The following is a 113266-nucleotide window of genomic DNA, read 5'->3' as shown; positions in this document are numbered from 1 at the left end:
AGCACACCGTCCACGGGGTGGAGGTGAGCCGGCCCGGGTCGGGCAGCGAGTCCGGGGCGTCCGCGATACCGAGCGGGGCACCCCGGGGTACGCCGTCGATCGACCGGCGGGACACCAGCACCGTCTTCGGATCCGGCGTACCGATGATCAGCCGGGCCGAGGCGTAGTTCAGGACCAGGTGCAACGTGTCGTCCCGGTAGACGTACCGGGCGCCGGACTCCTTTTCGACGATCACCGATCGGGGGTCGCGCCAGTCGGTCCCGCCGGTGCCGGTCAGCACCCCGTAGACGGCGGCGGCGCCGATCCCGATCGCCGCGATCAGCACCCCGGCCAGCGCGGTGCCGGCGGCCCGGCGCAACGGCGAGTGCGGCGGATCGGTCTCCCGCAGCACCAGGGCGGCCACCACCCGCTGGACCGTGAACTGGTACGAGTGCAGTTGGTCCTGCCGCGACGGCATGCGGGCCCCCTCCGAATGACTCCGGCCAATACGATAGGCCCTCACCGGCTCACGCGGGGTGACCGTCCCCCCACCGGTCGAGTTCGAGGAGGCACGGTGACTGCGCGCCTGGCGGACGGTTCGCCCGGATCCGTCCCGTCCGGTCCCGTCGACGTGCGGCCGGTCGTCCGACCGGCGCTGTCCGTACCGGTCGCCCGGCCGGTGCTCGGCATCCGTGCCGGGCAGGTGGTGGTCACCCAGGTCGCGGCGGCGCTGCTGGTCGCCGCCCTGGGGCGGGGCCTGGTGGCGTTGGCCGCCGCGGCGATGGTGTCGACCGCGGCGCTGACCGTCGCCTGGGGACGGATCCGGCACCGGTGGCTCTTCGAATGGCTGGTCATCGGCGCCCGGTACGCCACCCGCCGACACGCCCTGAGCCCGCCGGCCGGGGCCGACGCCCTGCTCGGACTGGTCGCGCCGGGCGCCGAGGTGGTCGGGCACGAGGTAGCCGGCGAGGCGGCGGCGCTGCTGCGCGACCGGTGCGGCCTCACGGTGGTGCTGGAGATCGGCGACCCGGCCGCGCTGCTCGCCGACGCCGCCCAACCGCTGCCGGCACCGGCCGGGTTGCTGCCCGCGCCGGGTCCGGACAGCCCGCCGACCCGGGTCCGGCTGCTGTTGCACGGCGCCCCGGCACCCGCGTTGAGCACCGGCGGCGGACCGGCGGCCACCTCCTACCGGCAGCTCACCGACGGCCGGCTGCTCGGCCGGCAACGGACCCTGCTCGCGGTGACGGTGCTGCGCGCCGAGGGTTGGGCCGAGGCCGACCTGCGCCGGGCGCTGGCCGGCACCGTACGGAAGGTGTGCCGGCGGCTCGGGCCGGTCCCGGCCCGGCCACTCGGCGACCGTGCCGTGCTCGACGTCCTCGCCGAACTGGCGCACCACGACGCCGCCCGGCCGGCGGTCGAGTCGTGGCAGCAGGTCACCCTCGGCGGCCTGGCGCAGGCCACGTTCCGGCTGGGCCGCTGGCCCGACCTGGGCACCGAGAACGGTCGGCGGCTGGTCACCCGGCTGCTGTCCCTGCCGGCCAGCGGCATCACCGTGTCGCTGGGTGCCGGGCCGTGGCCCGCCGCCGGCACCACGCTGGTGCCGGCCGAACTGACCGTACGACTCGCCGCGCCCACCCCGACGCTGCTCGGCGCGGCGGTGCAGGCGATGCGCCGGACGCTCGCCGCCGACGGCGCCCGGGTCCGGCGGTTGGACGGTGAGCACCTCGCCGGGCTGGCCGGCACGCTGCCGCTCGGCACGCCGGTGTCCGGTCCGGGATGGTCGGCCGCGCCGGCCCTGCTGCCGACCGACGCCCTGGCCACCCTGGAACTCCCGTCCGGTGCCGCGGGTCTGATGCTCGGCGCCAACCGGCACGGCGCGGCCGTGCTGGCCCGGCTGTTCCGGCCCGAGGCGACCCGGGTGATGCTGATCGGCGGGATGCGACCGGCGCAGGTGCTCGCGCTGCGGGCGATGGCGCTGGGCGCCCAGGTCGTCGTGCAGACGGCCCGGCCGCAGCACTGGGAACCGTTCGTCCGGGCGGTGAGCCTGCCCGGCCAGACCGTTCCCGTCGTCCCGCCCGGTCGACCGCTGGGTGGGACGGGCAGCCCGCTGCGTCCGCTGCTGCTGGTGCTGGACGTCGGACCGGTGGCCGCGGCCGACCAGCGGGCCGGCTCCGGCTGGTGCGCCACGCTGGTGGTCCGGGACGAGCTGACCGAACTGGACACCGACGCGCTGTCCCGGGCCGACCTGGTGATCCTGCAACCGCTGCGCCCCGACGAGGCGACCCTGGCCGGTACGGCCCTCGGGCTCGGCGACTCGGCCGACTGGTTGACCCGGATCCGCAGCGGCATGGTCGGCCTGGTCAACCGGCGGGTGCTGCGCTGGGCCCTGCTGTCGGCGACGCCGATCGAGTCGCAGCTGGTCGGCTCGCCGAACCGCGGCTGACGCGTACCACCTCGGCGACGCACCGGCGAGGGGCCCGGCGCCCGCGGACGGTCACCGGACCGGCACCCCGGGTGGCGAACGCGGACCGGGCGGGACGCGGGTGGACCGACCGTGGCACCATCCCGGGCATGGGTTTTCTGAAGGGCCTTCTGATCCGGCTCGCCACCACCGCCCTGGCGTTCTGGTTCGCGACGCTGCTCATCCCCGGCATCAGCCTGAACACCGACTCGGTCGGCGAGAAGGTGCTCACGCTGATCCTGGTGGCGGTGATCTTCGGTGTGGTGAACGCGGTGCTGCACCCGATCATCAAGACCGTCGGGTGTGGTCTCTACCTGCTCACCTTGGGACTCATCGCGCTGGTGGTCAACGGGCTGCTGTTCCTGCTGACCAGCTGGATCGCCGGGCAGCTCGACCTGCCGTTCCACGTCGACCACTTCTGGCCGGCGGCGGTGCTGGGCGCGCTCTTCGTCGGCATCGTCACCTGGCTGCTCGGCCTGGTCACCGACCGGGACTGACCGTGCCGACCGAAGACCGCCCGGACGGCTACCGCCTGTCGACCGACCCGGGCCGGATCGACCTCGACCGGGTTCACCACTGGCTCAGCACGGACGCCTACTGGGCGATTGGCCGGTCCCGGGAGACCATGGCGGCCGCGATCGCCGGCTCGGTGGTGTTCGGGATCTACCGATCCGGCGACGGCGCGCAGGTGGCGTTCGCCCGGGTGGTGACCGACCGGGCCACCTTCGGCTGGCTCTGCGACGTGTACGTCGACCGGGCCGAGCGGGGTCGCGGCCTGGGCCGCTGGCTGGTCGACCAGGTCCGCACGGAGCTGGCCGAACAGGGCGTACGGCGGATCCTGCTGGCCACCAACGACGCGCACGGCCTCTACGCGGAGGCCGGGTTCCGCCCGCTCGCCGTGCCGACCCGGTGGATGGAGCTGGACCAGCGGTGAGCCCGCGCCCGCGCGGCGGCCTCAGGGCACGTCGTACGCGAGCAGGACGGTCCCGTCGTACCGGATCAGCTCCAGCCGGGTCAGCTCCGCCGCGGTGAACCGGGTCGCCCCGGTCATGGTGACGTCGTCGCCGGGGCCGGCCACCCAGGAGCCGACCTGCTCCTTGGCGCCGTCCGGCCCGTACGCCACCAGGCGGAAGGTGTACGACTTCGCGTACTCGCCGGTGCCCTGGTATCGGCAGTGCATCGCCACCTTGGTGCCCCAGCCGACACCGTCCAGGCCGATCTCGGCGGTCACCGGCGCGGTGGCCGCCACCGGGCGCATGGCCGCCGGGTGCGCCAGCGGGTTCGGTGGGGTGGCGCTGCCCCGCAACCAGGTCGCCCCGACCGCGACGAACACCGCGAGGCAGGCCGCGGCCAACGCCATGCCCGCGTACCGCACCCGGGCGGCGCGGCGCTGCCGGCGCCGTTCGCCCCGGGCGGCGGTGAGCAGCTTGGTCACCGGCGGTCCGGGGCGGGGCGGCTCGGCGATCAGGTCGAGCCCGGCGGGGTCGAGCCGGCCGAGCAGGCCGGGCAGGACGGCGATCTCGGCCACCGCCTCCCGGCACTCGGGGCAGCCGGCCAGGTGGCGCTCGTAGGCGGCCCGTTCGGCGGGTGGCAGGGCACCAAGCACGTACGCGCCGTCGTCGTGCGCGTACTCGCAACTGGTCACCTGGTCACCCCCATCTCGGCCAGCACCAGCCGGAGCGAACGCAGCGCGTAGTGCGTCCGCGACTTCACCGTCCCGGGCGGTACGCCCAGCCGGCCGGCCGCCTCGGTGACCGACCGGCCGAGGTAGAAGCACTCGACCAGCACCTCGCGGTGCGACTGGCTGAGTCGTCTCAACGCCTCGGCCACGGTCCACGCCTCCACCGCCCGGTCGGCCTCGTCCGGCCCGTGCGGCGGTTCGGGCAGGTCGTCGGTGACGATCTCGCCGACCCGGGCGTTGCGCCGGCGCCACTGGTCGATGGCGAGGTTGCGGGCGGTGGTGAACAGCCAGCCGCGGACCGAGCCGCGGCTGGGGTCCAGCGCCTCCGGATGCCGCCAGGCCCGCAGGAGGGTCTCCTGCACCAGATCCTCCGCCCGTTGCAGGTCTCCGTTGACCAGGCGTAGCGCGTGCGCGAAGAGGGCCTCTGCGTGCTCGTCGTGCAGCGCGCGGAGCAACTGGGCGTCGTGATCGCTGATGGCGGCCTCCCCTCCACGGGTTGATACGGGAATCCGGCGCCACCGGTTCACCCCGCCGCTCACGTCGAGGTGTTCACCTCGCGTTCGCCGTCCGGCCGGGCGGCGCTCACGCCGCGCTCCTACCGTCCGGCAGACCCCGGTTACGCCGTGGACCACGCTGACCAGCCGCAACCCGACCCACCGCACGTCCTGGCCAGCTCAGGCGCTGACCAGAGGCGAGTCGACGAGCGAGGAGATACCACAGATGACCGATCGACCCCGCCGCGCGCTGCCGCTGCTCGGCACCGCGGGGCACGGTGGACGTGACGCGATGACCTGCCGGTACCGGTGCGGCAACGCCTGCGACCACCCGGTTCCCAACCGGTCCGACAACCCGTACTTCGGTGACCTGGTGGATGCCGGGATGTCCCGCCGCGGCGTGGTCCGCGCAGGCGTCGCCGGTGCCCTGGTGCTCGGCCTCGGCGCCGCCGCCGGCGCGTCGACCGGCGCGGCGCCGGCGGCGGCCGCGCCCGGCGGTCCGGCCGCACCGGAGATCGAGGACTTCACCGTGACCGCGCGGCCGGCCGGCAACGGCGCGCTTACCTTCAAGCCGATTCCGCCGAACAAGCTGGACACCCTGGTCGTGCCGAACGGGTACGACCACGCGGTGGTGGCCCGCTGGGGCGACCCGGTGCTGCCCGGCGCCCCGCCGCTGGACGTGCACCGGCAGACCGCCGCCCGGCAGTCGACGCAGTTCGGCTACAACAACGACTTCGTCGCGGTGTTGCCGCTGGACCGGCGGAACACCCGGGCCCTGCTGGTGGTCAACCACGAGTACACCAACGAGGAGTTGATGTTCCCCGGGTTCACCGGCCTGGAGGCGCTCACCCCGGACCAGGTGCGGGCCGCGATGGCCGCGCACGGCCTGTCCGTCGTGGAGATCGAACGGGCCGGCCAGACCGGCCGGTGGGAGTTGGTCCGCTCCGGCCGGCGCGCCTACAACCGCCGGATCACGGCGCTGGAGACGAAATTCGACGTCACCGGGCCGGCGGCCGGTTCGGCGTGGCTGCGGACCGCGGCCGACCCGACCGGCCGGACCGTGGTCGGTACGTTGAACAACTGCGCCGGCGGGCTCACCCCGTGGGGCACGGTGCTCTCCGGCGAGGAGAACTTCAACCAGTACTTCGTCGGCGGTGACGGCGCGCCCGAGGAGCTCAAGTCCAAGCTGGCCCGGTACGGCATCAGCACCACCGACCGCTACCCGTCCGGCAGCCGCAGGTGGGACCGGGTGGACGAGCGGTTCGACCTGTCGAAGCACCCGAACGAGGCGCACCGGTTCGGCTGGGTGGTGGAGGTGGACCCGTTCGACCCGCAGGCCCGGCCCCGCAAGCACACCGCGCTGGGCCGGGTGAAGCACGAGGGCGCCAACGTCGTCGTGGCGGCCAACCAGCACGTCGTGGCGTACATGGGCGACGACGAGCGGTTCGACTACCTGTACAAGTTCGTCTCCGACAACAGGTACCTCAAGGGCCAGTCGTGGGTGGCCCGGAAGAACAACCTGGCCCTGCTGGAGTCGGGCACGCTCTACGTGGCCAAGTTCGACTACACCAGCGCGGCCGAGGTCGACGGCTCGGGCAGGTTGCCGTCGGACGGGGCGTTCAACGGCACCGGCCAGTGGATCAAGCTGGTCCGCGGCACCACCTCGTACGTGCCGGGGATGACCGCGGCCGAGGTGCTCACCTTCACCCGGCTGGCCGGCGACAAGGTCGGTGCCACCAAGATGGACCGTCCGGAGGACGTCGAGCCGAGCCGGGTGACCGGCAAGATCTACGTCGCGTTGACCAACAACACCGACCGGGGCAAGGCCGGCAAGGCCGCCGCCGACGAGGTCAACCCGCGCAACGCCAACAAGCACGGGCAGATCCTGGAGATCACCGAGGACCGGGGCGACCACACCGGCACGACGTTCACCTGGTCGCTGCCGATCGTCTGCGGCGACCCGAGCGACCCGTCGACCTACTTCGCCGGGTACGACAAGAGCCAGGTGTCGCCGATCTCCTGCCCGGACAACGTCGCCTTCGACGGCGCCGGCAACCTCTGGATCGCCACCGACGGCAACGCGCTGGGCGGCAACGACGGCCTGTTCGCCACGGCCGTCGAGGGTCCGGAGCGGGGGCACCTGAAGCAGTTCCTCACCGTACCGCTGGGTGCCGAGACCTGCGGACCATTCATCACCTCGGACAACCGCTCGGTCTTCGTCGCGGTGCAGCACCCCGGCGAGATCAGCGGCGCGTCGCTGGACAACCCGGCCTCCAACTGGCCGGACGGCGACTTCGCCAAGCCGGGCGTGGTGTGCGCCTGGCGACTGGACGGTGGCACGATCGGCCGCTGACCGTCGGGAAGTGCCTCCCATGTCCCCGGGAGGCACTTCCCGGCGCCGCCTGCGGTTCAGCTCTCGGTGGCCAGGCCGTCGGCGACGGCGCGGGCCACCGCCAGCAGCTTGGCCCGGACGATCCGGGCCGAGGTCATCATCTCGGCGGCCGGCAGCGCACAGGCCAGCACCACCCGCCGTTCCAGTTCCTTGTCCGGCGCCACCAGCACGGCCGCGCAGGCCACCCCCTGCCGGAACTGGCCCATCTCGACGTGCATCCCGCGCCGCTCGCCGGCCGCCAGGTCGGCCTCGAACGCGTCGGCGGCGGTGAGGGTGGCCGGGGTGAACGGGCGCATGCCGTACTCCCGCAGGTAACGGAAGCGCTGGTCGGGGGTGAGGGTGGCGAGCAGCGCCTTGCCCAGGGCGGTGGCGTGCGCGCCCTCGTCGAAGCCGGGCACCAGATCCTCGACGTACGGCGACCGGTGTCCCTCGGCCACCGCGGTGATCGCCACCTGCCCGCCGACGAAGCGGCCGAGGTAGTGGCTGTAACCGGTGTCCGAGGCGGCGCGGCGCAGCGCCTCGCCGACCACCGGCGGACCGCGGAACGCGGTCACCAGTTCCCGGTACCGGTCGGCGATCTCCAGACCGACGATGTACGTCCCGTCCTCCCGGCGGATCACGTATCCCTCGTAGGCGAGGGTGCGCACCAGGTGGTACGTCGTCGCGACGGTCAGCTCGCACCGCCGGGCGATCTGCTTCACGGTGAGCCCTTTCGGGGCCCGGCCGACCGCCTCCAGGACTCTGAGCGCCCGCGACACGCTGCGGATCAGGTCCGAAGGTTCCGCCAAGGGGTCCCGCACAACCACCTCCGCTGCCGTGGACTTACACCATATGAAAAACCGGGCGACTGCGAAATGCCCAGCTCGGATCGAGGATGCCAGATTTACCACAACAGTGCGTGCAGCGACAGACACGTTCGGTTGGTGAGACTGACTCGCGTAGTGTTGCGGCAAATGGTCGAGATCAAGTTGCCCGCGCCCGGCCGTTCCGTCCCGACCCGCCCGGTACGCACCTCGGTCGGCGCGATCGCCACCACCATCGCCTGTGTCCTGCCGGTGTTCCTGGTCGGCGGCCTCGCCGTCCAGATGGGTCGGGAACTCGGATTCTCCCCGGCCGGACTGGGACTGGCCGTCGCCGTCTACTTCGGGGTGAGCGCGCTGGCCTCCGTACCGTCGGGGGCCTTGGTGGAACGGCTCGGGCCGGCGCGGGTGGCCCGGGCCGGGATCCTGCTCGCGGCCGGATCGCTGCTCGCGATCGCGGTGCTGGCCCGGTCGTACCCGGTCCTGGTGATCCTGCTGGCGGTCGGCGCCGGGGCCAACGCGCTGGGCCAACTGGCCAGCAACCTGGCCCTGGCCCGGCAGGTGCCGGCCGGGCGGCAGGGCCTGTCGTTCGGGGTCAAGCAGGCGGCCATCCCGGTCTCCACGCTGCTGGCCGGCGCGGCCGTGCCGGCGTTCGCGTTGACGGTCGGCTGGCGGTGGGCGTTCGTCGCGGCGGCCGGCGCGGCGCTGGCCGCGCTGCCGGCCGTACCGGCCGAGGCGGGTGCCCCGGACGGGCCGCGCGAGCGCGGTCGCGGCGGCGGCCGGGCCACCGGGGCGCTCGTCGTGCTCGGGGTGGCCGCCGCGCTCGCCTCCGGCGCGGCCAACGCGCTGGGGACGTTCCTGGTCGACTCGGCGGCCGGCCGGGGACTGGAACCCGCCCTGGCCGGGCTGACCCTCACCCTGGGCAGCGCGGTCTGCGTGGTCGGGCGGGTCGGCGCCGGCTGGTCCGCCGACCGGCGGGCCGGTGGGCACATCGCGGTGATCGCCGGGATGCTGACCGTCGGCGCGGCCGGGCTGGGCCTGCTCGCGGCCGGCGGCGCCGGGCCGCTGGTGGCGGGCGTCCTGCTCGGCTTCGGCCTCGGCTGGGCCTGGCCCGGACTGCTGAACTACGCGGTGGTCCGGCTGCACCCGCAGGCCCCGGCCGCCGCCACCTCGATCACCCAGACCGGGGTGTACGCGGGCGGCTGCGTCGGCCCGCTCGGACTGGGCGCGCTGGCCGCGCACTCCGGCTACCCGGTGATGTGGCTCACTGCGGCGGCGGCGATGCTGCTGGCCGCCGTCGGCATGCTGGTCGGCCGTCGCCTCGTCGTCCGGGCCGCGCCGGCGCGCTAGCCGCCGCCGTCCCGCTGGCGGGAGGCGGCGGACGGGCGCGGTCGCGGTCGACGGGAAGCGGTCAGCTCGTGCGGTCGGCGATGAAGTCGCAGAGCGATTCGAGGGCGCGACGCGGGCCGCCGTCGGGCAGCGGGCGCAATTGTTCCCGGGCCTCCTCGGCGTAGCTGCGCACCGTCTCCCGGGCCCGCTTCAGCGCCGGTGACTCGCGCAGCAGGCCGAGCGCCTCGGCGTGCAACGCCTCGTCGGTGACCGGGCCGGCGGCCAGGATCTCGCGCAGTCGCACCGAGGCGGCGTCCGCGTCGTCCGCGCCGAGCGCGTAGAGCACCGGCAGGGTGGGCACCCCCTCGCGCAGGTCGGTGCCGGGTGTCTTGCCCGACTGCACCGACTCCGAGGCGATGTCCAACAGGTCGTCGGAGAGCTGGAAGGCCACCCCGATCGTCTCGCCGTAGCCGGCGAGGGCCTCGACGTGGGCGGGCGACGCGCCGCCGAACATGCCGCCGAACCGGGCCGAGGTCGCGATCAACGAGCCGGTCTTCTCGGCGATCACGCCGAGGTAGTGCCCGACCGGGTCCTCGCCCTCGCGCGGGCCGATCGTCTCGGCGATCTGCCCGTGCACCAGCCGGGCGAAGGTCCGCGCCTGCAGGCGTACCGCCTCCGTGCCGAGATCGGCCGCGAGGTCCGCCGCGCGGGCGAACAGGTAGTCGCCGACCAGGATGGCCACCGAGTTGGTCCATCGGGAGTTGGCGCTCGGGGTGCCCCGCCGGACGTCGGCCTCGTCCATCACGTCGTCGTGGTAGAGGGTGGCCAGGTGGGTGAGCTCCATCACCACCGCCGCCGGCACCACCCGCGCCGAGGCCGGGTCGCCGAACTGGGCGCCCAGCGCCACCAGCAACGGTCGGAACCGCTTGCCACCCGCGTCCAGCAGGTGCCGGGCCGCCTCGGTGACGAACGGGTCCGCGCTGACCACGCTGGTCCGCAGCTCGGCCTCGACCGAAACGAGCACGGACCGCACCGACTCCTCAAGGGCCGGATCGACCAGGTCCAGTCCAACCGCGCCGAACTGCTGCGCCATGGCCGACCGGCTCCGGCGCTGGCCGGACCCGGTCATGCCTGAACGTTCCTCAGCCGGTCTCACCACGCTCTCAACCATGCCACACCGGCGCACGGTGCCCCGGAACGGGGGAGGTGACCGACGCTCGCCCCGGCCGGCCGGGAAACCGGCCGGCCGGCACGCGCCGGCACCGACCGGCCGGACGCCTCATCGCACGAATTCGGCGGCGCCGTTGGCCAGGTCGAGCAGCGGGGCCGGCGCGACGCCGAGCACCAGCGTCGCCAGTACGCCGATCATCAGCGCCGCCGCGGTCAGCCCGCCCGGCATGGTCACCCGCGGGGTCGACTCGCCCGGCTCGGACAGCCACATGATCACCACTACCCGCAGGTACGGGAAGGCGAGGATCATGCTGGTCAGCACGCCGGCGATCACCAGCCACGTCTGCCCGCCGTCCAGGGCCGCCCCGAACACGGCGAACTTGCTGGTGAAACCGCTGGTGAGCGGGATACCGGCGAAGGCCAGCAGGATGAAGGTGAACAGCCCGGCGAACAGCGGCGACCGCCGGCCCAGGCCCGCCCAGCGGGACAGGTGGGTCGCCTCGCCGTCGGCGTCCCGGACCAGGGTCACCACCGCGAACGCGGCCAGCACCGTGAAGCCGTACGCGACCAGGTAGAACATCGTGCTGGACAGACCGTCCTTGGTCATCGCCAGCACCCCGACCAGCAGGTAGCCGGCGTTGGCCACCGACGAGTAGGCGAGCAGTCGCTTGATGTCCGTCTGGGTCACCGCGAGCACCGCGCCGACCAGCATGGTCAGGATCGCGATCACGCCGAGCACCGGCCGGAAGTTCCAGGCCGCCCCGGCGAACGCGACGTACAGCACGCGCAGCAGCCCACCGAACGCGGCCACCTTCGTGCAGGCGGCCATGAAGCCGGTGATCGGGGTCGGCGCACCCTGGTAGACGTCCGGCGTCCAGACGTGGAACGGTGCCGCGTTCGCCTTGAACAGCAGGCCGATCGACAGCATCGCCAGGCCCGCGTAGAGCAGCACCGGGCTGGCCGACGAGTCCGCCACCGCCGCGTGGATGGTGCCGAACTCGACCCCGCCCGCGCCCGGCTTGGCGCCCACCGTGAAGCCGTAGATCAGCGCCACCCCGAACAGGAAGAACGCCGACGCGTACGCGCCCAGCAGGAAGTACTTTATCGCCGCTTCCTGGCTGAGCAGCCGGCGCCGCCGGGCCAGCGCGCAGAGCAGGTACAGCGGCAGCGAGAACACCTCGAGCGCGACGAACATGGTCAGCAGGTCGTTCGCGGCGACGAAGAGCATCATGCCGGCGACCGCGAACATGGTCAGCGGGTAGATCTCGGTCGCCCCGCCCTCCTTCACCGCCTGCCGGCGGTCGGCCTCCGACTCGACGGGGAGCGCGGCCTGGGCCACGAACGCGCCGCCCCGCTCGACCGACCGCTCGCCGATCAGCAGCAGCGCCACCGCGGCCAGCACCAGAATGGAACCCTGCAGGAACAGCGCCGGCCCGTCGACGGCCACCGCCGAACCGGCGGTGAGCAGCCGGAGGTTGGCGTTGCGGACCACCATGACCATGGCCGCCACGAGCGCGACCAAGCCCACGACCAGTTGTACGACCTGCCGCGCCCGCCGCGGCACGAACGCCTCGATCAGGACCCCGGCGCAGGCCGTGCCGAGCAGGATCAGGATCGGCGCGAGCGCCACGTAGTCGATCGACGGCAGCTTGAGCTGGCTCATTTCGCGGCCTCCGGGTTGCCCGCCGTCGGGGCGGGGTCGGACTTGCCGACGTCCTGCATGGTGGCCTGGACGGCGGGGTTGATGACGTCGGTGACCGGCTTCGGATAGAACCCGAGCAGCAGGATCAGGGCGATCAGCGGAGCGACCACCACCTTCTCCCGGAGCGAGAGGTCCTGCCGCATGGCGGGCACGTCGGACAGGGCGGGGTTGAGCGTGCCCTGGGTGGTGCGCTGCACCATCCACAACACGTACGCCGCGGCGAGGATGATGCCCGCGGTGGCGATCACGGCGACCGGCTTGTTCACCGTGAAGGTGCCGACCAGCACCAGGAACTCGGAGACGAACGGCGCGGTACCGGGCATCGCCAGCGAGGCGAGACCGGCGAAGAAGAACACCCCGGCCAGCAGCGGCACCAGCTTGCCGGCGCCACCGAAGTCGCTCACCAGGGCCGAACCGCGCCGGGCCACGAACATCCCGACGACCAGAAAGAGCAGGCCGGTGGCCAGGCCGTGGTTGAGCATGTAGAGCACCGCGCCGGTGCCGCCCTGGGTGGTGAAGGCGAAGATGCCCACCCCGATGAAGCCGAAGTGCGCGATCGAGGTGTACGAGACCAGCCGCTTGAGGTCGTTCTGACCGACCGCTAGCAGCGCCGCGTAGATGATGCCGATCACCGCGAGGGCCAGCGCCCACGGGGCGAACCAGCGGGACGCCTCGGGGAACAGTGGCAGGCAGTAGCGCAGGATCCCGAACGTGCCGACCTTGTCCAGCACGCCGACCAGCAGCGCCGCCGCGCCGGCCGGGGCCGCGCCACCCGCGTCCGGCAGCCAGGTGTGGAACGGGAAGAACGGCGCCTTGATCGCGAAGGCGACGAAGAAGCCGAGGAACAGCCAGCGGCCGGTGCCGGTGGCCATGTCGATCTCGGTCAGCTTCTGCCAGTCGAAGGTGTGCCCGCCGACCACCCACAGCCCGATCACCGCGGCCAGCATGAACAGCCCGCCGACCAGCGAGTACAGGAAGAACTTCACCGCGGCGTACTGCCGGCGCTGACCGCCGAAGCTGCCGATCAGGAAGTACATCGGGACCAGCATGACCTCGAAGAACACGTAGAACAGGAAGACGTCGGCGGCGGCGAAGACGCCGATCATCGTGCATTCGAGGACCAGCAGTAGGGCGAAGTACACCGGCGCGCTACGGCGGACCGTGACCGCGGCGCGCGGCGCGTCACCGCCGTCGGCGGTCGCCTCCGCGGGGCCGTCCGTCTCGTGCCAGCTGGCCAGGATCACCACCGGCACCAGGATCGCGATCAGCATCAGCATCACCAGCGCGATGCCGTCCGCGGCGAAGGTGAAGTTCACCCCCCAGCGCGGGATCCAGGCGTACGACTCGCGGAACTGGAACCGCTCGCCGCCCGCCCGGAAGGCGAACCACATGACGACCGAGAACGCCAGCACCAGCAGCGACCAGCCGAACGCCACCTGCTTGGCCAGGTCGGGCCGACTGCGCGGCAGCAGCGCCACGACCAGGGCGCCGACCAGCGGCGCGACGGTCAGCACCGAGAGGAACGGGAAGTCGGACATTATTCGGCGGGCCTCTCCTGTGTCGGGCAGTCGGGCTGCCCGGTCCTCTCCTGCGGCCGGGGGGTCAGCACGCGGCGGCCGGTCATCCCAACCACCCCGCCTGTACGGCCAGGAACGCCCCCACCACCAGCACCGCGCCGGCCAGCATCGAGGTGGCGTACGAGCGGACGAAGCCGGTCTGCAGCCGGCGCAGTCGACCCGAACCGCCGCCGACCCCGGCGGCCAACCCGTTGACCACCCCGTCGATGCCCCGGTTGTCGAGGTAGACCAGCGCCCGGGTGAGGAAGATGCCCGGCTTCTCGAAGACCGCCTCGTTGAACGCGTCGGTGTAGAGGTTGCGCCGGGCGGCGCGGACCAGCGGGCCGGCCGGCTGCTCCTGGGTGGCCGTGCCGTTGCGGAACAGCATCCAGGCCAGGCCGGCGCCGAGCAGCGTCAGCACGATCGACAGCACGGTGATCGCGACGTGCGGGATGACCGCCTCGTGGGCCGCCGTCCCGCCCTCACCGCCGGGCAGCACCGGCGTCAGCCAGTCCGGGACGCTGGTGGCCAGCAGCACACCGCTGGCGACCGAACCGACCGCGAGCAGGATCAGCGGCACGGTCATCACCAGCGGCGACTCGTGCGGGTGGTCGATGTCCTCGGTCCACCGCTTCGGACCGTGGAAGGTCAGCACGAACAGCCGGGTCATGTAGAACGCGGTCAGCCCGGCACCGAGCAGCGCGGCGCCGCCGTACAGCCAGGAGGTCCAGTCGCCGCGCTCGAACGCGGCGGCGATGATCGGTTCCTTGGTGAAGTAGCCGGACAGCGGCGGGATGCCGATGATGGCCAGCCACCCGGTGGCGAAGGTGATCCAGGTGATCTTCATGTATTTCGCCAGGGCGCCGAACCGGCGGATGTCCACCTGGTCCTTCATCCCATGCATCACCGAGCCGGCGCCGAGGAACATGTTGGCCTTGAAGAAGCCGTGCGCCAGCAGGTGGATGATGGCCAACGCGTACGCGCCGCCGCCCAGGCCGACGCCGAGGAACATGTAGCCGATCTGGCTGACCGTGGACCAGGCCAGCACCCGCTTGATGTCGTCCTTGGCGCAGCCGATGATGCAGCCGATCAGCAGGGTCAGCGCGCCGACGCTGACCACCACGGTCTGCAGCGTGCTGTTGGCCGAGAAGATCGGGTTGGACCGGGCGATCAGGTAGACGCCGGCGGTGACCATCGTGGCGGCGTGGATCAGCGCCGACACCGGGGTCGGGCCCTCCATCGCGTCCGGCAACCAGGCCTGCAGCGGGAACTGGCCGGACTTGCCGGTCGCGCCGAGCAGCAGCAGCAGACCCATCACCAGGACCGTGCCGGAGGTGAGCTGGCCGACGCCGTTGAACACCCCGTCGTACTGCACCGTGCCGAGGGTGGCGAACATGATGAAGATCGCGATGGCCAGGGCGGCGTCGCCGACCCGGTTCATCACGAACGCCTTCTTGCCCGCCGTGGCGGCGCTCGGCCGGTCGTACCAGAACGAGATCAGCAGGTACGACGCGAGACCCACGCCCTCCCAGCCGACGTAGAGCATCACGTAGTTGTTGCCCAGCACCAGCAGCAGCATCGCCGCGACGAACAGGTTGAAGTAGCCGAAGAACCGGCGCCTACCCGTGTCGTGCGACATGTAGCCGGTCGCGTACAGGTGGATCAGGAAGCCCACCCCGGTGATCAGCAGCACGAAGACCGCGGCCAGCGGGTCGTACAGCAGGCCGAAGTCGACCTTGAAGCTGCCGACCGCGATGAAGTCCCAGAGGCTGAGCTGCACCGACCGGTTCTCCAGGCCCCGCAGCTGGAAGAAGTAGCTCAGCCCGAGCACGAAGGCGGCACCGACGCTGGCCACCCCCAGCCAGTGCCCCCACTTGTCGGCCCGCCGGCCGAGCAGCAGCAGGATCGCCGCGCTGACCAGTGGGATGGCCACCAGCAGCCAGACACTGCCCAGCAGCCCGGTCGCCGGGGCGTACTCGAAAGTCCGTTCCACTCCTGGGCCCCTCTAGTACTTGAGCAGGTTCGCGTCGTCGACGCTCGCCGAGCGTCGGCTACGGAAGATCGACATGATGATCGCCAACCCGACCACGACCTCGGCCGCCGCGACCACCATCACGAAGAACGCCATGATCTGGCCGTCCAGGTTGCCGTTGATCCGGCTGAACGTGACCAGCGCCAGGTTGGCCGCGTTGAGCATCAGCTCGACGCACATGAACAGCACGATGGCGTTGCGCCGGACCAGTACGCCGACCGCGCCGATGGTGAACAGCACCGCCGACAGGATCAGGTAGTGGGTGGGCGACACCGAGAAGAAGGTCATTACTTCTCCGTCCCCTTGAGCGTGGTTTCCGAGGCGGTCAGCTCCCGGATCGGCATGATCTCCGGGACGCTGCGCTCGGTGAGCTTCCCGTCCGGCAGCCGGGCCGGGGTGGCGACCGAGGACGAGTTGGCGAACACGCCGGGGCCGGGCTTCGGACCCGGGTAGTTGCCGGGCGCGAACCGGGCGCGCATGGTGGCGGGCTGGTCCATCCGGTCCTGCTTACGCCGTTCCAGGTGCGCCAGCACCATCGCGCCGACCGCCGCGGTGATCAGCAGCGCCGAGGTGATCTCGAACGCGAGGACGTACTTGGTGAACAGCAGGCTGGCGATGCCCTGCACGTTGCCGTTGGCGTTGGCCCGCTCCAGCCCGGCCGCGTGCGCCTGGCCGAGAGCCCGCCACAGTCCGGTGCCGACCAGCGCGGCGAAGCCGAGGCCGAGCACCACGGCCCACACCCGCTGGCCGCGCAGCGTCTCGATCAGCGAGTCGGACGCGTCCCGGCCCACCAGCATCAGCACGAACAGGAACAGCATCATGATCGCGCCGGTGTAGACGATGATCTGCACCATGCCGATGAACGGCCCGGACTGCAGCACGTAGAACACGCCGAGGCAGAGCATGGTGAGCACCAGCCACAACGCGGAGTGCACCGCGTTGCGGGCCCAGACCATCCCGAGCGCGCCGATCAGCGCCAGCGGGGCGAGGATCCAGAAGGTGACCTGCTCCCCCGTGGAGACGCCACCGGCCGCGGCGAGCACTGTCTGGTGGGTCATGCCGGCTCTCCCTTGCCACTGCCCGATCCGCCGGGCGCGCCGGCCTCCTGGGACGCACCGGTGGACCGGCCGGCCGCCTGCTCGGCGCCGGGGAACTTCACTCCGGGGTGCTCGTCGAGCGAGTACCGACCGGGACCCATCGGGGAGTGTTCCGCCCCGGCGGAGGTGCCCGGGTTGTCCAGCGCGCCGACGTAGTAGTCCTTCTCGCTGTCCCCCAGCCGCATCGGGTGCGGCGGCTGCTCCATGCCCGGCAGCAGCGGCGCGAGCAGCTGCTCCTTGGTGAAGATCAGGTCCTGCCGGTTGTCGCGGGCCAGCTCGTACTCGTTGCTCATGGTCAGCGAGCGGGTCGGGCAGGCCTCGATGCACAGTCCGCAGAAGATGCACCGCGCGTAGTTGATCTGATAGGTGCTGGCGTACCGCTCGCCCGGCGAGAAGCGCTCCCGCTCGGTGTTGTCGCCGCCCTCGACGTAGATGGCGTCCGCCGGGCAGGCCCAGGCGCACAGCTCGCAGCCGATGCACTTCTCCAGCCCGTCCGGATGCCGGTTGAGGATGTGCCGCCCGTGGTAACGGGGGGCCGACACCGGCGGCTTGAACGGGTAGTCGGTGGTGACGACCTTCCTGAACATGTGCGAGAAGGTGACCCCGAAGCCCTTGAAGGTGCCCGTGATCGCGCCCATGTCACACCTCCTTCTCGTCGGAACCGTCGGAACCGACGCCGACGTTGGCGGGCTCCCGCTCGGCGACCACGCGCCGGGTCCGTGGGCTCGGTGGTACCTGCAGGTCCATCGGCGGCAGCGGGAAGCTGCCCGCCGGCCGTTCGTCGACCCGTTCCTGCAACGTGCGCACCTGCTCCGGCTTGCGGCTGGGCCAGAAGAGCACGAACAGCAGCAGCACGGCGACCGGCACGCCGATCGCGATCAGCCGGTCGGTGCGCTCCCAGCCGCTGGTCACCCTGATGCCGGACAGCGCCAGGATCCAGACCAGGTTGATCGGCAGCAGCACCTTCCAGCCGAACCGCATGAACTGGTCGTAGCGCAGCCGGGGCAGCGTGCCCCGCAGCCAGACGAAGACGAAGACCAGGATCAGCACCTTGCCGAAGAACCACAGCATCGGCCACCAGCCCGAGTTGGCTCCCGACCACAGGGTGATCGGCCAGGGTGCCCGCCAACCACCGAGGAACAGCGTGGTGGTGACCGCGGACATGGTCACCATCGAGACGTACTCGGAGAGCATGAACAGCGCGAACTTCAGCGAGCTGTACTCGGTCATGAAGCCGGCGACCAGCTCCGACTCGGCCTCGGGCAGGTCGAACGGGGCCCGGTTGGTCTCGCCGACGGTGGCGATGAAGAAGATGATGAAGCTGGGCAGCAGCAGGATCGCGTACCAGCCGGGGGCCGGGAGTTCGGTGCCGAAGACGGTCAGCCGGGTGCCGTGCCCCTGCGCGGCGACGATGCCGCTGGTGGACATCGTGCCGGCGGTCATGAAGACGGCGACGATGGACAGGCCCATCGCCACCTCGTACGAGATCATCTGCGCGGTGGACCGGAGACCACCCAGCAGCGGGTAGGTCGACCCGGACGCCCAACCGCCGAGCACGATGCCGTAGATGCCCATCGAGGAGCAGGCCAGCAGCACCAGCACGGCCACCGACACGTCGGTGACCTGCAGCGGCGTCCAGTGCCCGAAGATGCTGACCATCGGGCCGAACGGCACCACCGACAGCGCGGTCACCGCGCAGATCACCGAGATGGTCGGCGCGAAGAAGTAGACCACCTTGTCGGCGGCCTTCGGCAGGATGTCCTCCTTGAAGGCCATCTTCAGGCCGTCGGCGAGGGTCTGCAGCAGGCCGAACGGGCCGACCTGGTTCGGGCCGGGGCGGACCTGCATGAAGCCCACCACGCGGCGCTCGAACCAGACGCCGAGCAGCGTCGCCAGCACCGCGAACACGAACGCCACGACGACCTTGATCAGGACCAGCCACCACGGGTCCCGACCGAAGTCCGCCAGCGTCGGATCCTGCGCCAGATAGATGACGTTCACTGAGCTGGCCTTTCGTTCGCGACTGCGGGGCTCCGCTCCGCTGCACTCCTCGCGCTCACCGGGCCCCCCCAGCGTTGAGCAGCGGGCCGGGTCGGTCCGCGGTCTCGGCGTCGACCGGCGTGGTCTTTCCGGCGGAGATCCGGACCACCGCGCCGGAGGTGACGCCCAGCGTGCGCCGTACGGTCGCGCCGGGCGAGTTGGTCGGCAGCCAGACCAGATCCTCGGGCATCTCGGTCCGCAGGGCCGGCAGGGTGATCGCACCCCGGTCGGTGCCGACCGTGACCGGGTCGCCGTCGGCCACGCCGAGCGCGTCCGCGGTGGCCGGCGCCAGCCGGACCACCGGCGGTCGGGCCGTGCCGCCGAGGTACTCGTCGCCCTCGGTCAGGGTGCCCAGGTCGATCAGCTGGTGCCAGGTGACCAGCACCGCCTCGCCCGGACCGGGCCGGGCCGGTTCGACCGGGTCGACCGCGGGCGCGGACGGCCGGTCGGCCCGGCTGGCCGGCAGGCCGCCCAGCTCGCGGCGGACGGTGTTGACGTCGCCGGTGCCCAGCTCCACGTCGAGCTGCGCGGCGATCGCGTCCAGCACCCGGCCGTCGTTCATCGCCGGGGTGTTGAGCACCGCCTCGAAGGTGCGCAGCCGGCCCTCCCAGTCCAGGAAGCTGCCGGCCTTCTCGGCCACCGGGGCGGCCGGCAGGACCACGTCGGCCCGCCGGGTGACCGAGCTGCCCCGCAGCTCCAGGCTGACCAGGAAGGGCACCCGGTCCAGGGCCTCCTCGGCCAGTCGCGGGTCGGTCAGGTCGGCCGGGTCCACCCCGGCGACGACCAGCGCGCCGATCCGCCCGGCCGCGGCCGCGGCGATGATCCCGTCGGTGTCCCGACCGGCCGCGCTGGGGATGACCCCGGCGGGCACGTCCCAGGCGCCGCCGAGCTCGGCGCGCGCCGCCGGGTCGACCACGGCCCGGCCGCCGGGCAGCAGGTTCGGCAGGCAACCCGCGTCGACCGCGCCGCGGTCACCGGCGCGCCGCGGCACCCAGGCCAGCTTCGCCCCGGTACGCCCGGCCAGCGCCGCCGCCGCCGACAGTCCACCCGGTACGGTGGCCAGCCGCTCGCCGACCAGCAGGATCGCGCCCGGCTCGGCCAGCGCCTCGGCGACGGTGGGGTGCTCGGCGAGCACCTCCGCCTCCTGGCCCGGCGTCACCCGGGCGATCTTCCCGCCGAGCTTGGTGATCCCCCGGCTGGCGAACGGCGCCAGCGTCAGGACCCGCAGGCCCTTCTTCTGGTACGCCTTGCGCAGCCGCAGGAAGAGGATCGGGCACTCCTCCTCCGGCTCCAGCCCGGCGATCACCACGGCCGGCGCGGACTCGATGTCGGCGTAGGTCACCCCGGTCCGTCCGGCCACCTCGGCGGCCAGGAACTCGGCCTCCTCGGCGGAGACCGGCCGGGCCCGGAAGTCGATGTCGTTGGTGTGCAGGGCGATCCGGGCGAACTTGGCGTACGCGTAGGCGTCCTCGACGGTCAGCCGGCCGCCGGTCAGGACGCCCACGCCGTGCGCGCCGTCCCGCGCGGCCCGCAGCCCGTCGGCGGCGACGGCGAGCGCCTCGCTCCAGGACGCCTCCCGCAGCTCACCGGTCTTCGCGTCCCGGACCAGCGGATTGACCAGCCGGTCGGTGGCGGTGGCGTAGCGGAAGCCCCACCGGCCCTTGTCGCAGTTCCACTCCTCGTTGACCGCCGGGTCGTCGCCGGCCAGCCGCCGCGTCACCTTGCCCCGCCGGTGGTCGGTGCGCTGGGCGCAGCCGGCCGAGCAGTGCTCGCAGACGCTCGGGGTGGAGACCAGGTCGAACGGCCGGGCCCGGAACCGGTACTGGGCACCGGTCAACGCGCCGACCGGGCAGATCTGCACGGTGTTGCCGGAGAAGTACGAGTTGAACGGCACGTCGCCGGTGTCCGCGTCCGGCTCCCCGCCGGACCGGCCGTCGCCGGGCTGGCCACCGTACGTCTCGTCCCGGTAGATGTTGATCTCCTCGGCGGACGACCGGCCCATCAGGTCGATGAACTTGTCGCCGGCGATCTCCTCGGAGAACCGGGTGCAGCGCTGGCACAGCACGCAGCGTTCCCGGTCGAGCAGCACCTGGCTGGAGATGTTGAGCGGCTTGGCGTACTCCCGCTTGTGCTCGTGGAACCGGGAGTCGGTCCGGCCGGTGGACATCGCCTGGTTCTGCAGCGGGCACTCGCCACCCTTGTCACACATCGGGCAGTCGAGCGGGTGGTTGACCAGGAGCAGCTCCATGATGCCCTCCTGCGCCTTCTTGGCGACCGGGGAGCTGAGCTGGGTCTTGACCACCATCCCGTCGGCGATGGTCTGGGTGCAGGAGGCCACCGGCTTGCGCTGGCCCTCCACCTCGACCAGGCACTGCCGGCAGGCACCGGCCGGCGCGAGCAGCGGGTGGTCGCAGAACCGGGGGATCGCGATGCCCATCTGCTCGGCGACCCGGATCAGCAGCGCCCCCTTGGGCGCGGTGACCTCGATCCCGTCGATGGTCAGCGTGACGGTGTCGGTCTGCTTGGCAACGTCGGTCATCAGTGCGCCCCCACCAGGGTCTTCTCCGACAGCCTGGGAGCTGTGCGGCCCTCGATGTAGTCGAGATAGTCCTGCTTGAAGTACTTCAGCGAGGACGTCACCGGGCTGGTCGCGCCGTCGCCGAGACCGCAGAACGACCGGCCGAGAATGTTGTCACAGGTGTCCAGCAGGGTGTCCAGGTCCTCCTGGGTGCCCTGACCGGACAGGATCCGCCGGTAGACCCGGACCATCCAGTAGTTGCCCTCCCGGCAGGGAGTGCACTTGCCGCACGACTCGTGGTGGTAGAACTCCAGCCACCGGTAGGTCGCGTAGACCGGGCAGTCCTGGTCGGAGAAGATCTGGGTGGCCGTGGTGCCGAGGATCGACCCGGCCGCCGCCACCCCCTCGAAGTCCAGCGGCACGTCCAGGTGCTCGGCGGCCAGCAGCGGGGTGGACGAGCCGCCCGGCGTCCAGAACTTCAGGTTGTGCCCGGGCAGCATCCCGCCGGCCAGCTCGATCAGCTCGCGCAGCGTGATACCCATCGAGCACTCGTACTGGCCGGGGTTGGCGATCCGGCCGGAGAGCGAGTAGATCATCGGACCGGACGACTTCTCGGTGCCCATGGTCTTCCACCAGTCGGCCCCGCCCAGCACGATGTACGGCACGCTGGCGATGGTGCCGACGTTGTTGACCACCGTCGGGCAGGCGTACAGGCCATGGGTGGCCGGGAACGGCGGGCGCAGCCGGGGCTGACCGCGGAAGCCCTCCAGCGAGTCCAGCAGCGCCGTCTCCTCGCCGCAGATGTACGCGCCGGCCCCGCTGTGCACCACCACGTCCAGGTCGAAGCCCGAACCGAGGATGTCGGTGCCGAGGTAGCCGGCCGCGTACGCCTCGGCGACCGCGTTGCGCAGTCGCCGGGCCGCGTGCACCGCCTCGCCCCGGATGTAGATGTAGGCGCGGTTGGCCCGGATCGCGTACGACGCGATGATCACGCCCTCGATCAGCGAGTGCGGGTCGTGCGTCATCAGCGGCAGGTCCTTGCAGGTGCCCGGCTCGCCCTCGTCGGCGTTGACCACGAGGTAGTGCGGCTTGCCGTCGCCCTGCGGGATGAAGCCCCACTTGAGCCCGGTCGGGAAGCCCGCGCCGCCCCGGCCGCGCAGGCCGGAGTCCTTGATGAGCTGGATCAGGTCGTCCGGGTGGGAGCCGATCGCCTTGCGCAGCGCGGCGTACCCGTCGAGCTGCTGGTAGACGTCCAGCCGCCACGCCTCGGGCGACAGCCAGCGCTTGGTCAGCACCGGCGTGAGCTTCTCCAGCGTCTCCCGACGTGGGGCGCTGTGCTCGGTCACTTCCCTGCCTCCTTCTCGCCCTCGCCGGTGGCCTCGCGGCCGTCGGTCGAGGTCGCGGCGTCGCGGGCCGACTCGCGCTCACCGGCCGTGCCGGCCGCCGCGTCGTCGAGGTTGCGCTGCTGGGCGGTGGTTCCCTCGCCGGCCGGCTTCGCGTCGGCGGCCGGCCGGTTCTGCGCCGACCCGGCCGCCTCGGCGGCGCGGGCGTCGGCCGGCACCGGCGGGGCACCGTCGACCGGGCCACCCAGACCGGGCGCGTCCGGCACCGCGGTCTTCGCGTCCGGCGAGCGGGTCTCGGCCGTACGGATCTGGGGCGACTTGACGTCCGGCGCCTTCACGTCCGGAGCGGTGCTGCCGGTCTTCTCCGGCTGCGCCGGGGTGGCCGACCCCGGCTGCCCGGCGGTGGGCCGGTCGGCCGGCTTGGCGGTGGCGGGCTTGTCGGCCGGTTTCGCCCCGTCCGCACGCTTGGCCGCGACCGCCTGCTTGTCGGCGGCCTCCTTGCTGCGGATCGGCGTGTTCGGGTCGAAGCCGGCCACCGCGATGCCGTGCTCCTGCGCCAGCCGCAGGCCGCGCAGCGTCGGCGCGCCGGCCGGGCCGTCGGCCACCGCCTCGGGCCGCGGGTCGGCGAAGCCGGCGAGCTGCACCGACATCTCCTTCAGCGTGCACAGCCGGGCGCCCCGGGTGGGCATCGGCCGGCCGCCGGCGCGCAGCTCGTCCACCACGTGTACGGCGGTGTCCGGGTCGACGCCGTCGAAGAAGTCGTAGTTGACCGTCATCACCGGGCCGTAGTCGCAGGCCGCCAGGCACTCGGCGTGCTCCAGGGTGATGCTGCCGTCGGCGGTGGTCTCGTCGTGCCCGACGCCCAGGTGCTCGGCCAGCGTGTCGTAGACCTGCTGCCCGCCGAGGACGTTGCACATCGTGTTGGTGCAGACGCTGACCAGCCAGTCGCCGGTGGGCCGACGCTTGTACATGGTGTAGAAGGTGGCGACCGCGCCCACCTGGGCCTTGTTGATGCCCAGCACCTCGGCGCAGAACTCCACGCCGGCCGGCGAGACGTAGCCCTGGACCGACTGCACCAGGTGCAGCAGCGGCAGCAGGGCCGAGCGGGACCGGTCGGCCGGGTAGCGGGCAATGATCTCCCGGGCCCGGTCGTAGGTCTCTGCGGTGAACGGCACGGCGGATCCTTCGTTCGCGACGGCGCCTGCGCGCGGCGCCGGGGCCGCTGGGGACTGCGTGGTCATCGGTCGCACCCACCCATCACCGGGTCCAGCGAGGCGCCACCGGCGATCACGTCGGCGATCAGGCCGCCCTCGGAAATCGCGGGCAGGGCCTGGAGGTTGACGAAGCTGGGTTCCCGGTAGTGCACCCGGTAGGGCCGGGTGCCACCGTCCGAGACGGCGTGCGCGCCCAGCTCGCCCCGGGGGCCCTCGATCGCCACGTAGACCTGGCCCGGCGGGACCCGGAAGCCCTCGGTGACCAGCTTGAAGTGGTGGATCAGCGACTCCATCGACTGACCCATGATCTTGGCGACGTGTTCCAGCGAGTTGCCCATGCCGTCCACCCCGATGGCGAGCTGCGCGGGCCAGGCGATCTTCTTGTTGGCGACCATGACCGGACCCGGCCGGAGCCGGTCCACCGCCTGCTCGACGAGCTTCAGCGACTCGCGCATCTCGGCCAGCCGGACCTGGTACCGGCCCCAGACGTCACCGTCGTTCGAGGTCGGCACGTCGAACTCGTACGTCTCGTAGCCGCAGTACGGCATGGTCTTGCGCAGGTCCCAGGCGAGGCCGGCGGAGCGCAGCACCGGGCCGGTCACGCCCAGCGCCACGCAGCCGGTGACGTCCAGCACCGCGACGTTCTTGGTCCGCTCGACCCAGATGGGCTGGCCGGAGAGCAGGTCCTCGTACTCCTTGAGCTTCTTCGGCATCATCTTCAGGAACTCGCGGATCTTGACGATCGCCTCGTCCGGTACGTCCTGCGCGACGCCGCCCGGCCGGACGTACGCCATGTTCATCCGCAGCCCGGTGATCATCTCGAAGATGTCCAGGATGTACTCGCGCTCGCGGAAGCCGTACAGCATGATCGAGATGGCGCCGAGTTCCATGCCGGTGGTGGCCAGCCAGACCAGGTGCGAGGCAATCCGGTTGAGCTCCATCATCAGCACCCGGATGGTGTTGGCCCGCTCGGTGATCTCGTCGGTGATGCCGAGCAGCTTCTCCACCGCGAGGGAGTACGCCGTCTCGTTGAAGATCGGGGCGAGGTAGTCCATCCGGGTCACGAAGGTGGAGCCCTGCACCCAGTTGCGGTATTCGAGGTTCTTCTCGATGCCGGTGTGCAGGTAACCGATCACCGACCGGACCTCGCGGACCGTCTCGCCCTCGAGCTCCAGGACCAGCCGCAGCACGCCGTGCGTGGACGGGTGCTGCGGACCCATGTTGACGATGATCCGCTCGTCGTTGATCGGGTCGGTGGCGCCGACGACGGTGTCCCAGTCGCCGCCGGTGACCGTGAAGACGCGGCCTTCCTCGGTCTCGCGCTCGGTCGCGTAGCCGGGAGTGGTGGTCATTGGTAGCTCCTCCGCTCGTCGGGTGGCGGGATGGTGGCGCCCTTGTACTCCACCGGCACGCCACCCAGCGGGTAGTCCTTGCGCTGCGGGTGGCCCTCCCAGTCGTCCGGCATCAGGATCCGGGTCAGGTTGGGGTGGCCCTCGAAGACGACCCCGAACATGTCGTAGGTCTCCCGCTCCTGCCAGTCGGCGGTCGGGTAGACCGCCGTCACGCTCGGCACCCGCGGGTCCTCGGCCGGTACGGCGACCTCCAGCCGGACTCGCCGGCGGTAGGTCATCGAGGTCAGGTGGTAGGTGACGTGCAGCCGCCGCTCGTCGGCGCCCAGGTAGTCCACCCCGGACACCGAGCTGCACAGCTCGAAGCGGAGCGACTGGTCGTCCCGCATCACCTGGCAGACCTCGGCGATCCGCTCCGGCTGCACGTGCAGGGTCAGTTCGTCCCGGTCGACGACCACCTTCTCGATGGCGTCGGCGAAGGCCGGGTACGCCTCCTCCAGCGCGTCGCGGACCTCGTCGAAGTACCCGCCGTACGGCCGGGGGGTGTCCTCCACGCCGACCCGGTGCCGGGCCAGCCCGCCGAAGCCGGAGGTGTCGCCGGAGCCGTGCACGCCGAACATGCCCCGGCCGGCCTTGCTGGCCGGCGGGAACTCGGCCGGCGCACCGGTGTTCGCACCGACCGGCGGGGCCACCGCCGGCACGCCGCCACCGGGCTTCTCACTCGGCGCCGTCATGAGGAAACACCCCCACCCACGTGGTTCTGGGCCTTCATCCAGTTCTCGATCCGCAACTGTTCCTCGCGGCCCTCGGCCACCGCCCGGGTCCACTCGGCCCGGCGGGCCTTGTCCGACCGGTACGACGAGGGCATCGAACCGTACGGGACGACCGGGACGTCGCCGCGCTCGACCCGGGCGGCCAGCATCTTGCGGCCGTTGGCGCCCAGCGGCTCGTGCATGATCTTCTCGCGCAGCTTCAGGATCGCGTCGATCAGCATCTCCGGCCGGGGCGGGCAGCCGGGCAGGTACATGTCGACCGGCACCACGTGGTCCACGCCCTGGACGATCGCGTAGTTGTTGAACATGCCGCCGCTGCTGGCGCAGACGCCCATCGAGAGCACCCAGCGCGGCTCGGCCATCTGGTCGTAGATCTGGCGCAGCACCGGGGCCATCTTCTGGCTGACCCGGCCGGCGACGATCATCAGGTCGGCCTGCCGGGGCGAGGCCCGGAAGACCTCCATGCCCCACCGGCCCATGTCGTAGTGCGGGCCACCGGCGGCCATCATCTCGATGGCGCAGCAGGCCAGTCCGAAGGTGGCCCCCCACACCGACGACTTGCGCGACCAGTTGACCAGCTTCTCGACCGAGGTGAGCAGGACACCGGCCGGAAGTTTCTCCTCGATACCCATTCCGGACTCCTCCCTCAGTCCCAGTCCAGGCCGCCGCGCCGCCACACGTAGGCGTACGCGACGAAGACCGCGGCGATGAACAGCACCATCTCGACGAAGCCGAAGGCGCCCAGCAGGTCGAACGAGACCGCCCACGGGAACAGGAAGATGATCTCGATGTCGAAGACGATGAAGAGCATCGCCGTCAGGTAGAACTTGATCGGGATCCGGCCGCCACCGACCGGTTCCGGGCTGGGCTCGATGCCACACTCGTACGCGTCGAGCTTTGCCTTGTTGTAACGCCGTGGTCCGGCGATGCGCGCGGACGCGACGGAGAACAGGGCGAAGGCCGCGGCGATCGCGAACAGCCCAATGATGGGTACGTAAGGCGAGAGCGACATGGTTTCTCCTGCTCGTCCTTCCCTGCCCTCGGCGGACAACAAAAATTCACACTATTAACAGCTCTCCGGGCCGCTCCGCCCGGGGTGCCGTTCTCGTTCGACGTCCGCCCGCTGGGGTGGCCGCCGTCACACGGCCGGCGCGACCTTGGTCATTGCGTTGATCACCCGGTCCATCGCGTCCCCGCCGCGCGGATCGGTCAGGTTGGCCAGCAGCTTGAGCACGAATCGCATCAACGTCGGGTGCGGCATGCCGTGCCGGGTCGCGATCCGCATGATCTCCGGCCGGCCGATCAGCTTCACGAAGATCCCGCCGAGCCGGTAGTAGCCGCCGTAGCGGGCCTTCAGCTCGGTCGGGTAGTGGGCCAGCGCCCGCTCCCGGTCGGCACCGGCCGGTCGGGCCAGCGCCTGCACCGCGACCTCGGCGGCCAGCTCGCCGGACTCCATGGCGTAGGCGATGCCCTCCCCGTTGAACGGGTTGACCATGCCGCCCGAGTCGCCGACCAGCAGGACGCCCTTGGTGTAGTGCGGGACCCGGTTGAAGCCCATCGGCAGCGCCGCGCCGAGGATCGGACCGTCGGCGTTGGCCTCGTCGGTCATCCCCCACTCCGGCGGGGTGTTGGCCAGCCAGTCGGTCAGCAGCCGCCGGTAGTTGGTCTTGCCGAACGCGGACGACGAGTTGAGCACGCCGAGGCCGACGTTGACCCGGCCGTCGCCCATGCCGAAGATCCAGCCGTAGCCGGGCAGCAGGTTGTCGCCGCTCTCCTTGCTGCGCAGTTCGAGCCAGGACTCCAGGTAGTCGTCGTCGTGCTTGGCCGGCGAGTGGTAGTAGCGGCGGACCGCGACCCCGATCGGGCGGTCCTCCCGCTTGGTCAGCCCCATGGCGAGCGGGAACCGGCCGGACACCCCGTCGGCCGCGATCACCAGCGGCGCGTGGAACGCCGCCGGCTCCTTGCCGGGACCGACCTGGGCCCGTACGCCGATCGACCGGCCGGCGTCGTCCAGCACCGGACCGGTGACGTTCACCCCGGTACGCAGCACCGCGCCGGCCGTCACCGCCTGCTTGGCGAGCATGTCGTCGAAGTCGAGCCGGGTCCGGACCAGGCCGTAGTTGGGGAAGCTGGCCAGGTCGGGCCAGTCCAGTTCGAGGCGTACCCCGCCGCCGATCACCCGCAGGCCCTTGTTGCGCAGCCAACCGGCCTCGGGCGAGGTGTCGATGCCGAGCTTGATCAGCTGCTTGACGGCCCGCGGGGTGAGCCCGTCGCCGCAGACCTTCTCCCGCGGGAACTCGGTCTTCTCCAGCAGCAGCACCCGCAGCCCGTGCCGGGCCAGGTGGTACGCGGTGGTGGAGCCACCGGGGCCGGCGCCGACCACGATCACGTCGGCGTCGTTCTCGACGGTGCTCACTCCGCGCCTCCCTCCGGACTCGCTCGTGAATTCCTTCACAAGCCACGTTCGGGTGGAGTCTATGACCGCGTCTACCGTGCCACCTGGTTAGGCGACCCTAACCAGGCAAGGTGAGCTGGCCGGGGCTACTCCGCCGGCCGATCGGGCGGGCGTTGCCGGGCCCCGGCGGCGGTGTCGTCGTCCCGCTGCGGCGGGGCCGGGGTGTATCCGGAGCCGAACGGGGTCCCGGGCGGCAGTTGGTCCCGCAACCGACCGCCGCTGGCCCGGTCGAGGGCCGCCAGCACCTCGGCCACCACCTGCTGAACGCCGGCCGGGTCGGATCCGGCGAGGTCCCGGATCTGGGCGACCAGATCCGCCGCTTCGGCCCGTGCCGACCCGCTGTCGTCGCCCGCCGGCCGGTCACCGTCGGGCCGAACCACCCCCGCCATGGCCGGAGCCTATGCCGACAAAGCCGGCCACAAGCCGCGAACGGTGGAAAATCACCCCGGGGCGACGCGGTACCGGCGCGGGCTCACTCCCGGACGGCGCGGTGCAGGGCGACGACGCCCCCGGTCAGGTTGCGCCAGGCCACCCGGCCCCAGCCGGACTCCGCGATCTTCGCGGCCAGGCCGGCCTGGTCCGGCCAGGCCCGGATCGACTCGGCCAGATAGACGTAGGCGTCCGGGTTGCTGGACACCGTCCGGGCCACCGAGGGCAACGACCCCATCAGGTACGTCAGGTAGACGGTCCGGAACAGCGGGTTGACCGGGGTGCTGAACTCGCAGACCACCAACCGGCCGCCGGGCCGGGTGACCCGGGCCATTTCGCGCAGCGCGGCGCCCGTGTCCACCACGTTGCGCAGCGCCAGCGAGATGGTCACCGCATCGAAGCTGGCGTCCGGGAACGGCAGCCGGAGCGCGTCGCCGGCCAACAGCGGCACCTCGGGCCGGCGTCGCCGACCGGCCATCAGCATCCCCACCGACAGGTCCAACCCCACGGCGTACGCGCCGGAGACGGCCAACTCGGCGGTGGAGACCCCGGTGCCGGCGCCGACGTCGAGCACCTTCTCGCCGGGGCGCAGGTCGAGCGCGGTCCGGGTGGCCCGGCGCCAACCCCGGTCCTGGCCGAAGGAGATGACGGTGTTGGTCAGGTCGTACCGCTCGGCCACCCCGTCGAACATGGTGGCGACCTCGTGCGGCTGCTTGTCCAGGCCGGCGCGCTGGCCGTGCGGTGTGCGGCTCACGTCGTCCTACTCTGCCAGCCCGGCCGGACGGCGTACGCCACGGGTGGCTCCCGATACGCCGCTGGGCGGGACGGCGACCCGTCCCGCCCAGCGGCGTGATGTGTTGCACGGGCCGGTGCGGCCCTGGACCGTCAGGCGGTCGGCTTCTCGTCGTCCGGGGTCACCAGGACCACCCGACGACGGCGGGCCAGCAGGAACAGCACCCCGCCGACGAGCAGGACACCGAGGCCCACGCCGCCGATCAGGCCGGCCTGCACGCCGGTCACCGGCAGGCCGCCACCGGATCCGTCGCCGCCGCCGTCACCGCTTCCCCCGTCCTTGACGGTGATGACGATGGGCGCGACGTTGTTGGCCGGGTTCGAGTCGGCGTTCTTCAGTCCGTTGAAGATCTCGATCGTCCCGTCGGTGACCGGCGCCGAGACCACCCGGAACCGCAGCGGGAAGTCGAACGTCACCCCGGGCTCGAACTCGCTCTCGAACGAGCACCGCAGCTCGGTGGCCTCGGTGACGTTCGGGTTGCCGTCCTTGTCCTGGCAGTACGGGTACCCGTCCGGACCGGGGTTCACCACCCGGGTGCCGGCCGGCGCCTTGACGGTGATGCCCGCCGCGCCGCTGGCCGGACCGTTGTTGGTGGCGGTGAAGGTGACCGTGACCACGTCACCGACGGCGCCGGCGGCCGGCTTGGCGGTGATCGCCAGGTCGACCGGGTTGGCGGCGGCGAACACGGAGAACCCGGCGTAGTTGTCGGTCGGGTCGGCCTCGGCCTTCTTCCTGGTCGCGGCGTCGGCCTTCCGGACGACTCCGCCGGCCGCGACCCGGGCGTCCGCCGCCGGGTCGTCCGCCGCGATGTCGGCCGTGCCGTAGCCGACGACCACGCCACCGGTCAGCGCCATCGGTCCCGGCGCGTTCTTCGCGACCTTCACCCGGATCGGGTCCTCCGACTGGAAGACGTCACCGGGACGCAGCACCTGCTTGGGCTGGACGCAGTGCGCCACGGTGTTGTCCTCGTCGTACGTGCACCCGGGCAGCCTGTCGGCGAAGGTGACCCAGTACGGCAGCCCGATCTCGTAGACCAGGCCCTTGGCGGCCCGGCTGCCCTCGTTGTACAGCGCCCACTGCAGTTCGCCGGTGCCACCGGGGGCGACCGGCTTGTTGGTCGCGTAGTTGGCGTACACGTCCCGGGCGACGACCGCCAGGTCGTAGCCGGCCGGCGCCGCCTGCACGTGGACCGTCGTGGTGTTGTTGCCGGTGTCCGGGTCGGCGGTGGCCGAGGAGACGGTGACGGTGAACGAGCCGGCGTCGCCCTTCTTCTTGGCGGTCGTGGCGATCAGCGCGGGGAAGCTGGTGTCGGTGGCGCCGTCGGCCAGGTCGCCGATCACGCAGCTCGACTTGGTCGGGTGGTTGGGGGTGCCACCCTCGGTCCGGCAGTCCGGGCCGGACGGCAGTCCGAACTGGAGGACGTCACCCTTGATGTTGCTGGCGTCGACGGTGATCCGGACGGCCTCGGCCTTGTTCGGGCCCTCGTTCGACAGCCGGACCCGGAACTGCTTGTACGCCGCGTTCTTCACCACCCGCTCGCCGGAGACGGAGAGGTTGAGGTCCGCGGTGGGGGTGGGTTCGGCGGACGCCGCGACCGGTACGGCCGCGACCGTCGCGGTCGCGAGCAGCGCGACGAGCCCGCCGCGCACGGCGGATCCCAGGTGCTTGACGTTCATACGACTCCCGGAGCTGAGCAAGTGCGGGGTGGACAGCTGACGACGCCGGCCGCCGTGGTGGCGGAACACCGTGGGCGGGACGGTGACCCGTCCCGCCCAGCGGCTCTATGTGAACGGCCCCATGGGCCGGTGGAGTACGACCGTCAACCTGTCGGTGCTGGGACGTTATCGGTCGACGCGCTCCTCCGCCAGCCCCACGATCAGCCCGCTGGCCTGCACGGCTAAAGATCATTTAAGAAATGCCCGGATTGATGGCTCTTTCCGCGGCCGATCGCGGCCGGGCTCAGCCGTTCGGCCGGCAGAGATCACCGGCTCGGCGGGCAACCACCGACCAGATCGTCGGTCCCGGGCCGGAAACGCCAGGTCAACGCGCGGCTACCGGACGTCGACCAGGGGCAACGAGCGGCCGGCCCCGCCGCCCGGCAGGGCGATCGACGAGAAGTGCGAGACCACCCGGTCGTCGCTCGGGTCGTCGGCCGGGGTCCGGTGCACCGCCAGGTGCCGGTAGAGGGTGTCCCGCTGGGCCGGGATCCGGCCGGCCGAACGGATCATCCAGATCAGCTCGTGCAGGTTGGACCGGTGCCGGGCGCCGGCCGAGGAGATCACGTTCTCCTCCAACATGATCGACCCGAGGTCGTCCACCCCCATGTGCAGGGCGAGCTGCCCGACCTCCTTGCCGGTGGTCAGCCACGACGCCTGCAGGTGCGGCACGGTCTCGAAGAACAGCCGGGCGGTGGCGATCAGCCGCAGGTACTCGTCGTTGGTGGCCTGGGTCCGGCCCTTGAGGTGGTTGTTCTCCGGCTGGTACGTCCACGGGATGAAGGACCGGAACCCGCCGTAGCCGCCGGCGTCCGCCTGGTCCTGCACGTCGCGGATCATCCGCAGGTGCTCGATCCGCTCGGCGTGCGTCTCCCCGGTGCCCATCATCATCGTCGCGGTGGACTCCACCCCGAGCCGGTGGGCCAGCGCCATCACGTCGCACCACCGCTCGCCCGACTCCTTGAGCGGCGCGATCGCCTTGCGGGGGCGCTCGGGCAGCATCTCGGCGCCGGCCCCGGCGATCGAGTCCAGGCCGGCGGCCTTGATCCGGGTGATGGCCTCCTCCAGCGAGACGCCGGAGACCTTGGCCATGTGCAGGACCTCGCTCGGCCCGATCGAGTGGATCGTCAGCTGGGGGTAGGCCCGCTTGACCGAGGAGAACAGCTCTTCGTAGTACTCCACGCCGTAGTCCGGGTGGTGCCCACCCTGCAACATCACCTGCGTGGCGCCCAGCTCGACCGCCTCGGCGCAGCGCCGCAGGATCTCCTCGGTCGGGTGGGTCCAGCCCTCCTTGTGCTTCGGCGCCCGGTAGAAGGCGCAGAACTTGCACGCGGTCACGCAGACGTTGGTGTAGTTGATGTTGCGATCGATGATGTAGGTGACGATCCCGTCCGGGTACCGCCGCCGGCGCACGGCGTCCGCCGCCTCGCCGAGGGCGTGGAACGGCGCCTCCGTGTAGATCAGCAGCGCCTCCTCCGGCGTGATCCGGCCGCCGTCGGCGCCGCGCTGCAGGATGTCGTCGATCTCCCGGCTCACAGTCACGCGTTCGAGCGTACGCGGCCCGCCCACCACCGTCCCGTCCAGCCGTTCCGCCTGTGACGCACCTCCACCGCAGGCCGCGAGGCGAAGGCTACGGGGAATCGATCGTCAGGCCGCGGAGAAACCCGGACCAGCTCATCGGATCGAAGGCCAGGACCGGCCCATGCGGGTCCTTGGAATCCCGTACGGCCACCGCCCGGCCCAAGTCGGCGAACTCCAGGCAGTCGGCGTTCGAGCCGCTGCGGGTGGACTTGCGCCAGACCGCGCCGGTCAGGTCCGCTGGCCTCATCTGGGCTCACTCCCGCTCGTACTCCGTTGCGACCCGGGCAACGAACTCCACCGACTCGGCCGGGCTCAACGCCACCCGGGCCAGCCTATCCGCCTCTCGCCGGAAGTGCGTCACCTGCGGCGCCTCCTCCAGGAACAGCCCGGCCAGTTTGTGGTCCAGGTAGACCACCGATCGGTTGCGCGGGAAGTCGAAGAGCGCGAACGACCCGTCCAGCCCGGTATGCCCGCCGACGGCCATCGGCACCACCTGGAGCGTGACGTGGGGCGCTCGGCGGCATCGAGCAGGTGGCGCAACTGACGGACCATGACGCGAGTCCCGCCGAGCACCCGGCGCAACACCATCTCGTCGATCATCGCGTGCACGACGGGCGGTGTCGGCCGGCTGAGGATCGCCTGCCGGCCGAGCCGGGCGGCCACCCGGGACTGCGCCTCGTCCTCCGGCACGCCACAGCCGGCCATCACGGCGTGGCTGTAGTCCGGGATCTGCAGCAGGCCGGGCACCAGCAGCGGCTGCCAGTTCACGATCCCGGTCGCCTCGGCCTCCAGCCGGATCAGCGTGCGGGACTCGTCGGAGAGCCCACCGATCGCCTCCCACCAACCGGTCTCGGCGGACCGCTCGGCCATCCCGAGCAGTCGCTTGCGTTCGTCACCGGTGACCCCGTAGATCACCAGCAGGGACGCGACATCGGCGGCCTGGACACCCTGGATGCCGGCCTCTATCCGGGACAGCTTGGACGGTTGCCAGCCCAACCGGATCGCCACCTGCCGCTGCGGCAGCCCACGCGTCCGCCGCAGCTCGCGCAACTCGCCACCGAGCCCCCGACCGACCACCGTGGGTTGATTCGTGCCTGACATCCACGACTCCGGGGCCGATCCCGTCGGTGGTCGAGCACTTCCGGCCGCGTGGATACGACGAACCGCCGCCGCCCAGCGACGCGGAGCGGGAGGCGGCCCGCTACACCATCGTTCTCGTGCCACCCGAGGCGGGTGAGGCGCTCAGCCGCGATCGGGGCGAGGTCGGCCTGCAGATGTACCGCGACACCGACTGGGATCACTGCCCGGCGCACCTGGACGAGGCGGTCAAGCTGATCGAGGACGCCTGCGGCGAGAGCGTTGCCCTGGTCGAGCACCGCTCCGACCTCACCTATTGGACTGCGCGTCTCCGCAGCGACTGAAGCGCGTCGATACCCGCCCGCCGGAGCCGGACACAATTTTGGGGCTACATCAAAGATGTAGTACGTACATCGAATTTGATGTAGCGCCAAAAGTGGGACGCCTCCCGGCCCGGCGCCGCTCCCGGACCGCCGCCAGCTTCACGACCAGCCAGCAGCTCACGAACAGCCAGCAGCTCCCGACCACGCAGCGCCGCGCGACCCGCCAGGCAAAGCGCCGCGCGACCAGCCGGGCCGGGCCGGGCTGCGGGATCAGGCGTCGTAGTCGACGACCAGGCGGTCGGTGGTCGGGCTGGACTGGCAGGTCAGGACGTAGCCGGCGGCCACCTCGTCCGGCTCCAGGGCGTAGTTGCGGGCCATCGTCACCTCGCCCTCGACCACCTTGGCCCGGCAGGTGGAGCAGACCCCGCCCTTGCAGGCGTACGGCAGCTCGCCGCGGACCTTCAGCGCCGCGTCGAGGACCCGGTCCTCGCGGCCCATCCGGAAGCTCGACGCGCGGCCGTCCAGCATGATCGTGACATCGGCACCGGCGGTGCTGTCCTCGACCCGACGGGGCGGGGTGGGCGGCTCGTCGACGTGGAACAGCTCGGTGTGCACGGCGGCCGGTGGCACCCCGCGCCCGGTGAGCACCCTGGTCGCCTCGGTGACCAGCCCGTACGGGCCGCACAGGAACCACTCGTCGATGCTGTCGGCGGGCACGATGGTGTCCAGCAGCCGGGTCAGCCGGTCGGCGTCCACCCGGCCGGAGAGCAGCGGCGAGTCGCCCGGTTCGCGGGACAGCACGTGCACCAGGTGCAGCCGGGTCGGATAGCGGTCCTTCAGGTCGGCCAGTTCCTCGGCGAACATGACGCTGCGGGCGTACCGGTTGCCGTAGACCAGGGTGAAGGTGCTGGCCGGCTCGACGGCCAGCGCGGTGGCGACCAGCGCGAGCACGGGGGTGACGCCGGAGCCGGCGACCACCGCGCCGTAGCGGCGCTGCCGGTCCGGCGCGAACGCCGTGGTGAAGTGCCCGAGCGGCGGCAGCACCTCGATGGTGTCGCCGGGCCGCAGGGTGCTGGCGGCGAAGCCGGAAAAGGCGCCGCCGGGGATCTCCTTGACCCCGATCCGGAGCCGTCCGTGCGCGGCCAGGTCCGCCGGCGTCGAGCAGATCGAGTACGACCGCCGCACGTCCTCGCCGTCGGCGTCGTGCACCCGACGGACGGTGATGTGCTGGCCGGCCCGGAACGCGAAGATGTCGCGCAGCTCGGGCGGCACCGCGAAGGTGATGGCGACCGAGGCCTCGGTCAGCCGGTCGACCGCGGCGACGGGCAGCGGGTGGAACACCGGCCGGCGGCGTGCCGGGCGGGTGATGGTCACGGTCACAGCGGCTTCACCTGGTCGAAGGGGTCACGGCAGGTCCGGCAGCGCCACAGCGCCTTGCACGCGGTGGAGCCGAACCGGCTGAGCTGTTCGGTGTCCACCGACCCGCAGCGCGGGCAGCGCACACCGAGGGTGAGCGGCACCGGGCCGGTCCGGGTGGCCGGGCCGGGTGGGGCGATGCCGGCCTCGGCGAGTTTGGCCCGGCCGGCCGCGGAGATCCAGTCGGTGCTCCAGGCGGGCGCGAAGACCGTCCGTACCTCGGCGTCGGGGTGACCGGCGGCGGCCAGCGCGGCCCGGATGTCGGCCCGGATCACGTCCATGGCCGGGCAGCCGGAGTAGGTCGGGGTGATGGTCACGGTGATCCGGCCGGTCGCCGGGTCCGCGGCCACCCCGCGCAGGATGCCCAGGTCCTCGATGGTCACCACCCGGATCTCCGGGTCGACCACCGCGGCGACCGCGTCCCGCGCGGTCCGCACCGGGTCTGCCGCCTCGCCGCCGGACGGACCGGTCGGTGCTACGGCGGCCGCCGGATCCGTCATCGTCGTCACCCCGCCGGTCACCAGCGCGCGCCCGGGTGGGCGCGGTGCAGCACCTGCATCTCGGCCAGCAGGTAGGACAGGTGCTCGGTGTGCACGCCGGACCGACCGCCGGACGGCGCCCACCCGTCGGCCGGCCGGTCCAGGGTCGCCTCGGTGAGCACCGGTTCCACGGCGGACAGGAACGCCGCGCGCAGCCCGGCCGGGTCGACCGGGGCCGCCGGGTCCGCCGCGAACAACTCATGGGTGTACGGCCAGATCGCGTCCACCGCGTCCTGCATGCGCCGGTGCGACTCGGCGGTGCCGTCGCCCAGCCGGACCGTCCACAGCGCGCTGTGTTCGAGGTGGTAGGCCGACTCCTTGCGGGCCTTCGCGCCGATCGCGGCCAGCCGCTCGTCCGCGCACCCGCTCAGCGCCGTGTAGAGCGGTAGCTGGTACGCCGACAGGAACAGCAGCTTCGCCATGGTCACCGCGAAGTCGCCGTTGGGCAGCTCGACCAGCTGGCAGTTGTGGAACTCCCGGTCGCCGCGCAGGAACGCCAGCGCGTCCTCGTCCCGGCCGGCGCCCTCCAACTCCCCCGCGTACGACAGCAGCAGGCGGGCGGCGCCGAGCTGGTCGAGCGCGATGTTGGCCAGCGCGATGTCCTCTTCCATCTCCGGCGCGGCGGCGGCCCACTCGCCGAGGCGCTGGGCTGCCACCAGGGCGTCGTCGGCCAGCCCGAGCAGGTATCCGACCGTGGTGGTCACAGGTGGGCCACCCCGTCCGGCACCTCGTAGAAGGTCGGGTGCCGGTAGACCTTGTCGGCGGCCGGGTCGAAGAAGGCGTCCTTCTCGTCCGGGCTGGACGCGGTGATCGCGGCGGCCGGGACCACCCAGATCGACACGCCCTCCTGGCGGCGGGTGTAGAGGTCGCGGGCGTTGTGCAGGGCCAGTGTCGCGTCCGGCGCGTGCAGGCTGCCGACGTGACTGTGCGACAGTCCGCGCCGGGCCCGGACGAACACCTCCCACAACGGCCACCCAGCCGGTCCGGTCATGTCCGGTTGCTTCCTCTCGTCGTTCACGCCGCCACCGCCGTCGGGTCGGCCGACCGCTTGGCCGCGTACGCCGCAGCGGCCTCGCGGACCCAGGCTCCGTCGGTGTGTGCCCGGCGGCGGTGTTCCATCCGCTGCCGGTTGCACGGACCGTCGCCCTTGATCACCCGCATCAGCTCGTCGTAGTCCGGCTGGGTGTAGTCGTGGGCCTGACGCTCCTCGTTCCACCGCAGGTCCGGGTCGGGCAGCCGGAGACCGAGGATCTCGGCCTGCTGCACGCACATGTCGACGAACCGCTGGCGCAGTTCGTCGTTGGAGAACCGCTTGATCTTCCAGGCCATCGACTGGGCGGAGTGGGTCGAGTCGGCGTCCGGCGGCCCGAACATCGCCAGCGACGGGTACCACCAGCGGTCGACCGCGTCCTGGGCCATCGCCCGCTGCGCCGGGGTGCCGTGCGCCAGGGTGTGCAGGATCTCGTAGCCCTGCCGCTGGTGGAACGACTCCTCCTTGCAGACCCGGATCATCGCCCGCGCGTACGGGCCGTACGAGCAGCGGCACAGCGGCACCTGGTTGACGATCGCGGCGCCGTCCACCAGCCAGCCGATGGCACCGACGTCGGCCCAGGTCAACGTCGGGTAGTTGAAGATCGAGCTGTACTTCTGCCGACCGGTGAGCAGCAGGTCGACCAACTCGTCCCGGGTTACCCCCAGGGTCTCGGCCGCGGCGTACAGGTAGAGGCCGTGACCGGCCTCGTCCTGGACCTTGGCCAGCAGGATCGCCTTGCGCTTGAGCGACGGCGCCCGGGTGATCCAGTTCCCCTCGGGCTGCATGCCGATGATCTCGGAGTGGGCGTGCTGGGCGATCTGCCGGATCAGCGCCCTGCGGTACGAGTCGGGCATCCAGTCCCGCGGTTCGATCTTCTGATCGGCCTCGATCAGCGCGGTGAAGTGGTCCTGCAGCTCGACGCCCGGCGGGGGTCCGTCACCGTCGGAACGGGACAACCCACGGGCGGCCGCCTCGCGCAGCGCGGCCTCGGCCGCCTCGACCTGACTCAGCAGGCCGCCCGCGGCGTCGTCGGGTCCGGAGAAGTCGTTGCCGTACACCCGACAAGTGTTACAGCTAGCGGACAGTTAGGCCAGAGCGTGTCACACATATATCGATCCAACCACCAGGCGTGATTCCGTCGACCACCCGGTGCGACCACGCGCTTCGCTCTTCAGCGTGACACTCATCACACCCTTTCGCCAGATTTCGTCCGGGAGTGCCCAGCCGGGGGCGAAACTCTTTGCCTTTGGCAACAATCGGTTCTCGGAAAGGTGGCGCCCTCTTCCTGGGCACGTAGAATTCGCGGCCGGCACCCCCGGAGGCCGCCCCGGCCTCCACGGCCCGCGCCCGGTCGCCCCCGTCCGAACCTCTGGAGCCCCCCGCACGTGCGTCCAAGTATGGAGAAAGCGTTTCCCACCGTCGCCCGGGCGGACCACCCGGGCGAGGGACAGCGGCATGTCGACCACCTCGCCATGACCGTCACCTGGGTACCCTCCGGACTGACCCCGTCGGCTCCACCCCCCATACCCGTGCTCCCGGCCTCGGAGAGGTCCCAATGACCGGCCCGTACCGTCCCGCCAGCCGACGTCGCCGACATCGGCGCGCGTCGCTGCCCCGGCGGTTGGCCCTGATCGCCGGCCTGGTCGTGGTCGTCCTCGCCGGCCTGCGCCTGGTGCCCGGTTCCCCGTTCGCGGCCGACGCGGTCGCGAGCTGGGGCCGCACGATACTGCCCGGCGCGAGCCAGAACGGGACCGGCGGGGTCGGCTCCGGCGGCGGTCGGCCGTCGCCTACACAGACACCGTCACCGCTGCCGCCGCTGCCGATCCGGCCCGCGGCCGTCAAGGTGGACATCCCCGACGGCTGGGTGAGCTGGGCGATGATGGACCGGCGCACCGGCAAGATCAGCGGGTCGGCGAACATGACCGAGACCAGCACCACCGCATCGATGATCAAATCATGGATCGTGGCGGACTTCCTGCGCCGCAACGCCGAGCAGGGCACCACCCCCAGTGACGCCCGGATGCGCCAGGTCAGCATCACGATCCGGGACAGCGACAACGACGCCGCCGAGGCCCTGTGGCGGCTGGTCGGCCGGGAGAAGTCGATCGATCGGTTGATCGACATCTGCAAGCTGACCGACAGCAGCGCGGTGAAGGGCTTCTGGAGCAACACCCACCTGTCGCCCCGGGACATCACCCGGCTGGGCGCCTGCATCGCCGACGGCCGGGCCGCCGGCCCGAAGTGGACCAAGTACCTGCTCGGCGAGATGGAGGCGGTCCGCGGGGTCGGCAACTTCGGGATCCGCCTCGCGTTCCCGGAGGACGAGCAGGACGACATCGCCATCAAGAACGGCTGGGTCACCCGCGAGGACGAGGGCAACTGGCACGTCAGCTGCCTGGCCATCGGCGACGGCTGGTCGGTGGGCGTGATGACCCGCTACCCGATCAAACTGGGCTTCGAGTACGGCACCAAGGTCTGCCTGAACGTCGGCAAACAGCTCCTGGCCACCTGACCGGTCCGGGCGCGGCCGGTTCCGGGGAGGCCGGGTCGGTGATTCCGGGCCGCCGCCGGACGTACCGCCCGGTCGGTCAGACCGGGAAGAACTCCGGGCCGCCCTCGGGCAGCGCCGGCACCGCGCCGAGCGCCGCCGCCCGCCGGGCGAACTCCCGCAGGCCGGCGACCTGCCGGTCCCCCAGCGAGAAGTCCAACGCCCGGAAGTAGTTGGCCAGGGTCGCCGCGTCGAACGGCTCCCAGCGCGCCGCTGCGGCGGCCACCTCGTCCAGCTCGGCCAGGCACAGGTCACGGGAGCGCAGGAACGCCTCGTGCACCTCCTTGACCTGGCCGGGGTGCTCGGCGGCGAAGTCCCGGCGGACCGCCCACACGGCGAACACCATGGGCAGCCCGGTCCAGTCCCGCCAGTCCTGACCCAGGTCGGTCACGGTCAGACCCTGACCGGGAGCCTCGTACAGCGCGCGCAGCGCCACGTCACCGATCAGTACGCCCGCGTCGGCCTCCAGCAGCATCTGGGTCAGCTCCGGCGGGCAGCGGAAGTACTCCGGCCGGGCGCCGTACCGCTCGGCGAGCAGCATCTGGGCGAGCAGCACCCCGGTCCGCGACGTCGAGCCGAGCGCCACCTTCGCCCCGTCCAGTTCGGCCAGCGGCCGGGTGGACACCACGTTGACCGACAGCACCGGACCGTCACTGCCCACCGCCAGGCCGGGCAGGAGCAGCAGCTCGTCGGCGTGCCGCAGGTACTCCACGAGCGAGATGGGGCCGATGTCCAACTGGCCGGCGACCAGGGCGGCGTTGAGCTGGTCCGGGGTGTCCTTGTGCAGGTCGACGTCGATCAGCGCGCCGGACCGCATCAGCCCCCAGTAGATCGGCAGACAGTTCAGGAACTGGATGTGACCGACCCGGGGCCGCCGTAGCTCGCTCATGCCGCCGACCGTATCCCGCATTCCGGAACGACCGCCCGGCGGTGGCCCGCTTTGTGGCCGACAGCGCACGCGCCGGCTACGGCGTCCCGCTACCGGCGGCGCAGCAGCGCGCGGGTGTCGATCTCGAACGGAAACGGCCCGGTCGCCGTCAGCGTCTCGCCGTCCTTCGCGACCGCGTGCTCGACGTAGTGCTCACCGTCGAGGCGGAGCAGCCTCAGCGTCACCGTGTCCGGGTACTCCGATTCCACCAGGAGGTACCACCCGATCCGGGCGGCGGCGTACAACTGCATCTTCAACAGGCGGTCGGTCCCCGCGTTGCCCGGCGAGACCACCTCACCCACCAGCACCACGTCCGCCGCGTCGATGATGGTGACGTTGTCGATCGGCGTCACCACGAGATTGGGAATGAAGATCCGGCCGCCGGCGAGGCGAACATTTACCGCTTCGTAGACCCAGAGGCCGGCCCCGTCGGCCGGCGGGTCGACCAGATTGGCCAGCCGCCGCGAAATGTGCTGATGGCGCGTGGTCGGTGCCGGGCTCACCAGCAGACTCCCGTCGAACAGCTCGATCCGATTGGCGGTCTCACCGAGTGCGAGGTACTCGTCCTCAGTCCACGGACCCACATGCTCAAGCACGGCAACGCTCACCTCCCCACGACTTCTGCCTCACAGGGTGCCATGCCGGCCGCCACGAAACGGCGACCAAATTCGGTGGAGGGAGGGAGTGGGCGCCGCGTAGGCTGGTCCACCGCTTGACGGCCGTGGTGAGGTAGCCACCGCAGCGGACGTCCCCACGCGCCAGGGACTCTTCCCCGGATACGCGAGCGAGCCGACCGAACCCGCCAAGAGGATCACCGTGCCCGCAACGGATCTCGACACCGACCTCGCCGCCGAACGTGATCACCTGGCCGCCTCCCGGGTGGCCCTGCGGCACATGCGGGAGCGCGCCGAGGCGCTCTTCGCCACCGGTGACAAGGTCGCCGGCGACGCGTACACCGCCGAGCAGTTGGGCCGGCACATGGCCCGCCGGGTGGCCGAACTGGCCGACGACCCGACCACCCCGCTGTTCTTCGGCAAGCTGACCTTCGGCGCGGACCGGCACCACGTCGGCCGGCGGCACGTCACCGACGAGGCCGGCGAACCGATGGTGCTGGACTGGCGGGCGCCGATCTCCCGGGCGTTCTACCGGGCCAGCGCCCGCGACCCGCAGGGCGTCACCGTCCGGCGCCGGTTCGGTTTCAACGCCGGCGAGCTGACCAGCTTCGAGGACGAGCACCTGGACCGGGGCGAGGAACTCGGCACGGCCAGCCGGATCCTCACCGCCGAGATCGAACGGCCCCGGGTCGGCCCGATGCGCGACATCGTCGCCACCATCCAACCCGAGCAGGACGAGCTGGTCCGCGCCGACCTGGCCGACTCGATCTGCGTACAGGGGGCACCCGGCACTGGGAAGACGGCGGTGGGGCTGCACCGCGCCGCGTACCTGCTCTATCTGCACCGGGAGCGGCTGCGCCGGTCCGGGGTGCTGATCGTCGGACCGAACCGGGCGTTCCTGTCGTACATCGCCGCGGTGCTGCCCGCGCTCGGCGAGGTCGAGGTGGCCCAGGCCACCGTCGAGGACCTGGTCGCCCGGGTGCCGGTCCGCGCGGTCGACCCGCCGGCCGCCGCCGCGGTCAAGCACGACCCGCGGCTCGCCGAGGTGCTCCGCCGGGCCCTGCACGGGTACGTCCGCAAGCCGACCGACCCGATCATGGTGTCCGACGGGTCGTACCGCTGGCGGATCGAGCCGGAAGCCCTGCGCCGGGTGGTCGACGAGGCCCGCCGGGAGGGGCTGCCCTACGGCACCGGCAGGGAACGGGTCCGGGCCCGGGTGGTCGGCCTGCTGCAACGGCAGGCCGAGGCCCGCCGGGCCGAGTCGCCCAGCGACGCCTGGCTGCGCCGGATGGGAAAGTGCAAACAGGTGACCGAGTTCCTCGACGCGTGCTGGCCGGCGGTCGCCCCGGAAGGGCTGGTCTTCACCCTGCTCTCCGACCCGGCGGCCCTCACCGAGGCGGCTGGTGAGCTGCTCACCGCCGAGGAGCAGCAGGCCCTGCTGTGGGCGAAGCCGGCGCGTACCACCAAGGCCACCCGGTGGACGGCGGCGGACGCGATCCTGATCGACGAGGCGGCCGGGCTGATCGAACGCGCCCCCGGCTTCGGGCACATCGTGGTCGACGAGGCGCAGGACCTCTCCCCCATGCAGTGCCGGGCCATCGCCCGGCGCAGCGAGCACGGCTCGGTCACCCTCCTCGGCGACCTGGCCCAGGGCACCGAGCCGTGGGCCGCCACCGACTGGCGCGAGTCGCTGGCCCACCTCGGCAAGCCGGACGCCGCCGTCGTCCCGCTGACCATCGGGTTCCGGGTGCCGGCCGCCGTGGTCGAATTCGCCAACCGGCTGCTGCCGGCGCTGGGCGTCGACGTACCCGCCGCGCAGTCGCTGCGGTCGGACGGTGAGCTGGCCGTCCGTACCGTGACCGAGCTGGAGCCCGCGACGGTGGCCGAGGTGCGGGCGGCGCTGGCGCACGACGGCTCGGTCGCGGTGATCGCCGCGGACGACGCGGTGGACCGGCTGCGCGCGGCGCTGGCCGCGGCCGGGGTGGACAGCGCCACCGCCGACGACGTCGAGACCGCGGCGCGGGTCACCGTGGTGCCCGCCACCCTGGTCAAGGGCCTGGAGTACGACCACGTCATCGTCGTCGAACCGGCCCGGATCGTGACCGCCGAGCCGCGCGGCCTGCACCGGTTGTACGTGGTGCTGACCCGGGCGGTGTCCCGCCTCGCCGTCCTGCACACCGACCCGCTCCCCGCTCCCCTTGCCTGAGCAGGCCGGCCTTCTTCAACGCCACAGCTTCCGCACCAGTTCGGTCGTCCGATAGACGCAAGAAACGAAAGTGGTTACGATGCTTGTGACGAGGAGGGGTGATGACTGCGGCCGCACTGAGGGAAGAGACGTACCTGCCGGAACCGGATGGGCATCTCGCCCAGGTCCACGACTTCATGCAGGCCCACGAGAGAGCGGGTCGGGGCAAGGTGGAGCCTCGATATTTTCTGGCTGGAGCCACTCCCGGTGACCGGGTAGAGCTTCCCGCCGAGATTCACGGCGTCCTTCGCCAGGTGGTCGAGGCTCTTCGTCAAGGGCTCGCGGTAACGGTCGCACCCCGGACCATGACGCTGACGACCCAACAGGCCGCCGATCTGTTGGGAGTCAGCCGGCCGACAGTGGTCAAATTGCTCGACGACGGCAGGATTCCGTTCGACCGAACGGGAACACATCGCCGGATCCTGCTGCCCGACCTGCTCGCATACAGAGAACGGCGCAGAGCCGAACAGTACGCCGCGCTTGAGGAAACGTCAGTAAGCATCGACGATGAGGAGGATCTCGATGCTGTGCTGCAGCGGCTGCGGAATGCACGTCGCTCGGTCGCGCGTCGACGCAAGGGCCTGACAGAATAAGCGGGTGTTCACCGCACTCCTCGACACCTGCGTCCTGTGGCCCAGCTTGCAGCGGGATTTCCTACTCTCTCTTGCCGTCGAAGGAATGTACCGACCTGTGTGGAATGCGGTCGTCCTTGAAGAGTTGGAGTTCGAGGAGCGGACGAAGCTCATCGAGCGGGGCAAGGACGAGGGCGAGGCGACCAAGCGGGCGCGCCGTCTCATCGAGCAGATGCGCCACCATTTCGACGATGCGGAAGTTACGGGGTGGGAAGGCCTGGACGGCACGTACGGCCTTCCCGATCCCCATGACGAGCATCTGGTTGCCGCAGCCGTCGTGGCCAGCGCGGGCGCCGTTGTCACCCACAACGTTCGAGACCTCCCCGCTGGCAAAATGCCCACCGGGATACAGGTGCTGACACCTCGTGAGTTCGCAGTGAACACGGTCTCTCTGGATCCTGTGCGGGCTCGGTCTGTCGTCAGGGGCATCGCCGCACGGTCAGGCAGGATGGGTCCCGTACGAACCGAAGAAGAGATCTTGGAAATACTCAGCAGCCGTTACGGGATGACATCCGCAGTCCAGACAATGGTTAAATCCATAGATGCGACTTGAACGCGTCGCCCCATCTGACAGTTGGGAGCTCACCGCGACTGACGAGCACGCCGCCGTCTATGAGGAGGCGCGGGCATCGCTGATGCTCGGCCAAATGGTGCACGACCGGCGGCTGGAACTCGGCCTGACGCAGGCTGAGTTGGCCCAACGGGCCGGCATGACGCAGCCGCAACTCTCTCGCCTGGAGTCGGGTGGGGCGACACCCACCCTCCCGCTACTGGCCCGGTTGGCGACAGCACTGAACGCCGACCTCGACATCGCGTTCCGCCCGCACGGCCCTCACGCGGCCTGAACTCCAGGCACATCAAGGAGGTACGTGAGGTGATGCCCACCCCGCTCGACCCGCTGGTCGACTTCGACGGCAGATGGACGACCGAACTGGCCGACCGCCTTCTTCCCCGACCGGAACTACCTCTTGTCCGCTACGAATGCATCGACGGCAGGTTGGTAGACGTGCCGACACGGACGATGTCCGACACGTTCGGGGCAGCCACGCTGATCCATCTACTCGGACCCGCCGCCCAAGCCGTCAAATTCTTCGTCTGCGGGCCGGTCAACCTGACCTTCGACACAAGGAAGTGGATTCAGCCGGACGTCACGGTCCTGCACGCGCTGCCGGAGACCGACGAGGAGGACAAGTGGGTGCCGGCGCGGCTCTGCACCTTGGCGGTCGAGTTCGTCTCCGCCGGTAGCCGGAAGCAGGACTTCGTCGGCAAGCCGCGCCGGTGTGCCGAGGGCGGAGTCCCCTACTTCATGCGGGTGGAGATCGCCCGTCGGCTACGGCACGCCTCGGTGGAGTTCCTGACCCTGGTTGACGGGGAGTATCAGCGCACCGCCGAGGCGGTGTGCGGACGGCGACTCCGGGTCAGCCAGCCGTTCGAGATCGACTTCGACCCGCACGACCTGTTGCTCTGACCTGAGCGGCTCCGCGACCTCGACCACGTTGTGGCGGACGCGGACGTGGCGGCTATTCCTCGTCCGGCGCGTCGAGGTGCGGGCGGTGCTCGCGGAGCCAAGCCTCAACGTCCGTCCGACGCCAGATCTGGCCCATCTTGAGCACCTGGTACGGGGCCGGGAAGTCGCGTCGTGAGGCGATGACGCTCGCACGAGCACGCGACACGCCGCCGAGCATGTCCCGGATCTCAGCGATCCCGACGAATTCCACCACGGGTTGACGGTAGGCATTCCCGATTGTCCGACGATCGTAAACAGCGATAGGGGTTGACGATCGATAACGGCGGTAGCACTATCAAGAGATGGCTCATCGTCGTGTGATCAAGCCACCACCCTTCGCCCTCATGCCTTGGCTCCGCCTTGTCGGGCGGTCCGCCTGATGCGCGTTCCGCACGATCCCATCCGGCCCATGTGGCTGTGCCGCTCGTGTGCCCAGCCGTGGCCGTGCGGCGCGGCTCGCCTTGAGCTGTTGCGCGACTACCGGGACTCGATCCTCGGCATGTACGCCTACCTCGCGGCCTGCCTGAACGAAGCCCGTGAAGACCTTCGCGACCTCGCTCCGAGCGCTCCCGCGCCGGACCTCTGGCCGCGTTTCATGGGCTGGCCCCCGACCCGGCGCCGCCGCTACTTCTGACCGTCACCCGCCAAGGCGAGACAGGAAGGCAACGCAGTGCTTCAATCCCTCGTTCTCATGACCGTCGCGGTGCTCGGCTTCGCCGCCGGAATGTTCTTGTTCAAGGTCAAGTCGCGCTGGTGTCGACGGTGCGGAACGACCCTCAACTGCCCCGACTGTGGCGGCCGTAGGTCGCGTCCCCATCCCGGCCGAACGCGCTGGATGAGCGGACTCTGACGATGTCCGCCGATTCCCCCGTCGGCCCGATTCCATCGCGCAAGAGCATCAGCGCTTTTCCGGTATGACACGCCGGCGCGGGGACAGCTTTACAACTGATGCTCTTGAAGCCACCCGACCCACCCGGCCAGACAGCCGCTCGGCCGGACAGTGCGAACCCTGCCCGACCGAGCGGCTGGTTGCTCAGCTCAGGTGGCGGGTGAAGAACCGCACCGCGCTGTCCAACTCGAACTCTGGGACCGCACCGTGCCGGCCCGGGTTGGCGTGCAGGGTCTTCTCCGTCGACCCGAGCGCCTCGAACAGCGCCAGGCTCGTCGCCCGCGGTACCAGTTCGTCGTCCCACTGGACCAGGAACTCCACCGGCACGGTGATCCGCGCGGCGGCCTCGGCCGACGTCTCCGCCCCGTGCAGGCCGAGCACGGCAGCGCGGACGCGGGGTTCGGCGGCCACGAACGGGACGCCCAGCGCGCAGCCCAACGACAGGCCCCGGTAACCGACCGGACCGGCACCGACGTGGTCGAGTTCCTGGAGGGCGGTCACCACCGCCCGCCACTCGGGGACGCTCTGGCCGGCGATGAGGGCGTGCAGTTCGGCGAGCACCGGGGCCACGTCACCGCCGGCCTGCATGCGACCGCGCATCTCGCCGATGAGTCGGTCGTGTTCCGTACTGCGCGGCCGGCCGCCGTGGGCGGGCGCGTCGACGGCCGCCACCGCGAATCCGCATTCGGTCACGAGCCGGTGGGCCTGCGCCACCACGCCGGGTGCCTGCTTGTGCTGGCCGCCGCCGTGTCCGACCAGGATCAACGGTCGGGTGCCGGTGGCACCGTCCGGTGTCCACAGCACGCCGGGAATGTCACCGGAGGTAGCGGGAAGGGTGAAGAGTTGTTCGGTCACGCCGTCGGACGACGTCTGAGAGATGAAGCGCACGCGCGTCTCAGCCTTTCGGGAAGCCTCTTTCGGGCACTCCCTCAGCCGAGTGGGGGAGGGAGGCCCGATCTGTCACCGCGTTGATCGGTCTCACCTCCTCGGGTCGTAGCGGCAGCTGGCGGCGGAATCTAGCACAGCGACCGCCGGGGACCGGGCCGTGCCAAGATGGCCCGTGCGCAACGAGCAACGCCTACCGACCCGGACGCCCGAGTCACGGGCCTTCGCCGAACGCGTCCACCTCGTGATGACTCTGACCTCGCGCCTCAACGCGTTGCCGTTCGACGACCTCGATGCGCGCAGGGCGGTCCTCAACGAGATCTTCGGTGCACCCGTTCCGGACTCCCTGTCCATCCTGCCGCCGTTCTACTGCGACTACGGGCTCGGCGCGTCATTCGGGGAGCGCGTCTTCATCAATCAGGGCTGCTTCTTTCTCGACTACGGGGGCATCACCATCGGGGATCGGGTTCTGATCGGCCCTCGGGTGACCCTGAGCACGGCTGGCCATCCCGTCGAACTCGACGAACGGTACGACTTCATCACGCACGCCCCCATCGTCATCGAGGATGACGTGTGGATCGGTGCCGCGGCCACGATCACCCCCGGAGTGACGATCGGTCGTGGCGCGGTCGTCGGCGCGGGCGCGGTTGTCGCGAAGGACGTACCGCCGCTCAGCGTGGTGACGGCGACCAGCCTGGTGGAACGAAAGCGGCTGAAGCCGCCCGGCGCAACCTGACGGGCCCTACCCGACCGCGGCCTTCAAGACCCACGAGGTGGGCCTGGGGCGGCCGGGGAGGTCGGCCCGACCGGTGGACCAGATCCGGATCATCTCGATCACCGCCTGGTCGACATCACGGCCGTCCATCGGGCTCCGTTCGGTTGCTCGGGGCGAGTCGACGACCGAGTTCCGCCAGCATCGCCACCGTCTCCGCCACCTCGTCCGCCCGGTCGGGGCCGAGCGCGTCGGCGACCGCCGCGTCGATGGTGCTCGCGGCCACCACTCGCTGCCGCTCGGACGGCTCCGCGCTCGGCCGGACCAGCGACCGGCGCCGATCCCGCGGATCGGTGGCCAATTCGACCGCTTTCGCCTCGCGCAGCCGGGCCACCGCACCGGAGACGGCACTCTGCGGCAACCCGGTACGCCGGGCGATCTCGCCGACGGCACTCTCGCCGTGCTGTTCGAGGTCGGCGATGACAATCAGCACCGCTCGATGGCCGCCGGGGTATTCGGGCAGCCCGTCGACCGGCAGTGCCGCCTCACCGATCCGCGTCAAGGCCCGGCCCAGTCGGAACAGATCCACGCCGTTCATGCCGGAAGAATATCATCATTCTTGATGCATCACTTCTGATGCTTTATCGTGGCGACCACACCAACCGGAGGAGCAGCTACATGCCTGGTAGGAATCTCACCGTCCCCGGCGCCGACCTGTACTACGAGATCCGCGGGACCGGGCCGGTGCTGCTGATCGGCAGCAGCGGTGACGGGGACGCCAACCAACTGGACCAACTCGTCACCGAACTGGTCGACCGGTTCACCGTCGTCACGTACGACCGCCGAGGCCTGCGCCGCAGCGTTCTGCGCGACACGTGTGCGCCGATCAGCATCGCGGAGCACGCTGACGACGCGTACCGGCTGCTCGACGCCGTGGCGGACGGACCGGCCGCGATGCTCGGCTGCAGCACCGGCGCGCTGATCGGACTACACCTGGTGGCCCCGCACCCGGACGCGCTCTCCGTGCTGGTGGCGCACGAGCCACCCGTACCGCAGGTGTTACCGCCGGACGAGCGGGCATCCGCCCGGCGGATCCTGGACGACCTGCACGCGACCTACCGGCGGGACGGGTGGCTGACGGCCGTACGCACGATGGGGGACGCCCTCGGCATCGACCCGGCGACCCAGGAGTTGGAGCCGGGAGCGACCCCGGCGCCGATCACGCCGGACCGGGCCGCGGGGTTCGCCTTCCTACTCGACCGGGAGATCCCGGCCATCGTCCGGGAGACGGTGGACACGACCGCCCTGCTCGCCGCGGGTACCCGGATCGTGCCCGCACACGGCAACGCGACGCCCGCGCGGGTCTTCCACCGTCGCTGCGTCGAGGAACTCGGCGCGCTGGTCGGCGCGCCAACCGTCGATTTTCCCGGCGGGCACAACGGCGGCCTCACCCACCCCCGCGCCTTCGCCGACCGGGTGGTGACCCTGCTGGCCGGCATCCGGCCTTGAGACCGTCCCGCCGCTCGACAGGACGGTCAGCGCCGGCGCAGCACCGCGAGGTGCCCCTGCTCGCCCGAGGCGTAGCAGGCGCCGTCGGCCGCGCAGTCGACCGCGTCGTAGCTGACCGGGTCGAATCGGTGCCAGGTCCGACCGCCGTCGCGACTGACGTCGCTGCCGGTCGGGCCGACCGCGAGGACCGTGTCGCCCCGGCGCGGCACCCAGGCCGCACCCGAGCGGTACTCGCCCGGCACGCGGGCCGCGACGGTCCAGGTCCGGCCGCCGTCGCGGCTGGTCGCGGCGCCGTCCGGGGCGGCGGTCGGGTTCTCGTAGTCGCCGCCGACGGCCACGCCGTGCCGCTGGTCGCGGAAGGCCAGCGAGAAGATCCCGGCGGCCGGGCCGCTGGGGATCGGGGTCGAGGTCACCTTCCAGGTACGACCGCGGTCGTCGGTGCGGAACACCCGGGTCGACGCGCCGCCGCCGGTGGCGAACCAGGCCCGGTCCGGCCCGTGGTCGGCGGTCACCAGGCAGGTGCCGCTCGCCGCGAACGCGAACTCCCCGGCCAGCGCGGCCGGCATGCCGGTGGACGGCAGCACCGACCAGGACCGGCCGCCGTCCGCGGTGGACAGGATGCGGAATATGCCGTCCACCGGGTCGGAGAGCGCGATGCCGTGCCGGCGGTCGAAGAAGGGGTCAGCACGACGACGGACAGGACGATCGTGCCGAGCACACGAAGCCGCATGACCCGGCAACCTACCGGACCCCAAGCACTCCCGCCTATGGATCAGCGGGCTCGGCTGGCAGGTGGAGCGGGACCGTCGGACGGTCCCCCGCGCGGCGTACCCGGTGTGTCAACACGAGGACGGATTACCGGCAGGCCAGGAACTGTCAGGATTGTCGACAGACGATCTGTCCACACGGGAGGGCAAATGCGGAGATCAAGGCGAAAGATACTCTCCGCGGCTTGCAGCGGACTGCTGGCCGCGGCGCTGCTCGCCACGGGAGGCGTACCGGCGAGCGCAGTCACCACCGACCCGGCGCAGCGTGGCGGGACGCTGCCCAAGGCGGAACTCACGGCCGGGCTCAAGCGGATCACCGACGAGGGCATGGCCGGGGTGTTCGCCCAGGCGCGGGCCGACCGGGCCGTCTGGAACGGCGCGAGCGGGGTGGCCGACCTGGCCACCGACCGGCCGATGCGGCCGGACGTACGGCACCGGGTCGGCAGCATCACCAAGACGTTCACCGCCACCGCGCTGCTGCAGCTGGTCGGCGAGCGCCGGGTGGAGTTGGACGCGCCGGCCGCCCGCTACCTGCCGGACCTGGCCCCGGCCGGGGTCACCGTGCGGATGCTGATGAACCACACCAGCGGCATCGGCTCGTACGACCGGGTGCTCTTCCCGGACGGCTACGCGGTGGAGAAGAACCGGTACGTCACGTTCACGCCCCGTCAGCTCGCCCGGACCGGGCTGGACATGCCGCCGACCAACGCGCCGGGCGAGAAGTTCGCCTACTCGAACACCAACTACGTCCTGGTCGGTCTGATCATCGAGAAGGTCACCGGGCACGACGCCACCGCGGAGATCACCCGCCGGGTGATCCGGCCGCTCGGCCTGCGGGACACCTACTTCCCCGGAACGTCGCCCCGGATCGCCGGGCCGCACTCCGAGGGCTACGTCCCCTGGTACGACGGCACGCTCGCCGACTTCGCCGAGTACAACATGAGCTGGGCCTGGACGGCCGGCGCCCTGGTCTCCACGGCGGACGACCTGAACCGGTTCTACCGGGCCCTGCTGGGCGGCCGATTGCTGCGCCCCGCACAACTGCGCGAGATGCAACGGACCGTACCGTTCGACGCGGCCTACCCGGAAGCCGGCGGCTACGGGCTGGCCCTGTACTGGATGCCGACCCGGTGCGGACGGGCCTGGGGTCACGACGGGCTGGTGTTCGGGTACAGCACGATCTCCTGGCACTCGGCAGACGGTCGCCGGCAGATGACCCTCGGCGAGAACATCACCCACTACGCGGCACCGGGCCAACCCAACCCGATCCTCGAGGCCACCCTCGACGTCGTCAACACCGCCCTCTGCGGACCCGCCGACGCCGCCCGCACCACGGCGGCACCGGCCCGGGTGGGGACCACGGTGGCCCCAGCCCCCGGCGCCCCCACGCTGATCGCTCCCCTGCCTGGGCAGAGCTGACAGAGAAGATCTTGGCGCGTGGTGGCCCCTGGAGGGACCACCACGCGCCAACTTTCCGGCAGCGTCAGGATCCGACGCGGTAGGCCCGGACGACCGTCTGCTGGACGGTGTTGCCGTCGGTGTCGGCGGCGGAGGTCCGCAGCGAGACGAAGCCGGCCCGGTCGTGCGGCACCCGTGCCTGCCAGCTGCCGCCCTCCCGGACCACCGGCACCCGCCGCCAGGTACGGCCGTCGTCGGAGGAGACCTCGACGGTCAGCGCGGTGATCGCCGGGGCGGCGCTCTCGGCCTGTCGGTGCACCGAGATCCGCACCGGTTGCCGCTCGCCCACCGGCACGGTGTTGCGCAGGTCGACCGGGGCGTCGAGGCTGACGCCCAGCAGTGGTAGCGCCCTGCGGGTCGCCTCGGTCCCGGAGCGGAAGGTCCATGACCCGCTGACGGTGGTGCTCAGCGACCAACTCGGTGAGTTGTGTTGGACCTGGGTCGTCAGCCGGTACCCGGCCGCACCGGACGGCACGCCGAACTGCCCCGATCCGGGCCCGTCGACCGTACCGACCAGTTTCCCGTCCCGGTACAGGCTGGTGGTCCCGGTAAGCGGATACCCGCTGTCGACGATCGGGTGCCCGGCGGCGTCGGTGAAGACCGGCAACGCCACGTCGACCACGTCGTCCTTCCGGCTAACCCACGGGTTGGCGGGATCCGCGCCGGCCACCGCCGGCCCCATTACCGCCTTGCCCCAGACCAGTGCCGGGTTGTTCCCGGCGCGCAGGTCCACCCTGGCGAGGGCCCGCCCCTCCACGTCGTCGTCGCCGACACTGATCCGCCACGTCCCCGGGGTGTAGTACTCGGTCCGGCGCAGCGGTGACGGCACCGATGTCGTGCCGAACACCGCCTGGCGCTCGTCACCGAGCAGCAGGGTCGCGAAGACGTACCGCCACTCGTCGTTGGTGTTGTGGTAGGCGGTCGGGACGGCGGCCAGGTCCGCGGTCGTCGGCCGGTGGTCCAGGCTCGCCGGGATCGACCCGCGCTCCCGGAAACCGAGCACATACCGGTACGGGCTGACCGGGTTGCCGGTCACCGTGGCGGTGGACGTGCCGTCCTCGGCCAGGGCCAGGAGCCGTTCCACGCTGTCGTGCCCGAGTGCGGCGCCGATGGTGGGCAGCGCCAGCGTCTCACCCTGCCACTCGAACCCCTTGGCGGCGATCATCGCCATCCGGGCGCCGCGGTCCTTGAGTTCGCCCACCAGCCGTTCGATCGTGACCCCGTCGTCCAAGCCGTCCGGCGCGGTGAGCACGACCAACCTGCCGCTGACGTCCCCCTTGCCCGGCTCCCCGGAGGGATTGACCGCGACCGTCGCGAGCGGCAGCCGCGCGGTCCCCGTGAACGGCGCCGCTCCCGGCCGCGCCTGCAGCCAGGACGCCAGCACCGGGAAACTCCCGGCGGCGGTGTTTCCGACGAGTTCCAGCTCCGGCCGTTCCAGGACGGCGTTGTCGGCGAAGCTGAACTCGTCCGCCCGGACACCGGGTGCGCTGCCGGCCCAGATCTCGTTGTAGTGGGGGTACGTGGGAGCCAGGATGCCGGAGGAGTTCGGTGCGCCCTTCGCCCGGGCGGTGACGGTGAGGGCCCGCTGACCGTCGGTCGCCGCAGGCTGGTCGGCCACCCCGAGCGGCACCGGGTGGGCCCAGCGGGTGTCCAGGGTGACGGTGGTCTTCCCGGCGACGGTGACCTGCGGGGTGGCCACCAGTGCCCACACCGGACCGGCACCGGCACGCGTGGTTTGGTCGTCGGCGAGGAACGCGTACCGGCCGGCGGGCAGGGTGCCGGATTCCGCTCCGAAGACGTGCTCCACGACGTCCGGCGAGTCCAGGCCGACGATCATCGTGTGCGCGCTGTCGCTGACCGCGCCGTCGCGGTCCAGCACCCGGACGTCGACGGTGTGCTCCTGCGCCCGCTGCCGTACCGCGACGGGGGTCCGCAGGGTGACGCCGTCGGCGGTGGCGGTCAGCAGCCCGGCGTACGACCCGGGCCGGTCGCGCCCGGTGAACCGCACCGGCACCGCGGCCGTGCCGTGGGCCGGCACGGTGAGGGTGGTCGCGCCGAGCGCGGCGAGACCGTCCGGCGCCGGTCGACCGGCGAGATCGGCCAGGCTCAACGCCAGTCTCAACGTGACCGGCGCCGCACCGTCGTTGCTGTACCTGACGTCCTGCGGGTCACTCTTCGCCCGCCACGGCAGGTCGACGCTCAGGCTGGCCGAACCGACCCGGACCGGTTGGGTGACCGCCCGCCCCACGTCGAGCCGGCCGGCGCCGACGTCGAAGACCCGGGCGTCCCGGGCCGGCGCGGCGCTGGCCACCAGGGCCGCCTTGAGCTGGGCACCGGTCCAGTCGGGGTACTGCTGGGCCAGGATCGCGGCCGCGCCCGCCACGTGCGGTGCCGCCATCGAGGTGCCGGACATCGGTACGTAGTCGGCCTCCCCGCCGATCTCGGGAGAGGTGCCCGTCGCCCGGGCGGCCACGATGCCCTCGCCCGGTGCGGCCAGCTCCGGCTTCATCGCGCCGTCACCGAACCGGGGCCCCCGGCTGGAGAACGCGCTGATCCGGTCCGTCCGATCCACACTGGACACGGCCAGGGCGGCGCTCGCGGCGGCCGGTGAGGACACCGGCGCGTACGCGCCGTTGTTGCCGGCGGCGGCCACGAACAGCACCCCGCGTTCCGCGCTGAGCTGGTCGACCGCCTGACTGACCGGGTCGGTGCCGTCGGTTTCGCCCGCGCCGAGGCTCAGGTTGACCACCTTGGCGCCGGCCTCGGTGGCCGCCCACTCCATGCCGGCGAGGATGGCGTCCTCGGTGCCCCAGCCGTCGTCGCCGAGGACCTTGCCCACGGCCAGCTTGGCGTCCGGTGCCACCCCGCGACGCCGGCCGCCCGAGGCGGCGCCCGAGCCAGCGACCGTGCTCGCCACGTGGGTGCCGTGGCCGTAGCGGTCGTCGACGCCGGTCGAGTCCGAGAAATTCTTCGCCACCGACACCCGGCCGGCCAGGTCGGGGTGGTCGGTGTCGTAGCCGGAGTCGAGCACGGCCACCGTGACGCCCTTGCCGGTGTACCCGGCCCGCCAGGCGGTCGGCGCGCCGACCTGCGGCACGCTGCGCTCCAGGCTGGCCCGGTAGCGGGCGTTGAGCCAGACCTTCCGGACACCGGCGGTCAGGGTGCGCGCCTTCGGGTTCGCCTGCCGGAGCAGATCGGTCCAGAATCGGGTGGCGTCCGCCTTCGGCTGGTCGTTGGCGGTCAGCCTCAGGTGCGGCAGGGTCCGGCGGGCCTTCGTACCGCCCAGCGGGCGGGCGGTGCGGGCGGTGGCGGTGTCGGCGTACTGGACCAGCAGCGGGGTCACCGTGCTGCCGCCGTCGTCGTAGCCCTGCCGGGCCAACTCGGTGACGTCGAACAGGCGCTGGTCGAGCAGGCCGCTCCTGATCAGCGGTACCGCGTCGGTGGGTACGGCGTACCAGTCGCCGGCGCGCTGATAGCGGGCGATCGGCACCTGGCGCGCGGCCCGGCCGACCGTACCGGTGGGTGGGGCGGTGACCAGGGTGGGCTCGCCGGTGGCGCCGAGGCGTACCACGTCCCCGGTGAGCAGGGTGACGGTCCGGCCGCCGGCGGCGACGGGGGCGGAGGGCGGGGCGGAAGAAGGCGGGGAGGCGCCGGCCGGGCCGGTGACCGCGAGGAGGCCGGCGGTGGTCGCACCGGCGACCAGGACCGCGACGGTCCTTCGGATGGTGGATGACATCGTTCTCCCGTTCTGACTCGGACGGCGTCCGGCCCGGTGCCGGAGGCCCGTCGTCGGGGCGGGCGGGCCACCGGGGGAACCGGCGGCCCGCGCCTCGGTGCTGCTCGTCCGGTCCCGGGTCAGCCGGTCTGGCCGACCTTGTCGACGACCGTGTTCTCGATGACCTCCCACCAGGTGACGGTGCCGACCGGCACGCCCCTGGCGGCCTTGACCTGAACCGTCCGGAACCCGATGAGCCGGCGTCCGGTGGTATCGAAGACGAGGTCCTCGCGCGACGTCGGGTCCTCGGTCGCCTCACCGACGCGGCCCACCGCGATACCCCGCTGGCCGCCCATGTCGACCTGCCCGGCGGCCCGCTGCACGCCGGGGATCAGCGCCAGGGCCCGGTAGAGCGCGGCCCGCAGGTCCGGCGGGATGATCCCGTCGGCATGGTTGAACAGCTCCTTGATCGCCTGGAAGACCTGCTGGTCGGGCGAGTGCTTGTTGTGGTCGCCGACGATGGTGCGCAGCGTGACGAGCAGCCGTACCGGGTCGGTGGGCAGGCTCGCGAGGTATTCCGGCGAGGGGTGGAACAGCTCGCCCGGGTCGCGTGCCACGCCGCAGGTCGTGCAGTCCGGAGGGAGGGGCTGGTCCGGCGCCGGTCCGTCGTCCGTGACCTCGGGCGGGGCGTTGAGGTCGTACTTCAGCTTCCGGATCGCCTCGGCGTCGGCCGGGGTGAACGGCCTGCGCTGCGCGCCGTCCGTCCGGCGCATCCGCTGCGTCTTCATGCCGTGCGGGTCGAACCACCCCTGGTACTCGTAGGACTGGATGATTCGGGCCGTGAGTCCACCCCCTTCGACGTCCCCCACCATCGACAGGTGCGCACCCGTGCTGTGGTAGTAGATGTACTGGCCGGGACGGATCGACAAGGGCTGGTTGCTCGGCGCGGCCTCCGCCGCGAGCTGCAACACCATCCGCGCGTCGGCCCCGTCGGCGATGACCGTCACGCCCGGCTCCGACCGGACCGGACCGCTCGGCGCCGTCGCGGGAGAACCACCGAGCATCGGTACGGCCACCGCGGCGGCCAGGGCGCCGGTGAGCCCGATCCCGGCCAGCGGCCACCACCGGCCCAGGGCCGCCTTCCGGCCCCGGTAGCCGGCCGGCCGGCGCGCCGGTTCGCCGGTCGCCCGGTCCAGCAGCGCCGCCCGGGCCCGGTCGGTCGCCCGCGCCGACGGCTCCCGTGCCACATCCATCGATTCCCGGATCAGTTGGACCTCGTCCATCTCAGTCCTCACAGCTCTGCTCGTCATAGCTCTGTCCTTCGGGTGTCTCGTCGCCGCGGGCGGGTCGCTGTCCACCGCGAGTGGGTCGCAGGTCGTCACGGGTCGGATCGACGCCGCCCATCGCCTGGCGGATCTTCCGCCGCGCCCGGTTGAGCCGGGAGCAGACGGTGCCGTAGGGGATCCCCAGCGCGGCGGCGACCTCGCCGTAGTCGAGGTCGCCGAACGCGACGAGCAGGATCACGTCCCGGTCCTTGGCCGACAGCGACGCAAGCGCGGCGGCCAGCGCGCGCTGGGTGTGCTGGGCGCTGACCCGCGCGGCCACCAGGTCGTCGTGGTCGGCGGTGAAGGGTTCCTTGGGCGCCCGGGCCAGGGCCCGGTACCGGCGTTCCTCGGTCCGGTGGTGCCGGCGGATCAGGTTGGTGGCGATCCCGTACAGCCAGGCCCGGACGTGCCCGCCGCCGGTCTCCGGGTCGGGATCGAAGCGGGCCCGCTTGTCGAACGCCACCAGGAACGTCTCGGCCGCCAGGTCGTCGGCGAGGTCCGGGCCGAGCCGGTTCGCGACCAGCCGGTGGATCTCCCGGTGGTACCGGTCGAAGAGCCGGGCGAAGTGTTCCGGCTCGGTGCGGGACTGTCTGAGCAGGACGACGTCGTCCTGCCGGGTCTGGTGCGGTGATGCGATCACGTCGGGTGCCCCGTCATGCGTGGTCCCTCCATATGCGACGCGTCCAGGTCACCCGTGTACGCCCGATCGCCGCCGACCCCTTCACGCGACCGTCCGGAAATTTTTCAGCTTTGCGATACAAACTACTTCGGCTTTGTAGTGTAAAGTTCTTTGCGTGAACCTCGACGACGACGAACTCCCGCCGACCGACCCGGCCGAGACGCTCCGGCTGATCCGCGAGCAGCAGGCCGAGGCGGCCCGCCGACTCACCCCCGACCAGCGCCTCTACTACTGGCCCTGGGGAATCGCCTGGCTGATCGGCTTCGGCCTGTTCTTCCTGCGCTACGGCCCGGACGGCCGGGTCTTCGTCGACCTGCCCGACTGGCTGCCGCTCGCCGTGCTGTTCGCCCTGCTGATCGCCGCCGGCATCTTCTCCGGCGTGGCCGGCGGCAAGGCGTCCGGGCAGGTCGTCGGCGACTCCAACCGGCGCGGCGCCTGGTACGGCTTCGCCTGGTTCCTCGGCTACACGGCGGTGATCGCGGTGAACGTACGCGTGTCCGGGCACCTGACCACCGACCTCGCCGGCCTGCTCTGGGCGGCGAGTTCGGTCGGTCTGGCCGGGGCGTTGCAGATGGCCGGCGGCGCGATCTGGCTGGACCGCGACCTGTTCGTGGTCGGCGCCTGGGTGACGGTGCTCAACATCGTCGGCGTCGTGGTCGGACCGGGCTGGCACTCGCTGATCGTCTCGGTGGCGGGCGGTGGCGGGATGCTGCTGGCCGGCGCCCTGACCCAGGTGCGGCGCCGGACGGCGGCCCGATGACCGACCGGGGCGCGCGACCCGGCCAGGTGCCGACGTGAGCGGCCCACCCGAACTCGATCCGGTGATCCACGCGCAGGCCCGGCTGCGGGTGGTGGCCACGCTGTCGACCCTCAACGAGGGCGACCGGATCGCCTTCCCCCGGCTGCAGGAGATCCTCGCGATGACCGCCGGCAACCTCTCCGTCCACCTGCGCAAGCTGGAGGACGCCGGCTACGTCGAGGTCACCAAGACCCACCACGGTCGTACGCCGGCCACCCTGGCCCGGTTGAGCCGGCGTGGTCAGGCCGCCTTCGAGGAGTACACCGCCGCCGTGCGGGCCCTGCTCGACCCCGTACCCCCCACGGACCCGCAACCCGAGGAGCAGACATGATCCTGGCCCGCGCGATCGGCGTCACCCGCCGGTACGGCGACGTCACCGCCCTGCACGACGTCCACCTGGACATCCCCGCCGGCACGGTGACCGGCCTGCTCGGGCCGAACGGCGCCGGCAAGAGCACCCTGCTGAACCTGCTCGTCGGCCTGCGTCGGGCCACCGCCGGCCGGATCGAGCTGTTCGGCGGGGATCCCCGCGATCCGGCCCGGCGCCGCCTGCTCGGGATGACCCCGCAGGAGACCGGCCTGCCGGGCACCCTCCGGGTCGGCGAGGTGGTCGACTTCGTCTCCGCGCACTACCCGGACCCGGTGCCGCGCGCCGAACTGCTCGACCGGTTCGGCCTGGCCGACCAGCACCGCAAGCAGACCGGCGGGCTGTCCGGCGGGCAGAAGCGGCGCCTGGCCGTGGCGCTCGCCTTCGTCGGCCGACCGCGGCTGGTGGTCCTCGACGAGCCGACCACCGGGCTGGACGTCGAGGCCCGCCGCGCGCTGTGGGACGCCATCGGGTCGTTCCACGCCGACGGCGGGACGGTGCTGATCAGCAGCCACTACCTGGAGGAGATCGAGGCGTTGGCGCAGCGGGTGGTGGTGATCGGCCAGGGCCGGGTGCTCGCCGAGGACACCGTCGAGGCGGTACGCGGCCTGGTCGGCGTCCGGCGGGTCAGCCTGACCACCGCCGAGCTGCCCGACCTGCCCGGGGTGCTCGGCGTCGAGCGGGCCGAGGGGCGTACCCACCTGCTGACCGCCGACGCGGACCAGTTGGTCCGCGACCTGGTCGGCACCGGCGCGGCCTTCTCCGGGCTGGAGGTCCGGCCCACCTCGCTGGAGGAGGCATTCCTGACCATCACCGCCCGCGGCGACCAGCCGCTGGCCGACACCGTCCGCGGCGACCAGCCGCTGGCCGCCTGACCCGGAGGGAACCGCCGTGCCACTCGCTCTCGTACACGCCAGATACCAGCTGCTGGAGACCGTCCGGATCCCGATCGCCGTGGTCGGCAGCGCGTTCTTCCCGGCCGCCTCGATGCTCTTCTTCGTGGTGCCGTTCGCCGGTGACGACCCGCGCGGCGCCACCCTGGCCACCGCGTCGATGGTCACCTTCGCGGTGATGAGCGCCAACATCTTCCAGTACGGCATCGGGGTGGCCGAGGACCGGGCGCAGCCCTGGGACCCGTACACCCGGACCCTGCCCGTCGGGCCGTTGCCCCGGTTCGCCGGACGGGTGCTGGCCGGTCTGGTGCTGACCTTCATCTCGCTGATACCGGTGGTGGTCATCGCGGCGGTGGCCACCGCGGCCACGATCACGGCCGGCGCGTTGCTGGCGGCGCTCGGCACCATCCTGCTGGTCTCGGTGCCGTTCACCCTGCTGGGCCTGACCATCGGGTACGCCCTGCCGAGCAAGGCGGCGATCGCGGTGGCCCAGATCGTTTTCTTCCCGCTCGCCTTCGGCGGGGGCCTGCTCTCCGCGCCGGGTCGGGCACCCGGCTTCATCGAGACGATCGCGCCGTTCCTGCCCACCCGGGGCGCCGTCGAGCTGATGTGGGCGGCGGTCTCCGACTTCCCGGTTCGCCCGCTGTCGCTGGCCATGCTGGGCGTCTGGATCGTGCTGCTCGGCTCGCTCGCCGTCTTGGCCTACCGCCGCGACGAGGGCCGCCGCTTCCACTGACCCCACCCACCCACCCCACCCCCGGCCCTGAAGCGTTGATCATGAAGTTGTTGTCGCGACACGCCGAACGGGGTGACAACAACTTCATGATCAACGGGGGTCAGGGGGTAGGGGTGGGCGGGGCGCTCCCCTCGTGCGCCCCGACCACCCGGCGGGTGGGGGTCCGGTCAGGGGGCGCGGACCGGGACCACCAGGGGGCCGTGGCCGCCGTTGATGACGCGGACGCGGGCGCGGTAGTGGACGGCGAGCAGTTCCTCGGTGAGGACGGCGCGGGGTGGACCGGCCGCGACCACCCGACCGCCGTCGAGCAGCACCAGTCGGTCGGCGTACTCGCCGGCGACCGAGAGGTCGTGCATGGTGGCCAGCACGGTCAGCCCGTGCTCCCGGCGCAGCCGGTCGACCAGCTCCAACACCTCCTGCTGATGGCCGATGTCCAGGGCGCTGGTCGGCTCGTCGAGCAGCAGCAGGGTGGCGCCCTGGGCCAGCGCCCGGGCCAGGAACACCCGCTGCCGCTCGCCGCCGGACAGGGTGGCCAGCGCCCGGTCGGCGAACCGGGCCAGGTCGAGCAGGTCCAGCACCCCCCGTACGGCGGTCAGGTCGGCGGCCGACTCCCGGCCCAGCGGGGCGATGTACGGGGTACGGCCGAGCAGCGCGTAGTCGAACACGGTCATGCCGGGCGGCACCACCGGGGACTGCGCCACGGTCGCCACCACCCGGGCCCGCTCGCGGCGACGCAACTGGCCGCCGGGCGTACCGAACAGGGCCACCGACCCGGCGGTGGCGGTCAGCAGGCCGCCGACCACGCGCAGCAGGGTCGACTTGCCGGCGCCGTTCGGACCGATCACGGTGACCCACTCGCCGGCCGCCACCGTGAGGTCGACCCCGGCCAGGACCGGCACCCCGCCGAGGGTGACCCGCAACCCGGCGACCGCGACGGCGGGCGCGGCGGCCTCGACAGCAGCCGGCGGACCGGGCACGGTCGGCGTGGCAGCCGGCCGATCGGGCACGTTGGGCGGAGGGACGATCGGTCCGGTCATGTCAGGACCCGCTTCGCGGTGCGCAGCACCAGGACGAAGAACGGCGCGCCGAAGAAGGCGGTGACCACCCCGATCGGGATCTCCACCGGGGCGGCCGCGGTGCGGGCCAGCACGTCGGTGAGAGCCAGGAACGCGCCGCCGAACAGCAGCGACAACGGCAGGATGGACCGGTAGCTGGCCCCGCCGAGCAGCCGTACCGTGTGCGGGACGATCAGGCCGACGAAGCCGATCAGCCCGGACACCGAGACCGCCGCGGCGGTGCCCAGCGACGCGGCGGCGACCAGCAGGTACCGGGACCGTTGCGGGTGCAGGCCCAGGCTGGCCGCCTCGTCGTCGCCCACCGACAACACGTCCAGCTCGCGCCGGTGGGCCAGCACCACGACGGCGGTGACCGCCGCGTACGGCAGCACCAGCAGCACGTCGTGCCAGCCGGCGGTGGCCAACCGACCGAGCAGCCAGCTGTAGACCTCGCGGATCGCGTCCGCGTGCCGTTGCAACAGGTACGTCTGCCCGGCGGCCAGGAACGCCGACACCGCCACCCCGGCCAGGATCAGCGTGGCCGGCGATCGGTCCCGCCCGCCGGCCGCCCCGAGCAGGTACGTCAGCAGCACCGCCCCGGTCGCCCCGACGAACGCGGCCAGCGGCACGGTGGCCGGCAGGTCCGCGGTCACGTCCCCGGTGCCGCCGAGCCGCAGCGTGATCACCACGGTCACCCCGAGACCCGCACCGGCCGCCACCCCGAGCAGGTGCGGGTCGGCCAGCGGGTTGCGGAAGACGCCCTGGTAGCAGCCGCCGGCCAGGGCGAGCATCCCGCCGACCAGCAGGCCGAGCACCACCCGGGGCAGCCGGAGCTGGGTGACGATGGCCGCCTCCTGCTCGGTCAGCCCGCTGCGCAGGTGGACGCCCGGCAGCAGGTTGGCCACCTCCAGGGCGACGCTGCCCGGGGGCAGACTGACCGGCCCGAAGGCGAGCCCGGCGAGCCCGGCGACCAGCACCGACAGCACGCCGAGCAGGAGCCAGCGGGGTCGCAGCCCGGCCGGCCGGCCCGGCCGTACCGGATCGGTCCGGTCCCGGCGACGGCCCGGCGGCCGACCCGCCGGGCCGGGCCGGTCGGACCGCGGCGGTGCCGGGGTGGGGATCCCGGTCGGCTGACCGGGACCCTCACCGACCGCGGTCACGGCGGGCCTTCGTCACGCCGGCACCTTGGCGACGGCCTCGACGATGGCGCGGACCAGGTCAACCACCCGCGGTCCCCAGCGGGACGCGACATCGTCGTCGAGCGGGACGATCCGGTCGCCCTTCACCGCGCTGATTCCGGCCCAGCCGGTCCGCGCCTTGACCGTCGCGGCGGACTGCTGGCAGCACTTGGTGTCGGCCAGGAAGACGAAGTCCGGGTTCGCCTTGATCAGCGCCTCCGCGGAGAGCTGGGGGTAGTCGCCGCCGCCGGCGGTGTCGGCGACGTTGGTCAGGCCGGCCAGCGCGAACAGCGAGCCGATGAAGGTGCGGCTGGTCACCGTGTAGTACGTCGGGTCCAGCTCGTAGTAGTACGTCGGCTTCGTCGTCCGCTGCGGCAGGTCCTTGACCAGCTTGTCGATGTCGCCCTTCATCCGGGTCACCAGGTCGGTGGCCTCCTTGGCGTGCCCGGTGAGCCGGCCCAGCTCGTCGACCTGCCGGTACGCGTCGTCCAGCGTCTTCGGCGCCGCCGCGAGGTAGACCGGGACCTTCAGCTTGGTGAGCTGCTCGGTGATCTTGTTGGTGTCGTTCGAGATCACCACCAGGTCGGGAGTCTTCTCGGCGATCGCCTCGGCGTTCGGCTGGAAGCCGGACAGCTTGCTCTTCGGTGCGTCGGCCGGGTAGTTGGACTGGTCGTCCACGGCGGTGACCTGCTGGCCGGCGCCGATGGCGAAGACCGTCTCGGTGGCGGCCGGCGACAGCACCACGATCTTCTCGGGCCGCTTGGCCAGCGTGACGCTGCCCACCGTCACCGGGAACGCGGCCGCGGTGTCGCCACTCGCGGCCGGTTCGGGCCGGTTGTCGGCGCAGGCACCGAGGGTGAGGGCCGCCGCGGTGATCGCGGCGGTCAGGAACGCGGACGTACGTCTGCTCATCGGTCCTCCTGTCGGTCGAGGAGCTGGTGCTTCGCCGACAGGGGCGCCGCGGGTGTCCGGGGCGCTCCGCCTGCGAGGCGCCCTTCCTCGAAGGCGCTGTTCGCGACCGCGCCGCAGGCGACCTGGCTCGTCCGGCCCGGGACCCGGGCCGGCATCACAGTTGCGGGACAGCGCCGGTTTTCCACCGGCTTCGCTGCGGTGCAGTCGGGTAGCACGGTAGCGCACCGGCACCCGGAGATGTTGATCGAGAACCGTTCGGTGACCGGGGCCTCCCGCAGGCCAGCCGGGGGGTGTAGCCGTTGGTGGCGGCCATCTGCCGGCCGATGGTGGCGAAGGTGTTGTACTGGTCCGCCGTCATCCCGGTCGGGGTGTTGGCGGTGGTCCAGCCGAACGGCCAGAGCACATGCCTTCCCTTGGGGTCATGCCGAAGTGATCGTCATTGGCAAAGAGTTTCTACTTCGTGGACTCTGGCGAAACTTCCCTCCAGGCGGGATAGTGACCGCAGAACCCGATCCCCCGTACCCGCGGAGTTCTGATGGTCATACACGCACGGGCCGGCGGACGTACCCTCGCCGCGGCCACCGCCCTCACCCTGCTCGGCATGGCGGCCCCGAGCCCGGCGGCCGCCGCGCCCCCGGTGAGCCACGACGAGCAGATCACCTGGCAGGCCACCGACAGCTATCCGGAATGGCGCGGCGGCACGCACGACGGCACCGTCGCGATCCCCGGCGTCCGGACCGGGATCACCATGCTGCGGCCGGCCGGCAGCACCGACTACACCGACCCGCACACCGGCGTCACCCGGACCTGGAAGTACGCCACCTGGACCTCGCCGGTCACCCGGGTCGGCTTCGACGCGACCGAACTGGTCGCGTCGTGGAACGCCGAGACCCCGGCCGGGACCTGGATCCAGGTCGAGCTGCAGGGCACCTACAACACCGGCGGAACGACCCCGTGGTACGTCATGGGCCGCTGGGCCTCCGGCGACCAGGACATCAAGCGGACCAGTGTGGACGGGCAGGGCGACCCGTACTCGTCGATCTGGACCGACACGTTCTCCATCGACGACGCGGCGGCCGGCGTGCTGCTGCGCGCGTACCAGCTCCGGCTCACCCTGTACCGGGCGCCCGACCAGCTACGGGCGCCGCGGGTCTGGTCCCTCGGCGCGATGGCCTCCGCCGTGCCGGACCGGTTCACCGTCCCGGCCAGCGCCGGCCACATCGCCTGGGGCACCGAGCTGGCGGTACCGCGCTACTCGCAGAACATCCACCGCGGCCACTACCCGGAGTACGACGGCGGCGGCGAGGCCTGGTGCTCGCCCACCTCCACCGAGATGGTGGTCGAGTACTGGGGGCGCAAGCCGTCCGCGCAGGACACCTCCTGGGTCGACCCGAGCTACCCGGACCCGACCGTCGACCACGCCGCCCGGATGACCTACGACTACCAGTACGAGGGCGCCGGCAACTGGCCGTTCAACACCGCCTACGCCGCCTCGTACCCGGGGCTGGACGCCAAGGTGACCCGGCTGCACTCGCTGGACGAGGTGGAACGCTTCATCGCCGCCGGGATCCCGGTGGTGACCAGCCAGTCGTTCCTGGCCAGCGAGTTGGACGGGGCCAACTACGGCACCTCGGGCCACCTGTTCGTGGTGGTCGGCTTCACCGCCGACGGCGACGTGGTGGTCAACGACCCGGCCTCGTCCTCCGACGACGCCGTGCGCAACGTCTACAAGCGCGCCCAGTTCGAGCAGATCTGGCAGCGGACCAAGCGGATCAACGCCAGCGGCAAGGTCTCCAGCGGCACCGGCGGCATCGCGTACCTGATCAAGCCGTGGTGGAAGCCCTGGCCGAAGGTGGCCGGCTCGACCAACTGGTGAGCCGGTAACGGAGCCCGGTGGATCCTCCCTCGGTCAACGGCGCCCGGGGGAGGATCCATCGTCGTCCTCGCCGACCGGTCGGGAGTCGGCGGGTCCACCGTCGCCCGCGCCGGCCGGTCCGGGGTCACCGGCCAGCGCCGAGCGCAGCCGGTCCTTCTCGGCCCTGCGCCGGGCCGCCGAGCCGGCCCACTGCTCGGCCGTCTCGTCCCGCCAGCGGCGCAGCAGGAAGAACGAGGCCGTCGCCGAGAAGGCCAACGCCACCAGCAGCTTGACGAACAGGTTCAGCTCGACCGGCCACAGGGCCGCCAACACCACCAGGAACAGGCCGAGCCGGCCCAGCGTGTACTTCACCGCGGGACTCATCCGTCTTCTCCGTTCAGCCGTTGCGACTCAGCCGGTGCGGCGGGCCAGCCACCGGACCACCGGGAACCAGATCACCGCGTACACCAGGGCGAACACCGCCGCGGCGAGGCTGCCGGAGCCCAACGGCGGCAGGGCGTTCGCCGCACCGGCGGTGAGCAACCCGGCCAGCACGCCGGCCGCCGCGGCCAGGGCCGCCGCGACCACCCGGGCCGCGCCGAAGCTCCAGGCCCGGAAGTCGTCGACGAACAACCAGATCGGCAGGATCACCGCGAGCCAGCCGTTGGCCCGGCCGAAGTGCCCCGCCCCGACCAGCGCGAAGGCCCAGTCGAAGACCACCAGCGCCAGGATCCCGACGACCACGCCGGCCAGGCTCACCCCGACCAGGTCGGGCAGGGCCGCGATGCGGCCCTCGTCGTCCCGGCGCGGAAATCCGCCCCGCTCGCTCTGCTCGCTCATGACGTCCCGAGGGTACGTGAGCAGCCCGACCGCCCGACCACGGACCGGCCGGACCGGTCCTGCGCCACCCGTACGGCGGTCAGGCCCACACCCGTTGCGGCTCGGACCGGCGCCGGGCCAGCGGCGCCGGCGGTTCGTACTCCCGGACGACCCGGTAGTCCTCGTCCCGCTCGACCGGCTGGAAGCCGGCGTCCCAGATCAACGTGGTCAGTTCCTCGGGTCCGGTGCCCTCCGGCACCCCGGCCAGCGCGTCCACGCCGAAGTTGAAGGCGAGTTGGGCCAGCGACGGTCCGTGCCCGGCCAGGTCGCAGGCCAGGTGCGGGACGTTGTCGAGCAACAGCCGGGCGACCGCGAAGGTACGCAACGACCCGGCCGGCGACTCCCCGGCCGACTGGTCGGCCGGTCGATCGGCCGGCTCGTCCCGGTCCGGGCCGGCCAGGACGACGGCCGCCAGGACACCGGTCTCGTCCTGCACCTCGCGCAGTCGCAGTAGCTGGTCGAGCCGCTCGTCCGCGTCGGCGGCGTGGCCGGGCAGGACGGCGGTGAGCCGCGTCCCGGGCGACCGGCGGGCCCGTTCCCGCAGCGACTCCAGGTGTTCCGTCCAGGACGCGCCGGACGCGGGGAGGCCGGTCGGGGCCGACGGGAACAGCACCCGACGGTCGCTGGTCGCGGTCCGCCGCCGGTGGGCCAGGCCACCGAGCCAGATCAGGTCGTCACCCGACCAGAGCGCCGCGCCGTCCGCGCGGTCGAGCCGCTCGCCCGCGTCGACCTTTCGCGCCAACTCGCGCCTGTGCCCCGCGTCCATTTACCCACCCCTCACCGCGACCGGTCCGCTCGCCGCTCCCGCCCGCGGACGTGCCTGCTCCCGCCCGCGAAGACGCCCGGTCGAGCGTACGCGGCCCAGCCGGGACGGCGGCCGGGTGGCCGAGGCGGTGCGCCGGAAGTTCAGCAAGCTCTCAGCTTGCCGTGACCCATCGGCGGATGACAACGACCCACATATTGAGGTAAGACAAAGTGGGACGAGGGACACCACCGATGACGAGACGTCGCGACACGATCGCGGCGCGCCGTCGCCAGACCGACCGGGGAGCGGGATGACGAGGAACAGAAGCAGGCGGCAGGGACGACTGAGGGAGATCATTCTTCCGGTACTGCGGCCGCTGCTCTGGTCCACCGTCCTCGGAGCCGCGGTCGCCTTCGCCTTCGCGAACCCGGTCTACGCCGATCCGGCGCTGCCCGGCACCGTCCCGGACGTCGGCGCCCGGCCGGCGCCGATCGGCGCGGTGCAGTTGCCCGGCCAGGTGACACCGACCGGTCCGAACGCCGGCAGCCTGCCGGTGGTGCCCGGTCTCGGGACCAGCCCGCTGGCCGGCCAGCTCGCGGCGCTGGAGACCGAGGTCGCGACCCTCGGCGACCAACTGCTCACGCTGCGCCAGGATCGGGACACCGCGGACGCCGCCGTACTGGCCGCCCGGGGCGAGGTGGACACGGCGACCGCCAAGCTGGCCCAGGCCTCGAAGGCCGCCGAGGACGCGGCCGGCAAGGCCCTCAAGGAGGCGGCCGCGTTGCCGCCCGGCGCCTTCGGCTCCGACCTGCACGGCCTCGGCGAACTCAGCCGGATCCAGCGGGGCCAGCCGAACGGCACGGATCTCACCGCGCAGAACCGGGAGGTGGCGCTGGCCCAGACCGCTCTCCAGGCGGCCAACGCCAAGCTCGCCGACGCCACCGGCCGGCAGACCACCGCCACCGCCGACTTCACCCGGGCCGAGCAGCACTACCGGCAACGCGAGTCCGCGCTGCTCGCCCTGCGCAAGCAGAACCAGACCGAACTGCTCCGCCTCGAACAGGCGCGGGACGCCGCCGAGCAGAAGCTGGGCGCCGGTTACCTCGACGGCAGCAGCATCGCCGGCATGGCCGCCGACCCCCGCGCGCTGGCCGCCGTCCGGTACGCGCTGGCGCAGCTCGGCGACCCGTACGTGTGGGGGGCGGAGGGGCCGAACCAGTTCGACTGCTCCGGCCTGATGTGGGCGGCGTACCGGACGCCGGCGGCGGGTAGTTACCAGCTACCCCGGGTGGCCAAGGACCAGTACGCCGCCACCCAGAGCCGTCGGGTCGATCCGTCCGCCCTGCTCCCCGGCGACCTGCTCTTCTTCGGCCCGAGCGCGAGCGGCGTCCACCACGTCGGGATGTACATCGGCGGCGGCCGGATGGTGCACGCCCCGACCAGCGGTGACGTGGTCAAGATCGCGCCCGTCTGGTGGTCGCACTTCTTCGCCGCGACCCGGATCTACGGCGCGATCCCGGCGCCCAAACCGCCGGCCACCCCCAAGCCGCCCACCAGCCCCACGCCGCCCGCCTCGCCCAAGCCCACCCCGACGCCGACGAAGCCGAGCCCCACCCCCACCAAACCGAGCCCGACGCCGACCCTGCCGACCCGGCCGACCGGGCCGACCACGCCACCGACGACACCGTCCACCCAGCCGACCCCGACGACCGGTCCGAGCGGTGGTGAGACCACCCCGTCCGGCCAGCCCAGCTCGCTCGCGCCGAGTGGCGAGACGTCGGCGAAGCCCGTGAGCACCACCCCGACCGCAGGTTCCTGACGCCGGCGCCGCCCGGCTCCGGCCCGGTGGCGGAACGGTCGGCCGGAAACTGATAGTTGTGCGGACGATCGGGGTACCACCAGGGTGGCGACCGGCGCGGCGGTGCCGTCCGGCGGAGAATGACCGAAGCCGGCCGGCCCGCCGCGAGCACCGGTGGACGGCACGCGAGAATTGAATGACGCGGGTCCGGCGCCACCGGTCCCGGCTCGGGGCGCGGGAGGCGACGATGGGCGAGAAGCAGGTTGCACCGCAGGTCGACGACGTGCGCGCCGACGGTGGACCACCAGCGGATCACCCGACGTCGGTCGACACCGGGTCGTCCACCGAACCGGCCACCACCACGCCGCCCGCCCGGGACGACGAGCCCACCCCCGGAGCCGAACCGGCCGTGGCAACCACCGACGAGCCGACCCCGGCCGACACGGCGCAGACCGGCGCCACGTCGGCCGAGGACGCGCCGGCCCTGGTCGGCGCGGAGCAGGCCGGTGCCACGTCCGGCGAGGACAAGCCGGAACCGGCCGACGCGGTGGTCGCGGGTGGCGCGGTGGCGGTCGGAACCGCCCGGGTGGTGGCTACCGTCCGGGCGACGGGCGCCGCCGCCGGGGGCAGGCGGGCACGCGGTCGGGCGACCGTCCCCAGGGGTGGTTCCACCGAACCGGCCGGACCACCCGCCGGAGCCGCGTTGCCACCCGGAGCGGCGACCACCTACCGGGGCGGCGGTTCGGACGGCGGTCCGATGCCGGCGATCCCCCGTCAGCGACGGGAATCGGATCCGCTCACCCCGCCCACCGCTACCGCCCCGGCCGAGCCCGACCCGGCCGAGCCCGACCCGGCCGAGGTCGACGCGAGCCAGACCGACCAGGCCGAAGCCGACGCGGCCAAGCCCGACCCGGCCGAAGCCGACGCGAGCCAGACCGACCAGGCCGAAGCCGACGCGAGCCAGACCGACCAGGCCGAAGCCGACGCGATCCAGCCCGACCCGACCGAAGCCGACCCGGTCCAGGCCGACGCGGCGCAGGCCGAGCCGGTCGAAGCCGAGGCGGTCACGGACGAGCCGGCCGAGGCCGAGTCGGTTGGTGCCGCGAGCGGGACGGTCCAGCCGCCGGCCGGCGTCACCGCTCCCCGGCCGCTCATCCCGACCCAGCGTGGCGCTCGGCGGGGCGGTGCCGGCAGCCGGGGGAAGGCGACGGTGCCGCAGACGTACCGGATCTCGCTCGACGAGGCCGAAGCTGCCACGCCGAGCCGTCCCACCGGGCCCACGATCTACGGACGGACGGACCAGGACTCGGCGCGGCAGGCCCCGGCCGGTGCCGCCTCGGTCGGCGGGCTCACCGCCGACGAGGCTGCGAGCGGACCGGCGGAGCCCGCCGAACCGCCGAAGCCCGCCGAACCGGCGAAGCCGGTGGAACCGCCGAAGCCGGTGGAACCGCCGGACCCCGCGCCGGCCCCACCCGGCCCGGGTCCGGCGCCCGATCCGTTTCCCGTGCCGCCGGCACCGGCACCGGTTCCGGTCCCCGAGCCGAACCCGGTTCACCCCGCCCCGGCGCCGGACCCCGGGCCCACCCCGCCCGGACCGGTGCCCCCCGGACCGGTTCCGCCCGGGCCGGTGCCCCCGGGGCCGATCCCGCCGCCCGTACCGCCGGTCCCGCCGGCGCCCGCGCCGCCCGGTCCGATGCCGGTGCCGCCGTTCCCGCCGCCACCGGCGATGGACCGGACGGCCGCCGCGCGGCCGGCGTCGGCGCCGCCGGCCGCTCCGACCGCCGCTTTCCAGGGTTGGTCGCCGCCGGCCGACGACGCCGCGGCCCGGCGCGGGAGCGCCGCCGTCCCGCGTCCGACCGGGCCGTCCGAGCAGGACCGGCCCGGCACGGTGTACGGCGGCAACGGCTACTCCGACATCGGCCAGATGACGGTCATGAACGTGCCGAATCCGGTGGAGAACTCGGGCTCGCTCACCGGCCACATCCTCGCCCAGGGCTGGGCGGACACCACGAGTTCGAAGGGCAGTACGGCGAAGGCGATCGTGGTGCTGCTGATCGGGCTGGGTGTCCTGGTCCTGATCGGTCTGGTCGTGGCGTTCTCCGCGGGCGACCTGTTCAACAGTCTCTTCGGTGGGCTGCTGAAGCACTGATCGATCGGGCGGTCGCCAATGCGCCGGAAGGTGAGGCTCCCCACTGGCCCCCGCCGTACGCGTGTCGGCGGACCCGCGCGGTCGTACACTCGTAGAGATCATTGACCTGGCGCGCCGTGGACGCGCGCCCCTTGGGCGATCTTGCGGGTGAATCAGCGGCGACCATCCGGCCGCGGCGGGCCATCGCGAAGATGCGCCCCGCTTGAAGGGTATTTCTTGACCAGCTTCGCTGACCCCAGCACGTTCCCGTCCGTCCTCGACGCCCCGGTCGATCCCGCGGACCGCACCGAACCGACAGACCTGACCGACCCGACCCACCCGGTCGACTTCGCCGGGCTCGGCCTGCCCGAACCCCTGGTCCGGGCGCTCGGCCGGGCGGGCATCACCACGCCGTTCGAGATCCAGCGGGCCACCGTGCCGGACGCGCTCGCCGGCCGGGACGTACTCGGTCGGGGCCAGACCGGCTCCGGCAAGACGCTCGCCTTCGGCCTGCCGGTGCTCGCCCGGTTGGCGAGCCGCAACCGGGCCCGCCCGCTGCACCCCCGCGCCCTGATCCTGGTGCCGACCCGCGAGCTGGCGATGCAGGTCAACGACGCGCTGCTGCCGCTCGGGAAGGCCGTCGGAGTGTTCCTCAAGACCGCCGTCGGCGGTGTCCCGTACGACCGGCAGATCGACGCGCTCCGCCGGGGCGTGGAGATCGTCGTCGCCACCCCGGGACGGCTCGGTGACCTGATCGAACGTGGCGTGTGCCGGCTGGACGACGTCGAGGTGACCGTGCTCGACGAGGCCGACCAGATGGCCGACATGGGCTTCCTGCCGGACGTCACCGCGCTGCTGGCGAAGACCCCGGCGGGGGCGCAGCGACTGCTCTTCTCGGCCACCCTGGACGGTGACGTCGACACCCTGGTCAAGCGGTTCATGACCGACCCGGTGACGCACTCGACCGCGCCGCCCACGGCCGCCGTCGCCACGATGGATCACCACCTGTTGCTGATCGCGCCGCACGACAAGTTCGCCGTGGCCGCGTCGATCGCCGCCCGGCCCGGCCGGACCATGATGTTCGCCCGGACCCAGCTCGGCGTGGACCGGTTGGTCGACCAGCTCGCGGCGGTCGGGGTACGGGCCGGCGCGCTGCACGGCGGCAAGACCCAGCGGATGCGTACCCGCACGCTCGCCGAGTTCAAGGAGGGCCGGACGAGCGTCCTGGTGGCCACGGACGTGGCGGCCCGGGGCATCCACGTGGACGGCGTCTCCCTGGTGGTCCACCTCGACCCGCCGAAGGACCCGAAGGACTACCTGCACCGGGCCGGTCGGACCGCCCGGGCCGGCGAGTCCGGCGCGGTGGCCACCCTGGTGCTGCCCAAGCAGCGTCGGAGCACCCTGGCCATGCTGGAGCGGGCCGGGGTGGCACCGGCCCAGTCCCGGGTCCGGTCCGGCGACGCCGAACTGGCCGAGCTGACCGGCGCCCGGACGCCGAGCGGGGTCCCGGTGGTGGACGAGCCGCCCGCGCCGCGACACGGGGACCGCCCGCGCGGCGAGCGCCGCTTCGGCGACCGCGGCCAGGGCCAACGACGTTACGGCGACCGCGGCCAGGGCGAGCGGCGCTACGACGACCGCGGCCAGGACCGGCGTCGGCAGGACGACCGACCGTACGGCGAGCGCCGGCAGGACGAGCGGGGCCAGGGCGAGCGGCGGCACGGCGACCGGCCGTACCGGGACCGGCACTTCACCGACCGGCCGCAGGGCGAACGCGGACCCGGTGACCGGCGGTTCGGTGCTCCGGCAACCGGCCGGCCCGCCGACCGGCGGGGCGGCTTCCGGTCCGACGGTCCCAGCCGGGACCGCCAGTTCGGCGGGCAGCGTTCCACCCGCACGCACTGAGCCGGTAGGCGCGGCATCGACCGCGCGGTGACTGATCGTCGATGTCGGGAGCCCGGTCGCAGGACCTGGCTCCCGACGTGTCGACCCCGTCCTGACGCCCGGTTCGGGCGGTCTGTTGCCGCCTGGCCTGTTCGCGTGCGGCAGGTCGGCGACGCCGGTAGCGTCACGGGCCATGGCGACCATGCCGAAGTCCCTGCTCTGGGCCCGCACCGACACCACCGGCACCGACCACGTGCTGTTCGACGACCGGCACGGCCTCACCGCCCGGGGCGTCGCGCCCGCGGTCGACCCGATTCCCTACACCTGCCGCTACGATCTGGCCACCGACGAGAACTGGGCGGCGTTGCGGCTGGAGGTCAGCGTCGAGGGCGCCGGCTGGCTGCGGACGTTGCGCCTGGAACGGGCCAGCGGTCGCTGGCGGGCCAGCACCGGCGAGGTGGGCGACCTGGACGCCGCGCTCGCCGCCGCCGGAGCGCCCGGCGCCGGCCTGCCCGGCACCGAGGAACCGGACCGGCTCGAGGCCGCGCTCGACATCGACCTGTACGGCGCGCCGCTGTTCAACACCCTGCCGGTACGGCGACTCGGGCTGCTCGGCGCCGAGCCGGGTCAGGCGCACCGGCTGACCATGGCCTTCGTGCGGCTGCCGAGCCTGGAGGTGCTGCCGGCCGAGCAGGTCTACACCCCGCTCGGCGGCACCTCGGTCCGGTTCGCCAGTGGTCGCTTCACCGCCGACCTCGACCTCGACCCGGACGGGTACGTCGTGCGCTATCCCGGGCTGGCCCGCCGCGCCGACCACCCGCCGTCCTGAGCCCCACCCGCCACCCGGGCGCCCCGGGCCGGGCCGGTCGGACACCGGCCCGGGTCAGGCCGGCCAGTCGCCGGTGGTCAGGAAGCGTTCCACGGTGGACAGATGCGGGGCGAGGTCCAGACCCTGCCCGGCCACCCAGTCGTCGGAGAAGTACGTGCCGGCGTACCGCTCGCCCCCGTCGCAGAGCAGCGTCACCACCGAACCGGTCCGGCCGGCCGCGAGCAGCTGCGCGATCAGCCCGAAGGCGCCCCACAGGTTGGTGCCGGTCGATCCGCCCACCCGGCGACCGAGCACCTTGCTGGCGGCCCGCATGGCGGCGATCGAGGCGGCGTCGGGCACCTGGATCATCCGGTCGACCACCGTCGGCTGGAACGACGCCTCGACGGTGGGCCGGCCGATCCCCTCGATCCGCGAGCCTCGTCCGGTGGTCACCGTCCAGTCGGCGGCCTGCCAGGCCGGGTAGAACGCGGAGTTCTCCGGGTCGACCACGCACAGTTTGGTCGGCAGCCGCTGGTAGCGGGCATACCGGCCGATCGTGGCGCTGGTGCCGCCGGTGCCCGCGCCGACCACGATCCAGGCCGGCACCGGGTGCCGTTCGAGTCGCATCTGGTGGTAGATCGACTCGGCGATGTTGTTGTTGCCCCGCCAGTCGGTGGCCCGCTCGGCGTAGGTGAACTGGTCCATGAAGTGACCGCCGCGGTCCTCGGCCAGCCAGCGGGCCTCGACGACCACCCGGGCGGGGTCGTCGACCAGGTGGCACCGGCCGCCCTGGAACTCGATCAACGCGATCTTCTCCGCCGAGGTGGCGGCCGGCATCACCGCGATGAACGGCACCCCGAGCATCCGGGCGAAGTACGCCTCGGACACCGCGGTCGACCCGGAGGACGCCTCCACGATGGTGGTGTCCGGGCCGATCCAGCCGTTGCACAGGCCGTACAGGAAGAGCGAGCGCGCCAGCCGGTGCTTGAGCGACCCGGTGGGGTGCACCGACTCGTCCTTCAGATAGAGGTCGATCCCCCACTCCCGGGGCAGCGGGAACGGCAGCAGGTGGGTGTCGGCCGAGCGGTTGGCGTCCGCCTCGACCGTCGCGATCGCCTCCGTCACCCAGGCCCGGGCGGCGTCGTCATACCGGTCGACGTGCGTCATCAGCAGAAACTAGCAACCCGCTCAGGTTCGCGGTCCGCCGGTCAGCCGGCGGCGCTGCCGGCGCTGCCCGGCCCGGCCGACCGCGAGCACGACCGGGGTCAGCCGGATCGCCAGGCCGGGGAGCGCGTCGAGCAGCCGTACCTGGGCGCCGCGCCAGCGCGGCACGGTCACCACCGGCCGGGGCCGGCGGGCCAGCCGGGCCGCCCGGGCGGCCACCCGCTCGGCGCTCAGCAGGGTGCCGGTGAACGAGGCGGCGGCGCCCGGGTCGTCCAGCCGGTCGTGCAGCATCGGCGTCCAGATCCCGTCCGGGCACAGACACGAGACGTGTACGTCCCGGACGCCGGCGGCCCGCAGGTCGGCCAGGGTGCCGAGGCTGAAGGCGATCAGGGCGTGCTTGCTGGCCGCGTAGACCGTCTCGCCGGGGGCGGCGACCAGCCCGGCCAGGGACACCACGTTGAGCACGTGGCCGGCGCCCTGGCGGCGCATCACGTCCAGCGCGGCGAGCGTGCCGTTCATCGCGCCGAGCGCGTTGACCTCGACGATCCGGCGCCGGGTGGCGGCGTCCTGGGTCCACGAGGGACCGGTGGCGAGGATGCCGGCGTTGTTGACCCAGAGCCCGAGCCGGCCGCGCTCCGCCGCCCGCGCGGCGACCGCCGCGCAGGCCGCCTCGTCCCGAACGTCGAGCGGGCCGCTCCATCCGCCCAGCGGTACGGCCGCCGCGGCCACGGCGGTCGGGTCCACGTCGGTCAGCAGCACCTGCCACCCGTCGGCGTGCAGGGCGGCGGCGATCGCCCGGCCGAGCCCACCGGCGGCGCCGGTGACCACGGCCGTACCCGGGCGCGACGGTGTCGTCATGGCGGCACCCTACCGGTGCGACCGCCCGGGACGTCCTGACGACCCTGGGCGGCGTCGTGCCGGGCCGGGAGCCGCCGGGGTGGGCGCGTCGCTGACCGGACGCTCAGGCGGGCGGCGGGGCGAGCGGTTGCGGGCGGTTCTCCCACTTGGTCGACAGCGCCACCGCGGTCCGGGTGGAGGCCACGCCGGCCGTCCGGTTCAGCCGGTTGATCAGTTGCTCCAGCTCGGCGATGGTGCCGACCTTGGCCTTCAGCAGGAACGACTCCACGCCGGCCATGAAATAGCAGGACTCGATCTCGGGCATCGCCCGGAACGCCTCCAGGACGTCCTCGGTGTCGCCGCCGGAGTCCTGCACGATGCCGATCAGGGCGGTCACCCCGAGTCCGATCGACTCCGGTTCGACGTCGGCCCGGTAGCCCCGGATGACGCCGCCGGACTCCAGCTTGCCGACCCGCTCGTGCACGGCGGGCGCGGAGAGCCCGACCTGCCGGGCCAACTCGGCGTACGACAGCCGGGCGTTTCCACGCAGCAGGTCAACGAGGCTGAGGTCGATGGCGTCCACTGACCCGAGAGCCTAGTCGGGTCGGCGACACGCCCGGCGAGGCAGCCCGCCGGACCGTAACATGAAACGGTGGAAATGGCCACAAAAGGACCGAACCGGCTTCACAACGAGTACGTTTTCGCGTTTTGGGGACACGCCCCGCCAGCGGTGTTTCAATTGCCGTACGTCCCTAACGAACGCTCTGGCAGGCACTTGTCCGGGGGGCATTCTTACCAGTCCGGGGGCTTCGTCAACGCGAGGAGGGGGCTGTGGATACTGGAGATCGTCTACTGACGCCGGGCGAAGTTGCTGCACTGTTTCGCGTAGATCCGAAGACCGTCACCCGATGGGCGGCCGCGGGTCGGATCGGAAGCATTCGCACGCCGGGAGGTCACCGGCGCTTCCGGGAGTCCGAGGTACGGGCACTGCTGGAGGGCGAGGGCATGCTCGACGAGGTCGACGAGGGCGTCACCGACCGGCCGCGCAACGCGGGTCCGGCGAACTCCGGCGGCCCGAATCCCATGAACGCCGGGCTGTACTGAGCCGGTCCGGCAGCCGGATCTCCGGTCGGCCCCCCGCCGTCCGGCACCCGCGCCGAACCGGCCGGCGCGATCTCCAGGCGCCGGTCCCCGCCCCACCCGACGGGCTCAGGGCCGGGCGGCGCCGAGTTCGCCGGACCAGCGGCGGAACAACGAATGCTCCACCTTCAGGGCGTCGAGCACCTTGCCGGCCACGAAATCGATCAACTGGGCGGCGCTCGCCGCCGCTCCCGCGCCGTAGAAGCCCGGACTCGCCGGCAGCACCACCGCCCCGGCGTCGTGCAGGGCGATCAGGTGCTCAAGATGGCTGCGGGTGACCGGGGTCTCCCGGGGCACCACCACCACCGGGCGTCGCTCCTTGAGGTTCACCTCGGCGGCCCGCTGGAGCAGATCCTTGGACAGGCCGATGGCGATGCCCGCGCAGGCAGCCGTGCTCGCCGGGACCACGGCCATCCCCCGTACCGGGTAGGACCCGCTGCTCGGCCCGGCCGCCAGGTCGCCGGCCGGCCAGTACGACACGTCCGCGTCGGTCAGCTCCCGACCGAGCCAGCCGGACAGGTCGGCCCGCCAGTGGGCGTCCCGCAACGGGCCGCCGGTCTCGTCCAGGATGGTCAGCCGGGCCGCCCGGGACACCACCAGGTCGACCGGCTCGCCGGCGTCCAGCAGGCCCCGGATCACCGCCGCCGCGTACGGCGTACCCGATGCTCCGGACACCCCCACCACCCATGGCCTGCGCATGCCGTCAAGCCTGCCCTGTCCGCCGTCCCGGCTGCCGGCCGACCCCCGGATCCGGTCCGGGCCGGCGCAGCCGAGGGACCGGGGTCACCCGGCGCCGGGCTGACTCGGACCGAGGGTTCAGGCCGGGTAGTCGGCCAGCTCGATGCCGGAGGCGGCGCGCCGGATCGGTTCGGTGACCCGGCGCACCATCCGGTCCCGGCCGGGCAGGTGCGGCATCAGCCGGATCATCCGGGTGCTGGCCCAGACGCCGGCGCGGGAGCGAAGCACCATGCCCCGGAGGTTGTTCGGCGCGAGCGCCTGGTTACGGGCGACGAAGTCCCGCAGCGCGCCGTCGTACCGGGCGAACGCCGTGCGGTGGTCGCCGCCGGCCGCGGCCAGCTCGCCGGCGAGCACGTACGCCCCGACCAGCGCCAGGCCGGTGCCCTGGCCGGAGGCCGGCGAGGCGCCGTAACCGGCGTCGCCGAGCAGCGCGACCCGGCCGGCGTGCCACCGGTCGACGTGCACCTGGCTGACCGGGTCGAAGTAGAAGTCCGGCGCGTCCGGCAGGGCGGCGAGCAGCCGGTCCACCTGCCAGCCCGCCCCGGCGAACGCCGCGGCAAGCAGGTCCCGCTGCCGGTCGAGGTCCCGCCGGTCGTAGCCGAGTGGGTCGGAGGCCCACAGGAACAGCGCCTTCGCGGCGGTGTCCTGCCGGGTGCTGTAGACGTTGACGGTACGGCCGGGTTCGGCGTACAGCCGCTCCTCGCGGTCCAGCCCGAGATGGTTCGGCACGGTGAAGATCGACACGTAGTGGCCGAGGCCGCGGACGAACATCTCGTGCGGTCCGAAGGCCAGCGAGCGCACCGTCGAGTACACGCCGTCGGCGCCGATCACCAGGTCGAACCGGCGTGCGGCGGCCCGTTCGAAGGCCACCTCGACGCCGTCCGGCCGGTCGACCAGGGCGGTGACCGAGTCGTCGAACAGGTACTCCACGTCCGACCGGGTGGCCCGGTGCAGCAGCCGGCCCAGGTCACCTCGCATGATCTCGACGTCGGCGCCGGTCCGTCCGCCGAACAGGGCGGCGTCCATCTCGGCGATCCCGCGTCCGGTCCGGTCCACGAACCAGGCCGTGCGCACGTCGGTGGAGTTGGCGTGGATCTCGTCGAGCAGGCCCATGCGCTCCACCACGGTCAGCGCGACCCCCCGGATGTCGATCTTGTAACCGCCGTCCCGGAGCGTCGGCGCCCGCTCCACGACCGTCGGGGCGAAGCCGTACCGACGCAGCCACCAGGCCAGCGCCGGGCCGGCCACGCCGGCCCCGGAGATCAACACATTTCGGTTCCGCATCGCGCACCCCTCGTCCGCCCGGAGAGCCCGGGACGACCGCCCGGTGTGGACGACTGTAGAGACGAATCAGACGGATGTCTAGCACGATTGTGCAAGACGGCCGTGCCAGGAACCGCTAGGATCGGATCATGGGAAATCGCGAGGACCTGCTGGCCGGGGCGAAACAGTGCCTGATGGAGAAGGGATATGCCCGCACCACGGCGCGGGACATCGCCGCCGCCGCCGGCACCAGCCTGGCCGCCATCGGCTACCACTTCCGGACCACGCAGGCCCTGCTCAACGCCGCTCTCTTCGAGGCGATGGCCGAGTGGGGGGAGGAATTGACGGGTGCCCTGACCGGGGCGGTGACGACCGACGCACCGGCGGCCGAACGACTCGAACGCGGCTGGTCCTGGATCATCCGCTCGTTCGACGAGCAGCGCCGGTTGTGGGTCACCCAGCTGGAGATGGTCAGCGCCGCCGAACACGTACCGGAGTTGCGGGAACAGCTCGTCCCGGGCATGACCGCGGCCCGGCACGGCATGGCCGAACTGTTCGCCGGGCTGGACCCGGCGGTCGACCCGGAGCGCGCCCGCCGGGTCGGGTCGCTCTACCAGGCCCTGCTGACCGGCGTACTGGTGCAGCATCTGGTCGATCCGGAGACCGCGCCGTCCGGTCACGATCTGGTCGAGGCGCTCCGCGCCGTCGCCACCGACCTGAGCTGACCACCGCCCGTCGCTGACCGGTCAGGGCTGGGGAATCTCAGTGTTGTCCGGACGACAATCAGGTTCCCCAACTCGGCCGCAGGGCCAGGCCGGCGGGCGGCGGGGCAGACGTCAGGGGCGCAGGTCGAGGCGGACGACCAGGTCGAGCAGGGCGAAGGCGAACAGGACGATGCCGACGAACCCGTTGGCGGTGAAGAACGCCCGGTTCACCCGGGACAGGTCGGTCGGGGTGACCACGACGTGCTGGTAGCCGAAGGCAACCGCGGTCAGCAGCAATCCGACCCACCACAGCCACCCGAGCCCGACCACCGCGCCGAACCAGACGAACAGCCCGAAGGTGACCACGTGCGCGACGGTGGAGGCGTGCAGGGCGAACCGCAGGCCGTACCGGGACGGCACGCTGCGTACCCCGATCCGGCGGTCGACCTCGGCGTCCTGGCACGCGTAGATCAGGTCGAAGCCGCCGATCCACAGGCCCACCGCCGCGCCGAGCAGCCAGGCCGGTCCGGAGCCGGCGAAGGTGCCGGTCACCGCGAGCCAGGCGCCCACCGGCCCGACGGCCTGGGCCAGCGCCAGGATGGCGTGCGGCCAGTCGGTGAACCGCTTGCCGTACGGGTAGACCACCAGCGGCACCGCGGCGAGCGGGGCGAGGAACAGACACAGCGGATTGAGCGCCGCCGCCGCGGCCAGGAACACGACAAGCGACACCGCCGCGCCGGTCCAGGCCGTCCGGACGCTCACCGCCCCGGTGACCAGTTCCCGCCCGGCGGTACGGGGGTTCCGCGCGTCGATCCGCCGGTCGATGATCCGGTTGGCGGCCATCGCGAAGGTACGGGCACCGACCATCGCGATCGTGATCAGCAACAGGTCCAGCCACCGCACCCGCCCGCCGTCCACCAGCATGGCGGTGAACGCGGAGAGGTAGGCGAACGGCAGCGCGAAGACCGAGTGCTCGATCGCCACCAGCTTGAGGAAGGACGTGACCCGGCCGGGTCGCTCCTGCACGGCTGTCGCCATCAGATGCCGTACTCCTTCCAGCGCTTGTCCACCAGGGACCGGATCTCGGGCGACATCACCATCTGCTCCGGCCAGCCCCGGGTGTAACCCTCGGTGGGCAACTTGCGGGTCGCGTCCACGCCCACCTTGCCACCCCAGAACTGCTGGTACGACGCGTGGTCCAGGTGGTCGACCGGCCCCTCGGTGAGCAGCAGGTCGCGGGAGTAGTCCACGTTGCCGAACGCCCGGAAGGCGACCTCGTTGTAGTCGTGCACGTCGCAGTCCTCGTCGACGATCACGATCAGCTTGGTCAGCGACATCAGGTGCGCGCCCCAGATGGCGTTCATCACCTTCTGGGCGTGCTTCGGGTAGCGCTTGCGGATCGACACGATCGCGCAGTTGTGGAACACCCCGGCCGCCGGCAGGTCGTAGTCGACGATGTCCGGGATCAGCAGCTTGAGCAGCGGCTGGAAGATCCGTTCGGTGGCCTTGCCCAGGCCGTGGTCCTCCTGCGGCGGCTGCGAGGTGATGATCGAGTGGTAGATCGGGTCCCGCCGCATGGTCATCGTCTCGACGTGCAGCACCGGGAACGGCTCGACCGGCGTGTAGAAGCCGGTGTGGTCGCCGAACGGGCCCTCCGGCAGCCGCTCGCCCGGCTCCAGGTAGCCCTCCAGCACGATCTGCGCCTGGGCCGGCACCTGCAGCGGCACGGTGAGGCAGTCGACCATCTCCACCCGTTCGCCGCGCAGGAAGCCGGCGAACAGGTATTCGTCGATGTCGCTGGGCAGCGGCGCCGAGGCCGCGTAGCTGACCACCGGGTCGCAGCCGATCGCCACCGCCACCGGCAGCCGCTCGCCGCGTCGCTCGGCGACCGCGTGGTGGGCGGTGGAGTCCTTGTGGATCTGCCAGTGCATCCCGAGGGTGTTACGGGAGTGCTGCTGGAGCCGGTAGAGGCCAAGGTTGCGCTTGCCGGTCTCCGGATGCTTGGTGTGGGTCAGCCCGTAGTTGTGGAAGATCCCACCGTCGCCGGGCCAGACCTGCAGGCCGGGCAGCCGGCCCAGGTCCACGTCGTCGCCCCGGTAGACCACCTGCTGGCAGGGTGCCGTCCGCACCTTGCGCGGCGGCACCGACTTGAGCTGCATCACCTTGCCCAGGCCCTCGCGGATGCCGGACCAGCCGACCGGCAGCTCCGGCTTGACCAGCGCGCCGATCCGGTCACCGACCTCGTCGAGCCGGTCGACCCCGAGGGCCATCGCCATCCGCTTCTCGGTGCCGAACAGGTTGATCGCCACCGGCATCTCGCCCCGGGTGGGCCGCTCGAACAGCAGCGCCGGGCCGCCCTCCCGGACGGTCCGGGTGACGATCTCGCTGATCTCCAGCGTCGGGTCGACCGGCACCGTCACCCGGCGCAGCTCCCCCGCCCGCTCCAGCGCGGTGAGGAAGTCCTTGAGATCGGTGTACGGGAAGCCACGGGGCGCCATGACCCCAGTCTCCCGCACCACCCGAGCACCCGCCCCGGCCGGGTGCCGGACGTCACGACGGCGTCGCCAGTCGTCCAGTTACTCGGGCGTAACTTTTCATTGACGTTGCCGCATTGTTACAAGCATCATGATGTCACCGATCGATCGGCTGCCACCCCCGTCTCCCCGCCACCGGCGGGCCTCCACCCCCATGGAGGGCAGCCATGCTGCTCCGAAAGATCCTGGCCGCCGTCACGGTCGCCGCCACCGCCTCCCTCGCCCTACCGGCCGCCGCCTCGGCCGCACCCGTCCCCACGACCCCCACCACCACGACTTCCGCCACCGCCGCCGGGCGCAATCCCGTCGTCCTGGTCGGCGGGCTCAGCGGCGTCGCGGTCGCCTACGAGCCGCTGGCCGCCCGGCTGCGGGCCGACGGCTACCGGGTCTTCATCTACCAACTGCCCGGGCTCGGGCTCGGCGACATCCCGGCCTCGGCCCGCGCCTTCCGCGACTACCTGACCGGGCTGCGCTCGGCGAACGGGTTCGGCAAGGTCGACCTGGTCGGGCACTCCGAGGGCGGCCTGGTCTCCCGGTACTACCTCAAGCACCTCGGCGGCACCGCCGACGTCGAGCGGTGGATCAGCCTGGGCAGCCCGCACTACGGCACCTACGTGGCAAACATCCTGCAGTTCCTCGGCCTCGGCTCGTGCGCGGGCGTGGTGGCCTGCCAGCAGATGACGATCGGCTCGGCCTTCCTCGCCGACCTGAACGCCGGCGACGACACACCGGGCGCGGTGCGGTACACCACCGTCCGGACCGTGCAGGACGAACTGGTCCGCCCGGTGGACAACGCGACGCTGGCCGACGGCGTCAGCAACGTCCTGATCCAGGCGTACTGCCCGCTGCGGGTGGTGGGTCATCTCGGCCTGGTCCTCGACGGCACCACCTACACCGTGATCCGCAGCGCCCTGGCGGATGCTCCGGTCCAACCGAACTGTTTCGCCGTCTGAGCTGCCGGGTCAGTTTGCCCGCCGGCCGTCCGCCGCCCGCCTCCGGGTGACGAGCAGGTCGACGCCGTCCAGGATGAGTCCGAGGCCGACGTCGAGGGCCTGGTCGTGGGCGGCGTGCGCGGCGGCGGACGCCAGGGCCGCGGCCAACGCCGGAAACCGGTCGGCCCGGCCGGCCAGCAGGGCGCCGAGCGCGTCGGCCATGCCCGCCTCCGGCGTACCGGTGCCGACGGCGACCACCTGCTCGGCCAGGCTACGGACGTGCCCGGTCAGGGTCACCACCACGTCGAGCCGTTCCCCGCCGTGCAGGCCGGTGCCGTCCAGCGCCGCCACCGCCGATTCCAACCAGGCCAGTTCATTCGGGCCCATCGGGCGGACACCAACCGTGGCGGCGAGGCTCCACGGATGCGCGAGGAACCGGGCACACAGCTCGCGTGCCCAGCCGTCGAGCCGGCCGCGCCACCCGGCGCCGGTATCCAGCGGCGGCGGGTCGCCCATTCCCGTCTCGACCATCAGGGCGACCAGTTCGGCCTTGCCGGGGACGTACCGGTAGAGGGCCATCTTGGTGACGCCGAGCGCCTCGGCGACGGCCTGCATGGTGACCGCCGGCAGTCCGTCGGCGTCGGCGAGCGCGACCCCGGCCCGGGCGATGGTCGCCAGGCTGAGCGTGGGTCGCGGGCCGCGCCGAGGTCCGCCGCGCCCGTCCCAGAGCAGCGCGCTCGCCGCCCGGTACGCCTCCGGATCCATCGCGCCCCCTTGTTCCTGAGCCGAAACTGTGTCTACAGTACTCTGTATCTGAGGGATACAGTTTAGAGAGGGCCACCATGTTCACCCCCACCCTGCGCGGCCTGCGCGTTCTCGTCTCCGGTGCCGGCGTGGCCGGTCCGGCCCTGGCCTGGTGGCTGACCCGGTACGGCGCCACGACCACGGTCGTGGAGGCGGCGCCGGCCCTGCGCACCAGCGGCTTCGCGGTCGACTTCCGTGGCCCCACCCACCTCGGGCTGTTGGGCCGGATGGGCGTGCTCGACGAGCTGCGGGCGGTGCAGACCCACGCCGGGGCGATGAGCCGGGTCGACGCCGACGGCCGGGAGATCTGGCGGCTGCCCGCCGCGTTCGCTGGCGGCGACCTGGAGGTCTACCGGCGGGACCTGTCCCGGGTGCTGCACGCGCACAGCGCCGACCACGCGGAGTACGTCTTCGGCGACCGGATCGCCGCGTTGGCCGACACCGCCGACGGCGTCCGGGTCGAGTTCGAGCGGTCCGGCCCGCGCACCTACGACCTGGTGGTCGGCGCGGACGGCCTGCGGTCCGGGGTACGTCGGCTCGCCTTCGGCCCGCCCGAGCGCTACCTCCGCCACCTGGGCCACTACCTGGCCGGTTGGGACCTGCCCAACGACCGTGGGCTGGACACCCTCGGCCGGCAGTACAACGTGCCCGGGCGGCTGGCCGGGGTGTCCGCCGACCAGTGGGATCCGGACCGGGCCACGGCGTTCGTGGTGTTCGCCGGGTCACCGCCGGTCGGTGACTGGCCCGACCTCGCCCGCCAGCGGAAGATGATCAACGACGCGTTCGCCGGTCTGGGTTGGCACGTGCCGTGGCTGCTCGCCGGCCTGCGGGACACGACCGAGCTGTACTTCGACTCGATCGCCCGGGTGACGGTGCCGCGCTGGCACACCGGCCGGATCGCGCTGCTCGGTGACGCCGCGTGGGGTGTCACCCTCGGCGGGATGGGCGTCGGCACCGGCCTGGTCGGCGCGTACGTGCTGGCCGGCGAGCTGGCGGTCGCGGGCGGTGACCACCGGCGGGCGTTCGCCGCGTACGAGCGACGGATGCGCGGCTACGCGGCCCGCTGGCAGAAGGGGGCCAGCCCGGGGAAGTTCCTGGCCCCGCGGACCGGGTGGGGCCTGTGGCTACGGGATCGGCTGCTCAGTCGCCCGGTGGTGCAGCGGTCGATGATCCGGCACACCGGCGCCCTCGCCACCGACCAGGCCCTGCCCGACTACCCGGCGCTGGTGGCGGCCGACGCCGGCGCGGTCGACCCGGCCCGCTGACCGGGCCTACTCCACGCCGGCGTACGAGTGCAGGCCGGACATGAACAGGTTGACGCCGAACAGGTTCATCAGCATGGTGACGAAGCCGAGCACCGCCAGCCAGGTGGCCACGTTGCGCTTGACGCTCGGCGTGGCCCGGGCGTGCAGGTAACCGGCGTAGACGACCCAGGAGACGAACGCCCAGATCTCCTTGGGGTCCCAGCCCCAGTACCGGCCCCAGGCGGCCTCGGCCCAGATCGGCCCGGCGATCAGCGCGCCGAAGGTCCAGATCGGGAACGCGATGGTGTGCACCCGGAAGGTCAGCCGCTCCAGCGCGACCGCCGCCGGCGCCCGCCGCCCCAACTGGTACGGGAAGCCGCGCCGGCCCTGCTCGTAGCCGTTGCGGATGAGGAACATGATCGCCGGTACCGCGCCGAGCAGGAACAGGCCCGAGGAGAGCACCACCGAGGTGATGTGGATGACGAACCAGTACGAGTTGAGCGCCGGCACCAGCGGCACGATCGGGCTGTAGACCACCAGCCCGGCGACGCCCAGCAGCAGCACCTCCGCGAGCACCACGAAGATGCCCAGGTGCCGCAGGTCCGGCCGGTGGGTCAGCAGCACCAGCCAGGCGATCACGCCGACGAAGGTCGCCGACAGGATGAACTCGTACATGTTGCCCAGCGGCATCCGGTCGGCCGCGATGCCCCGGGTGACCAGCACGCCGAGGTGCACCAGCAGGCCCAGCCCGGTCAGCGCCACCGCGGCCCGACCGGCGAGCAGGGCGGTCCGGTCCGAGCCGGTCGGACCGGCCGGTGCCACCGGCACGGGCGCCCCGGCCACCGGCGCGGCCGCGTCGTCCACGCCGCCGATGGCGGCGCCGACAAGTTCGCGGGCCGGCGCGCGGCGCACCGCCGTACGACCCACCAGGCCGCGGTTGCCGAAGGCGTACTCGGCGGCGTGGCAGACCATGGCGATCAGGTACGCGAAGATCGCGACCACCAGAAGCTGGTCGGAGAGTGCGGCAATAAATTGGTCGGAGGGTGCGGCCATCAGTTCTTCTCCTCCTCGTGCGGTGCCTCTGGAGGCGCGCCGCCGCGTTCGACGGCGGCGACGAGCTGGGCGAACTCGTCGGCGAACCCGGAATAGTCGGTGCGCGGCAACCCACCGGCCTCGATCAAGCTACTACGGCCCGTCGTTGATCCACCCTCGGGGGCCGGACCGGGGCCGGCCGGATTCGCCGGGATCGCCCGGAACCAGACCCGGCGGCGTCGGCCGGTCAGCGAGAGCATCAGCCCGGCCAGCAGCACCACCGCCCCGGCCAGCACGATGCCCTCGCTCGGGTCGTACCGGACGGCGAGCGTCACGTACTGCCGGGTGCCGAGGAACTCCACGGTCGTACCGTCGTCGAGCTTCCACGCCTCGCCCGGCCGCAGCGCCTTCGTGCCGATCTGCTTCAGCTTGCCGCTGGTGACCTGGCGCTGGTCGAGCTGGTAGACCGAGCCGGGGATGCCGGCCTCCAGGCCCAGGTTGCCCCGGAAGGCGATCAAGGTCAGCAGCGGCGACCGCTCGGCCGGGTAGGTCGACCGGATGTACGGCGGGGAGTCCGGCGCGGTGGGCAGGTAGAGGCCCTCGAAGGCGACCTGCTGGTTCAGGTCCCGGGCGCCGGTGCGCGGGTCGAGATTGACGTCCGGGAACGGGGCGACGCCCTGGCTGGTCAGCATCCCGTCGTTGGTCAGGAACGGCGCCACCCGGGTCTGCGACTCGCCGTTGCGGTCGGTGTAGCGGATGACCGGGGCGTAGCCGTGGCCGAGCAGGTAGACGTTGGCCCGGTCCAGCCGCAGCGGCGAGTTGACCGAGAAGTCGGCCGCCCGGGCCGGGCCCCCGTCCTGGTCGACCTTGACGCTGGCCTTGAACCACTCGGGCTGCCCGGTGGGCAGGTAACGCGCCTGGAAGTCGGTCAGCTCCAGGCAGAACGGCGCGAGGTCGGTGTCGTCGACCCGGGGGCCGAGGCCGCTCTCGTCGTACTGCTGGAGGGTGCTGCAGAATGCCTTGTCGGGGCCGGCGACCAGCAGCTTGTTGCCGTGCCAGCCGTACCAGGAGCCGAGCGCGACGCCGACCAGCACCACGATCAGCGACAGGTGGAAGACCAGGTTGCCGGTCTCCTTGAGATAGCCCTTTTCGGCGGCGACGGTGGTGCCGCGCACCACCACCCGCCAGCGCCGGCGGCGCAGCAGCGCCGCGATCTCGGTCAGCCGCTCGGCGGTGACCGGGTCGCCCGGCGCCGCGACCGCACCGGCCGGCGCGGTCGAGCCCGCCTCGGCGGCGGTGCCGGCGGGGTCGGTGCCGGCGGCGGTGGTGCCGGCGGGGTCGGACAGCACGGCGTGCTGCGGCAACCGGTCCAGCCGCCGCGGTCCGTCCGGTGGCGGGGTACGCAGCGCCCGAAGATGGTCGCGCACCCGGGGGACGATGCAGCCGACCAGCGAGGTGAACAGCAGGACGTAGATCGCCGAGAACCACGGCGAGGCGAACACCTCGAAGGCGCCGATCCGGTTGAGCACCGGGAACAGGTCCGGATGGTCGACCTGCCAGGCGTTGACCTTCTCGATGTTGACGCCGCGCTGCGGCAGCAGGGACCCCGGGATGGCCGCCACGGCGAGCAGGAAGAGCAGCACCAGCGCCGTACGCATGCTGGTCAGTTGCCGCCACGAGTTGCGCAGCAGCGCCAGCAGGGGATTGGGCCGGCGCGGCGGCGTGTCCGGAGCGCTCGTCGTCGCCCGGTCCCGCAGGTCTGTCATCAGATGCCCACCTCACCGACGCCGACGGTGGTCTGCAGCCAGATGACGAAGCTCTGCCAGCCGCCGGTGACCAGGGCCAGCCCCATGAGGATCAGCAGCGCCCCGCCGATCCGGGTGACCCACCGGCTGTTGCGCCGCACCACCCGGAAGACCCCGAGCAACCGCCGGAACCCGAGCCCGAAGATCACGAAGGGCAGGCCCAGGCCGAGGCAGTAGGCCACCGCCAGCACCACCGCCCGGTCGGTCCGCCCGCTGACCGCCGCCATCCCGAGCACCGCGCCCAGGGTCGGACCGACGCAGGGCACCCAGGACAACGCGAAGACCGCGCCGAACACCGGGGCGCCGAGCAGGCCGGCCGCCGGGAGCCGGTGGATCCGAAACTCGCGCTGGGTGCCGGGCACCAGGCCGAGGAAGGCCAGTCCGAGCATGATGATCAACGCGCCGACGACGATCTCCACCGTCCGGCGGTGCACGAACAGTGCGGTACCGACGTTGACGACCAGCACCGCGGTGAGCACGAAGACGGTGGTGAAGCCGGCGATGAACAGCAGGGTCCCGGCCAGCACCCGACCCTTGACGGTCCGGGTGACGAACCCGGCCGGCGCGTTCGGCACCGCCGGACCGGGACCGACCGGCACCGGCGGCGCGTCGACGGACGACCTGACCGCCAGCCTCGTCGCACCGTCGGAGGTCGGTTCACCGCCGGAACCCGGGTCGGCGGTGCCCACCGCCGTCCGGGTGGACGAGCCGGACGCCCCCGTCCGGTCGCGCACCGGGCGGCCCTCCAGGTCGGCGCCGGCCAGCCCGGTCACGTACGACAGGTAGCCCGGCACCAACGGCAGTACGCACGGGGACAGGAAGCTGACCAGCCCGGCGAGGGCCGCCGCGCCGATGGCCAGCAGCAGCGGTCCGTTTTCGGCCAGCTCCCGGAAGGTGTCGCCCATCAGCTCGACGCCGTCGGCTCGGCCGCGACCCGGTCCACGATCGGCCGCAGCATGGGCTCCCGCACCGCCTGCCGGATCACCACCGCGATCCGGCCCGCGCGGTCCAGCACAACGGTTGCCGGGGTGGAGTTCGGCGGCACCTCGAAGGCGAGGGCTATCCGGCTGGCCGGGTCGAACAGGCTCGGGTACGTGACCCGGCCGCGCTCGAACGCCTTGGCCGCGTCCCGGCCGTCCTGCACGTTGACGCCGAGGAACGCGACGCCGGCGCCCTTGGTGGCCTGGTGGACCGCCTCCAGGTCGGCCGCCTCGGCGCGACACGGCGCGCACCAGGAGCCCCAGAAGTTGACCACCACCACCTTGCCGCGGTCGGTGCCGATGTCGTACCCGGTGCCGTCGAGCAGTTCACCGGAGATCTTCGGCGGGGCGGGCCGCTTGTCGGGGGCGCACTGGATGATTCCGTCCGGCGTGGTGTCGCACCGGTCGGACCACTTCTCCCCGCCGCCCGAGCAGCCGGTCAGGGCCGCCGTCGCGACGAGGGCGGCGGTCACGGCCGCGAGCGCGCGCCAGGGCGTCATCAGGCGCCCTTGGCCGTCCGGCCGGTGGGTGACATGGCGACCAGGTGCGCCGCCGGTTCGGTGTAGCCGATTCCCACGATCTTGGCACCGTCGAAGTGGAACGAGGTCAGGCTGGCCAGCCCGCACTGTCGCCGGCGCGGGTCGTGCCAGAGCCGCTTGCGCTCGACGTACCGGCGCAGCGTCCAGATCGGCAGCTGGTGCGACACGCAGACGGCCTCCCGGCCCTCCGCCGCCACCCGGGCGGCGTGCAGCGCGGCGAACATCCGCTCGGCGATGACCGTGTACGCCTCGCCCCAGGACGGGGTCAGCGGGTCGCGCATCACCCACCAGTTGCGCGGGTCCCGGAACGAACCGTCGCCGGGCGACACCCGCTTGCCCTCGAACCAGTTCGCGCTCTCGATCAGGCGCTCGTCGACGCCGACCGGCAGGCCGAACTGCGCCGCGATCGGCTCGGCGGTCTGCTGCGCGCGCTCCAGCGGGCTGGCCACGACGTGCGTGACGTCCCGGTCGGCCAGCGCCTGCGCGGCCGCCTTGGCCATCTGGACACCCAGCTCGGAGAGCCGGAAACCGGGCAACCGACCGTAGAGGATCTTCGTCGGGTTGTAGACCTCCCCGTGCCGCAGCACGTGCACGACGGTACTGGCCACCTGCCTACCCCCCGTTACCGGCCGACGCCGCGGCCCGCGCCGCCCCGGGCAGCGCCGCGGCGAGCTGTTCCAGCGCGGCGTCGTCCAGCGCCGCTGACATGAACCATGCCTCGAACGCGCTCGGCGGCAGGTAGACCCCGGCGGAGAGCATCGCGTGGAAGAACGCCTTGAACGCCTGGACGTCCTGGCCGCGCGCGGTGTCGTAGTCGACCACGTCCGCGTCGGTGAAGAAGACCGAGAACATGTTCCCCGCGTACGACACCCGGTGCGGGACCCCGGCGGCGCCCAGCGCGTCGCTCGCCAGCTTGCTGACCACGGCGGCCGTCTCGTCCAGGCGCCGGTACAGCGCGTCGTCGGCCAACCGCAGGGTGGCCAGCCCGGCGGCGCAGGCCAGCGGGTTCCCGGACAGCGTGCCGGCCTGGTAGACCGGTCCGGCCGGGGCGAGCCGGGCCATGATCTCGGCCCGGCCGCCGAACGCCGCCGCGGGCAGTCCACCGCCCATCACCTTGCCGAAGGTGAACAGGTCGGCGTCCACCGGTTCACGTCCCGCCCAGCCGCCGCGGGAGACCCGGAACCCGGTCATCACCTCGTCGACGATGAGCAGCGCGCCGTACGCGTGGGCGATCCGCGCCAGGGCCTGGTTGAAACCGTCCCGGGGCGCGACCACGCCCATGTTCCCGGCGGCGGCCTCGGTGATGATCGCCGCGATGTGCGGCCCCTCGGCGGCGAAGGCGGCCTCCACGGCGGCCACGTCGTTGTAGGGCAGCACGATCGTCTCGCTCGCGGCGGCGCCGGTGACGCCCGGCGAGTCGGGCAGGCCGAGCGTGGCCACCCCGGAGCCGGCCGCGGCGAGCAGCGCGTCCACGTGACCGTGGTAGCAACCGGCGAACTTGACGATCTTGGAACGGCCGGTGCAGCCCCGGGCCAGCCGGATGGCGGACATGGTCGCCTCGGTGCCCGAGTTGACCAGCCGTACCTGCTCGACCGGGGTCCGGTCGACGATCTCGGCGGCGAGGTCGATCTCGCCGGGGGTGGGCGCGCCGAAGCTGGTGCCGGCCGCGGCGGCGGTCTGCACCGCCTCGACCACCGCCGGGTGGGCGTGCCCGAGCAGCAGCGGACCCCAGGAGCACACCAGGTCGACGTAGCGCCGACCGTCGGCGTCGAACAGCCACGGGCCGGACCCGCGAACCATGAAGCGTGGGGTCCCGCCGACCGCCCGGAAGGCGCGTACGGGGGAATTGACCCCGCCCGGCACGATGGCGCGGGCGCGGTCGAAAAGAGCCTCGGAGGCCGGTGCGGCGGCAGCGTACGGGCCGGAGCCGGCGGAGCTGATCTCAGACACGGTGCTACCCATTCTGTCAGCGCCGCGACCGGCCGGCCGAGCCACCCCTGCCCGGGTTACCGGGCTCACGTTCCGGCGACGCACCCGAGCGCCTCGACGGGCCCGGTCCGCTAGATCGCGATACGCTGACCGGGTGGAGCGTGCGGAGCTGACCATCGCGGTACGGCGTACGGCCGACGAGGTGTGGCTCGTTCTCGCCGGCGAGATCGACATGCTCACCGCCGCCCAGTTGTCGAACGTGGTGAACGAGGCACTCGGCGATTCGCCGACCCGGATCGTGCTGGACCTGGAGGGGGTCACCTTCTGTGATTCCCAGGGGCTCGGCACCCTGGTCGTGCTCAGCCGGAAGGCCAGTCGCGCGCAGAGCCTGCTGGTCCTGACCAACGTGGGCGACTTCCTGCTCCGGGTGCTGGACATCACCGGCCTCCGGTCGGCGCTGATGATCCGCAACGAGCAGTCCGCGAGCTAGGACGCGCGTTTCATAATTCTGGTCAGAGCCACTACCTGATCGCTGTGGTGGTCTGGACGGTTTTCTGGACGCACGGCCCCACACCGCGACCGCCACGCCTTCACCGCGACCCGGCCGGCGCTGCCACCACCTCGGTGGTGTCGACCTGGACGACACCGAGGTAACAGGCGCAGGGCCGGATCGTGACGGGGTCGTAGCCGTGACCGCCGCAGCGGTCGCACGGCATCCATCTGGCCGCTTCCCAGGCTGTGACACAGGCAGTGGATGAGCAGCCGTGCTCGCCGCAATGCTGGCAGTACCCGACGCAGTTGAGACGCGGCGGTCGAACGGCGTTGATCGTCGATGCGATGGCGGTATGGGCAGCAGACTGGACAAGCATCGTGTGGTCCTCTCGGTCAGGAAACGGATGCGCCGGCCTCGGCGAAGTTCAGAAAACCTGCCCCAACCACACACGGCACCATGTGAATACCCGTGTGAAATACGGCCGCCCCTATGAGGGGTTCCATTCATCGACGGACCACGTAGGCTCCGAGATGAGGAGGGGCTGCGATGAGCGAACCGAACGACCGCCTTGCCGCACTGATCAACGAGGCTCACTGGTCCTGGGCCGGACTGGCCCGCCGGGTGAACGACCTGGCCGCAGGCGAAGGAAAAGCACTCCGGTACGACTACACGGCCGTGAACCGGTGGGTCAAGAAGGGAGAACGCCCTCGCTCCCCGGTTCCGAATTTCATAGCTCGGGCCCTGTCGGAGCGTCTGGGTCGCCGAGTCTCTCCGAGCGATTTCGGAATGCTGGAAGAAGAGACGCTAGCCGCACGTGGTCTTTCCTACGGAGGCAGCCCACTCGACACTGCGGAGACCATCATCGATCTCGGCAAGGCAGACACGAATCGTCGGCACATCATCAAGGTACCTTTCGTGCTGGCCGCCCTGGGGGCACCGAGCCGCGACTGGCTGCTCGCCGCACTTGACGAGATGAGCACCGAACGTGGACCGCGACAGGTCGGCATGCGGCAGGTCGCCGGTATGCGCGACATGTTCGCGCTGTTCCAGGAGATGGATGTCATGCGTGGCGGTGGGCATGCCCGCACCGCCTTACTCGAATACATGAGCAGCTACGTCGTCCCGTTGTTGAAGCGCGACCACCAACGAGCGGTCGAGCTGGCGCTCTTCGAGGCGTCCGCGGAACTGGCGTACCTCATCGGGTGGATGGCCTACGACGACGGCGAACACGGCCTCGCCCAGCGGTATTTGATCCAGGCGCTGCATCTGGCTCAGGCGTCCGGCGCGGTAGCACTGGGAGCACACGTCCTGGCGGGCATGTCCGATCAGGCGAATCTGCTCGGGCATCCGCAGGAAGCACTGATGCTCGCGCGAGCCGGCCGCCGCGGACTTGCCGAGGCCGAGTCAGCGGCATGCCTTGCCGACCTGCACATATTGGAGGCCCGAGCGCTTGCGGCACTGGGCGAGAAGACCGAAGCCAGTCGGGCCGTTTCCCGCGCTGAGAAAACCCTCGACCAGGTCGTACACGCGGACGAGCCGGAGTGGGCAAAATACATCGACGCACCCTACCTGTTCGGAGAGGCCGCTCACTGTTTCCGCGACCTTGAACAGGTTGACCAATTGGAACGGTTCGCGCGTGAGTCCGCGCAGGAGGCGAGCCGGCGAGGCCGAGCACGCAGAGGTGCGCTCAGCCATGCCGCTCTGGCGGTGGGCGATCTGATGCGCGACGACGTCGAATCGGCGGCCTCGAAAGGCATCCGCGTCGTGGATCTTGCCGTGTCGGTGAATTCCACCCGTTGCGTCGCCGCCGTGCGCGACCTTCAGCACAGGATGGGGCCTCACGGCACTGTCCCAGAGGTTCAGCGCTTCAACTCCCGGGCGCAGGAACTGCTAGGACTTGCCGCTTGACCTGACGACCGGGCACCCATCCAGCATCAGACCTGTAATGTCCCTGCTCATTCCATACACAAGGGCGTTGCCTGATGTATTTAGTGACCGCCTCCGAGGCAGGTAACCCCCCATCGCCAAACGAGGACTGGACGATGGCCAGCGAGAACCTGATGGTCGTCCTGGACGGCGCTACCGCCCGCACCGGCACCGGCTGCGCGCACGGCATTGCCTGGTACGTCGCCAAGCTCGGCTCAGCACTCGCCGGGCTGGCCGCCGACCGCGATTCTGAACTGGTCGATGCGCTGACGAACGGCATCCGGTTCACGGCCAACCAGCACCGAGACACCTGCGACCTCAGCCACCCCGGCACACCCTCGGCGGCCACGGCCATGCTGAGGCTCAAGGACACCGCGTTGGAGTACCTGGCGCTCGGTGACGTGACGATGCTCATCGATACCGTCGACGGCATTCGGGTCATCACCGACGATCGGGTGGACAGGACGGCCCGAGCCGAACGGGAGGAGGCGGATCGTCACCCGTTCGGGTCGGCCGAGAAGCAAGCGGCACTGCTGCGGATGAAGCACGCCGAGCTGGCCGCTCGCAACCAACCCGGCGGGTTCTGGGTGGCAGCCGCGGATGTGTCAGCGGCTCAGCAGGCCCTCGTGGGGAAGGTTCCGCTTGACAGCGTTCGACGCGTCGCCGTGCTGACCGACGGTGCTGCCCGCCTGGTGGCCCTGTTCGGAGTGCTCGATTGGCCCGGGGTGCTCGACGTTCTGGACCAGCACGGTCCTACCGAGCTGATCCGCAGGGTACGCGCCATCGAGGCCGCCGACCCGTCCTGCACGAAGTGGGCACGCAACAAGCGCAGCGACGACGCCACCGCCGTCTACGCCGCCTGGCAGTGAGGATCGGCCGGCAAACGGGCCGGGCCGCGCGGTGTCAGGCTCCTTGCAGTTCCCGTACGTGCTGGTGGCTTGGCGCGTACCGGGGCCAGTCTGCGGTGTTGCAACCGGCCGCGTGCAGGGCCGTGCGCAGATCCATCATGAAACCCGCACCCGCGATGCTGAAGTCAGTCGCCTCAACCGTAGTCTCGAACTCAGCGTATCGATCGGTCAGCCTTGCTGCGAGGTCAACGTCCTCCCGGCCGATGGCAGTCAGCTGGTCCATCACCTCGTCCAGGAATGCCTCAAACTGCTCGTCGGTGCCCTCCGGGTCGGCGACGAAGGTCATCTCGGCAGCGAGACGAATCTCGATCTTCATCTGTCCTCCCAACAAGTCACTCGCTTGAGCTGCGCCCGTATGTTACGCAGGTAATTCGGGTCGGATGGCGTTGTTGACATGGTTTTCATGCACTTGCACGGGTTCGGGCACTTGAGCTTGAAGTGCTTGTTTCCCCCGCCTGTGACGGTCCAACCAGCCGTCTCCGCCTCCTTCAGCAAGCCTTCATAGGCGCCGCCCTTAGCGTGACGAGGTCGTGTCACCGGTCCACGCCTCCCGCCCTGCAATCGTGACACGGCCGGGCCTGTGGCGGAACCGGTTCATTGGGGAACAGGTGTCCCACCAGCTGTGCACCATCAGCGGCGGCACCGAGCGCTCGCTCATTCTCTTCACGTTCTGGATGAACGATTCTCAGCTCTAACGGTTACGCACCCGTAGCGATATCCGACGTCGGCGAGGTCGAGTTCGCCGGCGGTCTGGCCACTGCCCTGCTCCCCGTCGACCGGAATCTGAGCCGCAGGTAGAACCGCTCCGCCCTCCCCCGGCTCCCAGGTGGTGAACAACCGGGTCAGCCCGCGCCGCCTACGGGCCTCCGCGCCCACCTGCTCGAAGGCGAGCCTGCCATACCCCTGATCGGCGGGCTCTGGTGGACCGGTCGGGCGGAGCGCCGAGCGGGCGGCTCAGCCGCCGGTGCCCCAGCGGGCCTGCTCCAGCAGTTCCAGCGCCCGTTGCCGGGCGTCCGGCTCGGGCGACCGCAGGATCGCGGCGGCCGCGTCGACCGCCTCGTTCAGGGCCCGCCACTGCGCGTCCCGCTCCCGGGCCGCGGCGGTCTGGGCGGTCAACTGACGGCCCTTCTCCCACAGGTCGACGAAGACCGACACCTTGGCCCGCAACACCCACGGGTCGAACGGCTTGGTCAGGTAGTCCACCGCGCCGACCGCGTAACCGCGCAGGGCGAGCTGCGCGTCCCGGTCCGCCGCGGTGAGGAAGATGATCGGTACGTGCCGGGTGCGCTCGCGACGTTTGATGTGGCTGGCGGTCTCGAACCCGTCCATGTCCGGCATCTGGGCGTCGAGCAGGATCACCGCGAAGTCGTCCACCAACAGCTGCTTGAGCGCCGCCTCCCCGCTCTCGACCGCCACCGACTGGACCGGCAGCCCTTGCAGGATGGCCTCCAGCGCCAGCAGGTTCTCCCGCCGGTCGTCCACCAGCAGCGCCCTGGCGACCTCACTCACGCCCTCAACCCGCCTTCCGCTTGGTTCCGTCGATCCAGGAAGCCATCAGTTCGATCAACTGATCCAAGTCGACCGGCTTGGTGATGTAGTCGCTGGCCCCCGCCTGCAACGCCGATTCACGATCCCCCGGCATGGCCTTGGCGGTCAGGAACACCACCGGCAGCTCCGCGAACCGGTGGTTGCGACGGATCGCCTTCGTCGTCTCATAGCCGTCCTGGTCGGGCATCATCGCATCCATCAGGACGATGTCCACATCCGGGTGCTCGGCCAGCAGGCGCACCCCGTCCGCGCCGTTGTCCGAGTACACCACCGTCATGCCGTGCAGCTCCAGGGCGCTGGTCAGCGCGAACACGTTCCGTACGTCGTCGTCGACGATGAGCACGGTGGCGCCGTCCAGCCGCCGGGTGGCCGGGCTCGACGTCTGTTCCACGTCACCGGTGGGCGGGCGCAGCAGCGGCGGCAGGCTGCCACGCAGCGGCGGCGCCGGCGCCGGCATCGGGGCCACCACCGCGTCCGGGGTCAGCACGTCGGGCACGAAGAGCGTGAAGGTCGAGCCCTGGCCGGGCGCCGAGGAGACCGCGATGGTGCCGCCGATCAGCCGGGCCAGGTCCCGGCTGATCGACAGTCCGAGTCCGGTACCGCCGTACCGGCGGCTGGTCGTACCGTCGGCCTGCTGGAACGCCTCGAAGATCAGCGACAACTTGTCGTCGGAGATGCCGATGCCGGTGTCGATGACCGTGAAGGCGACCACCCGGCGGGCCGTCGCCAGCGCCGGCACGTCGAAGTACGCCGTCTCCGGCGCCGGCCCGATCCGCAGCGTCACCGCCCCGTTGTCGGTGAACTTGACCGCGTTGGAGAGCAGATTGCGCAGGATCTGCTGGAGCCGCTGCGCGTCGGTGACGATGGTGTCGGGCATCTCCCGGGCCACCCGTACCTGGAAGTCCAGGCCCTTCTCCTCGGCCTGCGGGGCGAACGCCTGCTCGACGTAGCCGCGGATCTCGTCGAACCGCACCTCGACCGGCTCGACGTCCATCCGGCCGGCCTCGATCTTCGACAGGTCCAGGATGTCGTCGATCAGGGACAGCAGGTCGGAACCGGCGCTGTGGATGGTCCGGGCGAACTCGATCTGCTTCTCGGTCAGGTTCTGCTCCGAGTTCTCGGCCAGCAGCCGGGCCAGCAGCAACAGCGAGTTCAGCGGCGTACGCAGCTCGTGGCTCATGTTGGCCAGGAACTCGGTCTTGTACGCCGAGGCCCGGCTCAGCTGTTGGGCCTTCTCCTCCAGGCCCATCCGGGCCATCTCGATCTCGCGGTTCTTGGTCTCGATGTTGCCCTTCTGCTCGGACAGCAGCTTGGCCTTCTCCTCCAGCTCGGCGTTGGTGCGCTGCAGCTCGGCCGACTGTTCCTGCATCTCGTGGGCCAGCCGCTGGGACTGGGCGAGCAGCTTCTCGGTGCGCCGGTTGGCCTGGATGGTGTTCACCGCCACGCCGATGGTGAGCACCAGTCGTTCCAGGAACGCCACCGCCAGCGCGGAGAACCGGGTGACGCTGGCGAACTCGATGACCCCGAGCAGTTCGCCCTCGAACAGCACCGGCAGTACCACCAGGTCGGTGGGCGCCGTCTCGGCCAGCCCGGAGCGCAGGGTCAGCCGGCGCTCCGGCATCGCACCCACCCGGATGACGCGCCGGGACAGGGCGGCCTGGCCGACCAGCCCCTCGCCGGGCGCGAACGTCACGTCGTGGTCCCGGGCGACGTAGCCGTACGACGCGGTCAGGTTCAGCCGCGTCACGCCGTCGTTGCTGTCGGCCAGGAAGAAGGCGCCGAGCTGGGCGTCGACCAGCGGGGTGACCTCCAACATGATCATGCGGCAGACCTCGCCGAGGTCCCGCTGTCCCTGCAGCAGGCCACCGATGCGGGCCAGGTTGGAGTCGAGCCAGCCCTGCTCCGCGTTCTTCTTGGTGGTCTCCCGCAGGGTGACGATCATCTGGTTGATGTTGTCCTTCAGCTCGGCGACCTCGCCCTGGGCGCGGACGGCGATCCGCTGGGTCAGGTCGCCCCGGGTCACCGCCGTGGAGACCTGCGCGATCGCCCGCAGCTGGGTGGTCAGCGTGGAGGCGAGCTGGTTGACGTTCTCGGTGAGGTCCCGCCAGGTGCCCGAGACGCCCCGTACCTGGGCCTGACCGCCGAGCTTGCCCTCGGTGCCCACTTCCCGGGCCACCCGGGTCACCTCGTCGGCGAACGACGAGAGCTGGTCCACCATCGTGTTGACGGTGTCCTTCAGCTCCAGGATCTCACCCTGCGCGTCGACGGTGATCTTCTGGCCCAGGTCGCCGCGGGCCACCGCGGTGGTGACCGAGGCGATGTTCCGGACCTGGGAGGTCAGGTTCGACGCCATCGAGTTGACGTTGTCGGTCAGATCCCGCCAGGTGCCCGACACGCCCTTCACTTCGGCCTGACCGCCCAGCTTGCCCTCGGTGCCCACCTCCCGGGCCACCCGGGTCACCTCGTCGGCGAACGACGAGAGCTGGTCCACCATCGTGTTCACCGTCGACTTCAACTCCAGGATCTCACCCTGGGCGTCCACGGTGATCTTCTGCGACAGGTCGCCCTTGGCCACCGCGGTCGAGACCTGGGCGATGTTCCGCACCTGGGCGGTCAGGTTCGACGCCATCGAGTTGACGTTGTCGGTCAGGTCCCGCCAGGTGCCGGCCACGCCGCGGACCTGGGCCTGACCGCCGAGCTTGCCCTCGGTGCCCACCTCCCGGGCCACCCGGGTCACCTCGTCGGCGAACGACGAGAGCTGGTCCACCATCGTGTTCACCGTCGACTTCAACTCCAGGATCTCACCCCGGGCATCCACAGTGATCTTCTGCGACAGGTCCCCCTTGGCCACCGCCGTGGTGACCGAGGCGATGTTCCGGACCTGGGAGGTCAGGTTCGACGCCATCGAGTTGACGTTGTCCGTGAGGTCCCGCCAGGTGCCCGACACGCCCTTCACCTCGGCCTGACCGCCCAGCTTGCCCTCGGTGCCCACCTCCCGGGCCACCCGGGTCACCTCGTCGGCGAACGACGAGAGCTGGTCCACCATCGTGTTCACCGTCGACTTCAACTCCAGGATCTCACCCCGGGCGTCCACGGTGATCTTCTGCGACAGGTCGCCCTTGGCCACCGCGGTCGACACCTGGGAGATGTTCCGCACCTGCGAGGTGAGGTTGCCGGCGAGCTGGTTGACGTTCTCGGTGAGGTCCCGCCAGGTGCCGGACAGGCCGCGGACCTGGGCCTGGCCGCCCAGCTTGCCCTCGATGCCGACCTCCCGGGCCACCCGGGTCACCTCGTCGGCGAACGACGAGAGCTGGTCCACCATCGTGTTGACGGTGTCCTTCAGCTCCAGGATCTCGCCCTGGGCCGCCACGGTGATCTTCTGGCTCAGGTCGCCCCGGGCCACCGCGGTGGACACCTGGGCGATGTTCCGCACCTGGGCGGTCAGGTTCGACGCCATCGAGTTGACGCTGTCGGTGAGGTCCTTCCAGGTGCCGGCCACCCCGGGCACCTCGGCCTGGCCGCCCAACTTGCCCTCGGTGCCCACCTCCCGGGCCACCCGGGTCACCTGCTCGGCGAACAAGCGCAGCGTGTCGGTGAGCGAGTTGATGGTGTGCGCCAGCTCGGCGACCTCACCCTTGGCGGTCACCGTGATCTTCTGGCTCAGGTCGCCCCGAGCCACCGCCGTGGACACCTGCGAGATGGACCGCACCTGGTGGGTCAGGTTGGACGCCATCGTGTTGACCGAGTCGGTCAGGTCCTTCCAGGTGCCGGCCACGCCCCGGACGTCGGCCTGACCGCCCAGCTCACCCTCGGTGCCCACCTCCCGGGCCACCCGGGTCACCTCGTTGGAGAACGACGAGAGCTGGTCCACCATCGTGTTGACCGTGCGGCCGATGCGGAGGAACTCGCCGCGCAGCGGTCGCCCGTCGATCTCCAGCGCCATGTGCTGGGACAGGTCACCGTCGGCCACCGCCACGATCACCCGGGCGATCTCGGTGGTCGGCCGGCCCAGGTCGTCGATCAGCGAGTTGATCGCCCGCTGCCCCTCGGCCCAGGAACCGTCCAGCCCCTCCTCGTCGAGCCGTTCGGTCAGCCGCCCGTCCCGGCCGACGATCCGGCTGATCCGGCGTACGTCGAGTTGGTGCCGCTCCTGCAGGGCCACCACGTCGTTGAAGGCGTCGGCGACCTCGCCGGCGACCCCGGCCCGCCGCGGCAGGCGTACCTTCAGGTCGCCGCGACGGACCCGTCGCAGCGCGTCAGCGAGCTCACCGAGCAGGACCGACTCCTCGGAGGCGGACCTGTCGACGGCGCGCGGTTCTTTCGCCGTGGTCATCTTTCCTCGCTCAGCTCGGGGAGGGTTGGCCGGGCGCCGGGCGCCGGACGCCCGTGGGTGGGCGTCGTCGGCCAGCACCCCATCATTGTGCCTGCGCACCGCCGGGTACCAGTCGCGCGCCGATCCGGCCGGTCCCGCGAGTCGGCGATCTTCACCCGCCGCATCCGGCCGGTGGCTTGGTTCTCCGCGCCGGGCCGTGGAGGATACGAGGCGGGTCCGCGCGGCCGGGTGACGCCGCAGAGCGGGCCAGAAACGGGGAAGCAGCCAGAAATGGGACACCGGTCATGAATGCCGACGACGTGGACGGGACCGTGCGCCGGGTCCGGCTGCCTGCCGATCGGCGTACCCCGGCGGCGGCCCGGGCGCTGGTGCGCGCGGTGCTGGTCGAGGCGCACCTGGACGAGCTGCTCAACGAGGCCCTGCTGCTCACCACGGAACTGACCACCAACGCCGTCGAACACGCCGGCACCGAGTTGGACATCGAGTTGGTCACCGACCGGACCGGGCTGAACGTGACGGTGGCCGACTTCGCACCCGGACCGATCGAGGAACTCAGCGCCCGTCCCCGCAACGACCTGACCGACATCGCCCAGGTCTCCGAACGGGGTCGCGGCCTGCTGCTGGTCGACCACTTCGCCAGCCGGTGGGGCACCACCCACCTGCCCACCGGCAAGGGCGTCTGGTTCCGGCTGGACCGCAAGGATCGGTCCGGCCTGCTGCGCGAGGCCGCAGGTGGACCGGCCATCACGGCGCCGCCGGACCGGACCCCGGTCGCTCCCGAGGTCCCGAGCGCCGGCGCGATGAACGCGTTGATGCAGGTCACACCCGATCCGTACGCGGACGATCCGCTGCCCGACTTCGCCGCCGCCCTGCTCGCCCGGGTGGCGGAGATGGTCGGCGCGGCCGGCGGGACGGTCCGGCTGGACCGCGGTGACGGTGCCGGTTGGCAGTCGCTGGCCCGGTACGGCCGGCTGCCCCGCCCGGAGGACGAGCTGCTCCGGGTGCCGTTGGCGGTCAACCGCCCGTACCGGGGGGAGCTGGAAATCGACGCGGCGCCGTCGGCGTACGCCCAGCCGCTCGCCGCGCTGATGGCCGAGCGGCTCTCGCTGCACCTGGAGAACGACCGGCTGCGCCGGACGGACATCCGCCGGCAGTCCTGGCTGACCTTCCTCGCCGAGGCGAGTGAGCTGCTCGCCCAGTCCCTCGACGTCGACCTGACGATGGCGCTGGTCCCCCAGCTCGTGGTGCCCCGACTGGGCCAGTGGTGCGCGGTGCACACCACCGACGAGTGGGGCCGGCTGCACCTCGCGGCGGCCACCCACGCCGACGAGTCGGTCCTGCCGGAGCTGCACGAGCTGCTCCGGCAGACCGGCCCCGACTCGGTGTCGGCCCGGCTGCGCGAGGCGACCCGGAGCGGTTCGCAGGTGCCGATCGGTGCCCCGCTGGACGGCATCGCGGTGCCGTTGGTCGCCCGCGGCCAGCGGCTGGGCACGCTGGCCGTGGGCCGGCACCAGTGGCACCGGCACGACCCGGACGAGATCGGCGTGCTGGAGGACGTGGCCCGCCGGGCGGCGCTGGCGATCGAGAACGCCCGGATCCACGCCGAACGGCGTCGGGTGGCGCAGACCCTGCAGCGGTCGCTGCTGCCGCCGGTGCTGCCGGTCGTCGACGGCATCGGCTTCGCCGCCGAGTACGTCCCGACGGGTGACGCGGCCGAGGTGGGCGGCGACTTCTACGACGTGGTGCCGCTGCCGGACGGGCGGTGGCTGGTCGTGGTGGGCGACGTCTCCGGCAAGGGCGTCCAGGCCGCGGCCGTGACCGGACTGGTCCGCAACGTGATCCGGGTGCTGGTCGGGGACGGCAAGCCGCTGCCGGAGCTGCTCGCCCGGCTGAACGAGACGCTGGTGGACCGGGGCGGTGGCCGCTACTGCACGCTGGCCCTGGCCGCGGTGGGTGCCACCCGCGACGGTCGGCTCGACCTGTCCCTGCACCTGGCCGGGCACGACCGTCCGGTGCTCGTCCACGCCGACGGCCGGGCCCGGTTCGTCGGCACCGGCGGCACCGCGCTCGGACTGCTCGACACGATCGCGTCGCCGGCCGCGGACGTACCGCTGGGGCCCGGCGACGCGCTGGTGTTCTACACCGACGGGGTGACCGAGCGCCGCCGGGGACGGGAACTGTTCGGCACGGAACGGCTGCGGGAGGCCGCCGAGCCGCTGGCCGGCTACTCGGCCGACGTGGTGGCGGCCCGGCTGCGGTCGACGGCGATCGGTTTCTCGGTCGAGTCGCCCCGGGACGACATCGCCATCCTCGTGCTGCGCAACGAAGCCGCCGTCGGCTCCTGAACCGGCCGGCGGTTTCCCCGGCCGCGGTAGGCATCCGGGCATCGGTCGCGGAGCCGTCGTCGGACCGGCCGGGCCGGGCCGGGACCCGCAGATGATCACGAAGCCGCCAGCGCGCGGGCGAGCCTGCGGACGGCCTCGTCCATCAGGTCGGGTGGCGCGGCGGCGTAGCTGAGGCGCAGATGCGGGGCCGGTGGTTCGGCGGCGTACCACGGCCGGCCCGGGAAGACGATGACGCCTTCGGCCGCCGCGGCGGCGGCCAGCGCGACATCATCGGCGCCGTCGGGCAGCCGGACCCAGAGGTGCAGGCCACCTCGCGGGACCGGTTGCCGGGCGAGTTCCGGGAGGTGCCGGTGGAGCGCGGTCAGCAACGCCCCGCGGCGGTCCCGGAGCGCACCGCGCAGGGTACGGCGGTGCCGTACCCAGGCCGGCGCGGTGACGAACTCGACGGTGGCCTGCTGCAGCGGACCGGCGACGAACAGGTCGTCCAGCAGGCGGGCCGCGCGCAGCCGGGCACCGGCCGGACCACGGGCACCGATCGCGGCGACGCGCAGTCCGGGAGCGGCCGACTTGGTCAACGAGCGCAGGTAGACGACGTGCCCGTCGGGATCCTCGGCGGCCAACGGCGGCGGCGCATGCCCGTCGATGGTGAGGTCGCGGGCGTAGTCGTCCTCGATCAGGAACGCCCCGGCGTCGCGTACCGCCCCGGCGACGGCGGCCCGGCGGTGTGCGGCCAGGGTCGCGCCGTGCGGGTTGGCGTGCAGCGGCTGGCAGTAGAACAACCGGGCACCGGTACGGGCGAAGGCCGCGGCGAGTTGGTCCGGCCGTACGCCGTCGGTGTCGGCGGGGACCGGCACCACCCGCAGTCCGGCCGCCCGGGCGGCAGCGAGCGCGCCCAGATAGGTCGGCGACTCGACGAGCAGGGCGTCGCCGGGGGCGGTGAGCGCGCGCAGCGCCGTCGACAGCGCCGCCTGCCCGCCGGGGCAGATCACCATGTCGTCGGCGCGCAACCCGGTGCCGGCCTCCCGGGCGAACCAGGCGCGCAGGTCAGCCCGCCCCTCGGCCGGTCCGCGCTGCCAGGAGGCCGGCTGCCGGCCGGCCCGGGTGAGCGCGGCGCCGAGTGCGGTGGCCGGTTGCAGGTCCGGATCCAGGTAGCCACCGGACAGCGGTATCGCCCCCGGCGGTGGTTCCGCGAGCAACGCCTGCAGCTCCTGCTCGCCGGGCGGCCGGGGGCCGAGGGCGACGGTCTGCCAGGACAGGTCGGGGGCGGGTGCCGGCTCCGGTCCGGCCGCCACGAAGGTGCCTCTGCCGGAACGCGTCTCGACCAGCCCCTGGGCCACCAACCGCCGGATCGCCTCGGCGACCGTCACCGGTGAGGCCTGGTGCCGGACGGTCAGCTCCCGGACCGAGGGCAGTCGCGTGCCGGGCTCCGCGACGGCCACCCGCGCGCGCAGGTCTTTGATAACACGTTGCGCTGCGTTACCGTCATTCATGAGAGATCAGAGTAGCGCTACTGCCTCCGGTACGGTAACGGCGGGCCGGCGGAACGGACTGGCGCTCGGCACGTTGGGCGTGCTCGCCTTCAGCCTGTCCCTGCCGGCCACCCGCGTCGCCGTGCAGCACCTCGATCCGTGGTTCGTCGCCTTCGGCCGGTCGGTCGGCGCGGCACCGCTGGCCTGGGCGTACCTGCGATGCACCCACGCACCGCGGCCCAGCCGCGGCCAGTGGCGGCGGCTCACGGTCGTCGCCCTCGGCGTCGTCGTCGGCTTCCCGCTGTTCAGCTCGCTGGCCCTGATCACCCAGACCTCGGCGCACGGCGCGGTCGCGATCGCCGCGCTACCCGCCGCGACCGCCGTTCTCGCGGTGCTCCGGGCCGGTGAGCGCCCCCCGGTGCTGTTCTGGCTCGCCACCCTGGGTGGCCTGCTGGCGGTGCTGGCCTTCCTCGGTGTCAGCGGTGCGGTGCACGGCGCGCTCTCCCCGGCCGACCTGTTCCTGCTGGCCGCCGTCGCGCTCGCCGGCCTGGGATACGCCGAGGGTGGCGTGCTGGCCCGCGAACTGGGCGGCGCCCGGACGATCTGCTGGGTGCTGCTGCTCTCGCTGCCGGTCACCGTGCCCGGAACGATCCTGGCCGCCGTGGCCGTCCCACCCCGCGCCGACGCCGTCGCCTGGTCCGCGTTCGGATATCTCACGGTCGTCTCGATGTTCCTGGGCTTCTTCGCCTGGTACGCGGGGCTGGCCCGGGGCGGCATCGCCCGGGTCGGTCAGGTCCAACTCGGGCAGCCGGTGCTCACCCTGGCCTGGTCGGCCCTGCTGCTCGGCGAGCGGATCACCCCGGCCGCGGTGGCCGCCGCGCTGGTGGTGTTGGCGTGCGTGGCGCTGGTGCAACGCACCCGCGCCGGCACACCGGCATCCGCGCCCCCGTCACCCGACCCGACGACGGCGACCGCCGGGACCGCCGCGACGATGGCTCCCCCGACGGCCCCGGCCGACCGGGGAGAGTCCCTCACAGGCCGCCGGCGAAGCGGCCGGGTGCCAGCCGGTGGGCCGGGTCGAACCGCTCCTTGACCCGGCGCAGCAACGGCAGGTCGGGCAGGTCACCCCAGAGGTCCACGGCCGCCCGGACGGCCGGTGGCGCGGCCAGCACCACGCACCGGCCGTCGCGGGCCAGCAGCACGGTGCGGACCGCGGTGAGGATGTCGGTGACCCGGTCCGGCGGCGTGGAGCCGGGCAGGGCGACGTGCACCACGCCGAGGCCGGCCGAGCCGCGTACCGGGACCGGGCCGCCGGCCGCGTCGCGCAGGGCGTAGACGGCGGCGTACAGGTCGGTGATCGGGACCTCGACGCGCAGCGCCACGTCGTCCGGCCCGAACGGGTAGCTGCGCCACCAGGCGGGCGGGGTGGCCGACGTGCGGACGTCGCCGCCGAGCAGCAGGCCCAGCCGGGTGGCCCGTTCGGACACCTCGGCCGGGCCGCCCTCGACCAGCAGCGCCAGGCTGCCCGGTCCGCGGCTGCCGGGCCGGGCCCGGGACGGTGTGCCGACCGGTCCGAGAGCGGGCAGGTCGACCTCGATCGCCGCGACGGACAGGTCGGTGGCGAGGACAGCCCGCACCAGGTCGTGCACCTCCAGCGGGGTCCACACCGGACGGGTCACCCACAACCGGGCCGCCGGCAACGGTTGCACCCGTACGGTCGCCGAGACCAGGACCGCGAGCGCGCCGTGCGAGCCGCAGAGCAGTCCGGCGAGGTCACCGCCCGGCGACGGGTCGGTGGCCCGGCTCTCGGCGTGGGTCAGCACGCCCGAGGCGTCCACATAGCTCACCCCGACGAGCTGCCGGCAGGGCGGCCCGTCCCGGTGCCGCAGCGGTCCGGCCTCGTCGGCCGCGAGCACGCCGCCGAGGGTGGCCCCGGCGGACGGCGCGTCGATCGACAGCCGCAGCCCGCTGCGCTCCAGGATCGCCTGCACCGCCCGCAGCGGCGTGCCGGCGCCGATCTCGGCGGTCAGCTCGCCGGCCGGGCGGCGCCGGACGCCGGCCAGCCGGCCGGTGTCCAGCACGATGTCCAGCTGCGCCGGGGTGGCTCCCCAGTCGATCTTGGTGCCGGCGCCGCGCGGTACCACCGACAGGCCGTGGTCGCCGGCCACCCGGAGCACCGCGCCGACCGCCTCGGGCGTGCCCGGCGCGGCCACCCAGCGGGCCGGTCGACCGGCGACATCGTCGGCCGCGCCGGCCGGCCGGGTGAACCGGTCGCCGCAGATGGCGGCGAGCCGCGCCCCGATGTCGCCCGCCCTCGCCCGATCCTCGAATATCATCCGTCCCCCACCCGGACATCGTACATATGTACGATCGATTGACAACGCCCGGAGAGTAATCGGCGCCGACCCGTCCGGCGCGACGACAACCCGCCGCGCGGCCGTTGTTACCGGCCGCGCGGCCGGTAACGTGGCCGGGGTGACGACTGAGACCCCCGGCGCACCGGTCGCGAAGCGGATCCCGACCGAACGCACCCACCACGGCCACACGGTCGTGGACGAGTACGCCTGGCTCGCGGCCAAGGACGATCCGGAGACGATCGCCCACCTCACCGCCGAGAACGCGCACACCGAGTCCGCCACCGCACACCTGGCCGGGCTGCGGGACACGTTGTTCGCCGAGACCAAGCAGCGCACCAAGGAGACCGACCTGTCGGTGCCGGTACGCAAGGGTGGCCACTGGTACTACAGCCGCACGGTCGAGGGTCAGCAGTACGCCATCCACTGCCGGCGGGCGGTCGCCGAGGGCGAGACCGGGCCGCCGCTGCCCGGCGAGGACGGCGCCCCGCTGCCCGGCGAGGAGATCCTGCTCGACGGCAACGCCCTGGCCGAGGGGCACGACTTCTTCTCGCTCGGCGCGTTCGACGTGAGCCCGGACGGGCGCCTGCTGGCGTACTCCACCGACTTCGCCGGCGACGAACGGTTCACCCTCCGGATCAAGGATCTGACCAGCGGCGAGCTGCTCGCCGACGAGATCCCGGACACCTTCTACGGCACCGCCTGGTCGGCGGACGGGTCGACGCTGTTCTACCTCACCGTCGACCACGCCTGGCGGCCGCACAAGGTGTGGCGGCACGCCGTGGGCTCCCCGGCCGGCGAGGACGTGGTGGTCCACGAGGAGAGCGACGAGCGGTTCTGGGTCGGCGTCGAGTTGACCCGGTCGGAGAAGTTCATCCTCATCGACATCAACAGCAAGGTCACCAGCGAGGTCCGGGTCATCCCGGCGGGCAACCCGACCGGCGAGCCGGCGATCATCGCGCCGCGCCGGCAGGGCGTCGAGTACTCGGTCGAGCACCACGGGCACCGGTTCCTGATCCTGCACAACGACCAGGCCGAGGACTTCGCGCTGTCCTACACGTCGGCGGACGCGCCGGGCAACTGGGTGCCGATCATCGAGCACAGCCCGGGCACCCGGCTCGAGGCGGTCGACGCGTTCGCCAACCACCTGGTCGTCTCGTTGCGCACCGAGGGCCTGACCGGGTTGCGGGTCCTCGCGGTGGGCAGCACCGACTCGTACGACATCGACTTCCCGGAGCCGCTGTACAACGTCGGCCTGGACAGCAACCCGGAGTACCAGACCGACACCGTACGGTTGCACTACGCCTCACTGGTCACCCCGGACTCCGTCTACGACTACCACCTGGTCACCCGGGAGCTGACGCTGCTGCGCCGGCGGCCCGTCCTGCCCGGCCCGGACGGTCGGCCGTTCGACCCGGCCGACTACGAGCAGCAGCGGGACTGGGCGATCGCCGACGACGGCACCCGGGTGCCGATCTCCCTGGTCTACCGGACCGGTACGCCCCGGGACGGTTCCGCCCCCTGCGTCGTCTACGGCTACGGCTCGTACGAGGCGAGCATGGACCCGTGGTTCTCCACCCCGCGGCTGTCCCTGTTGGACCGGGGTGTGGTGTTCGCGGTCGCGCACATCCGCGGCGGCGGCGAACTGGGCCGCCGCTGGTACGAGCAGGGCAAGCTGCTGGCCAAGAAGAACACCTTCACGGACTTCGTGGCGGTGGCCCGACACCTGGTCAAGTCCGGCTGGACATCCAGCGACCGACTGGTGGCCCGGGGCGCGTCGGCCGGTGGCCTGCTGATGGGCGCGGTCGCCAACCTCGCGCCGGACGCGTTCGCCGGCATCGTCGCGCAGGTGCCGTTCGTGGACGCGCTCAACTCGATCCTCGACCCGTCGCTGCCGTTGACCGTCACCGAGTGGGAGGAATGGGGCAACCCGCTCGACGACCCGGAGGCGTACGAGTACATCCGGTCCTACACGCCGTACGAGAACGTGGTGGCCGCGGCGTACCCGCCGATCCTCGCGGTGACCAGCCTGAACGACACCCGGGTGCTCTATCACGAGCCGGCCAAGTGGATCGCCCGGTTGCGCGCCGTGGCACCGGACGGCGACTACCTGCTCAAGACCGAGATGGAGGCCGGCCACGGCGGCCCCAGCGGCCGGTACAACGCCTGGAAGGAGGAGGCGTTCGTCGCCGCCTGGATCCTCGACCGCCTCCGCCTCGCCTGAGTCGCGCCCGCCCCTGACGCGCGGCTGCGTCCATCCGCGCCGGGCACGGGTGAGTCCGCCCGGGCCCGGCGCGCGGCTCAGTCCGCCCGTGCCGGGGCGCGGTCGGGCCGGTCCGCGCGCGACGAACGCCGCGCCCACCAGGCCGAGGACAGCCAGGCCGACGAGCACCATCCGGCGGGTGCGGCGGGGCGGCGCCGACCGGAAGTCACTCCGGTTCATCCATCCGTTAGAACCTGGTGCCGGAAGGTGTCCCGGCGGGCACGTCGACCTGCCGGTTGGCGGCTCGACGCAGCGGGGGGCGGCGTCCCCAGGTCGCCCAGCGCCAGAGCCATTCGAGCGGACCGTTGCGGTAGCGGGCCAGCCAGAGGGTGGACCACAGCCACTGGACGGCGAGCACCGGCCCGGCGATCAGCAGCACCGTTGTGTCCGGCCATTCCTCCGGTCGACCGTCGACCAGCCGGCTGACCGCCAGCACGACGACCGTGGCGGTCAGGTAGTTGGTCAGCGCCATCCGGCCCAACGGGGCGAAGACGGCCCGCAGCGCGGCTCGCAGCGGCGTCCGCAGCAGGACCAGCAGACCGCAGACGTAACAGCCGGCGACCAGCAGGCCACCGAGGCCGTTCCAGAACCAGAAGTCACCGGGCCGACTCGTCCCCGGCGACGTGACCTGCGGGCCGAGGACCAGCACCGCCGCCGTGGCGAAGGCCAGACCCAGCAGGGCCGGCACCTTCGTCGACCGTTCCAGCCGGTCGATCACGCCGTACCGGACCAGCGCGGAGCCCACCAGGAAGAGCCCGGCGATCACGGAGAAGTGGTTCTCGCCGGTGATCAGCGAGGCCGCCAGGAACGCGCCGCCGAGGCCGGCCACCGCCCATCGCGGCAGCCAGGACGACGGGACCAGGACCAACAGGCCCACCAGGGCGTACGAGGACAGGATGTCGCCGTGCCAGAGCAGCACGAAGTGGGCCAGCCCGATCCCGAGCAGCACCAGCAACCGGCGCAGCAGCAGCACCCGTGGTCGCGGGACACGACCCTCGACGGAGTCGAGCAGCAGGCTGAACCCGACACCGAAGAGGAAGGCGAAGATGGGAAAGAAGCGCTGCGGAACCAGCAGGCCCATCCAGTCGACGCCGGCGTCGGGTCCGGGCGGCGGCGCCGAGGTGATGACGATCCGTCCGGCGTTGGCTATCGGCTGGACGTTGGCCAGCAGGATGCCGCAGAGCGCGAAGCCGCGGATCACGTCGAGCGCGACGATACGTCGTCGATGAGATGACATGCGGCTCATCCTGTGCGCCCGACCCGTCGGCGACATCCGACCGAAGCACGGTTGACCCCGCTCGCGACCGTACTTTCGACCGGTTCTAGCCGGGCCGGACCGCCGCCGTCTCGGCCGGGGAGCGCCCCAGGGCGGCCTCGGCGAGCACCGCCGGGTCGACGTTGCCGCCGCTCACCACGGCGACGGTGCGACCCGGCGGCAGGTCGGCGGCGCGGAACAGGGCGGCGGCCGGGGCGACCGCGCCGCTGGGCTCCACCACCAGCCGGGACTGGCGGACCAGCCGGGCGAGGGCGGCGGCGATCTCCTCCTCGGTGACCGTGACGATGCCGTCCAACCGGTCCCGCAGGTGCGCCAGGGTCAACTCGGAGAGGTTGGTCCGCAGCCCGTCGGCACTGGTGCGGTAGGTCCGCTCGACCGGCCAGCGGGCCACCGTGCCGGTGGCCAGCGACTCCCGGGCGTCCGCCGCGTACTCCGGCTCGACGCCGATCACCGCGGCCCCGGGTCGCAGCGCCCGGACCGCCGTGGCGACGCCGGAGGCGAGGCCGCCGCCGCCCACCGGCACCAGGACCACGTCGACCTCGGGCAGGTCGGTCACGATCTCCAGGCCCACCGTGCCCTGGCCGGCGATGATCCGCCGGTCGTCGTACGGCGGGATCAGTTCGCGTCCCCGCTCGGCGGCGATCCGCTCGGCCTCGGCCAGCCGCCGCTCGGGTTCGACCAGCACGACCTCGGCGCCGAGCGTCCGGACCTGCTCGACCTTGACTGCCGGCGCGCCGCGCGGGATCACCACCGTGCAGGGCACCCCGGCGGCGGCCGCGGCCCAGGCCAGCGCCTGGCCATGGTTGCCGGACGAGTGGGTGACCACCCCCCGGTCCCGCTGCCCGGCCGGCAGCCGGCCGACCGCGTTGGTCGCCCCGCGCAGCTTGAACGAGCCCACCGGCTGCAGGTTCTCCGGCTTGAGCAGCACCTCCTCGGACCACCGGCTGGCCAGCAACGGAGTGCGGACCACCCGCCCGGCGATCAACTCGGCGGCGGCTCGGACGTCGTCGACGGTCACCAGTTCCATCCCGCCATCCTGCCGCCGGGGCGGCCCGGCCGACAGGGTGAGAAACGCGATCCTCGCCGGACGAACATCACCAAAGCCTAGAATCGGGCAAAGCGCAGGCGAATTCGGGGGACCGCGATGACCACGCCGCAGCCGGCCGGCCCGCCGCACTGGTCGACGCCGGAGACCGCCGCGACGGCGCCGCCGCTGGGCGGTGCCCCGCCGCCCCCGGAACCCCCGGCACCGCCACCCGCCGCGGAACCGGCCGAGCCGCACCCGCAGCCGCGTCGGGACGTCCGACCCTGGATGATCCTCGGCAGCGCCGGCCTGTTCCTGCTCTGCTGCTACGGCGCCGTCGCGGTCGCGCTGGTGACCTGGGGTGGCGACCTGCTGCACATGATCCGCGACCGGACCACCCACTCGGTCGGCCTCAACCAACCGGCCCGGGACGGCGACCTGGAATTCCGGGTACGCACCATGCACTGCGGCGTGGACCGGATCGGTGACCCGCTGGTCAGCCAGAGCGCGGTCGGCCAGTTCTGCGTGGTCCAGTTGGACGTCCGCAACATCGGCCGGCACCCGGTCACCTTCGCCGACACCCTGCAACGGGCGTACGGGCCGACCGGCCAGCAGTACGTGGCCGATCCCAGCGCCGGCATCCTGGTCAACGCCGACAAGCAGGACTTCCTCAGCGAGATCAACCCGGGCAACCAGGTCACCGGGGCCGTCGTCTACGACATCCCGCGCGACGCGCGGATCGTCCGGCTCCGCCTGCACGAATCCCCCGGTTCACCGGGCGTCGGCGTCCGAACCGGCTGACCAGCACCAGCACCCGACGTGCCCCGCCGGCTCACCCTCGCGGACCGCGCGGGCCGCGCCGGCCACGCGAAGCCCGCAGGGCGGGTCCGGAGGTCCCGCCGCTTTCGAAGGCCGCGCGGAACGGACCACCGCGACCGGACGGGACTTCGGGCCCGCTCGTTCAGCAGCCCATAAGGCGGGAAACCCGGCTGTTTAGGGTCGGGAGGAGCGCCGTCACGAATCGGGATGTTTCTGAAGACGCCCTTGAGGCTGTTGACCAGACGTGACAACGCGACCGATGGCGGGTGGTGCACGAGCGGGTGGATGTGGTCGTCTTGGCCGTTGAACTCGCGTAGCTGGGCGCCGAAGTCGACGCGGACTGCCCGCATGATCTCCTCGCATCGGGTGAGGATCTAATCGGTGAGCGCGTCGCGCCGGTATGTGGTGGTGAAGACCAAGTGTGCGTGCAGGTTGTCCACGACGCTTCGGCCGCGTCGTACATCTGGGTCTGGTGTCCATCGGGTGTCGTGGGTCTTCGGTACGGTGATCGGCGTGAAGCTGGTCGTGCAGGTGAAACTTCTGCCGACGCCGCAGCAGGCGTCGGCGCTGGAGGCCACCCTGCGCGCCTGCAACACGGCCGCCTGTGCGGTCGCCGCGACGGCCCGACAGATCGGCTGCTACCGCAACTACGACCTGCGCAAGCACACCTACCAAGGCATCAAGTCGAACTATCGGCTCGGCGCGCAGGCCGCGCAGCACGTTATCAAGAAGGTCGCTGACGCGTACGCCACGCTGAGGGCAAACATCCGGGCGGGAAACTACGGAAAGCCCGGTAGCAAACGCCGCCGCCGGGTCGAAGCAGACCCGATCGCCTTCCGGTGGAACGCGGCGCAGCCGTACGACGCCCGGATGCTGTCCTGGCAGCACGACGCCCGGACCGTGTCGATCTGGACCACCGGCGGGCGCGTCAAGGGCGTGGCCTTCACCGGCTCACCGGACCAGCTCAAGGCCGTGGCCACCCTGCCGGTCGGCGAGTCCGACCTGGTACACCGCGACGGCATGTGGTTCCTGTACGCCACCATCGACGTGCCCGAACCCGAACTGATCGACCCAGACGGGTTTCTCGGCGTGGACATGGGCATCGCCAACATCGCCTACGACTCC

The 113266-nt window shown here is 72.1% G+C and carries 102 protein-coding genes, 4 pseudogenes and 1 riboswitch (1 of these 107 cut by a window edge); of the genes and pseudogenes, 37 read left to right on the top strand and 69 right to left on the bottom strand.

Annotated features, from left to right (window positions below):
• Positions 1-457, bottom strand: partial view of a type VII secretion protein EccB gene (eccB, locus tag ACFOX0_RS23810; RefSeq protein WP_377549799.1) — the 5' portion only. It extends 932 nt beyond the left edge of the window; 457 of the gene's 1389 nt are visible here — the first part of the coding sequence; its start codon is at positions 455-457; the stop codon falls past the left edge of the window.
• A gap of 96 nt (positions 458-553) precedes the next feature.
• On the opposite strand from eccB, the gene eccE reads away from it, so the two are divergent.
• From eccE to ACFOX0_RS23795, 3 genes are all read left to right on the top strand, one after another.
• A complete protein-coding gene (gene eccE, locus ACFOX0_RS23805; protein ID WP_377549797.1) occupies positions 554-2422 on the top strand; it encodes a type VII secretion protein EccE in 1869 nt (622 codons plus the stop codon).
• 128 nt (positions 2423-2550) lie between these two features.
• Positions 2551-2937 carry a phage holin family protein gene (locus ACFOX0_RS23800; RefSeq protein ID WP_377549795.1) on the top strand — a complete coding sequence of 129 codons (387 nt, stop codon included), beginning with the start codon at positions 2551-2553 and terminating at the stop codon, positions 2935-2937.
• A gap of 2 nt (positions 2938-2939) precedes the next feature.
• Complete coding sequence (locus ACFOX0_RS23795; RefSeq protein WP_377549793.1) at positions 2940-3374, top strand: GNAT family N-acetyltransferase; 435 nt, start codon at positions 2940-2942, stop codon at positions 3372-3374.
• A 21-nt stretch (positions 3375-3395) separates the two neighbouring features.
• On the opposite strand, the gene ACFOX0_RS23790 is transcribed toward ACFOX0_RS23795, so the two are convergent.
• Complete coding sequence (locus tag ACFOX0_RS23790) at positions 3396-4085, bottom strand: anti-sigma factor (protein WP_377549791.1); 690 nt, start codon at positions 4083-4085, stop codon at positions 3396-3398.
• The gene (locus tag ACFOX0_RS23785) at positions 4082-4576 is read right to left on the bottom strand and encodes a sigma-70 family RNA polymerase sigma factor (protein ID WP_377549841.1); all 495 of its coding nucleotides are present in this window, start codon (positions 4574-4576) and stop codon (positions 4082-4084) included. The genes ACFOX0_RS23790 and ACFOX0_RS23785 overlap by 4 nt, the downstream gene beginning before the upstream one ends.
• A gap of 265 nt (positions 4577-4841) precedes the next feature.
• On the opposite strand from ACFOX0_RS23785, the gene ACFOX0_RS23780 reads away from it, so the two are divergent.
• Positions 4842-6968 (top strand): PhoX family protein, encoded by a 2127-nt coding sequence (locus ACFOX0_RS23780; protein ID WP_377549789.1) that lies wholly within the window; start codon positions 4842-4844, stop codon positions 6966-6968.
• A gap of 56 nt (positions 6969-7024) precedes the next feature.
• Here the strand turns inward: ACFOX0_RS23780 and ACFOX0_RS23775 are convergent, their stop codons facing one another.
• The gene (locus tag ACFOX0_RS23775) at positions 7025-7807 is read right to left on the bottom strand and encodes an IclR family transcriptional regulator (RefSeq protein ID WP_377549787.1); all 783 of its coding nucleotides are present in this window, start codon (positions 7805-7807) and stop codon (positions 7025-7027) included.
• Positions 7808-7960: 153 nt separating this feature from the next.
• On the opposite strand from ACFOX0_RS23775, the gene ACFOX0_RS23770 reads away from it, so the two are divergent.
• Entirely contained in the window at positions 7961-9157 is a 1197-nt protein-coding gene (locus ACFOX0_RS23770) for an MFS transporter (protein ID WP_377549785.1), read from the top strand.
• A gap of 61 nt (positions 9158-9218) precedes the next feature.
• Here the strand turns inward: ACFOX0_RS23770 and ACFOX0_RS23765 are convergent, their stop codons facing one another.
• The 22 genes and pseudogenes from ACFOX0_RS23765 to ACFOX0_RS23660 form a co-directional block, all read right to left on the bottom strand.
• Positions 9219-10307, bottom strand: coding sequence for a polyprenyl synthetase family protein (locus ACFOX0_RS23765; RefSeq protein ID WP_377549783.1), 1089 nt, complete (start codon positions 10305-10307; stop codon positions 9219-9221).
• A gap of 108 nt (positions 10308-10415) precedes the next feature.
• Positions 10416-11969, bottom strand: a complete 1554-nt coding sequence (gene nuoN / locus ACFOX0_RS23760) for an NADH-quinone oxidoreductase subunit NuoN (RefSeq protein ID WP_377549781.1) — start codon at positions 11967-11969, stop codon at positions 10416-10418.
• The gene (locus ACFOX0_RS23755) at positions 11966-13546 is read right to left on the bottom strand and encodes an NADH-quinone oxidoreductase subunit M (protein ID WP_377549779.1); all 1581 of its coding nucleotides are present in this window, start codon (positions 13544-13546) and stop codon (positions 11966-11968) included. Before ACFOX0_RS23755 ends, nuoN begins: the two co-directional genes overlap by 4 nt.
• 82 nt (positions 13547-13628) lie before the next feature.
• Entirely contained in the window at positions 13629-15557 is a 1929-nt protein-coding gene (gene nuoL / locus ACFOX0_RS23750) for an NADH-quinone oxidoreductase subunit L (RefSeq protein ID WP_377549777.1), read from the bottom strand.
• A gap of 12 nt (positions 15558-15569) precedes the next feature.
• Positions 15570-15884 (bottom strand): NADH-quinone oxidoreductase subunit NuoK, encoded by a 315-nt coding sequence (gene nuoK, locus ACFOX0_RS23745; RefSeq protein WP_377549775.1) that lies wholly within the window; start codon positions 15882-15884, stop codon positions 15570-15572.
• Positions 15884-16654, bottom strand: a complete 771-nt coding sequence (locus ACFOX0_RS23740) for an NADH-quinone oxidoreductase subunit J (RefSeq protein ID WP_377549773.1) — start codon at positions 16652-16654, stop codon at positions 15884-15886. The genes nuoK and ACFOX0_RS23740 overlap by 1 nt, the downstream gene beginning before the upstream one ends.
• On the bottom strand, positions 16651-17331 hold the full coding sequence (gene nuoI, locus ACFOX0_RS23735; protein WP_377549771.1) for an NADH-quinone oxidoreductase subunit NuoI: 681 nt from the start codon (positions 17329-17331) through the stop codon (positions 16651-16653). Before nuoI ends, ACFOX0_RS23740 begins: the two co-directional genes overlap by 4 nt.
• Before the next feature lies 1 nt (position 17332).
• On the bottom strand, positions 17333-18694 hold the full coding sequence (gene nuoH, locus ACFOX0_RS23730; RefSeq protein ID WP_377549769.1) for an NADH-quinone oxidoreductase subunit NuoH: 1362 nt from the start codon (positions 18692-18694) through the stop codon (positions 17333-17335).
• A gap of 55 nt (positions 18695-18749) precedes the next feature.
• A complete protein-coding gene (locus tag ACFOX0_RS23725; protein WP_377549767.1) occupies positions 18750-21272 on the bottom strand; it encodes an NADH-quinone oxidoreductase subunit G in 2523 nt (840 codons plus the stop codon).
• Positions 21272-22597, bottom strand: coding sequence for an NADH-quinone oxidoreductase subunit NuoF (gene nuoF / locus ACFOX0_RS23720; protein ID WP_377549764.1), 1326 nt, complete (start codon positions 22595-22597; stop codon positions 21272-21274). The genes ACFOX0_RS23725 and nuoF overlap by 1 nt, the downstream gene beginning before the upstream one ends.
• On the bottom strand, positions 22594-23835 hold the full coding sequence (gene nuoE / locus ACFOX0_RS23715; RefSeq protein WP_377549762.1) for an NADH-quinone oxidoreductase subunit NuoE: 1242 nt from the start codon (positions 23833-23835) through the stop codon (positions 22594-22596). Before nuoE ends, nuoF begins: the two co-directional genes overlap by 4 nt.
• Positions 23832-25160 carry an NADH-quinone oxidoreductase subunit D gene (locus ACFOX0_RS23710; protein WP_377549760.1) on the bottom strand — a complete coding sequence of 443 codons (1329 nt, stop codon included), beginning with the start codon at positions 25158-25160 and terminating at the stop codon, positions 23832-23834. Before ACFOX0_RS23710 ends, nuoE begins: the two co-directional genes overlap by 4 nt.
• Positions 25157-25891: an NADH-quinone oxidoreductase subunit C gene (locus tag ACFOX0_RS23705; protein ID WP_377549758.1), complete on the bottom strand. Its 735-nt coding sequence runs from the start codon at positions 25889-25891 to the stop codon at positions 25157-25159. The genes ACFOX0_RS23710 and ACFOX0_RS23705 overlap by 4 nt, the downstream gene beginning before the upstream one ends.
• The gene (locus ACFOX0_RS23700; protein ID WP_377549756.1) at positions 25888-26562 is read right to left on the bottom strand and encodes a NuoB/complex I 20 kDa subunit family protein; all 675 of its coding nucleotides are present in this window, start codon (positions 26560-26562) and stop codon (positions 25888-25890) included. The genes ACFOX0_RS23705 and ACFOX0_RS23700 overlap by 4 nt, the downstream gene beginning before the upstream one ends.
• 14 nt (positions 26563-26576) lie before the next feature.
• Positions 26577-26942 carry an NADH-quinone oxidoreductase subunit A gene (locus ACFOX0_RS23695; protein WP_377549754.1) on the bottom strand — a complete coding sequence of 122 codons (366 nt, stop codon included), beginning with the start codon at positions 26940-26942 and terminating at the stop codon, positions 26577-26579.
• A 126-nt stretch (positions 26943-27068) separates the two neighbouring features.
• Positions 27069-28346 (bottom strand): geranylgeranyl reductase family protein, encoded by a 1278-nt coding sequence (locus ACFOX0_RS23690; RefSeq protein ID WP_377549752.1) that lies wholly within the window; start codon positions 28344-28346, stop codon positions 27069-27071.
• Positions 28347-28471: 125 nt separating this feature from the next.
• The gene (locus ACFOX0_RS23685) at positions 28472-28774 is read right to left on the bottom strand and encodes a hypothetical protein (RefSeq protein ID WP_377549750.1); all 303 of its coding nucleotides are present in this window, start codon (positions 28772-28774) and stop codon (positions 28472-28474) included.
• A gap of 83 nt (positions 28775-28857) precedes the next feature.
• Complete coding sequence (locus ACFOX0_RS23680; RefSeq protein WP_377549749.1) at positions 28858-29568, bottom strand: demethylmenaquinone methyltransferase; 711 nt, start codon at positions 29566-29568, stop codon at positions 28858-28860.
• Positions 29569-29699: 131 nt separating this feature from the next.
• On the bottom strand, positions 29700-31283 hold the full coding sequence (locus ACFOX0_RS23675; protein ID WP_377549747.1) for a hypothetical protein: 1584 nt from the start codon (positions 31281-31283) through the stop codon (positions 29700-29702).
• Between the two features lie 375 nt (positions 31284-31658).
• Positions 31659-32864, bottom strand: a complete 1206-nt coding sequence (gene mqnC / locus ACFOX0_RS23670; RefSeq protein WP_377549745.1) for a cyclic dehypoxanthinyl futalosine synthase — start codon at positions 32862-32864, stop codon at positions 31659-31661.
• An 88-nt stretch (positions 32865-32952) separates the two neighbouring features.
• On the bottom strand, positions 32953-33150 hold the full coding sequence (locus ACFOX0_RS23665; RefSeq protein ID WP_377549743.1) for a DUF397 domain-containing protein: 198 nt from the start codon (positions 33148-33150) through the stop codon (positions 32953-32955).
• A gap of 6 nt (positions 33151-33156) precedes the next feature.
• A pseudogene (locus ACFOX0_RS23660) lies at positions 33157-34004 on the bottom strand (helix-turn-helix domain-containing protein).
• 26 nt (positions 34005-34030) lie between these two features.
• Here ACFOX0_RS23660 and ACFOX0_RS23655 point away from each other — a divergent pair.
• Complete coding sequence (locus ACFOX0_RS23655; protein WP_377549741.1) at positions 34031-34324, top strand: hypothetical protein; 294 nt, start codon at positions 34031-34033, stop codon at positions 34322-34324.
• Between the two features lie 249 nt (positions 34325-34573).
• Here the strand turns inward: ACFOX0_RS23655 and paaE are convergent, their stop codons facing one another.
• From paaE to paaA, 5 genes are all read right to left on the bottom strand, one after another.
• Positions 34574-35683 (bottom strand): 1,2-phenylacetyl-CoA epoxidase subunit PaaE, encoded by a 1110-nt coding sequence (gene paaE, locus ACFOX0_RS23650; RefSeq protein WP_377549739.1) that lies wholly within the window; start codon positions 35681-35683, stop codon positions 34574-34576.
• A complete protein-coding gene (paaD, locus tag ACFOX0_RS23645; RefSeq protein WP_377549839.1) occupies positions 35680-36156 on the bottom strand; it encodes a 1,2-phenylacetyl-CoA epoxidase subunit PaaD in 477 nt (158 codons plus the stop codon). The genes paaE and paaD overlap by 4 nt, the downstream gene beginning before the upstream one ends.
• An 80-nt stretch (positions 36157-36236) precedes the next feature.
• Complete coding sequence (gene paaC, locus ACFOX0_RS23640) at positions 36237-36962, bottom strand: 1,2-phenylacetyl-CoA epoxidase subunit PaaC (protein ID WP_377549737.1); 726 nt, start codon at positions 36960-36962, stop codon at positions 36237-36239.
• Entirely contained in the window at positions 36959-37249 is a 291-nt protein-coding gene (gene paaB, locus ACFOX0_RS23635; RefSeq protein ID WP_377549837.1) for a 1,2-phenylacetyl-CoA epoxidase subunit PaaB, read from the bottom strand. The genes paaC and paaB overlap by 4 nt, the downstream gene beginning before the upstream one ends.
• 23 nt (positions 37250-37272) lie before the next feature.
• Entirely contained in the window at positions 37273-38349 is a 1077-nt protein-coding gene (gene paaA, locus ACFOX0_RS23630) for a 1,2-phenylacetyl-CoA epoxidase subunit PaaA (RefSeq protein ID WP_377549735.1), read from the bottom strand.
• A gap of 497 nt (positions 38350-38846) precedes the next feature.
• On the opposite strand from paaA, the gene ACFOX0_RS23625 reads away from it, so the two are divergent.
• Positions 38847-39803 (top strand): hypothetical protein, encoded by a 957-nt coding sequence (locus tag ACFOX0_RS23625; RefSeq protein WP_377549733.1) that lies wholly within the window; start codon positions 38847-38849, stop codon positions 39801-39803.
• Between the two features lie 76 nt (positions 39804-39879).
• Here ACFOX0_RS23625 and ACFOX0_RS23620 read toward each other — a convergent pair whose 3' ends face one another.
• Positions 39880-40728, bottom strand: a complete 849-nt coding sequence (locus tag ACFOX0_RS23620; RefSeq protein ID WP_377549731.1) for a menaquinone biosynthetic enzyme MqnA/MqnD family protein — start codon at positions 40726-40728, stop codon at positions 39880-39882.
• A gap of 89 nt (positions 40729-40817) precedes the next feature.
• Positions 40818-41375 carry a Uma2 family endonuclease gene (locus ACFOX0_RS23615; RefSeq protein WP_377549729.1) on the bottom strand — a complete coding sequence of 186 codons (558 nt, stop codon included), beginning with the start codon at positions 41373-41375 and terminating at the stop codon, positions 40818-40820.
• Between the two features lie 208 nt (positions 41376-41583).
• Between ACFOX0_RS23615 and ACFOX0_RS23610 the strand changes: the two genes are divergently transcribed.
• The 5 genes from ACFOX0_RS23610 (at position 41584) to ACFOX0_RS23590 (ending at position 45726) form a co-directional block, all read left to right on the top strand.
• The gene (locus ACFOX0_RS23610) at positions 41584-43587 is read left to right on the top strand and encodes a HelD family protein (protein ID WP_377549727.1); all 2004 of its coding nucleotides are present in this window, start codon (positions 41584-41586) and stop codon (positions 43585-43587) included.
• A gap of 101 nt (positions 43588-43688) precedes the next feature.
• The gene (locus tag ACFOX0_RS23605; RefSeq protein WP_377549725.1) at positions 43689-44219 is read left to right on the top strand and encodes a helix-turn-helix domain-containing protein; all 531 of its coding nucleotides are present in this window, start codon (positions 43689-43691) and stop codon (positions 44217-44219) included.
• 4 nt (positions 44220-44223) lie between these two features.
• The gene (locus ACFOX0_RS23600; RefSeq protein WP_377549723.1) at positions 44224-44811 is read left to right on the top strand and encodes a PIN domain-containing protein; all 588 of its coding nucleotides are present in this window, start codon (positions 44224-44226) and stop codon (positions 44809-44811) included.
• A complete protein-coding gene (locus ACFOX0_RS23595) occupies positions 44801-45103 on the top strand; it encodes a helix-turn-helix domain-containing protein (protein WP_377549721.1) in 303 nt (100 codons plus the stop codon). Before ACFOX0_RS23600 ends, ACFOX0_RS23595 begins: the two co-directional genes overlap by 11 nt.
• 32 nt (positions 45104-45135) lie before the next feature.
• Positions 45136-45726, top strand: coding sequence for a Uma2 family endonuclease (locus ACFOX0_RS23590; RefSeq protein WP_377549835.1), 591 nt, complete (start codon positions 45136-45138; stop codon positions 45724-45726).
• A gap of 52 nt (positions 45727-45778) precedes the next feature.
• Here the strand turns inward: ACFOX0_RS23590 and ACFOX0_RS23585 are convergent, their stop codons facing one another.
• Entirely contained in the window at positions 45779-45979 is a 201-nt protein-coding gene (locus ACFOX0_RS23585) for a hypothetical protein (RefSeq protein ID WP_377549719.1), read from the bottom strand.
• Positions 45980-46234: 255 nt separating this feature from the next.
• Between ACFOX0_RS23585 and ACFOX0_RS23580 the strand changes: the two genes are divergently transcribed.
• Complete coding sequence (locus ACFOX0_RS23580; RefSeq protein WP_377549717.1) at positions 46235-46399, top strand: hypothetical protein; 165 nt, start codon at positions 46235-46237, stop codon at positions 46397-46399.
• A 399-nt stretch (positions 46400-46798) separates the two neighbouring features.
• Here the strand turns inward: ACFOX0_RS23580 and ACFOX0_RS23575 are convergent, their stop codons facing one another.
• Positions 46799-47542, bottom strand: coding sequence for an alpha/beta hydrolase (locus ACFOX0_RS23575; RefSeq protein WP_377549715.1), 744 nt, complete (start codon positions 47540-47542; stop codon positions 46799-46801).
• A gap of 172 nt (positions 47543-47714) precedes the next feature.
• Between ACFOX0_RS23575 and ACFOX0_RS23570 the strand changes: the two genes are divergently transcribed.
• Entirely contained in the window at positions 47715-48275 is a 561-nt protein-coding gene (locus ACFOX0_RS23570) for a DapH/DapD/GlmU-related protein (protein WP_377549713.1), read from the top strand.
• Positions 48276-48390: 115 nt separating this feature from the next.
• On the opposite strand, the gene ACFOX0_RS23565 is transcribed toward ACFOX0_RS23570, so the two are convergent.
• Entirely contained in the window at positions 48391-48849 is a 459-nt protein-coding gene (locus ACFOX0_RS23565; protein WP_377549712.1) for a MarR family winged helix-turn-helix transcriptional regulator, read from the bottom strand.
• A gap of 80 nt (positions 48850-48929) precedes the next feature.
• Here ACFOX0_RS23565 and ACFOX0_RS23560 point away from each other — a divergent pair, with 80 nt between their 5' ends.
• Complete coding sequence (locus tag ACFOX0_RS23560) at positions 48930-49760, top strand: alpha/beta fold hydrolase (protein WP_377549710.1); 831 nt, start codon at positions 48930-48932, stop codon at positions 49758-49760.
• Between the two features lie 26 nt (positions 49761-49786).
• On the opposite strand, the gene ACFOX0_RS23555 is transcribed toward ACFOX0_RS23560, so the two are convergent.
• Entirely contained in the window at positions 49787-50398 is a 612-nt protein-coding gene (locus ACFOX0_RS23555) for a WD40/YVTN/BNR-like repeat-containing protein (RefSeq protein ID WP_377549708.1), read from the bottom strand.
• A 279-nt stretch (positions 50399-50677) separates the two neighbouring features.
• On the opposite strand from ACFOX0_RS23555, the gene ACFOX0_RS23550 reads away from it, so the two are divergent.
• Positions 50678-51946 carry a serine hydrolase domain-containing protein gene (locus ACFOX0_RS23550; protein ID WP_377549706.1) on the top strand — a complete coding sequence of 423 codons (1269 nt, stop codon included), beginning with the start codon at positions 50678-50680 and terminating at the stop codon, positions 51944-51946.
• 64 nt (positions 51947-52010) lie between these two features.
• On the opposite strand, the gene ACFOX0_RS23545 is transcribed toward ACFOX0_RS23550, so the two are convergent.
• The 3 genes from ACFOX0_RS23545 to ACFOX0_RS23535 all read right to left on the bottom strand — a co-directional run bounded on the left by ACFOX0_RS23545 (position 52011) and on the right by ACFOX0_RS23535 (position 57665).
• Entirely contained in the window at positions 52011-55721 is a 3711-nt protein-coding gene (locus ACFOX0_RS23545) for a S8 family serine peptidase (protein WP_377549704.1), read from the bottom strand.
• Between the two features lie 119 nt (positions 55722-55840).
• Positions 55841-56995 carry a CU044_5270 family protein gene (locus ACFOX0_RS23540; protein WP_377549702.1) on the bottom strand — a complete coding sequence of 385 codons (1155 nt, stop codon included), beginning with the start codon at positions 56993-56995 and terminating at the stop codon, positions 55841-55843.
• Positions 56985-57665, bottom strand: a complete 681-nt coding sequence (locus tag ACFOX0_RS23535) for an RNA polymerase sigma factor (RefSeq protein ID WP_377549701.1) — start codon at positions 57663-57665, stop codon at positions 56985-56987. Before ACFOX0_RS23535 ends, ACFOX0_RS23540 begins: the two co-directional genes overlap by 11 nt.
• Positions 57666-57819: 154 nt before the next feature.
• On the opposite strand from ACFOX0_RS23535, the gene ACFOX0_RS23530 reads away from it, so the two are divergent.
• From ACFOX0_RS23530 to ACFOX0_RS23515, 4 genes are read left to right on the top strand one after another with little or no spacing between them, the layout of a single operon-like run.
• Positions 57820-58464 (top strand): transporter, encoded by a 645-nt coding sequence (locus ACFOX0_RS23530; RefSeq protein ID WP_377549699.1) that lies wholly within the window; start codon positions 57820-57822, stop codon positions 58462-58464.
• 34 nt (positions 58465-58498) lie between these two features.
• Positions 58499-58834: a transcriptional regulator gene (locus ACFOX0_RS23525; RefSeq protein WP_377549697.1), complete on the top strand. Its 336-nt coding sequence runs from the start codon at positions 58499-58501 to the stop codon at positions 58832-58834.
• Positions 58831-59745: an ABC transporter ATP-binding protein gene (locus ACFOX0_RS23520; protein WP_377549695.1), complete on the top strand. Its 915-nt coding sequence runs from the start codon at positions 58831-58833 to the stop codon at positions 59743-59745. Before ACFOX0_RS23525 ends, ACFOX0_RS23520 begins: the two co-directional genes overlap by 4 nt.
• Before the next feature lie 16 nt (positions 59746-59761).
• Positions 59762-60499 carry an ABC transporter permease gene (locus ACFOX0_RS23515; protein WP_377549693.1) on the top strand — a complete coding sequence of 246 codons (738 nt, stop codon included), beginning with the start codon at positions 59762-59764 and terminating at the stop codon, positions 60497-60499.
• A gap of 167 nt (positions 60500-60666) precedes the next feature.
• Here ACFOX0_RS23515 and ACFOX0_RS23510 read toward each other — a convergent pair whose 3' ends face one another.
• The 3 genes from ACFOX0_RS23510 to ACFOX0_RS23500 are packed head-to-tail and all read right to left on the bottom strand — an operon-like array spanning position 60667 to position 63644.
• On the bottom strand, positions 60667-61536 hold the full coding sequence (locus ACFOX0_RS23510) for an ABC transporter ATP-binding protein (RefSeq protein ID WP_377549691.1): 870 nt from the start codon (positions 61534-61536) through the stop codon (positions 60667-60669).
• Positions 61533-62675, bottom strand: coding sequence for a FecCD family ABC transporter permease (locus ACFOX0_RS23505; protein WP_377549833.1), 1143 nt, complete (start codon positions 62673-62675; stop codon positions 61533-61535). The genes ACFOX0_RS23510 and ACFOX0_RS23505 overlap by 4 nt, the downstream gene beginning before the upstream one ends.
• Positions 62676-62726: 51 nt before the next feature.
• Positions 62727-63644: an ABC transporter substrate-binding protein gene (locus tag ACFOX0_RS23500; RefSeq protein ID WP_377549689.1), complete on the bottom strand. Its 918-nt coding sequence runs from the start codon at positions 63642-63644 to the stop codon at positions 62727-62729.
• A 121-nt stretch (positions 63645-63765) separates the two neighbouring features.
• A riboswitch (cobalamin riboswitch) is annotated at positions 63766-63833 on the bottom strand.
• Positions 63834-64179: 346 nt separating this feature from the next.
• Here ACFOX0_RS23500 and ACFOX0_RS23495 point away from each other — a divergent pair.
• The gene (locus ACFOX0_RS23495) at positions 64180-65520 is read left to right on the top strand and encodes a C39 family peptidase (protein WP_377549687.1); all 1341 of its coding nucleotides are present in this window, start codon (positions 64180-64182) and stop codon (positions 65518-65520) included.
• A 33-nt stretch (positions 65521-65553) separates the two neighbouring features.
• Here the strand turns inward: ACFOX0_RS23495 and ACFOX0_RS23490 are convergent, their stop codons facing one another.
• From ACFOX0_RS23490 to ACFOX0_RS23475, 4 genes and pseudogenes are all read right to left on the bottom strand, one after another.
• Positions 65554-65883 carry a DUF4229 domain-containing protein gene (locus ACFOX0_RS23490; RefSeq protein WP_377549686.1) on the bottom strand — a complete coding sequence of 110 codons (330 nt, stop codon included), beginning with the start codon at positions 65881-65883 and terminating at the stop codon, positions 65554-65556.
• A gap of 27 nt (positions 65884-65910) precedes the next feature.
• A complete protein-coding gene (locus ACFOX0_RS23485; RefSeq protein ID WP_377549684.1) occupies positions 65911-66339 on the bottom strand; it encodes a hypothetical protein in 429 nt (142 codons plus the stop codon).
• A gap of 79 nt (positions 66340-66418) precedes the next feature.
• Positions 66419-66544, bottom strand: a pseudogene (locus tag ACFOX0_RS23480) (aminofutalosine synthase MqnE); the annotation flags it as partial.
• A gap of 39 nt (positions 66545-66583) precedes the next feature.
• A pseudogene (locus ACFOX0_RS23475) lies at positions 66584-66718 on the bottom strand (aminofutalosine synthase MqnE); the annotation flags it as partial.
• Between the two features lie 715 nt (positions 66719-67433).
• Here ACFOX0_RS23475 and ACFOX0_RS23470 point away from each other — a divergent pair.
• The 4 genes from ACFOX0_RS23470 to ACFOX0_RS23455 all read left to right on the top strand — a co-directional run bounded on the left by ACFOX0_RS23470 (position 67434) and on the right by ACFOX0_RS23455 (position 73759).
• Positions 67434-68942: a C40 family peptidase gene (locus ACFOX0_RS23470; protein WP_377549682.1), complete on the top strand. Its 1509-nt coding sequence runs from the start codon at positions 67434-67436 to the stop codon at positions 68940-68942.
• Positions 68943-69168: 226 nt separating this feature from the next.
• Positions 69169-71070 carry a hypothetical protein gene (locus tag ACFOX0_RS23465; protein ID WP_377549680.1) on the top strand — a complete coding sequence of 634 codons (1902 nt, stop codon included), beginning with the start codon at positions 69169-69171 and terminating at the stop codon, positions 71068-71070.
• 300 nt (positions 71071-71370) lie between these two features.
• A complete protein-coding gene (locus tag ACFOX0_RS23460) occupies positions 71371-72951 on the top strand; it encodes a DEAD/DEAH box helicase (protein WP_377549831.1) in 1581 nt (526 codons plus the stop codon).
• Between the two features lie 172 nt (positions 72952-73123).
• On the top strand, positions 73124-73759 hold the full coding sequence (locus tag ACFOX0_RS23455) for a putative glycolipid-binding domain-containing protein (protein ID WP_377549678.1): 636 nt from the start codon (positions 73124-73126) through the stop codon (positions 73757-73759).
• 54 nt (positions 73760-73813) lie between these two features.
• On the opposite strand, the gene ACFOX0_RS23450 is transcribed toward ACFOX0_RS23455, so the two are convergent.
• The 3 genes from ACFOX0_RS23450 to ACFOX0_RS23440 all read right to left on the bottom strand — a co-directional run bounded on the left by ACFOX0_RS23450 (position 73814) and on the right by ACFOX0_RS23440 (position 76322).
• A complete protein-coding gene (locus ACFOX0_RS23450) occupies positions 73814-74905 on the bottom strand; it encodes a PLP-dependent cysteine synthase family protein (protein ID WP_377549673.1) in 1092 nt (363 codons plus the stop codon).
• Positions 74906-74926: 21 nt separating this feature from the next.
• On the bottom strand, positions 74927-75760 hold the full coding sequence (locus ACFOX0_RS23445) for an SDR family oxidoreductase (RefSeq protein ID WP_377549671.1): 834 nt from the start codon (positions 75758-75760) through the stop codon (positions 74927-74929).
• 103 nt (positions 75761-75863) lie between these two features.
• Complete coding sequence (locus ACFOX0_RS23440; protein WP_377549669.1) at positions 75864-76322, bottom strand: Lrp/AsnC family transcriptional regulator; 459 nt, start codon at positions 76320-76322, stop codon at positions 75864-75866.
• 248 nt (positions 76323-76570) lie between these two features.
• On the opposite strand from ACFOX0_RS23440, the gene ACFOX0_RS23435 reads away from it, so the two are divergent.
• Entirely contained in the window at positions 76571-76843 is a 273-nt protein-coding gene (locus tag ACFOX0_RS23435) for a BldC family transcriptional regulator (protein ID WP_377549667.1), read from the top strand.
• 105 nt (positions 76844-76948) lie between these two features.
• Here ACFOX0_RS23435 and ACFOX0_RS23430 read toward each other — a convergent pair whose 3' ends face one another.
• Both ACFOX0_RS23430 and ACFOX0_RS23425 read right to left on the bottom strand, forming a co-directional pair.
• Positions 76949-77578 carry a UbiX family flavin prenyltransferase gene (locus ACFOX0_RS23430; RefSeq protein WP_377549665.1) on the bottom strand — a complete coding sequence of 210 codons (630 nt, stop codon included), beginning with the start codon at positions 77576-77578 and terminating at the stop codon, positions 76949-76951.
• Between the two features lie 117 nt (positions 77579-77695).
• The gene (locus tag ACFOX0_RS23425) at positions 77696-78901 is read right to left on the bottom strand and encodes an FAD-dependent monooxygenase (RefSeq protein ID WP_377549663.1); all 1206 of its coding nucleotides are present in this window, start codon (positions 78899-78901) and stop codon (positions 77696-77698) included.
• 128 nt (positions 78902-79029) lie between these two features.
• Here ACFOX0_RS23425 and ACFOX0_RS23420 point away from each other — a divergent pair, with 128 nt between their 5' ends.
• On the top strand, positions 79030-79605 hold the full coding sequence (locus tag ACFOX0_RS23420; protein ID WP_377549661.1) for a TetR/AcrR family transcriptional regulator: 576 nt from the start codon (positions 79030-79032) through the stop codon (positions 79603-79605).
• Between the two features lie 111 nt (positions 79606-79716).
• Here the strand turns inward: ACFOX0_RS23420 and mqnP are convergent, their stop codons facing one another.
• Positions 79717-80622, bottom strand: coding sequence for a menaquinone biosynthesis prenyltransferase MqnP (gene mqnP / locus ACFOX0_RS23415; protein WP_377549659.1), 906 nt, complete (start codon positions 80620-80622; stop codon positions 79717-79719).
• Positions 80622-82082, bottom strand: coding sequence for a menaquinone biosynthesis decarboxylase (locus tag ACFOX0_RS23410; RefSeq protein ID WP_377549657.1), 1461 nt, complete (start codon positions 82080-82082; stop codon positions 80622-80624). Before ACFOX0_RS23410 ends, mqnP begins: the two co-directional genes overlap by 1 nt.
• A 203-nt stretch (positions 82083-82285) precedes the next feature.
• Between ACFOX0_RS23410 and ACFOX0_RS23405 the strand changes: the two genes are divergently transcribed.
• Positions 82286-83071 carry an esterase/lipase family protein gene (locus ACFOX0_RS23405; protein WP_377549655.1) on the top strand — a complete coding sequence of 262 codons (786 nt, stop codon included), beginning with the start codon at positions 82286-82288 and terminating at the stop codon, positions 83069-83071.
• A 9-nt stretch (positions 83072-83080) separates the two neighbouring features.
• Here the strand turns inward: ACFOX0_RS23405 and ACFOX0_RS23400 are convergent, their stop codons facing one another.
• A complete protein-coding gene (locus tag ACFOX0_RS23400; protein ID WP_377549653.1) occupies positions 83081-83815 on the bottom strand; it encodes a TetR/AcrR family transcriptional regulator in 735 nt (244 codons plus the stop codon).
• Positions 83816-83892: 77 nt separating this feature from the next.
• Here ACFOX0_RS23400 and ACFOX0_RS23395 point away from each other — a divergent pair, with 77 nt between their 5' ends.
• Entirely contained in the window at positions 83893-85119 is a 1227-nt protein-coding gene (locus tag ACFOX0_RS23395; protein WP_377549650.1) for an FAD-dependent monooxygenase, read from the top strand.
• Between the two features lie 6 nt (positions 85120-85125).
• Here ACFOX0_RS23395 and ccsB read toward each other — a convergent pair whose 3' ends face one another.
• Genes ccsB through hemL form a run of 6 tightly spaced genes read right to left on the bottom strand, consistent with a single transcriptional unit; the run spans position 85126 to position 91416 of the window.
• Positions 85126-86127 carry a c-type cytochrome biogenesis protein CcsB gene (gene ccsB / locus ACFOX0_RS23390; RefSeq protein ID WP_377549829.1) on the bottom strand — a complete coding sequence of 334 codons (1002 nt, stop codon included), beginning with the start codon at positions 86125-86127 and terminating at the stop codon, positions 85126-85128.
• A gap of 23 nt (positions 86128-86150) precedes the next feature.
• The gene (resB, locus tag ACFOX0_RS23385; protein WP_377549648.1) at positions 86151-87896 is read right to left on the bottom strand and encodes a cytochrome c biogenesis protein ResB; all 1746 of its coding nucleotides are present in this window, start codon (positions 87894-87896) and stop codon (positions 86151-86153) included.
• Complete coding sequence (locus ACFOX0_RS23380) at positions 87896-88840, bottom strand: cytochrome c biogenesis CcdA family protein (protein WP_377549646.1); 945 nt, start codon at positions 88838-88840, stop codon at positions 87896-87898. The genes resB and ACFOX0_RS23380 overlap by 1 nt, the downstream gene beginning before the upstream one ends.
• Positions 88840-89415, bottom strand: a complete 576-nt coding sequence (locus tag ACFOX0_RS23375) for a TlpA family protein disulfide reductase (protein WP_377549644.1) — start codon at positions 89413-89415, stop codon at positions 88840-88842. Before ACFOX0_RS23375 ends, ACFOX0_RS23380 begins: the two co-directional genes overlap by 1 nt.
• Complete coding sequence (locus ACFOX0_RS23370; protein ID WP_377549642.1) at positions 89415-90062, bottom strand: histidine phosphatase family protein; 648 nt, start codon at positions 90060-90062, stop codon at positions 89415-89417. The genes ACFOX0_RS23375 and ACFOX0_RS23370 overlap by 1 nt, the downstream gene beginning before the upstream one ends.
• A 4-nt stretch (positions 90063-90066) precedes the next feature.
• Complete coding sequence (gene hemL / locus ACFOX0_RS23365; protein WP_377549640.1) at positions 90067-91416, bottom strand: glutamate-1-semialdehyde 2,1-aminomutase; 1350 nt, start codon at positions 91414-91416, stop codon at positions 90067-90069.
• A gap of 121 nt (positions 91417-91537) precedes the next feature.
• Here hemL and ACFOX0_RS23360 point away from each other — a divergent pair, with 121 nt between their 5' ends.
• From ACFOX0_RS23360 to ACFOX0_RS23350, 3 genes are all read left to right on the top strand, one after another.
• A complete protein-coding gene (locus ACFOX0_RS23360; protein ID WP_377549638.1) occupies positions 91538-91873 on the top strand; it encodes an STAS domain-containing protein in 336 nt (111 codons plus the stop codon).
• 549 nt (positions 91874-92422) lie between these two features.
• The gene (locus tag ACFOX0_RS23355; protein ID WP_377549636.1) at positions 92423-93784 is read left to right on the top strand and encodes a hypothetical protein; all 1362 of its coding nucleotides are present in this window, start codon (positions 92423-92425) and stop codon (positions 93782-93784) included.
• Between the two features lie 134 nt (positions 93785-93918).
• Entirely contained in the window at positions 93919-94671 is a 753-nt protein-coding gene (locus ACFOX0_RS23350; protein ID WP_377549634.1) for a hypothetical protein, read from the top strand.
• Between the two features lie 34 nt (positions 94672-94705).
• Here the strand turns inward: ACFOX0_RS23350 and ACFOX0_RS23345 are convergent, their stop codons facing one another.
• From ACFOX0_RS23345 to ACFOX0_RS23335, 3 genes are all read right to left on the bottom strand, one after another.
• Positions 94706-95026 carry a hypothetical protein gene (locus tag ACFOX0_RS23345; protein WP_377549632.1) on the bottom strand — a complete coding sequence of 107 codons (321 nt, stop codon included), beginning with the start codon at positions 95024-95026 and terminating at the stop codon, positions 94706-94708.
• Between the two features lie 638 nt (positions 95027-95664).
• The gene (locus ACFOX0_RS23340) at positions 95665-96219 is read right to left on the bottom strand and encodes a response regulator (protein WP_377549630.1); all 555 of its coding nucleotides are present in this window, start codon (positions 96217-96219) and stop codon (positions 95665-95667) included.
• A gap of 4 nt (positions 96220-96223) precedes the next feature.
• Positions 96224-100591 carry a hybrid sensor histidine kinase/response regulator gene (locus ACFOX0_RS23335; protein WP_377549628.1) on the bottom strand — a complete coding sequence of 1456 codons (4368 nt, stop codon included), beginning with the start codon at positions 100589-100591 and terminating at the stop codon, positions 96224-96226.
• A 284-nt stretch (positions 100592-100875) separates the two neighbouring features.
• Here ACFOX0_RS23335 and ACFOX0_RS23330 point away from each other — a divergent pair, with 284 nt between their 5' ends.
• Positions 100876-102936 carry a SpoIIE family protein phosphatase gene (locus ACFOX0_RS23330; RefSeq protein WP_377549626.1) on the top strand — a complete coding sequence of 687 codons (2061 nt, stop codon included), beginning with the start codon at positions 100876-100878 and terminating at the stop codon, positions 102934-102936.
• A gap of 95 nt (positions 102937-103031) precedes the next feature.
• Here the strand turns inward: ACFOX0_RS23330 and ACFOX0_RS23325 are convergent, their stop codons facing one another.
• On the bottom strand, positions 103032-104426 hold the full coding sequence (locus ACFOX0_RS23325) for an aminotransferase-like domain-containing protein (protein WP_377549624.1): 1395 nt from the start codon (positions 104424-104426) through the stop codon (positions 103032-103034).
• On the opposite strand from ACFOX0_RS23325, the gene ACFOX0_RS23320 reads away from it, so the two are divergent.
• The gene (locus ACFOX0_RS23320; protein WP_377549622.1) at positions 104425-105498 is read left to right on the top strand and encodes a DMT family transporter; all 1074 of its coding nucleotides are present in this window, start codon (positions 104425-104427) and stop codon (positions 105496-105498) included. The two genes, ACFOX0_RS23325 and ACFOX0_RS23320, sit on opposite strands and share 2 nt — an antisense overlap.
• Here the strand turns inward: ACFOX0_RS23320 and ACFOX0_RS23315 are convergent.
• Positions 105437-106741 carry an FAD-binding oxidoreductase gene (locus ACFOX0_RS23315; protein ID WP_377549620.1) on the bottom strand — a complete coding sequence of 435 codons (1305 nt, stop codon included), beginning with the start codon at positions 106739-106741 and terminating at the stop codon, positions 105437-105439. The genes ACFOX0_RS23320 and ACFOX0_RS23315 overlap by 62 nt on opposite strands.
• Positions 106742-106880: 139 nt before the next feature.
• On the opposite strand from ACFOX0_RS23315, the gene ACFOX0_RS23310 reads away from it, so the two are divergent.
• Positions 106881-108983: a S9 family peptidase gene (locus ACFOX0_RS23310; protein WP_377549618.1), complete on the top strand. Its 2103-nt coding sequence runs from the start codon at positions 106881-106883 to the stop codon at positions 108981-108983.
• A 226-nt stretch (positions 108984-109209) separates the two neighbouring features.
• Here ACFOX0_RS23310 and ACFOX0_RS23305 read toward each other — a convergent pair whose 3' ends face one another.
• Together ACFOX0_RS23305 and ACFOX0_RS23300 are read right to left on the bottom strand one after the other, a co-directional pair.
• Positions 109210-110259: a DUF418 domain-containing protein gene (locus ACFOX0_RS23305; protein WP_377549617.1), complete on the bottom strand. Its 1050-nt coding sequence runs from the start codon at positions 110257-110259 to the stop codon at positions 109210-109212.
• Positions 110260-110344: 85 nt separating this feature from the next.
• The gene (locus ACFOX0_RS23300; protein ID WP_377549615.1) at positions 110345-111325 is read right to left on the bottom strand and encodes a threonine ammonia-lyase; all 981 of its coding nucleotides are present in this window, start codon (positions 111323-111325) and stop codon (positions 110345-110347) included.
• Between the two features lie 117 nt (positions 111326-111442).
• On the opposite strand from ACFOX0_RS23300, the gene ACFOX0_RS23295 reads away from it, so the two are divergent.
• Positions 111443-112123: a DUF4352 domain-containing protein gene (locus ACFOX0_RS23295; RefSeq protein ID WP_377549613.1), complete on the top strand. Its 681-nt coding sequence runs from the start codon at positions 111443-111445 to the stop codon at positions 112121-112123.
• 236 nt (positions 112124-112359) lie between these two features.
• On the opposite strand, the pseudogene tnpA reads toward ACFOX0_RS23295, so the two are convergent.
• Positions 112360-112650 (bottom strand): annotated as a pseudogene (gene tnpA, locus ACFOX0_RS23290) (IS200/IS605 family transposase); the annotation flags it as partial.
• Between the two features lie 4 nt (positions 112651-112654).
• Here tnpA and ACFOX0_RS23285 point away from each other — a divergent pair.
• Positions 112655-113266 (top strand): hypothetical protein (locus ACFOX0_RS23285; RefSeq protein WP_377549847.1); only part of this gene is annotated, 612 nt, incomplete at its 3' end.

This window comes from Micromonospora zhanjiangensis (assembly GCF_042650605.1).
GTDB lineage: Bacteria > Actinomycetota > Actinomycetes > Mycobacteriales > Micromonosporaceae > Micromonospora_J > Micromonospora_J zhanjiangensis.
Note: the sequence above shows the minus strand (reverse complement) of the source record. Positions and strands in the feature narration are given on the sequence as shown.

Bases quoted from the DNA above. Each gene is read 5' to 3' on its own strand.
- ACFOX0_RS23490 (WP_377549686.1), bottom strand. From the start codon at position 65,883: ATGAGTCCCGCGGTGAAGTACACGCTGGGCCGGCTCGGCCTGTTCCTG.
- ACFOX0_RS23725 (WP_377549767.1), bottom strand. From the start codon at position 21,272: ATGACCGACGTTGCCAAGCAGACCGACACCGTCACGCTGACCATCGAC.
- ACFOX0_RS23520 (WP_377549695.1), top strand. From the start codon at position 58,831: ATGATCCTGGCCCGCGCGATCGGCGTCACCCGCCGGTACGGCGACGTC.
- ACFOX0_RS23780 (WP_377549789.1), top strand. From the start codon at position 4,842: ATGACCGATCGACCCCGCCGCGCGCTGCCGCTGCTCGGCACCGCGGGG.
- ACFOX0_RS23550 (WP_377549706.1), top strand. From the start codon at position 50,678: ATGCGGAGATCAAGGCGAAAGATACTCTCCGCGGCTTGCAGCGGACTG.
- ACFOX0_RS23330 (WP_377549626.1), top strand. From the start codon at position 100,876: ATGAATGCCGACGACGTGGACGGGACCGTGCGCCGGGTCCGGCTGCCT.
- ACFOX0_RS23380 (WP_377549646.1), bottom strand. From the start codon at position 88,840: ATGGGCGACACCTTCCGGGAGCTGGCCGAAAACGGACCGCTGCTGCTG.
- ACFOX0_RS23355 (WP_377549636.1), top strand. From the start codon at position 92,423: ATGAGCGAACCGAACGACCGCCTTGCCGCACTGATCAACGAGGCTCAC.
- ACFOX0_RS23375 (WP_377549644.1), bottom strand. From the start codon at position 89,415: ATGACGCCCTGGCGCGCGCTCGCGGCCGTGACCGCCGCCCTCGTCGCG.
- ACFOX0_RS23320 (WP_377549622.1), top strand. From the start codon at position 104,425: ATGAGAGATCAGAGTAGCGCTACTGCCTCCGGTACGGTAACGGCGGGC.
- ACFOX0_RS23315 (WP_377549620.1), bottom strand. From the start codon at position 106,741: ATGATATTCGAGGATCGGGCGAGGGCGGGCGACATCGGGGCGCGGCTC.
- ACFOX0_RS23765 (WP_377549783.1), bottom strand. From the start codon at position 10,307: ATGGTTGAGAGCGTGGTGAGACCGGCTGAGGAACGTTCAGGCATGACC.
- ACFOX0_RS23400 (WP_377549653.1), bottom strand. From the start codon at position 83,815: ATGGATCCGGAGGCGTACCGGGCGGCGAGCGCGCTGCTCTGGGACGGG.
- nuoI (WP_377549771.1), bottom strand. From the start codon at position 17,331: ATGGGCGCGATCACGGGCACCTTCAAGGGCTTCGGGGTCACCTTCTCG.
- ACFOX0_RS23470 (WP_377549682.1), top strand. From the start codon at position 67,434: ATGACGAGGAACAGAAGCAGGCGGCAGGGACGACTGAGGGAGATCATT.
- ACFOX0_RS23300 (WP_377549615.1), bottom strand. From the start codon at position 111,325: ATGGAACTGGTGACCGTCGACGACGTCCGAGCCGCCGCCGAGTTGATC.
- ACFOX0_RS23595 (WP_377549721.1), top strand. From the start codon at position 44,801: ATGCGACTTGAACGCGTCGCCCCATCTGACAGTTGGGAGCTCACCGCG.
- ACFOX0_RS23685 (WP_377549750.1), bottom strand. From the start codon at position 28,774: ATGGCGGGGGTGGTTCGGCCCGACGGTGACCGGCCGGCGGGCGACGAC.
- ACFOX0_RS23500 (WP_377549689.1), bottom strand. From the start codon at position 63,644: ATGAGCAGACGTACGTCCGCGTTCCTGACCGCCGCGATCACCGCGGCG.
- ACFOX0_RS23445 (WP_377549671.1), bottom strand. From the start codon at position 75,760: ATGACGACACCGTCGCGCCCGGGTACGGCCGTGGTCACCGGCGCCGCC.
- ACFOX0_RS23710 (WP_377549760.1), bottom strand. From the start codon at position 25,160: ATGACCACCACTCCCGGCTACGCGACCGAGCGCGAGACCGAGGAAGGC.
- ACFOX0_RS23485 (WP_377549684.1), bottom strand. From the start codon at position 66,339: ATGAGCGAGCAGAGCGAGCGGGGCGGATTTCCGCGCCGGGACGACGAG.
- ACFOX0_RS23740 (WP_377549773.1), bottom strand. From the start codon at position 16,654: ATGACCCACCAGACAGTGCTCGCCGCGGCCGGTGGCGTCTCCACGGGG.
- ACFOX0_RS23410 (WP_377549657.1), bottom strand. From the start codon at position 82,082: ATGGCGCCCCGTGGCTTCCCGTACACCGATCTCAAGGACTTCCTCACC.
- ACFOX0_RS23350 (WP_377549634.1), top strand. From the start codon at position 93,919: ATGGCCAGCGAGAACCTGATGGTCGTCCTGGACGGCGCTACCGCCCGC.
- ACFOX0_RS23510 (WP_377549691.1), bottom strand. From the start codon at position 61,536: ATGACCGGACCGATCGTCCCTCCGCCCAACGTGCCCGATCGGCCGGCT.
- ACFOX0_RS23770 (WP_377549785.1), top strand. From the start codon at position 7,961: ATGGTCGAGATCAAGTTGCCCGCGCCCGGCCGTTCCGTCCCGACCCGC.
- ACFOX0_RS23620 (WP_377549731.1), bottom strand. From the start codon at position 40,728: ATGAGCGAGCTACGGCGGCCCCGGGTCGGTCACATCCAGTTCCTGAAC.
- ACFOX0_RS23405 (WP_377549655.1), top strand. From the start codon at position 82,286: ATGCTGCTCCGAAAGATCCTGGCCGCCGTCACGGTCGCCGCCACCGCC.
- hemL (WP_377549640.1), bottom strand. From the start codon at position 91,416: ATGGGTAGCACCGTGTCTGAGATCAGCTCCGCCGGCTCCGGCCCGTAC.
- resB (WP_377549648.1), bottom strand. From the start codon at position 87,896: ATGACAGACCTGCGGGACCGGGCGACGACGAGCGCTCCGGACACGCCG.
- ACFOX0_RS23305 (WP_377549617.1), bottom strand. From the start codon at position 110,259: ATGTCATCTCATCGACGACGTATCGTCGCGCTCGACGTGATCCGCGGC.
- nuoK (WP_377549775.1), bottom strand. From the start codon at position 15,884: ATGACCTTCTTCTCGGTGTCGCCCACCCACTACCTGATCCTGTCGGCG.
- ACFOX0_RS23295 (WP_377549613.1), top strand. From the start codon at position 111,443: ATGACCACGCCGCAGCCGGCCGGCCCGCCGCACTGGTCGACGCCGGAG.
- ACFOX0_RS23800 (WP_377549795.1), top strand. From the start codon at position 2,551: ATGGGTTTTCTGAAGGGCCTTCTGATCCGGCTCGCCACCACCGCCCTG.
- ACFOX0_RS23675 (WP_377549747.1), bottom strand. From the start codon at position 31,283: ATGAACGTCAAGCACCTGGGATCCGCCGTGCGCGGCGGGCTCGTCGCG.
- ACFOX0_RS23755 (WP_377549779.1), bottom strand. From the start codon at position 13,546: ATGTCCGACTTCCCGTTCCTCTCGGTGCTGACCGTCGCGCCGCTGGTC.
- ACFOX0_RS23605 (WP_377549725.1), top strand. From the start codon at position 43,689: ATGACTGCGGCCGCACTGAGGGAAGAGACGTACCTGCCGGAACCGGAT.
- ACFOX0_RS23420 (WP_377549661.1), top strand. From the start codon at position 79,030: ATGGGAAATCGCGAGGACCTGCTGGCCGGGGCGAAACAGTGCCTGATG.
- ACFOX0_RS23590 (WP_377549835.1), top strand. From the start codon at position 45,136: ATGCCCACCCCGCTCGACCCGCTGGTCGACTTCGACGGCAGATGGACG.
- ACFOX0_RS23700 (WP_377549756.1), bottom strand. From the start codon at position 26,562: ATGGGTATCGAGGAGAAACTTCCGGCCGGTGTCCTGCTCACCTCGGTC.
- ACFOX0_RS23345 (WP_377549632.1), bottom strand. From the start codon at position 95,026: ATGAAGATCGAGATTCGTCTCGCTGCCGAGATGACCTTCGTCGCCGAC.
- ACFOX0_RS23455 (WP_377549678.1), top strand. From the start codon at position 73,124: ATGGCGACCATGCCGAAGTCCCTGCTCTGGGCCCGCACCGACACCACC.
- paaB (WP_377549837.1), bottom strand. From the start codon at position 37,249: ATGACCGGACCGGCTGGGTGGCCGTTGTGGGAGGTGTTCGTCCGGGCC.
- ACFOX0_RS23705 (WP_377549758.1), bottom strand. From the start codon at position 25,891: ATGACGGCGCCGAGTGAGAAGCCCGGTGGCGGCGTGCCGGCGGTGGCC.
- ACFOX0_RS23560 (WP_377549710.1), top strand. From the start codon at position 48,930: ATGCCTGGTAGGAATCTCACCGTCCCCGGCGCCGACCTGTACTACGAG.
- ACFOX0_RS23450 (WP_377549673.1), bottom strand. From the start codon at position 74,905: ATGACGCACGTCGACCGGTATGACGACGCCGCCCGGGCCTGGGTGACG.
- ACFOX0_RS23565 (WP_377549712.1), bottom strand. From the start codon at position 48,849: ATGAACGGCGTGGATCTGTTCCGACTGGGCCGGGCCTTGACGCGGATC.
- ACFOX0_RS23325 (WP_377549624.1), bottom strand. From the start codon at position 104,426: ATGAATGACGGTAACGCAGCGCAACGTGTTATCAAAGACCTGCGCGCG.
- ACFOX0_RS23335 (WP_377549628.1), bottom strand. From the start codon at position 100,591: ATGACCACGGCGAAAGAACCGCGCGCCGTCGACAGGTCCGCCTCCGAG.
- nuoE (WP_377549762.1), bottom strand. From the start codon at position 23,835: ATGACCACGCAGTCCCCAGCGGCCCCGGCGCCGCGCGCAGGCGCCGTC.
- ACFOX0_RS23425 (WP_377549663.1), bottom strand. From the start codon at position 78,901: ATGCGGAACCGAAATGTGTTGATCTCCGGGGCCGGCGTGGCCGGCCCG.
- ACFOX0_RS23495 (WP_377549687.1), top strand. From the start codon at position 64,180: ATGGTCATACACGCACGGGCCGGCGGACGTACCCTCGCCGCGGCCACC.
- ACFOX0_RS23395 (WP_377549650.1), top strand. From the start codon at position 83,893: ATGTTCACCCCCACCCTGCGCGGCCTGCGCGTTCTCGTCTCCGGTGCC.
- ACFOX0_RS23545 (WP_377549704.1), bottom strand. From the start codon at position 55,721: ATGTCATCCACCATCCGAAGGACCGTCGCGGTCCTGGTCGCCGGTGCG.
- mqnP (WP_377549659.1), bottom strand. From the start codon at position 80,622: ATGGCGACAGCCGTGCAGGAGCGACCCGGCCGGGTCACGTCCTTCCTC.
- ACFOX0_RS23695 (WP_377549754.1), bottom strand. From the start codon at position 26,942: ATGTCGCTCTCGCCTTACGTACCCATCATTGGGCTGTTCGCGATCGCC.
- nuoN (WP_377549781.1), bottom strand. From the start codon at position 11,969: ATGAGCCAGCTCAAGCTGCCGTCGATCGACTACGTGGCGCTCGCGCCG.
- ACFOX0_RS23465 (WP_377549680.1), top strand. From the start codon at position 69,169: ATGGGCGAGAAGCAGGTTGCACCGCAGGTCGACGACGTGCGCGCCGAC.
- ACFOX0_RS23625 (WP_377549733.1), top strand. From the start codon at position 38,847: ATGACCGGCCCGTACCGTCCCGCCAGCCGACGTCGCCGACATCGGCGC.
- ACFOX0_RS23430 (WP_377549665.1), bottom strand. From the start codon at position 77,578: ATGCGCAGGCCATGGGTGGTGGGGGTGTCCGGAGCATCGGGTACGCCG.
- ACFOX0_RS23665 (WP_377549743.1), bottom strand. From the start codon at position 33,150: ATGAGGCCAGCGGACCTGACCGGCGCGGTCTGGCGCAAGTCCACCCGC.